The sequence below is a fragment of the Agarivorans sp. MS3-6 genome (assembly GCF_054112545.1).
The window spans coordinates 1,647,501-1,762,843 of sequence record NZ_CM134202.1; the positions used below are offsets into that span (position 1 = coordinate 1,647,501).

General features: G+C 44.8%; 111 protein-coding genes and 5 tRNA genes (2 of these 116 cut by a window edge). 26 read left to right on the forward strand and 90 right to left on the reverse strand.

Features of this window, described 5'->3' with window-relative positions:
- Positions 1–391, reverse strand: partial view of a flavin reductase family protein gene (locus tag ACVFI8_RS07390; RefSeq protein ID WP_248714097.1) — the 5' portion only. The gene continues 224 nt to the left of window position 1, outside the view; the window shows 391 of its 615 coding nt (coding positions 1–391); its start codon is at positions 389–391; the stop codon falls past the left edge of the window.
- 74 nt (positions 392–465) lie between these two features.
- Positions 466–1,590 (reverse strand): pyridoxal-phosphate-dependent aminotransferase family protein, encoded by a 1,125-nt coding sequence (locus ACVFI8_RS07395; RefSeq protein WP_248714096.1) that lies wholly within the window; start codon positions 1,588–1,590, stop codon positions 466–468.
- Between the two features lie 783 nt (positions 1,591–2,373).
- Between ACVFI8_RS07395 and ACVFI8_RS07400 the strand changes: the two genes are divergently transcribed.
- Together ACVFI8_RS07400 and miaA are read left to right on the forward strand one after the other, a co-directional pair.
- The gene (locus tag ACVFI8_RS07400) at positions 2,374–2,583 is read left to right on the forward strand and encodes a DUF1127 domain-containing protein (RefSeq protein ID WP_248714095.1); all 210 of its coding nucleotides are present in this window, start codon (positions 2,374–2,376) and stop codon (positions 2,581–2,583) included.
- A 120-nt stretch (positions 2,584–2,703) separates the two neighbouring features.
- A complete protein-coding gene (miaA, locus tag ACVFI8_RS07405) occupies positions 2,704–3,636 on the forward strand; it encodes a tRNA (adenosine(37)-N6)-dimethylallyltransferase MiaA (protein ID WP_248714094.1) in 933 nt (310 codons plus the stop codon).
- Here the strand turns inward: miaA and ACVFI8_RS07410 are convergent.
- Positions 3,633–3,878, reverse strand: a complete 246-nt coding sequence (locus ACVFI8_RS07410; RefSeq protein ID WP_248714093.1) for a DUF3624 family protein — start codon at positions 3,876–3,878, stop codon at positions 3,633–3,635. The genes miaA and ACVFI8_RS07410 overlap by 4 nt on opposite strands.
- A 32-nt stretch (positions 3,879–3,910) precedes the next feature.
- On the reverse strand, positions 3,911–5,302 hold the full coding sequence (locus ACVFI8_RS07415) for a coniferyl aldehyde dehydrogenase (protein WP_248714092.1): 1,392 nt from the start codon (positions 5,300–5,302) through the stop codon (positions 3,911–3,913).
- Between the two features lie 138 nt (positions 5,303–5,440).
- On the opposite strand from ACVFI8_RS07415, the gene ACVFI8_RS07420 reads away from it, so the two are divergent.
- Genes ACVFI8_RS07420 through ACVFI8_RS07430 form a run of 3 tightly spaced genes read left to right on the forward strand, consistent with a single transcriptional unit; the run spans position 5,441 to position 7,576 of the window.
- Positions 5,441–6,424: a hydrolase gene (locus ACVFI8_RS07420; RefSeq protein ID WP_256469379.1), complete on the forward strand. Its 984-nt coding sequence runs from the start codon at positions 5,441–5,443 to the stop codon at positions 6,422–6,424.
- Positions 6,421–6,669 (forward strand): YheU family protein, encoded by a 249-nt coding sequence (locus tag ACVFI8_RS07425; protein WP_248714090.1) that lies wholly within the window; start codon positions 6,421–6,423, stop codon positions 6,667–6,669. Before ACVFI8_RS07420 ends, ACVFI8_RS07425 begins: the two co-directional genes overlap by 4 nt.
- Positions 6,670–6,706: 37 nt before the next feature.
- Positions 6,707–7,576, forward strand: a complete 870-nt coding sequence (locus tag ACVFI8_RS07430; RefSeq protein WP_248714089.1) for a phosphoribulokinase — start codon at positions 6,707–6,709, stop codon at positions 7,574–7,576.
- Here the strand turns inward: ACVFI8_RS07430 and ACVFI8_RS07435 are convergent.
- Positions 7,573–7,980: an OsmC family protein gene (locus ACVFI8_RS07435; RefSeq protein ID WP_457873493.1), complete on the reverse strand. Its 408-nt coding sequence runs from the start codon at positions 7,978–7,980 to the stop codon at positions 7,573–7,575. The two genes, ACVFI8_RS07430 and ACVFI8_RS07435, sit on opposite strands and share 4 nt — an antisense overlap.
- A 212-nt stretch (positions 7,981–8,192) precedes the next feature.
- Here ACVFI8_RS07435 and crp point away from each other — a divergent pair, with 212 nt between their 5' ends.
- Positions 8,193–8,831 (forward strand): cAMP-activated global transcriptional regulator CRP, encoded by a 639-nt coding sequence (gene crp, locus ACVFI8_RS07440; RefSeq protein ID WP_016403770.1) that lies wholly within the window; start codon positions 8,193–8,195, stop codon positions 8,829–8,831.
- A 60-nt stretch (positions 8,832–8,891) separates the two neighbouring features.
- On the opposite strand, the gene ACVFI8_RS07445 is transcribed toward crp, so the two are convergent.
- The 10 genes from ACVFI8_RS07445 to rpe form a co-directional block, all read right to left on the reverse strand.
- Positions 8,892–9,686 carry a 2-oxoadipate dioxygenase/decarboxylase family protein gene (locus ACVFI8_RS07445; RefSeq protein WP_457873494.1) on the reverse strand — a complete coding sequence of 265 codons (795 nt, stop codon included), beginning with the start codon at positions 9,684–9,686 and terminating at the stop codon, positions 8,892–8,894.
- 10 nt (positions 9,687–9,696) lie between these two features.
- Entirely contained in the window at positions 9,697–11,166 is a 1,470-nt protein-coding gene (astD, locus tag ACVFI8_RS07450) for a succinylglutamate-semialdehyde dehydrogenase (RefSeq protein WP_248714086.1), read from the reverse strand.
- Positions 11,167–11,207: 41 nt separating this feature from the next.
- Positions 11,208–12,239: an arginine N-succinyltransferase gene (gene astA / locus ACVFI8_RS07455; RefSeq protein ID WP_248714085.1), complete on the reverse strand. Its 1,032-nt coding sequence runs from the start codon at positions 12,237–12,239 to the stop codon at positions 11,208–11,210.
- A 114-nt stretch (positions 12,240–12,353) separates the two neighbouring features.
- Positions 12,354–13,565, reverse strand: coding sequence for an aspartate aminotransferase family protein (locus ACVFI8_RS07460; protein ID WP_248714084.1), 1,212 nt, complete (start codon positions 13,563–13,565; stop codon positions 12,354–12,356).
- A gap of 290 nt (positions 13,566–13,855) precedes the next feature.
- On the reverse strand, positions 13,856–14,440 hold the full coding sequence (locus ACVFI8_RS07465; RefSeq protein ID WP_457873495.1) for an anthranilate synthase component II: 585 nt from the start codon (positions 14,438–14,440) through the stop codon (positions 13,856–13,858).
- Between the two features lie 107 nt (positions 14,441–14,547).
- On the reverse strand, positions 14,548–15,450 hold the full coding sequence (locus ACVFI8_RS07470; RefSeq protein ID WP_457873496.1) for a cation transporter: 903 nt from the start codon (positions 15,448–15,450) through the stop codon (positions 14,548–14,550).
- A 245-nt stretch (positions 15,451–15,695) separates the two neighbouring features.
- Positions 15,696–16,916, reverse strand: a complete 1,221-nt coding sequence (locus tag ACVFI8_RS07475; protein WP_457873497.1) for a glycoside hydrolase family 88 protein — start codon at positions 16,914–16,916, stop codon at positions 15,696–15,698.
- 245 nt (positions 16,917–17,161) lie between these two features.
- A complete protein-coding gene (gene trpS, locus ACVFI8_RS07480; RefSeq protein WP_457873498.1) occupies positions 17,162–18,166 on the reverse strand; it encodes a tryptophan--tRNA ligase in 1,005 nt (334 codons plus the stop codon).
- Positions 18,167–18,194: 28 nt separating this feature from the next.
- Positions 18,195–18,890 carry a phosphoglycolate phosphatase gene (locus tag ACVFI8_RS07485; RefSeq protein WP_457873499.1) on the reverse strand — a complete coding sequence of 232 codons (696 nt, stop codon included), beginning with the start codon at positions 18,888–18,890 and terminating at the stop codon, positions 18,195–18,197.
- 11 nt (positions 18,891–18,901) lie between these two features.
- Positions 18,902–19,579 carry a ribulose-phosphate 3-epimerase gene (gene rpe / locus ACVFI8_RS07490; protein ID WP_457873500.1) on the reverse strand — a complete coding sequence of 226 codons (678 nt, stop codon included), beginning with the start codon at positions 19,577–19,579 and terminating at the stop codon, positions 18,902–18,904.
- A 119-nt stretch (positions 19,580–19,698) separates the two neighbouring features.
- Between rpe and ACVFI8_RS07495 the strand changes: the two genes are divergently transcribed.
- The gene (locus ACVFI8_RS07495) at positions 19,699–19,881 is read left to right on the forward strand and encodes a DUF2970 domain-containing protein (protein WP_248714077.1); all 183 of its coding nucleotides are present in this window, start codon (positions 19,699–19,701) and stop codon (positions 19,879–19,881) included.
- A 213-nt stretch (positions 19,882–20,094) separates the two neighbouring features.
- On the opposite strand, the gene ACVFI8_RS07500 is transcribed toward ACVFI8_RS07495, so the two are convergent.
- The 9 genes from ACVFI8_RS07500 to pilM all read right to left on the reverse strand — a co-directional run bounded on the left by ACVFI8_RS07500 (position 20,095) and on the right by pilM (position 29,039).
- Positions 20,095–20,910 carry a Dam family site-specific DNA-(adenine-N6)-methyltransferase gene (locus ACVFI8_RS07500; RefSeq protein WP_248714076.1) on the reverse strand — a complete coding sequence of 272 codons (816 nt, stop codon included), beginning with the start codon at positions 20,908–20,910 and terminating at the stop codon, positions 20,095–20,097.
- 1 nt (position 20,911) lies between these two features.
- On the reverse strand, positions 20,912–22,399 hold the full coding sequence (locus tag ACVFI8_RS07505; RefSeq protein ID WP_457873501.1) for an AAA family ATPase: 1,488 nt from the start codon (positions 22,397–22,399) through the stop codon (positions 20,912–20,914).
- 10 nt (positions 22,400–22,409) lie between these two features.
- Positions 22,410–23,486, reverse strand: coding sequence for a 3-dehydroquinate synthase (gene aroB / locus ACVFI8_RS07510; RefSeq protein WP_457873502.1), 1,077 nt, complete (start codon positions 23,484–23,486; stop codon positions 22,410–22,412).
- A gap of 7 nt (positions 23,487–23,493) precedes the next feature.
- On the reverse strand, positions 23,494–24,009 hold the full coding sequence (gene aroK, locus ACVFI8_RS07515; protein ID WP_248714073.1) for a shikimate kinase AroK: 516 nt from the start codon (positions 24,007–24,009) through the stop codon (positions 23,494–23,496).
- A 176-nt stretch (positions 24,010–24,185) separates the two neighbouring features.
- A complete protein-coding gene (locus tag ACVFI8_RS07520; RefSeq protein ID WP_457873503.1) occupies positions 24,186–26,258 on the reverse strand; it encodes a type IV pilus secretin PilQ in 2,073 nt (690 codons plus the stop codon).
- Between the two features lie 10 nt (positions 26,259–26,268).
- Positions 26,269–26,796 carry a pilus assembly protein PilP gene (locus ACVFI8_RS07525; RefSeq protein WP_248714071.1) on the reverse strand — a complete coding sequence of 176 codons (528 nt, stop codon included), beginning with the start codon at positions 26,794–26,796 and terminating at the stop codon, positions 26,269–26,271.
- Positions 26,793–27,395, reverse strand: a complete 603-nt coding sequence (locus ACVFI8_RS07530) for a type IV pilus inner membrane component PilO (RefSeq protein ID WP_248714070.1) — start codon at positions 27,393–27,395, stop codon at positions 26,793–26,795. The genes ACVFI8_RS07525 and ACVFI8_RS07530 overlap by 4 nt, the downstream gene beginning before the upstream one ends.
- Entirely contained in the window at positions 27,395–27,970 is a 576-nt protein-coding gene (locus ACVFI8_RS07535) for a PilN domain-containing protein (protein WP_457873504.1), read from the reverse strand. Before ACVFI8_RS07535 ends, ACVFI8_RS07530 begins: the two co-directional genes overlap by 1 nt.
- A complete protein-coding gene (pilM, locus tag ACVFI8_RS07540; protein ID WP_248714068.1) occupies positions 27,963–29,039 on the reverse strand; it encodes a type IV pilus assembly protein PilM in 1,077 nt (358 codons plus the stop codon). The genes ACVFI8_RS07535 and pilM overlap by 8 nt, the downstream gene beginning before the upstream one ends.
- Before the next feature lie 158 nt (positions 29,040–29,197).
- On the opposite strand from pilM, the gene ACVFI8_RS07545 reads away from it, so the two are divergent.
- Positions 29,198–31,825, forward strand: a complete 2,628-nt coding sequence (locus ACVFI8_RS07545; RefSeq protein ID WP_457873505.1) for a penicillin-binding protein 1A — start codon at positions 29,198–29,200, stop codon at positions 31,823–31,825.
- Here ACVFI8_RS07545 and oxyR read toward each other — a convergent pair.
- Positions 31,822–32,712 carry a DNA-binding transcriptional regulator OxyR gene (gene oxyR, locus ACVFI8_RS07550; RefSeq protein WP_457873506.1) on the reverse strand — a complete coding sequence of 297 codons (891 nt, stop codon included), beginning with the start codon at positions 32,710–32,712 and terminating at the stop codon, positions 31,822–31,824. The genes ACVFI8_RS07545 and oxyR overlap by 4 nt on opposite strands.
- Before the next feature lie 215 nt (positions 32,713–32,927).
- Between oxyR and ACVFI8_RS07555 the strand changes: the two genes are divergently transcribed.
- Positions 32,928–35,501, forward strand: coding sequence for a hypothetical protein (locus ACVFI8_RS07555; protein ID WP_457873507.1), 2,574 nt, complete (start codon positions 32,928–32,930; stop codon positions 35,499–35,501).
- Between the two features lie 352 nt (positions 35,502–35,853).
- On the opposite strand, the gene tuf (ACVFI8_RS07560) is transcribed toward ACVFI8_RS07555, so the two are convergent.
- From tuf (ACVFI8_RS07560) to rpsJ, 37 genes are all read right to left on the reverse strand, one after another.
- Positions 35,854–37,038, reverse strand: a complete 1,185-nt coding sequence (gene tuf / locus ACVFI8_RS07560; protein WP_248714050.1) for an elongation factor Tu — start codon at positions 37,036–37,038, stop codon at positions 35,854–35,856.
- Positions 37,039–37,105: 67 nt separating this feature from the next.
- On the reverse strand, positions 37,106–39,199 hold the full coding sequence (gene fusA, locus ACVFI8_RS07565; protein WP_248714064.1) for an elongation factor G: 2,094 nt from the start codon (positions 39,197–39,199) through the stop codon (positions 37,106–37,108).
- Between the two features lie 78 nt (positions 39,200–39,277).
- Positions 39,278–39,748, reverse strand: a complete 471-nt coding sequence (gene rpsG / locus ACVFI8_RS07570) for a 30S ribosomal protein S7 (protein ID WP_163135253.1) — start codon at positions 39,746–39,748, stop codon at positions 39,278–39,280.
- Positions 39,749–39,843: 95 nt separating this feature from the next.
- On the reverse strand, positions 39,844–40,218 hold the full coding sequence (rpsL, locus tag ACVFI8_RS07575; protein ID WP_248714063.1) for a 30S ribosomal protein S12: 375 nt from the start codon (positions 40,216–40,218) through the stop codon (positions 39,844–39,846).
- Positions 40,219–40,361: 143 nt separating this feature from the next.
- Positions 40,362–40,637: a sulfurtransferase complex subunit TusB gene (tusB, locus tag ACVFI8_RS07580; protein WP_248714062.1), complete on the reverse strand. Its 276-nt coding sequence runs from the start codon at positions 40,635–40,637 to the stop codon at positions 40,362–40,364.
- A gap of 1 nt (position 40,638) precedes the next feature.
- The gene (gene tusC / locus ACVFI8_RS07585) at positions 40,639–40,998 is read right to left on the reverse strand and encodes a sulfurtransferase complex subunit TusC (protein WP_457873508.1); all 360 of its coding nucleotides are present in this window, start codon (positions 40,996–40,998) and stop codon (positions 40,639–40,641) included.
- Positions 40,995–41,387, reverse strand: a complete 393-nt coding sequence (gene tusD, locus ACVFI8_RS07590) for a sulfurtransferase complex subunit TusD (protein ID WP_248714060.1) — start codon at positions 41,385–41,387, stop codon at positions 40,995–40,997. Before tusD ends, tusC begins: the two co-directional genes overlap by 4 nt.
- A gap of 5 nt (positions 41,388–41,392) precedes the next feature.
- On the reverse strand, positions 41,393–41,776 hold the full coding sequence (locus ACVFI8_RS07595) for a RidA family protein (protein ID WP_248714059.1): 384 nt from the start codon (positions 41,774–41,776) through the stop codon (positions 41,393–41,395).
- Between the two features lie 141 nt (positions 41,777–41,917).
- The gene (gene rpoC, locus ACVFI8_RS07600; RefSeq protein ID WP_248714058.1) at positions 41,918–46,123 is read right to left on the reverse strand and encodes a DNA-directed RNA polymerase subunit beta'; all 4,206 of its coding nucleotides are present in this window, start codon (positions 46,121–46,123) and stop codon (positions 41,918–41,920) included.
- A gap of 82 nt (positions 46,124–46,205) precedes the next feature.
- Positions 46,206–50,240 carry a DNA-directed RNA polymerase subunit beta gene (gene rpoB, locus ACVFI8_RS07605; RefSeq protein WP_457873509.1) on the reverse strand — a complete coding sequence of 1,345 codons (4,035 nt, stop codon included), beginning with the start codon at positions 50,238–50,240 and terminating at the stop codon, positions 46,206–46,208.
- A gap of 226 nt (positions 50,241–50,466) precedes the next feature.
- The gene (rplL, locus tag ACVFI8_RS07610; protein WP_457873510.1) at positions 50,467–50,832 is read right to left on the reverse strand and encodes a 50S ribosomal protein L7/L12; all 366 of its coding nucleotides are present in this window, start codon (positions 50,830–50,832) and stop codon (positions 50,467–50,469) included.
- Positions 50,833–50,886: 54 nt separating this feature from the next.
- A complete protein-coding gene (rplJ, locus tag ACVFI8_RS07615) occupies positions 50,887–51,381 on the reverse strand; it encodes a 50S ribosomal protein L10 (RefSeq protein ID WP_248714055.1) in 495 nt (164 codons plus the stop codon).
- Positions 51,382–51,621: 240 nt separating this feature from the next.
- The gene (gene rplA / locus ACVFI8_RS07620) at positions 51,622–52,323 is read right to left on the reverse strand and encodes a 50S ribosomal protein L1 (RefSeq protein ID WP_248714054.1); all 702 of its coding nucleotides are present in this window, start codon (positions 52,321–52,323) and stop codon (positions 51,622–51,624) included.
- A 4-nt stretch (positions 52,324–52,327) separates the two neighbouring features.
- On the reverse strand, positions 52,328–52,756 hold the full coding sequence (rplK, locus tag ACVFI8_RS07625) for a 50S ribosomal protein L11 (RefSeq protein ID WP_248714053.1): 429 nt from the start codon (positions 52,754–52,756) through the stop codon (positions 52,328–52,330).
- A 123-nt stretch (positions 52,757–52,879) separates the two neighbouring features.
- Positions 52,880–53,425, reverse strand: a complete 546-nt coding sequence (gene nusG, locus ACVFI8_RS07630) for a transcription termination/antitermination protein NusG (protein WP_248714052.1) — start codon at positions 53,423–53,425, stop codon at positions 52,880–52,882.
- Entirely contained in the window at positions 53,425–53,802 is a 378-nt protein-coding gene (gene secE, locus ACVFI8_RS07635) for a preprotein translocase subunit SecE (RefSeq protein ID WP_248714051.1), read from the reverse strand. The genes nusG and secE overlap by 1 nt, the downstream gene beginning before the upstream one ends.
- 51 nt (positions 53,803–53,853) lie before the next feature.
- A tRNA-Trp gene (locus ACVFI8_RS07640) sits at positions 53,854–53,929 on the reverse strand.
- Positions 53,930–54,103: 174 nt separating this feature from the next.
- On the reverse strand, positions 54,104–55,288 hold the full coding sequence (gene tuf, locus ACVFI8_RS07645) for an elongation factor Tu (RefSeq protein WP_248714050.1): 1,185 nt from the start codon (positions 55,286–55,288) through the stop codon (positions 54,104–54,106).
- Positions 55,289–55,379: 91 nt separating this feature from the next.
- Positions 55,380–55,455: transfer RNA gene (locus tag ACVFI8_RS07650), tRNA-Thr, on the reverse strand.
- A gap of 2 nt (positions 55,456–55,457) precedes the next feature.
- Positions 55,458–55,532, reverse strand: a tRNA-Gly gene (locus ACVFI8_RS07655).
- 38 nt (positions 55,533–55,570) lie between these two features.
- Positions 55,571–55,654, reverse strand: a tRNA-Tyr gene (locus ACVFI8_RS07660).
- Positions 55,655–55,694: 40 nt separating this feature from the next.
- Positions 55,695–55,770, reverse strand: a tRNA-Thr gene (locus tag ACVFI8_RS07665).
- Positions 55,771–55,881: 111 nt separating this feature from the next.
- A complete protein-coding gene (birA, locus tag ACVFI8_RS07670) occupies positions 55,882–56,742 on the reverse strand; it encodes a bifunctional biotin--[acetyl-CoA-carboxylase] ligase/biotin operon repressor BirA (RefSeq protein ID WP_457873511.1) in 861 nt (286 codons plus the stop codon).
- Between the two features lie 95 nt (positions 56,743–56,837).
- On the reverse strand, positions 56,838–57,899 hold the full coding sequence (gene murB / locus ACVFI8_RS07675) for a UDP-N-acetylmuramate dehydrogenase (RefSeq protein ID WP_457873512.1): 1,062 nt from the start codon (positions 57,897–57,899) through the stop codon (positions 56,838–56,840).
- Positions 57,896–58,849 (reverse strand): type I pantothenate kinase, encoded by a 954-nt coding sequence (gene coaA / locus ACVFI8_RS07680; RefSeq protein WP_248714047.1) that lies wholly within the window; start codon positions 58,847–58,849, stop codon positions 57,896–57,898. The genes murB and coaA overlap by 4 nt, the downstream gene beginning before the upstream one ends.
- A 69-nt stretch (positions 58,850–58,918) precedes the next feature.
- On the reverse strand, positions 58,919–61,102 hold the full coding sequence (locus tag ACVFI8_RS07685) for a GumC family protein (RefSeq protein ID WP_248714046.1): 2,184 nt from the start codon (positions 61,100–61,102) through the stop codon (positions 58,919–58,921).
- A gap of 203 nt (positions 61,103–61,305) precedes the next feature.
- Positions 61,306–61,551 (reverse strand): 30S ribosomal protein S17, encoded by a 246-nt coding sequence (gene rpsQ, locus ACVFI8_RS07690; protein WP_248714045.1) that lies wholly within the window; start codon positions 61,549–61,551, stop codon positions 61,306–61,308.
- Positions 61,551–61,742 carry a 50S ribosomal protein L29 gene (rpmC, locus tag ACVFI8_RS07695; RefSeq protein ID WP_163134083.1) on the reverse strand — a complete coding sequence of 64 codons (192 nt, stop codon included), beginning with the start codon at positions 61,740–61,742 and terminating at the stop codon, positions 61,551–61,553. Before rpmC ends, rpsQ begins: the two co-directional genes overlap by 1 nt.
- The gene (gene rplP / locus ACVFI8_RS07700; RefSeq protein ID WP_248714044.1) at positions 61,742–62,152 is read right to left on the reverse strand and encodes a 50S ribosomal protein L16; all 411 of its coding nucleotides are present in this window, start codon (positions 62,150–62,152) and stop codon (positions 61,742–61,744) included. The genes rpmC and rplP overlap by 1 nt, the downstream gene beginning before the upstream one ends.
- A gap of 11 nt (positions 62,153–62,163) precedes the next feature.
- Entirely contained in the window at positions 62,164–62,862 is a 699-nt protein-coding gene (rpsC, locus tag ACVFI8_RS07705) for a 30S ribosomal protein S3 (RefSeq protein WP_248714043.1), read from the reverse strand.
- A gap of 10 nt (positions 62,863–62,872) precedes the next feature.
- Positions 62,873–63,205, reverse strand: coding sequence for a 50S ribosomal protein L22 (rplV, locus tag ACVFI8_RS07710; protein WP_248715580.1), 333 nt, complete (start codon positions 63,203–63,205; stop codon positions 62,873–62,875).
- A gap of 9 nt (positions 63,206–63,214) precedes the next feature.
- Complete coding sequence (gene rpsS / locus ACVFI8_RS07715) at positions 63,215–63,493, reverse strand: 30S ribosomal protein S19 (protein ID WP_026959667.1); 279 nt, start codon at positions 63,491–63,493, stop codon at positions 63,215–63,217.
- Positions 63,494–63,504: 11 nt separating this feature from the next.
- Positions 63,505–64,335 (reverse strand): 50S ribosomal protein L2, encoded by an 831-nt coding sequence (gene rplB, locus ACVFI8_RS07720; RefSeq protein WP_163134086.1) that lies wholly within the window; start codon positions 64,333–64,335, stop codon positions 63,505–63,507.
- 15 nt (positions 64,336–64,350) lie between these two features.
- Positions 64,351–64,653, reverse strand: a complete 303-nt coding sequence (rplW, locus tag ACVFI8_RS07725; protein ID WP_457873513.1) for a 50S ribosomal protein L23 — start codon at positions 64,651–64,653, stop codon at positions 64,351–64,353.
- Positions 64,650–65,255, reverse strand: a complete 606-nt coding sequence (gene rplD, locus ACVFI8_RS07730) for a 50S ribosomal protein L4 (protein WP_248714041.1) — start codon at positions 65,253–65,255, stop codon at positions 64,650–64,652. Before rplD ends, rplW begins: the two co-directional genes overlap by 4 nt.
- Before the next feature lie 15 nt (positions 65,256–65,270).
- On the reverse strand, positions 65,271–65,906 hold the full coding sequence (gene rplC / locus ACVFI8_RS07735; RefSeq protein WP_248714040.1) for a 50S ribosomal protein L3: 636 nt from the start codon (positions 65,904–65,906) through the stop codon (positions 65,271–65,273).
- A gap of 31 nt (positions 65,907–65,937) precedes the next feature.
- Complete coding sequence (gene rpsJ / locus ACVFI8_RS07740) at positions 65,938–66,249, reverse strand: 30S ribosomal protein S10 (RefSeq protein WP_137674375.1); 312 nt, start codon at positions 66,247–66,249, stop codon at positions 65,938–65,940.
- Between the two features lie 353 nt (positions 66,250–66,602).
- On the opposite strand from rpsJ, the gene ACVFI8_RS07745 reads away from it, so the two are divergent.
- The 3 genes from ACVFI8_RS07745 to ACVFI8_RS07755 all read left to right on the forward strand — a co-directional run bounded on the left by ACVFI8_RS07745 (position 66,603) and on the right by ACVFI8_RS07755 (position 69,415).
- Complete coding sequence (locus tag ACVFI8_RS07745) at positions 66,603–68,477, forward strand: ATP-binding protein (protein ID WP_457873514.1); 1,875 nt, start codon at positions 66,603–66,605, stop codon at positions 68,475–68,477.
- A gap of 11 nt (positions 68,478–68,488) precedes the next feature.
- On the forward strand, positions 68,489–68,986 hold the full coding sequence (locus ACVFI8_RS07750) for a response regulator (protein ID WP_248714038.1): 498 nt from the start codon (positions 68,489–68,491) through the stop codon (positions 68,984–68,986).
- Between the two features lie 69 nt (positions 68,987–69,055).
- The gene (locus tag ACVFI8_RS07755; RefSeq protein WP_457873515.1) at positions 69,056–69,415 is read left to right on the forward strand and encodes an MmcQ/YjbR family DNA-binding protein; all 360 of its coding nucleotides are present in this window, start codon (positions 69,056–69,058) and stop codon (positions 69,413–69,415) included.
- Positions 69,416–69,573: 158 nt separating this feature from the next.
- On the opposite strand, the gene argH is transcribed toward ACVFI8_RS07755, so the two are convergent.
- From argH to argC, 5 genes are all read right to left on the reverse strand, one after another.
- Positions 69,574–71,451 carry an argininosuccinate lyase gene (gene argH, locus ACVFI8_RS07760; RefSeq protein WP_457873516.1) on the reverse strand — a complete coding sequence of 626 codons (1,878 nt, stop codon included), beginning with the start codon at positions 71,449–71,451 and terminating at the stop codon, positions 69,574–69,576.
- A gap of 84 nt (positions 71,452–71,535) precedes the next feature.
- Positions 71,536–72,741 (reverse strand): argininosuccinate synthase, encoded by a 1,206-nt coding sequence (locus tag ACVFI8_RS07765; protein ID WP_248714035.1) that lies wholly within the window; start codon positions 72,739–72,741, stop codon positions 71,536–71,538.
- Positions 72,742–72,783: 42 nt separating this feature from the next.
- Positions 72,784–73,698 carry an ornithine carbamoyltransferase gene (locus tag ACVFI8_RS07770; protein ID WP_248714034.1) on the reverse strand — a complete coding sequence of 305 codons (915 nt, stop codon included), beginning with the start codon at positions 73,696–73,698 and terminating at the stop codon, positions 72,784–72,786.
- Positions 73,699–73,707: 9 nt separating this feature from the next.
- The gene (gene argB, locus ACVFI8_RS07775; RefSeq protein WP_457873517.1) at positions 73,708–74,484 is read right to left on the reverse strand and encodes an acetylglutamate kinase; all 777 of its coding nucleotides are present in this window, start codon (positions 74,482–74,484) and stop codon (positions 73,708–73,710) included.
- Positions 74,485–74,494: 10 nt separating this feature from the next.
- Positions 74,495–75,505, reverse strand: coding sequence for an N-acetyl-gamma-glutamyl-phosphate reductase (gene argC, locus ACVFI8_RS07780; RefSeq protein ID WP_248714032.1), 1,011 nt, complete (start codon positions 75,503–75,505; stop codon positions 74,495–74,497).
- A gap of 412 nt (positions 75,506–75,917) precedes the next feature.
- On the opposite strand from argC, the gene ppc reads away from it, so the two are divergent.
- Together ppc and ACVFI8_RS07790 are read left to right on the forward strand one after the other, a co-directional pair.
- On the forward strand, positions 75,918–78,557 hold the full coding sequence (gene ppc / locus ACVFI8_RS07785; RefSeq protein ID WP_371923108.1) for a phosphoenolpyruvate carboxylase: 2,640 nt from the start codon (positions 75,918–75,920) through the stop codon (positions 78,555–78,557).
- A 152-nt stretch (positions 78,558–78,709) separates the two neighbouring features.
- Positions 78,710–79,963: a hypothetical protein gene (locus ACVFI8_RS07790; RefSeq protein ID WP_248714031.1), complete on the forward strand. Its 1,254-nt coding sequence runs from the start codon at positions 78,710–78,712 to the stop codon at positions 79,961–79,963.
- A 253-nt stretch (positions 79,964–80,216) separates the two neighbouring features.
- On the opposite strand, the gene ACVFI8_RS07795 is transcribed toward ACVFI8_RS07790, so the two are convergent.
- Complete coding sequence (locus ACVFI8_RS07795) at positions 80,217–80,486, reverse strand: hypothetical protein (protein WP_457873518.1); 270 nt, start codon at positions 80,484–80,486, stop codon at positions 80,217–80,219.
- Between the two features lie 120 nt (positions 80,487–80,606).
- On the opposite strand from ACVFI8_RS07795, the gene ACVFI8_RS07800 reads away from it, so the two are divergent.
- Positions 80,607–81,026 (forward strand): hypothetical protein, encoded by a 420-nt coding sequence (locus ACVFI8_RS07800; RefSeq protein WP_457873519.1) that lies wholly within the window; start codon positions 80,607–80,609, stop codon positions 81,024–81,026.
- Positions 81,027–81,208: 182 nt separating this feature from the next.
- Here the strand turns inward: ACVFI8_RS07800 and metF are convergent, their stop codons facing one another.
- The 4 genes from metF to ACVFI8_RS07820 form a co-directional block, all read right to left on the reverse strand.
- A complete protein-coding gene (gene metF / locus ACVFI8_RS07805; RefSeq protein ID WP_457873520.1) occupies positions 81,209–82,111 on the reverse strand; it encodes a methylenetetrahydrofolate reductase in 903 nt (300 codons plus the stop codon).
- Between the two features lie 256 nt (positions 82,112–82,367).
- Positions 82,368–82,862, reverse strand: coding sequence for a transcription elongation factor GreB (greB, locus tag ACVFI8_RS07810; RefSeq protein ID WP_248714027.1), 495 nt, complete (start codon positions 82,860–82,862; stop codon positions 82,368–82,370).
- 70 nt (positions 82,863–82,932) lie between these two features.
- Positions 82,933–83,955 carry a substrate-binding domain-containing protein gene (locus ACVFI8_RS07815; protein WP_248714026.1) on the reverse strand — a complete coding sequence of 341 codons (1,023 nt, stop codon included), beginning with the start codon at positions 83,953–83,955 and terminating at the stop codon, positions 82,933–82,935.
- 265 nt (positions 83,956–84,220) lie between these two features.
- Positions 84,221–86,545 (reverse strand): glycoside hydrolase family 9 protein, encoded by a 2,325-nt coding sequence (locus ACVFI8_RS07820; RefSeq protein ID WP_457873521.1) that lies wholly within the window; start codon positions 86,543–86,545, stop codon positions 84,221–84,223.
- Positions 86,546–86,816: 271 nt separating this feature from the next.
- Between ACVFI8_RS07820 and ACVFI8_RS07825 the strand changes: the two genes are divergently transcribed.
- Positions 86,817–89,120, forward strand: coding sequence for a Tex family protein (locus tag ACVFI8_RS07825; RefSeq protein WP_457873522.1), 2,304 nt, complete (start codon positions 86,817–86,819; stop codon positions 89,118–89,120).
- A 66-nt stretch (positions 89,121–89,186) separates the two neighbouring features.
- Here the strand turns inward: ACVFI8_RS07825 and ACVFI8_RS07830 are convergent, their stop codons facing one another.
- The 3 genes from ACVFI8_RS07830 to bioH all read right to left on the reverse strand — a co-directional run bounded on the left by ACVFI8_RS07830 (position 89,187) and on the right by bioH (position 91,174).
- The gene (locus tag ACVFI8_RS07830) at positions 89,187–90,101 is read right to left on the reverse strand and encodes a putative metalloprotease CJM1_0395 family protein (protein ID WP_457873523.1); all 915 of its coding nucleotides are present in this window, start codon (positions 90,099–90,101) and stop codon (positions 89,187–89,189) included.
- A 1-nt stretch (position 90,102) separates the two neighbouring features.
- Positions 90,103–90,336: a hypothetical protein gene (locus ACVFI8_RS07835; protein ID WP_248714022.1), complete on the reverse strand. Its 234-nt coding sequence runs from the start codon at positions 90,334–90,336 to the stop codon at positions 90,103–90,105.
- Between the two features lie 64 nt (positions 90,337–90,400).
- Complete coding sequence (gene bioH / locus ACVFI8_RS07840) at positions 90,401–91,174, reverse strand: pimeloyl-ACP methyl ester esterase BioH (RefSeq protein WP_248714021.1); 774 nt, start codon at positions 91,172–91,174, stop codon at positions 90,401–90,403.
- A 33-nt stretch (positions 91,175–91,207) separates the two neighbouring features.
- On the opposite strand from bioH, the gene ACVFI8_RS07845 reads away from it, so the two are divergent.
- Together ACVFI8_RS07845 and nfuA are read left to right on the forward strand one after the other, a co-directional pair.
- Complete coding sequence (locus tag ACVFI8_RS07845) at positions 91,208–91,924, forward strand: ComF family protein (protein ID WP_457873524.1); 717 nt, start codon at positions 91,208–91,210, stop codon at positions 91,922–91,924.
- Between the two features lie 34 nt (positions 91,925–91,958).
- Complete coding sequence (gene nfuA / locus ACVFI8_RS07850) at positions 91,959–92,537, forward strand: Fe-S biogenesis protein NfuA (protein WP_248714019.1); 579 nt, start codon at positions 91,959–91,961, stop codon at positions 92,535–92,537.
- Between the two features lie 58 nt (positions 92,538–92,595).
- Here the strand turns inward: nfuA and ACVFI8_RS07855 are convergent, their stop codons facing one another.
- From ACVFI8_RS07855 to ACVFI8_RS07870, 4 genes are all read right to left on the reverse strand, one after another.
- Positions 92,596–93,483, reverse strand: a complete 888-nt coding sequence (locus ACVFI8_RS07855; protein ID WP_457873525.1) for a hypothetical protein — start codon at positions 93,481–93,483, stop codon at positions 92,596–92,598.
- A 178-nt stretch (positions 93,484–93,661) separates the two neighbouring features.
- Positions 93,662–94,669: an NAD(P)H-dependent glycerol-3-phosphate dehydrogenase gene (gene gpsA / locus ACVFI8_RS07860; RefSeq protein WP_248714017.1), complete on the reverse strand. Its 1,008-nt coding sequence runs from the start codon at positions 94,667–94,669 to the stop codon at positions 93,662–93,664.
- Complete coding sequence (gene secB, locus ACVFI8_RS07865; protein WP_248714016.1) at positions 94,669–95,145, reverse strand: protein-export chaperone SecB; 477 nt, start codon at positions 95,143–95,145, stop codon at positions 94,669–94,671. The genes gpsA and secB overlap by 1 nt, the downstream gene beginning before the upstream one ends.
- A 72-nt stretch (positions 95,146–95,217) precedes the next feature.
- Positions 95,218–95,646, reverse strand: a complete 429-nt coding sequence (locus tag ACVFI8_RS07870; RefSeq protein ID WP_248714015.1) for a rhodanese-like domain-containing protein — start codon at positions 95,644–95,646, stop codon at positions 95,218–95,220.
- 254 nt (positions 95,647–95,900) lie between these two features.
- On the opposite strand from ACVFI8_RS07870, the gene gpmM reads away from it, so the two are divergent.
- From gpmM to ACVFI8_RS07885, 3 genes are read left to right on the forward strand one after another with little or no spacing between them, the layout of a single operon-like run.
- Positions 95,901–97,433, forward strand: coding sequence for a 2,3-bisphosphoglycerate-independent phosphoglycerate mutase (gpmM, locus tag ACVFI8_RS07875; protein ID WP_457873526.1), 1,533 nt, complete (start codon positions 95,901–95,903; stop codon positions 97,431–97,433).
- A 7-nt stretch (positions 97,434–97,440) separates the two neighbouring features.
- Positions 97,441–98,628: a murein hydrolase activator EnvC family protein gene (locus ACVFI8_RS07880; protein ID WP_457873527.1), complete on the forward strand. Its 1,188-nt coding sequence runs from the start codon at positions 97,441–97,443 to the stop codon at positions 98,626–98,628.
- Positions 98,616–99,407, forward strand: a complete 792-nt coding sequence (locus tag ACVFI8_RS07885; protein WP_457873528.1) for a divergent polysaccharide deacetylase family protein — start codon at positions 98,616–98,618, stop codon at positions 99,405–99,407. Before ACVFI8_RS07880 ends, ACVFI8_RS07885 begins: the two co-directional genes overlap by 13 nt.
- A gap of 29 nt (positions 99,408–99,436) precedes the next feature.
- On the opposite strand, the gene ACVFI8_RS07890 is transcribed toward ACVFI8_RS07885, so the two are convergent.
- The 7 genes from ACVFI8_RS07890 to ACVFI8_RS07920 all read right to left on the reverse strand — a co-directional run bounded on the left by ACVFI8_RS07890 (position 99,437) and on the right by ACVFI8_RS07920 (position 106,969).
- On the reverse strand, positions 99,437–99,670 hold the full coding sequence (locus ACVFI8_RS07890) for a YkgJ family cysteine cluster protein (protein WP_457873529.1): 234 nt from the start codon (positions 99,668–99,670) through the stop codon (positions 99,437–99,439).
- 226 nt (positions 99,671–99,896) lie between these two features.
- Positions 99,897–104,234, reverse strand: a complete 4,338-nt coding sequence (locus ACVFI8_RS07895) for a pilus assembly protein (protein ID WP_457873530.1) — start codon at positions 104,232–104,234, stop codon at positions 99,897–99,899.
- Positions 104,234–104,638, reverse strand: a complete 405-nt coding sequence (locus ACVFI8_RS07900) for a type IV pilin protein (RefSeq protein WP_305883148.1) — start codon at positions 104,636–104,638, stop codon at positions 104,234–104,236. The genes ACVFI8_RS07895 and ACVFI8_RS07900 overlap by 1 nt, the downstream gene beginning before the upstream one ends.
- A gap of 4 nt (positions 104,639–104,642) precedes the next feature.
- Positions 104,643–105,164, reverse strand: a complete 522-nt coding sequence (locus tag ACVFI8_RS07905) for a pilus assembly PilX family protein (protein WP_248714009.1) — start codon at positions 105,162–105,164, stop codon at positions 104,643–104,645.
- Positions 105,164–105,937 (reverse strand): PilW family protein, encoded by a 774-nt coding sequence (locus ACVFI8_RS07910; protein ID WP_457873531.1) that lies wholly within the window; start codon positions 105,935–105,937, stop codon positions 105,164–105,166. The genes ACVFI8_RS07905 and ACVFI8_RS07910 overlap by 1 nt, the downstream gene beginning before the upstream one ends.
- The gene (gene pilV / locus ACVFI8_RS07915; protein ID WP_457873532.1) at positions 105,925–106,443 is read right to left on the reverse strand and encodes a type IV pilus modification protein PilV; all 519 of its coding nucleotides are present in this window, start codon (positions 106,441–106,443) and stop codon (positions 105,925–105,927) included. Before pilV ends, ACVFI8_RS07910 begins: the two co-directional genes overlap by 13 nt.
- Positions 106,412–106,969, reverse strand: coding sequence for a GspH/FimT family pseudopilin (locus tag ACVFI8_RS07920; RefSeq protein WP_248714006.1), 558 nt, complete (start codon positions 106,967–106,969; stop codon positions 106,412–106,414). The genes pilV and ACVFI8_RS07920 overlap by 32 nt, the downstream gene beginning before the upstream one ends.
- Before the next feature lie 362 nt (positions 106,970–107,331).
- On the opposite strand from ACVFI8_RS07920, the gene ACVFI8_RS07925 reads away from it, so the two are divergent.
- Positions 107,332–107,754: a hypothetical protein gene (locus ACVFI8_RS07925; protein ID WP_457873533.1), complete on the forward strand. Its 423-nt coding sequence runs from the start codon at positions 107,332–107,334 to the stop codon at positions 107,752–107,754.
- 25 nt (positions 107,755–107,779) lie between these two features.
- On the forward strand, positions 107,780–108,154 hold the full coding sequence (locus ACVFI8_RS07930; RefSeq protein ID WP_248714004.1) for an acetyl-CoA sensor PanZ family protein: 375 nt from the start codon (positions 107,780–107,782) through the stop codon (positions 108,152–108,154).
- A gap of 52 nt (positions 108,155–108,206) precedes the next feature.
- On the opposite strand, the gene glpX is transcribed toward ACVFI8_RS07930, so the two are convergent.
- Positions 108,207–109,214, reverse strand: a complete 1,008-nt coding sequence (gene glpX, locus ACVFI8_RS07935) for a class II fructose-bisphosphatase (protein WP_457873534.1) — start codon at positions 109,212–109,214, stop codon at positions 108,207–108,209.
- A gap of 71 nt (positions 109,215–109,285) precedes the next feature.
- Positions 109,286–109,873, reverse strand: coding sequence for a DUF4202 domain-containing protein (locus ACVFI8_RS07940; protein ID WP_457873535.1), 588 nt, complete (start codon positions 109,871–109,873; stop codon positions 109,286–109,288).
- A gap of 187 nt (positions 109,874–110,060) precedes the next feature.
- Between ACVFI8_RS07940 and ald the strand changes: the two genes are divergently transcribed.
- Positions 110,061–111,176 carry an alanine dehydrogenase gene (gene ald, locus ACVFI8_RS07945; RefSeq protein ID WP_248714001.1) on the forward strand — a complete coding sequence of 372 codons (1,116 nt, stop codon included), beginning with the start codon at positions 110,061–110,063 and terminating at the stop codon, positions 111,174–111,176.
- Positions 111,177–111,239: 63 nt separating this feature from the next.
- On the opposite strand, the gene ACVFI8_RS07950 is transcribed toward ald, so the two are convergent.
- A complete protein-coding gene (locus ACVFI8_RS07950; RefSeq protein WP_248714000.1) occupies positions 111,240–111,722 on the reverse strand; it encodes a DUF4357 domain-containing protein in 483 nt (160 codons plus the stop codon).
- 99 nt (positions 111,723–111,821) lie between these two features.
- Positions 111,822–112,670 carry an RNA polymerase sigma factor RpoH gene (rpoH, locus tag ACVFI8_RS07955; RefSeq protein ID WP_248713999.1) on the reverse strand — a complete coding sequence of 283 codons (849 nt, stop codon included), beginning with the start codon at positions 112,668–112,670 and terminating at the stop codon, positions 111,822–111,824.
- A gap of 350 nt (positions 112,671–113,020) precedes the next feature.
- Here rpoH and cobA point away from each other — a divergent pair, with 350 nt between their 5' ends.
- Positions 113,021–113,866 carry a uroporphyrinogen-III C-methyltransferase gene (gene cobA / locus ACVFI8_RS07960; RefSeq protein ID WP_248713998.1) on the forward strand — a complete coding sequence of 282 codons (846 nt, stop codon included), beginning with the start codon at positions 113,021–113,023 and terminating at the stop codon, positions 113,864–113,866.
- A 10-nt stretch (positions 113,867–113,876) separates the two neighbouring features.
- A protein-coding gene (gene nirB, locus ACVFI8_RS07965) for a nitrite reductase large subunit NirB (RefSeq protein ID WP_248713997.1) crosses the window boundary here: on the forward strand, positions 113,877–115,343 show its 5' portion. Its footprint extends 1,083 nt past the window's final position; 1,467 of the gene's 2,550 nt are visible here — the first part of the coding sequence; it begins with the start codon at positions 113,877–113,879; its stop codon lies off the right edge, out of view.

A 115,343-nucleotide genomic window follows, 5' to 3' on the forward strand; every position in this document is an offset into this window, starting at 1 on the left:
GCGCATCACTTAAGCGAGGCAAAGCAAAATCAGCAAATGGAGTTAAGCCTAATTGTTGAGCGAGAACTTCAGACTCTCCATGCGGCAGTGTTTTGGCTGACTCGGTCACTTGCTTAGCTTGCAAGGCACTCGCAATATGTACCACACAATGTTTGTGCCGCTGAATATTTACCTTAGTATCTTTATCGCTACCGTCTGGCTTTTTGCCTAGCGATAACATGATTAAGGGTGGATCTGAACTTAGCGCAGTGAAATAAGAGAAAGGCGCTAAGTTATAGGAATCAACAAACCCGTTATCACTGAGCACCCACGCTATAGGCCGAGGCACAATAGTTTGAGTCATACAGTGATAAATCTGGTTACTGCTTAAATCTGCAAAATTGATCTGCACTAAAGTCTCCCTAATGAGGATAAAACAATTAACCCGCTAACGCGGGTTTCTTCCATCAATATAGCGAGGTTCGGCTAGCCTTGCTCCAATACCTCACTAAGGGCCGCTAAACACAAACTGACATTTTCTTGCTTGGCTGCATAGCCCATTAACCCAATACGCCAAGCCTTACCGGCAAACTGACCAAGGCCAGCACCAATTTCAAGGTTGTAGTCATTGAGTAAACGACTGCGAATGGCTTGCTCATCGATACCCTCAGGAATAGCCACTAAATTTAGTTGCGGTAAACGACAACTTTCATCGACCATCAGCTCCAGACCAATTTTCTTTAAACCTGCCGCTAACGCAGCATGTTGTTTAGCATGGCGCTGCCAAGCTTGCTCCAAGCCCTCTTTATATAGCATTAGCAATGATTCGTGTAGCGCGTATAAAGCCGTCACTGGAGCAGTATGATGATATGAGCGTTTTTGTTCGCCAGACCAATAGCCCATGACTAAGGTTTGGTCGAGAAACCAGCTTTGAACTTTGGTTTTGCGGCTTGTTAACTTATCAATGGCAGCTTGGCTAAAACTCACTGGCGATAAACCGGGTACACATGACAAACACTTTTGGCTACCTGAATAGATAGCATCAATTCCCCATTCATCAACCTTAAGCGGAATACCGCCTAAGGACGTAACCGCATCAACGATGCTTAAGCTCCCATATTGTTTAGCCAGAGCACATAGCGCTTTAGCGTCGGAAGCGACACCGGTTGAGGTTTCAGCATGCACAAAGGCTAGCACTTTAGTGTCAGGGTTAAGCTCAAGAGCTTGGGCCACTTTGGAAACAGAAACGGGCTCTCCCCAGTTATCTTCGACAACCACCGCAATTGCACCACAACGCTCTACATTTTCCAGCATGCGTTGGCCAAATACACCGTTAATGCACACGATCACCTTGTCGCCAGGCTCAAGCAAATTAACAAAGCACGTTTCCATGCCTGCAGAACCCGGAGCAGAAACGGCAAAGGTATGTGGATTGCTTGTTTGAAATGCGTATTGCAGTAAAGCTTTAATCTCATCCATCATGTTTACGAACAGTGGATCTAAGTGGCCGATAATAGGGCGACTTTGCGCTTGCAACACTTGTGGCGAGATATCAGAAGGGCCGGGACCCATTAAGATCCGCCGCGGGGGATTAAAAGAACTCACGTTCATCCTAATGTCCTTATATTGTTATTTATTGTAATTATAGATGTTACGTAATTACTCTAACATCGCCTCAACAAAAGTTGAACATAAAGCATACAAACAGTACTTTAGTTTCTGGCCTATCTTAACGATGGCCTTTACAAATGGACATTGAGTTCAAGAAAAAAACTAAACCTCTAAATGCTACACACCGACCCAAAACCACCTCAATCAAAATAAATATAGCTAACCCAAAAAAAGAGGGATTAAGTTTTAAAAAACGGAGTCGTTCAGCCATGTGATTCAAAATAAATGAATAAGATCAAAACTCACCCTAAAAACACACTTAAAAACAACAAATTTAACAATTAACTCACCTCCATTCGTCTTCTACATAGTGAAATATCGGCAGTGAAAATTGATCTAAGTCAGGAAAAGCACCGACTTTAAATATCGCAAGAAAGCCTTTAAAATAAAGGAATAAACCCAAACATCGCCTAAGAAAAAGAGGCAGGAATAATTAGTCAAAAGTTAAATAACGAATAGTAACAAATGCCCGAACAACAAACTGGCTAAAAATCAGGCTTACAGACTCATTTTTCAGTAACATGAACTTATAGTTTGTTATACAACATACTAAAAATGCAATTATAAGAATAATTATTCACGGAATATTTGGCATTTAAATTTCATCGACAACAAACACTAACGCATTAGTTTTTCTAATCATAAATAGGTGTTTTATTTTGTTTGAGAAAGTCGATTAGAGGATCTAGTATGGCGCCATCAACTGAGATGAGGTCCTACATTATGAGCACTAACGTAAATACTATTAGCAACACCAAAAACACTTCTTTGTTCCAACACATCACTGAAGTTTACCAACTTTGTAATGTTTGGCTCTTACGTCAAAAAAGCCGCCGTCAATTAGCGCAGCTACCTGCTTACTTACTACGTGACATTGGTTTAAGCGAAGCTGATCGCTACCAAGAATCACGTAAGCATTTCTGGGAAAACTAGTCAGACAGATTGCTTTCAGCCAAGGATCTCAGGCTTTTTTAAACGGCATGCTGCTTTGCACATGCCGTTTTTGTTTTTTCTTGTTACCATTCCCTCCTTTCTATCGTTATGAATACCACCATGCAAACACACTCAGCTAATCTAATTGTTGTACTTGGACCTACTGCTTCTGGGAAAACCCAACTAGGCGTTGAGTTAGCACGGCATTATGCTGGTGAAGTGCTATCGGCTGATTCTCGTCAGGTATATCGAGGCCTCGATATTGGCTCGGGTAAAGATTTGGCCGAGTATCAAGAAGTCCCCTATCACCTCATTGATATCGTGGACCCCGATACGGAATACAGCGTGTTTCACTTCCAGCGAGATTTTTTCGCTGCTTTTACAGCAATCAAACAAGCGGGAAAGCTACCTATTATGGTGGGTGGAACAGGCCTCTATATTGATGCGGTGACCCAAAATTATCAGCTAAACGAAGCACCGGTAAATAAAGCCTTACGAGACGAGCTTGCTCTACTTGACCTAGAGCAGTTGCAACAACGACTACTGACATTAAAACCAGAGCAGCATAATAGTACTGACCTAACGGTTCGTCCGCGCTTAGTCCGAGCCATAGAGATTGCTGAAACAGACTGCAACATAGAGCCAACAAAAATTGTCGAGCATCCCCATATAAGCCCCCTATATATGGGCATTCGTTGGCCTCGTTCGGTACTGCGAGAGCGAATTACCCTAAGGCTTAAACAACGCTTAGAAGAGGGTTTAATAGAAGAGGTTCAAGGCCTACATGCCAAGGGTGTTAGCTATCAAAAGCTTGAATTTTATGGTTTAGAGTACCGTTTAGTTGCGCAGTACCTGCAAGATCAGCTTAGCTACAATGACATGTTCCAGAAACTCAATTCGCAAATTCATCAATTTGCCAAACGCCAAGACACTTGGTTTAGAAAAATGGAACGGCGTGGGGACACCATTCACTGGTTAGATCCCGAGCAAAACATACTACAGCAGGCTATCAGTATTATTGAGCCTAGTTTAGTTGAGCTGAAAACAAACTAGGTTTTCGGTGGCTTAGCGGTAAACCAGCGGTAATAAAAGAACATTAACCAATGAGCAAGGCTAAGCAAAAAAAAAGCTGTAAAGGCCAACCATAAGCTCAGCTGGTATACCGCTACATCGCCGCTGTTTAACACACTTAGCCCTAACATAATTAGCCAGCCGAGATTAGCCAGCCACATACACTGCTGGCAACGTCCCAACTTTTCAACAAACCAAGCTTTCTGGCAAAACTGACAATTCAAGATAATGACCTTATAAAACCCGAGCTCATGAATTATCCACGCGTCATTAGTTTGATCAATAGATCAGTCAACTTTGTGTAGGGTGGCCGCATCAAACTAATAGCCGCAAACCGGCTTTGCCTAAATATAGGCAGCATTTTGGAAAACTGTACAAACCCATCATAGCCATGGTAGTGGCCCATTCCGCTAGCGCCTACACCGCCAAACGGTAATTCGTGCTGCGCCACATGCAACAACACATCGTTAATACATACACCGCCCGCTTGAGTTTGCTGCACCACTTGTTGCTGAGTTTGTCGCTTATCGCTAAAAATATACAACGCAAGCGGGTGCTCTCGCTGGGTGACATAGTCTATTGCTTGTGACAGTTCATCGTACTCAATCACAGGCAACAATGGGCCAAATATTTCTTCTTGCATTAGCGCCATATCAGCTTTGGCGTTAAATACTAAAGTAGGCGCAATTTTGGCTGGGCTTTCTCCAGGGATCAGCGTGATGGCCTTGCCACCCAGCTCAATGGCTTCGGCCAACAGCTTATTGATGCGTGCTGCAAAGTCGCTAGAAATAATGGTAGAAATAGAACTGTCAGCCAAGGTTTCATAATGTTTTTTGCAGTAGTTTAAGCATGCATCAATAAAAGCTTGTCGCTGCGCTTTTGGTAGCAACACGTAATCGGGGGCGACACACGTTTGGCCAGCATTAAACAGTTTGCCCATCATGATCCGCTCAGCGGCTAGTTTTATCGAATAATCGTCCGCGATAATTACCGGAGATTTACCGCCCAACTCCAAAGTAACAGGCGTGAGGTTTTCAGCTGCCGCTTGCATCACTTTACGCCCCGTATTGGTTGAACCGGTAAACACCAAATGATCAAAGGCTAACGCAGAGAACACCGGCCCTAACTCGCCATCATCGGCATAAATGGAAATCAGATCCTCCGGTAAATATTGCGGTAATAAACGAATCAGCAGCTCAGCTAAACGAGGACTTAACTCTGACATTTTCACCATTGCTTTATTACCAGCAGCTAAAGCATCCGTTAGCGGGCCTATAGCAAGGTATAAAGGATAGTTCCAAGGCACGATTACACCAACCACACCAAGTGGCTGAGGCTCCACATGGTTACGGGCCCCTAAATGCCAAATGGCTGTACCTTTGCGTTGCGGCTTAAGCCACTTTTTAAGGTGCTTTAGCGTATAACGAATACCTTCAATCGAGGGAAATAATTCGATTAATTGGGTTTCATGAGAACTTCGATGACCAAAGTCTTGACTAATAGCCTGAATAATCGCGTTTTGGTTCTCCTGCAGCAGCTTTAGTAATTGCTTAAGGTTGTATTGGCGCTGTTGCAAGCTCGGGTAAGTTTGCAACTTAAATGCGCTTTGCATAGTTAACAATTGGTTTGATAAATGCTGCTGGGCCAAGGGATCACCTATTTGTGTATGATTACCAACTCAGGATATGTTACCCATGGTAACTTGTAAATATAAAAATCACAAAGCTTGAACATTTTGACGGCTAACCGCATAGTTTACTGGTAAGTTCGATCTAGGAGATAGCATATTACTTCAACACATTTTACCGCTCCTTGGTGGGCTAAAAATAGGCATGTGCAAACCTTACTGCCGACTTTTTTATTACGCAATAAGACGCAAAAACTTGAATGGCAAAAGTTAGATCTCGCCGATGGTGACTTTGTCGATTTAGCCTGGGTAGGTAGCGCTACCGCTGATTATGCACAGCAGCCTATAGTGGTGGTATTTCACGGTTTAGAAGGCAGTGTACACTCACCTTATGCCAAAGGCATTTTACACGCCTGTAATCAGCAAGGTTGGCGTGCGGTAGTGATGCATTTTCGCGGCTGCAGCGGCAAGCCGAATAAGTTATGGAGAGGTTATCACAGCGGGGAAATTGGCGATGCAACGGCCTGCCTAACATACCTGCAGCAGCAATACCCTGAAGCCCCTCTGCTTGCCTTAGGCTATTCATTAGGCGGTAATATGCTAGTGAACTATTTAGCTAAAACGCCAAGTTCCCCCTTAAAAGCCGCAGTGATAGTTTCGCCACCACTTAACTTAGCCGCATGTTCAGAGCAACTTCAACGTGGTTTCTCTAAGGTATATCAGCACCATTTGTTGTCTCGCATGAAAAACAATTTGTGTCAAAAAATCAGTCATACATCGCAAGCACCATTACAGGAAAAACAAGTGCAAACCTGGCGCAACTTCGTTGAATTTGATGATCATTACACCGCTAAAGCGCATGGTTTTAGCAGTGCAGCTGATTACTACCAACGCTGCAGCGGTTTACCCTTATTAAAAGATATACAATTGCCTACGCTAGTAATCCATGCTGCAGACGACCCCTTTATGGATCATCGTGTCATTCCCAACAAAGAACAGCTTGGTCAGGCTGTTGAGTACCGTTTAAGTCGCACTGGTGGACATGTTGGCTTTGTAGGTGGTAGCCTGCTGCGCCCCAAATTTTGGTTGGAATCAACAATTCCACAATGGTTTAAACTGCAACTCGAGCAAACAACAAAATGATAATTCCTTGGCAACAACTTGAAGCTGACACTTTTAATGCTTTATTGGAAAGCTACGTGCTTCGAGAGGGTACCGATTATGGCGAGCAAGAACTTAGCCTAGCGGATAAACTAGAACAAATTAAACAACAAGTTATTAATGGTTCGGTTTTAATCGTATACTCAGAGCTTCATGAAACAGTAAACTTAATTGCCAAAGAGCAGTTTGATGCCTCTGCCATGGAAGGGCAGCAGGATGATGGGTAAACCATGTTTATAGTCATCACCAACGGAAAAGGCCACTATGTCAGCTAAGCATCCAGTTATTGCCGTTACCGGTTCTTCAGGCGCAGGTACATCAACCACCAGCGAAGTGTTCGCTCACTTATTTCGACAACACAAGCTAAACGCAGCATTTATTGAAGGAGACAGTTTCCACCGTTACACACGCCCCGAAATGGATGTTGCCATTCGTAAAGCTCGCGAGCATGGTAAGCACATTAGCTATTTTGGCCCGGAAGCTAACGACTTCAATCTGTTATATGATTTTTTCAAACAATACGGGGAGGACGGTACCGGTCAATATCGCCGCTATTTACATACTTTCGATGAAGCCGTTCCTTACAATCAAATGCCAGGAACCTTTACACCGTGGCAAGATTTACCCGAAGAAACCGAGGTACTGTTCTACGAAGGTTTACATGGTGGCGTGGTTTACGATGAAAAAAATGTAGCCTCAAAGGTCGACTTATTGATCGGCATGGTACCGATTGTTAACTTGGAGTGGATTCAAAAGTTAGTCAGAGATACCACCGAGCGAGGCCACTCTAGAGAAGCAGTACAAGAATCGATTGTTCGTTCTATGGATGATTATATTAACTATATTACTCCGCAATTTTCGCGCACCCATATTAACTTCCAACGTGTCCCCACTGTTGATACCTCGAACCCATTTAGCGCAAAGAGCATTCCTTCGCTCGATGAGAGTATGTTAGTGATCCGCTTTAGAGGTTTAAAAAATGTCGACTTTCCCTACCTGTTACAAATGATAGATGGCGCCTACATGTCTAGACAAAACACCATTGTGGTACCTGGCGGTAAAATGGGTTTTGCTATGGAACTGATTTTGTCACCAATGATTCAGCAATTATTAGAGACCGGTAAAATCCGTTAACTGGCATTTTCTATGCGGTAGCTGTGGCTTATGTCACAGCTTTTACCTAACATTAAAGACACTGAACAGTACTTTTCCATACTCAATTGCACAGCACGAGCGACGTGCTTTTCACTTAAGTCTACACCACTTACTACAAACTCTAGGTGAATTTTAGTAAATACGCGCGGTGTACCTTCAGCCCGTTCAGCATCAAGATTAACTTTACAATCAGTAACTTGCTGCCTAGCCTTGCTTAAAATAGAAATGATATCCACAGAACTACAGCCACCAGCTGCCATTAAAACATATTCCATTGGGCTTGCAGCAGCCTTGCCGGCGTCTCCATCCATCAAAATTTGGTGGCCTGAGCTACTATTACCGACAAACTGCAGTTCTTTGGACCAGTTTACTGTTGCTTTCATATTAGATTCCCCTGATAAACATTTCGTCGGCCAGCTTAATCTAGGTCAAGGTTCAACACCAGTATTTACCTCATACTAAAGGCGTATAAATGCCTTGCAGCAAAGTCCGAAGCCTTTTATGCTAGAGGCGGAATGGACGACTATTACAATAAAATACAATTTGTTAGTTATAAAGCTAATAAATAATTATAAAGACAGAGGATTTCTTTAATATGGTAATTGGCAAACCTCAAGCTGATCCGGTGATGGAGTGGTTTCTTTCTCACTGTCACATACATAAGTACCCATCAAAAAGTACTTTGATTCATGCTGGCGAAAAAGCAGAAACTCTTTACTACATCGTAAAAGGCTCGGTCGCAGTATTGATTAAAGATGAAGAAGGCAAGGAAATGATCTTGTCTTACTTGAATCAAGGCGACTTCATGGGTGAATTGGGTCTTTTCGAAGACACTGAGAATCCAATTCGTACCGCTTGGATCAGGGCTAAAAGTCCTTGTGAGGTAGCGGAAATTTCTTATAAGAAATTCCGTCAGCTAATCCAAGTTAACCCTGAAATTTTGATGCGCCTTTCAGGCCAAATGGCTAATCGTTTGCAAATCACCAGCCAAAAAGTCGGTGACTTAGCATTCTTAGACGTTACAGGTCGAATTGCACAAACTTTATTGAATCTAGCTAAGCAACCAGATGCGATGACTCATCCAGATGGTATGCAAATTAAGATTACCCGCCAAGAGATCGGCCAGATTGTTGGTTGTTCTCGTGAAACGGTAGGCCGTATTCTTAAGATGTTAGAAGAGCAAGAACTGATTACTGCACACGGTAAAACTATAGTGGTTTACGGAACGCGCTAGTATCAGCTGGTAAAAAAAGCCGCTTAAGCGGCTTTTTTTGTGCCTAAAGAAATGCTGCAGCTATGATGTTCTGTCTGTGCTGCTAAAGATTTTATCCGCAGACGCCTCAACAAATCCCGAGTACAGCTCGCCATCCGGTTTGGGATAGCGCTGCGCAAACTCATAGAAACAACTGGGTATGCTTTGTGTACCATCGTCAAACACCACCTCTGCTTCGTCTGCCATGGTAGATGACTGCTCTAGCAATACCTCTGCTGACCCCTTAATCTCGCCACCCACAGTATTTAATCTAAAACCGGCATCTAACAAACATCGATTCACCTGCTGTAGGCTGTCAAACCCCGCTAATTGATTGACCGAAATAGTAAAATGATTAGCACGGTAACCATAGGCGGCTAACCACGCTGCGTACTCACTCTCTTTAAGCAAGGTTTGATAATCAGCATAAGTTAATTGCCAAGGCCTTCCAGAAAAGAATACCTCTGGGCGCTGGTATAACGCTAAACTCACTTGAGCCGCTAAGCGCTGAATAATGGCTTGCGACGCTGTAGACAAACTCTCAACTTGTAGTTCACTAATGAACACTTTGGGCACACTAGGGTCATCATGTTCATAATGGGCGGCATCTAAATGTTTATTAGCAAAATGGTAACTTCCGCCTTTACGGTAACCCATCGCTAACAGGTGTCTAGCAAAGGCTTCAAGCCCTGTTCCGGCCAAGTTAAAGGTTCGCACCGCTATGTGGTCATTAACGATGTGTGCGCCCTCACCCAGTAACTGACGAATAGAATCGGCACTAGGGGTAACGGCCACATATTGCTGCCATAAACGGTCAAAAAATAAGTCTAGCGTCATTACCCTCTCCTTAGAAATGTAAGCCAGGGCTAAGAACCGTCGGCATTACACTGGCTTTCCCTTCCATTGATGCCACTGGATAAGCACAGTAATCGGCGGCATACTTAGCACTAGCACGATGGTTACCTGAAGCCCCTACGCCACCAAATGGCGCTGCGCTGGATGCCCCAGTGATTGAACGATTCCAGTTAACAATGCCAGCACGAATGCGATGGCGAAAATTTTCCCACTTGGCTTCATCACAACTTAACAATCCAGCAGACAAGCCATAGCGCGTATTGTTGGCCTGAGCGATAGCCTCATCCCAGTCTGAGTAACGAAGCACTTGCAACAATGGACCGAAATATTCTTCGTCTGGTAAATCCGTAACGCCACTAATATCGATGATACCGGGTGTAACGAAACCTTTATGCTCTTCTAATTGGCTTAATACCACCAGAGATGTTGCGCCTAGGTCTTGAAGTTTTTGCTGTGCACTCACCATACCGGCCGCAGCTTTGGCGCTAATCATTGCCCCCATAAACGGCTGATGTTCTGCATCATAATCTCCGACTTCGATGGCTTTAGTCACGGCGATCAAGCGGGTCAAAATTTGCTCACCTTGCTCAGTATTTGGGATAAACAATCGGCGGGCACAGGTACAGCGTTGTCCGGCAGAGATAAAGGCCGACTGCACAATATCGTGCACCGCTGCATCAACATCCGCGACTTGGTCAATCACTAAAGGATTATTCCCCCCCATTTCAAGCGCCAATATTTTATCCGGCTGACTGGCAAACTGCTGGTGTAACACATGCCCGGTACTCGAACTTCCGGTGAAGAACAATCCATCGATACCAGCGTGAGAAGCCAGTGCTTTACCGGTATCGACCTCGCCTTGCACTAAATTGAGCACGCCCTCTGGCAAACCCGCTTGCTGCCACAATTTAACAATACTTTCAGAAGTATAAGGGGTTAATTCCGAAGGTTTTAACACTACCGTATTGCCAGCAATCAATGCCGGTACAATATGGCCATTAGGCAGATGCCCAGGAAAGTTATATGGGCCAAATACAGCGACAACGCCATGCGGCTTGTGCCGTAATACAGCGGTGGCAATGGGTAGCTCAGCAGACGACTCACCAGTCCGCTCAAAATAAGCTTTCTCTGAAATAGCCACTTTACCAATCATAGCTGCGATTTCGGTGCGCGTTTCCCACAGTGGCTTACCCGTTTCTTGAGCGATAACTAAGGCTAAAGACTCTTTATTTTCCTCGAGTAAGCCCGCGAATTGCTTAATAATGGTGACTCGGGCTTCCACTCCACTCATGTACCACGCAAACTGGCTCGCTCTAGCAGCACTTACTGCAGCGTCAACCTGACTCTCCACCGCCGCATGCCCCTGCCAAACACAATGGTTTTTAGCGGGATCGATAGACTTAAAAGAAGTACCTTTACCCGCTAACCATTGACCATTAATAAACTGATTTAAATGTTCCATTTACCACCTCACATCCATTATTGCTGCCCTAGGGCAAGGCACTATTGTTCGAAACGCAAGGCGCCTACTCGAATACTTGCGCCATTGGTCACTTCCAAAGCAGAAGCGGTCTCTTTCGATACCACCGCGGTATGTTGTTGAAGATCAATATCGATCACTGAAGCACAGGCGCGAAAATCTTTTAGGCGTGCATTTGTCAGCAACATTTGCTGTGCTGAAGCGCTAGGCTCACCGATAGCGACTGTTAATTTGAAAGAATGTTTAACACTCTCTATCAACTTTAGAGGGCACTCTACGGTTGGACCCGCATCAAAAATATCCACGTATCCGTGTTTACAAAAACCTTCATCCTCAAGCAAGCGCAAAGCCGGACGGGTTTTCTCATGTACTTCACCGATTACCGCTTGAGCGTCTTTACTGAGTAGGTTTACGTAGATAGGGTATTTAGGCATCAGCTCTGCGATAAATTCCTTTTTGCCCACCCCGGTCAAATAATCCGCGGTAGGAAAATCAACACTAAAGAAGTTGTCTTGTAGCCATTGCCAAAAAGGCGAACGCCCCTGCTCATCAGACACCCCGCGCATTTCGGCGATGACGGACTCATCAAAGCGCTCGGGATTCTCAGCCATCAACAAGAAACGACACTTAGACAACAAACGGCCATTTTGACCTTCACGATGCGATTCGTTTAAAAACAAGGTGCATAATTCAGTCACGCCAGTGTAGTCATTAGTGAGGGTTAGTGTCTCGACCACGTTGTATACATTAAGGCTGCGTGAAGCATGAACCACCTTTCCTAGGTGATAAGTATAAAAAGGGCTACTCATACCAACCGCGGCATCGATAGCACAAGTACCGACAACCTCTCCGCTTTCGGTATCCTCAGCCACCATTAAATAATGTTGGTCACCGGGTTTATCTGCTTCAGCAGCAAAAGAACGAATCGAATGTGCTAACTTTTCTCGCAACAAGGGCTCATCAACGGGTAAGGAGGTAAAGCCTATCCCAGACGCAACGGCCATTTGTAACAAAGCAGGGTAGTCCGCTTCCTTAATAGGACGGATAACTAACATGCCACATCTCCCTTTCATCAAGTAGCACCATACCGTAGCTAATATTAGCCACTCAGTGTCATCGTAAAAAAAGTATTACTAGGCAGGTATTACAGCGAACACCTGCCGACGAAACTAAGCCTTAACGACGCTTGCTACGGCTTGCTCAAAACGTTGCATGCCTAACTCAACATCAGCTTGTGGGACAATTAAAGAAGGAGTAAAGCGAATCACGTTAGTCCCCGCTACTAATACCATTAGGCCTTCGGTCGCAGCCGCCACTAAAAAATCTCGTGCTCGCCCTTGGTATTGCTCGTTAAGCACAGCGCCTAACAACAAGCCCTTACCACGAACTTCTGAAAATATCTGATACTTGTCGTTAATCGCATTCAGCGCGTCTCTAAACCACTGTTCACGCTGTTTTACGCCACTGAGCACTTCTGCAGTATTAACAATATCAAAAGCGGTTTCTGCCACCGCACAAGCCAAGGGATTACCACCGTAAGTGCTACCATGAGTGCCTACCTTCATTGATGCAGCTATCTCAGTTGTGGTTAGCATTGCGCCAATCGGAAAACCGCCGCCAAGCGCCTTAGCAGAGGTGACAATGTCTGGGGTAATGCCTAAACCCATATAAGCGTATAACTCACCGGTACGGCCCACTCCGGTTTGCACTTCATCAAAAATAAGTAAGGCATTGTGTTTATCACATAACTCACGCACTTTTTGAGCAAAGGCCAAGTCTGGGCTAATCACCCCGCCCTCACCTTGCAACGGCTCCATCATTACCGCACAGGTTTTATCATCAATGATCGCTTCTAGAGCAGCCAAATCGTTATAAGGTATGTGCTCTATATCGCCAGGCTTAGGACCAAAACCATCAGAGTAAGTTGATTGGCCGCCAACCGTCACGGTGAAGAAGGTGCGACCATGGAAACCTTGCTCGAAGGCTACAATTTTGGTTTTATCGCTTGCGCTATGTTCTATGGCAAAGCGACGCGCTAACTTGAGTGCGGCTTCGTTGGCTTCAGCGCCTGAGTTACAGAAGAACACTTTCTCAGCAAAGGTGTTATCAACTAGTTTTTTGGCTAGGCGTAAAGCAGGCTCGTTGGTAAGAACGTTACTTAAGTGCCACAAGGTTTGGCCCTGCTCGGTCAAGCTTCTGACAAGGGCAGGATGACAATGCCCTAAACAACTTACGGCAATACCACCCGCGAAGTCGATATACTCTTTGCCTTCTTGATCCCACAGGCGTGAGCCGTCTCCCTTCACCGGAATAATTGCGGAAGGAGCATAGTTAGGTACCATAACTTCATCAAATAGCGCTCGAGTAACAGCGTGTGACATGTAGCGTTCTCCTTTTAGCTTCTAGCCATTCCTTTAATCAAGGCCAGAAAAGTTAATAGTTTGTAAACAGTTCGGCGATTATGGCAAATATCGAGAGTGATGTCTGAGCATAAGGCCAATACGCCATATAAAACATGGTCATTTTTACGCAGATTCAGTGCATAGTTCTAACGCAAAAAACCAAGCAAATAACCTGAAGGGCTAATAGTTGATTTACATAAGCATAAGTATGCACATCTTATTCATTCAATATAATCATTAGATAATGACTATATATACTGGAAATAATTCTAAATTTTAGAATCAACAAAGTTAGCTAATAGCTGTAAACCTTGCTGAGTTAAGATGCTTTCAGGGTGGAATTGTACCGCATGAATGGGTAAAGACTTATGTTTTAAGCCCATTATTTCGTGATTATCCCCCTTGTTATCATGACTCCAAGCCGTGATCTCTAAACAATCTGGTAAGCTATCAGTTTGTACCACCAAAGAGTGGTAACGCGTCACCATCATTGGGTTATTCAAGCCTATGAATACCGATTGTTGTTGATGATAAACAGGACGCACCTTGCCATGCATTGGCTGTGCTGCCCGCACCACCTGCGCACCAAAGTGCTGCGCAATACACTGATGCCCCAGACATACACCTAAAATAGGCAACTTACCAGCAAACTCAGCAATCACTTCTAAAGAGATGCCCGCTTCATTCGGTGAGCATGGGCCAGGAGATATCACTAAATGACTAGGGGCCATTTGCTTGATTTGTTGAAGAGTAATGTGATCGTTACGACGAACTTCAACCTCTATATTTAGCTCAGAAAAGTACTGATAAAGGTTATAAGTAAATGAGTCGTAATTATCGATTATGAGTAACATATAGCCCTAATGTCTAGCAAAAGTGCGGCGCTGAGAAAGTCGCTATCTTAGCTGATTTTTTAGCGCCGACACAGCGACATTTATCCGACCGTTTAACTTTATTCAGGTTAGCTGGCGTGCCCTGTTCTGCAGGCTTCAATAAATACAATTTCGCTGTAATTGTTGTCGTAGTATTGGTTAGCTATAGCTCGTAGCTGCTTACGCTGCGCCACCATATCAGCCACGGCCAATTGCGGTTGTTGGCAAACCAGCTCTATTGTGACCCAAAAGCGCCGGCCGGTTTTCATAACCAAGACTTCCCCTAAGCTAAATCCTGCGAGCAGAGGTTGCTGGCTTAAGGCTTTCTTAAAGGGCACTGTGTGTTCAGCATCAGGAGCACTAAGTAATAGTTCCTTGAAACCATTTCTCACCAGTAAGTAAGGGTCCTTTAAGAAAATGATGGAGAAAACTATTACCAGTATTTGGTCAACATAACGAGCCACCCAGCCAAAACTACTGTCTTGTATCAGCATAACTATCAGCAACGCGACGCCAATTGCGCCAGAAATCACTGAGTTAATTAACCAACCTTGCTGCTCGGCCAACAACAAATTTGAAGGCTGCCGCTGATTACTCAGAAAGCACAAGTACCAAGCCAGTAAACACCCCGCCACCGCTGGCACGACATATATCAACATCATGCCAATCTGTGGTTCTCGGCCTCCAGCTAATAGTGTTTGCAAATTGGCCGATAAAGCAAAAGCCACTAACACCAATATCGAGATCCCCTTGACCATGACCATTAAAGGTTCAAAAGCAAAATAGCCCAGCGGGAAACGGTCATTATAGTTTTGGCTAGTAAGGTAAGCGATACGGATCCCTATAAACGCCATAACAGCAGATAGCAGGTTGAATACACCATCGAGCATAATCGCCCCCGATTCCGTATAGACCCCCATACTTATTCCCCACATAGACAATACCAAGGCAATGATGGCTGAATACACCAAGGTTTTGCTTTCTAGTTCCATTTATATGCTCCTAGCAATGGCGAAGTAATTTAATCTTGCAATAAGTAGATAGATATTAGCAGCCCTGTGCTCTTCTCTCGAGACTTAGAAAGATAGCAGGTTCTAACACACTTGAATCGCTTTCTTATTCTAAACCTGCCTCAAGGGCTTTCATAAAAAATTGCCATTCATCTATGATGAATGGCAATTCCCACATGGTTTAATTTTAGCTGCGTAATATCAAACACACATTTAAAAGCGTTACACTATAAACCAAAATGACTTGGCAACTTACGCGGCGACCATTGCTGCCAGCGATATAAGGCTTCTATAAAAAAGTAGTCTCCAAATATTGTACCGACTTCTTCTTCGCCCCACTTTTCAGAGCCTTTCAGTAAGATTGATTGATACTCAGGATCCATGGCTAAAAACTCAGGTGTCGCTAAAGAAGTAAGCATACTCTCTGCATCAACTAAGTACTTTTCTTCATTAGTAATCTTATATAGTTCTAACAATGCTGAAGCAACAATTGCTGTCGCTGAGCTATCTCTTGGGTTTTTATCATCAATAGGTGCGTCAAAATCAGCGTAAGGTATAAAATCTTGCGTTTGCAACTTAGTCGCTTCGATAAAATACTCATAAGACTTTATCGAACGTTCAAGCATTCTCTCTAAGCCAGTATATCGATAATACATAGCATAAGCATACACCGACCATGCCTGCCCTCTTGACCAGGTTGAGTCTGCTTTCCAGCCTTGGTGAGTTCTTTTATCAACAACTTTTCCGTCAAGGCCATAGCCAACCACATGGTAGGTGCTGGCGTTCTTTCTTAGGTTGTGCTCCCAAGTTTTATCAGCATGAGATATTGCCATTTCAGTATAATCGGGTTTATCGGCATTTTGGCCTACCCATAGAATCAACTCCATGTTCATGAGCTGATCAATGTTAACCTCAAAGGGTAAAATAGTGGGGTTTTTAGCACCTTGTCGCCATGATCTAAATGTTCCAATATTTTTGTTGTACCGCTGTTCAACCATGGTATTCGCACCACCAATTAACACCTTTTTATAATCAGGGGTAGCATTGCCGCCAAGCGTATAGCCTAGGCCGAAGCTATCAAAAATTTGAAAACCGGTATCGTTGTCGGTGGCGTAAGCCCTAGACCTCACTCCGTCGGTCCAGAACTTGGCCCTTTGTTGCCATACCTCATCGTTTGTCAGGGCATTTAGGTACCAAAATATACCGGGAACAAAGCCACTGCACCAATTGCGGTCAGGCTCAGTAATCCATTGACCATCACTATCGGTATAAGCAGTAAAGTTTTCTTTATTATCACTTAGTGCATTAATCGCTAAATTGGTCGACTTATGCTCGATCAACGCCATCACATTTGGATAGTTAATACCCTTGGCCAGTACGCTGCTAGATAAAATGATTGTACTAGCTATCGCTAGCTTAATTGTTTGATTGATGGTGAATAAAGACACGCATTAACTCCTTTAATAAGCACGTTAATCATTTCAACTTTCTGATTGTAAATAATTATCTATGCTTAGGTGAGCTAAAAGTCATACAAATAGATTTTAATATTAAAGCTTGAACTATATATCACAAATAAAGCTTCAATTAACGAAATGAGCCGCTGCTATATGTATATCAATACGTCAAGTTCGAAGTGAGAAGAAAGAAGAAGGCGCTAGCTAAGCCTGTCAGCTAGCGCAATTTAGGAGGGCTATTTTAGAGCAATAAAACCCAATACTTCATAGACCGAACGTAACGTTTTGCTGGCTTGCTCACTGGCGCGTTCCGCACCTTTAGCCATAACGGTTTGCAACGCAGCTTCATCTTCTCGTAAAGCCTTGTAGCGAGCCTGAATAGGCTCCATCATCGCCACGACGGCATCAGCAGTATCCACTTTTAAGTGTCCGTACATTTTACCTTCGTAACTCGCTACGAGTTCATCAATTGGCTTACCCGTCGCTACCGACTGCAAAGTAAGTAGGTTAGATACGCCGGGCTTTTCGTGACGATCAAAATAAATACGTGCTTGTTCATCTGAGTCGGTTACAGAAGCCTTAATCTTTTTAGCTATTTGCTTAGGTGTATCATTGAGCAAAATAAAAGATTTTGGGTTGTCATCAGATTTAGACATCTTCTTCGTGGGCTCTTGCAGCGACATAACCCGCGCACCAAACTCTGGAATATAGGGCTCAGGAACAGCGAAGACATCGCCATATAAAGCATTAAAGCGATTGGCTACATCACGAGTTAGTTCGAGGTGTTGCTTTTGGTCATCACCTACCGGTACAGCATTTGCCTGATACAACAAAATATCGGCGGCCATTAACGCAGGGTAAGTAAATAAACCAGCATTGATATTATTAGCATGGGTGGCAGACTTGTCTTTAAATTGAGTCATCCTATTTAACTCACCCATTTGCGTATAACAATTTAGCACCCAAGCAAGCTGTGCGTGCTCAGGTACTTGCGATTGAATAAAAATGGTACTTTTATCAGGGTCTAATCCGCACGCAAGGTAGGTTGCTAAACCATCTAAAACCTGTTTTTTAAATGCATCGGGCTGTTGACGTACGGTAATAGCATGCAAATCAACCAGCATAAAATAACAGTCATAGTCATCTTGCATACCAATCCATTGGTTTATTGCCCCAACATAGTTACCAATGGTTAATGAACCTGAAGGCTGAATGCCACTTAATACAATCGGTTTACTCATGTTCTTCCTATAAAAATAATATACGGGCTTAAGCCGCTACCGAGCCGTTAAACAACTCAACCAAACTTACTAGGCTATCAGCCACAAAATCGGGGCCACTAAGAGCGATATCTTCACCGTAGTTATACCCGTAGGTCAAGCCCAGCGAACGACAACCGGCTGCTTTTGCAGCTTGAATATCGTTTTTTGAGTCACCCACCATCAGTAGTTGCTCAATATTAAGTTGGTAGTGTTCAGCGAGATGCTGCAATGGCAGAGGATCAGGCTTCTTACGGGGTAAGCTATCGCCAGACAATACCACGCTAAAATATTGAGCCAAATTAAGTTGCTCCAACAAAGGCTGAGTAAATAAACCCGGCTTATTCGTCACTATCGCCATTTCAATATTGAGTTTAGCCAACTCGGCTAAACTGGCCGCGACACCAGCGTAGAGCTTGCTCGCTACACATAGCTTTTCAGCGTAGTGTTTAACAAATAATGGCTTGGCTTGCAGGTATAAGGCTTCGTCTAAATCACTAGCGATGGTCGACGAACCCGACAATGCACGCTTAATGAGTACTTCGGCACCATTACCCACCCAATGACGAATGGTATCCTCGGTAAATTCACTATGACCCATATCGGCTAACATTGCGTTAATAGCAATAGCGAGATCGGGAGCACTGTCTACCAGAGTGCCATCTAGATCAAAGGCGATTAACTTAATTTGCTTTAATTGACTCATTAGTTCTCAGTCTATTTTGAAACAGTGGCTAACTCAGCGCGCATCTGGTCGATGACGGCTTTGTAATCAGGCTTACTGAAAATAGCAGAGCCGGCAACAAACATGTCAGCACCAGCCGCCGCAATGTCGGCAATATTATCAGGAGTGACACCACCGTCAATTTCCAAGCGAATATCGTAGCCACTCTCATCTATTTTTTTACGTACAGCACGCAATTTGTCTAAGGTGTTAGGAATAAACTTCTGGCCACCGAAGCCAGGGTTGACCGACATTAATAAAATCATGTCTAGTTTATCCATGACGTAGTCTAGACAATGGATCGGTGTGGCCGGATTGAGCACCAAGCCAGCTTGACAGCCGTATTCTTTAATCAACTGCAGACTTCGGTCAATATGCTCTGAGGCTTCAGCATGAAATGTAATCATGGTGGCACCCGCTTTGGCAAATTCAGGAATAATAGCATCTACCGGCTTCACCATTAGATGTACATCGATAGGGGCTTCAATACCGTAATTACGTAGCGCCTGACATACCGTAGGACCAAAGGTTAAATTGGGTACATAGTGATTATCCATCACGTCAAAATGAACCACATCGGCACCAGCAGCCAATACGTTTTCAACTTCTTCACCCAAACGGGCAAAATCGGCAGCTAAGATGGACGGGGCAATTAAAAAAGGTTTGCTCATTGGGTTAACCATTGGGATTGAAAGTGCGCAATTTTAGCGCAGCTTTCGCTATGATCCAATCTCTGTACAAAGATTGTTTTTGTGGCATGCTTAATTACGTGATTATCGAGGAGAAAAATATGGCTGGAAATACCCGCTCTTTGTTAAAAAGTGTGCTTGGGGCTTTGCTGGGAGTTCAGTCAGATAAACAACGTCAACACGACTTTACCCATGGTAAAGCCTGGAAATTTATCCTGTTGGGTATCGTGATGGTGATAGTTTTTGTGCTTAGCATTATTGCACTCGTAAAAGTGATTACTTAGTTAACTAATGCCACCAATAACAAAGGTAAACCGCAGTAAGCCTCAGTGCTAAGCTTTTAGAGACTTATTGTGGCAAATCATGTGTTAAATGCTGATCTATGTTGGTGATGTGAACCAAGTTGCCGCTACATAGCCGTTCTGGCAACGCACTAATTATTCGTTGAAGCGAGTTAAGTAAAGCAGAAATTATCTGGCGTTAAAGACGCTGCGCAGTTAGTTTGCCTGATAGTAAGCCAGCAACTCTGCAACTTTCATTCGCTGGTGGCCTTTGCGGCTAATGGTACGGCGAACACTGAGCTGACTTAATACACTGTGTTGATAAATGTCTCTTGTCAGTGGTAAATCATGATTACTGATTAGCACTGAGGCACCTCGCTGCTGTGCTTGTAAGGCTAATTCTCCCAAACGCTCTTGATCACAACGATTAAACCCTTTGCTCGCATAATTAGTAAAACTGGCAGTCGGGCTCAGTGGTGCATAAGGAGGATCGCAATAAACAATATCTCCAGCTTTTACTGCAGCGAAGGTGTCGACATAACTGCAACAACGAAACTCTGCGTATTGCGCTTTTTCGGCAAAAAACTCTAATTCATGCTCAGGGAAATAAGGGCGTTTGTAGGAGCCAAATGGCACGTTGAACCCACCACTACGATTATATCTACACAATCCGTTATACCCATGACGATTCATATAAAGAAACATTAATGAGCGCTGATAGGGGTCACTAGACGCATTGAACTGTGTTCTGATTGAATAGTAATATTCACTTTGATTGGTAGCTGGAATAAACAGCTTTTTAGCATCGTCAATAAATGACTGAGGCTGAGTTTGCAGCAGTTTATACATGTTGATCAAATCGGGGTTGATATCACTCAACACATAGCTGGAGTAGTTAGTATTGAGAAATACAGACGCAGCCCCAACAAAAGGCTCGATTAATATATCGCCCTCGGGTAACTGTTGCTGAATGTCTTCGATCAGACCGTATTTGCCGCCAGCCCACTTTAAAAAAGCTCTCGTTTTTTTCATGTTATTGAGTTAATTCAAACTGAACCTGTTTAAATTGCTTAATCAAAGAATCTAGATTTTGCTGCTTTAAACTATTTCGAGCGGTTTGGGCTTGTTCGCGAGTAGCAAAATCGCCGTAAATAATTTTGTAAGGCACATTAGGGTTAGCACTAGAGCGGTAAACCCAAACTTGATGACTCCACTGGCGCTCTGAAACGAATTTATGCGCTTTCTCTCGATTATTCAGGGCCATTAATTGCAGGGTATAATGTTGACTCGGCTTGGCTTCAAGTAAGCTTTTTACATCCGTGACCTTAATGGATACATCTGAGTTAGCTATTTCGGCACTGTCTTCACTAAGAGCTGCCGGCTCACTGTCAACCGTTTCCTCTGCCAACAAGTTACCGCTATCGCTAATTTCAATCGCCTTTTCGGCTGTGCTTGTTGCCTTACTTTGGTCAGCCAGTAGTTTATTCACCACCTCATCTTCAACCACGACGCGCAAGCCGTCGCTACTTTCTTGAGACGCTAATTTTAGCTCGTCGGCCAATTCCATTGAGGGTAACTCCGCGTCGTCTGCCTGACGCATCGACGCCTTTTCAGCGTCACTCAGCTCACTATCCGCTGCGATTGTTTGTTCTGACATTGAGCCCTTGGCTAGCTCAGGCTCTTCTAACAAAGCTAACGCAATCCGACTATCATTGGTATCGCTACTTTTTCCCCAATCATTAATCAGCTGTACTAACAAGCCAGCGACTGCGGCACACAGAATAACGGCGATAACAATATAAAGTTTATTTCGATTTGGAGCGGTTTCTTCCGACATTGGGATATCTCCGGTAACGATTTGATCGACAAACTGATAAATAAGACGAGGATTGCCTTTGGCAGAGGCAATGTGTTTTTCTATCGCTGACTGATTCTCAAAACCAGCGACATACTCAGCCCGGTTAAACAACAGCGAGGCTAATTCAAATGATTCATTCTCACTTAATGGCGAGATATCAAAACTAACAATATTACTGTCAAAGGTCGCTAGTTGGGCCTCGAAATCGCTTCTAGCTTGAGCAAACAACAATATCGACAAGGGGTGTTGATAAAGCTGGTTGTAATGATGAAAGAACTCAAATAACTCAGTTAACACATCTACCGGCAGAAGATGAGCTTCATCAATTACAATCACTAATGGGCCATTGGTTTCTTTGACGTTTCGCTGAAAACTATCAAACAAGGGATCATTTTGATTAAATAAGGGGTCTTTGATTAACTGCTGAAGTAAATCACGGCGTAACTGCCCACCATTACCGTCGGCAGGCATACGCACAAACGCATGATTGGCGAAATCTGCACGTTCAAGTACCGAGCTGGCCAATGAAGACTTACCAGAACCTGCCATGCCAGTAACACAAATAAATTTTGCACTAAAGCGTATTTGGGTGATCAGTCTCTCGCGCAAGCTTAGTTGACTTTGCAACTGGGCAAACTCGGCATCACGCCGCACTTCCACCATTCAAAATGCCTTATTGAAATCGACTAATAACTGTTTTTATATCACTTTCAGTAATTGAATCAACTACTTCTGCTGTACCAATAGAGCTAGGTAAAACTAAACGCAATTTTCCTGCTAATACTTTCTTGTCACGCATCATATGTGGAATGAACTGCTCAAAACCCATGTCTTTAGGTGGAGTAATGGGTAGCCCTGTCCGTTCAATCAAAGCACGTATTCTAGCCACTTGTTGCTGGTCAATCATTCCGGCTAATTCGGCGGTTTCAGCAGCCATAACCATACCAGCGCCAACAGCTTCGCCATGTAGCCAAACGCCGTAACCTTGCTCAGCTTCGATGGCATGTCCAAAGGTGTGGCCTAAGTTTAATAAGGCACGGATCCCTTGTTCTGTTTCATCTTTAGCGACCACTTCAGCTTTAATCTCACAACAACGAGCAATCGCTTTAATCATCAAACTTGGCTCAAGAGCCATTAAGCCATCAAGGTGAGTTTCAAGCCAGCTGAAAAAATCTGCATCATAAATGATGCCGTATTTGATCACTTCAGCCATACCTGCAGCCAATTCCCGTTTATCCAAGGTAGCTAGGCAGTTGATGTCAATGACAACCGCTTTAGGTTGATAGAAAGCACCAATCATGTTTTTGCCTAGGGGATGATTAACCGCTGTTTTGCCACCTACAGATGAATCTACCTGGGCCAAAAGGGTCGTTGGCACCTGCACAAATGGTACAGCTCGCTGATAACATGCTGCTGCGAAGCCAGCCATATCACCGATAACGCCTCCCCCCAAAGCCACAATTGTTGTATCTCTACTATGTTGCTTGGCCAGTAGCTCAGAAAATATTTGATTCAGAGTATCCAAATTCTTGTATTGCTCACCATCAGGCAAGCTAACAACGTCGACCTGATAGTCATGCAAACAGCTCAACAGCTGTTCTAAGTAGAGCTCGGCCACCGTAGTATTTGTAACTACCATTACCTTGTTACTGGTAATAGCAGACGCAAATAAATCGGAATGATTTAGTAAATCGTTGCCGATTGTAATCGGGTAACTACGCTCATCTAGAGCAACGGTCAAACGTTCCATTGTTAGTTTAGAATCCTAATAACTCTATGATTTGATTAGCAACTGCTTTAGCGCTTTGATCATCTGTTTTCACAGTGTAATCGGCAACATCCGCGTACATTGGGTTACGCTCTTCAGCGAGATTTTCTAATACGTCTCTTGGCTCATCTGTTTGCAGCAACGGACGACGTTTGTCACGCTGTGTTCTCGCAAATTGCTTATCAATCGTTGTTTCTAAATAAACTACGATGCCGCGCGCAGAAAGATGATTGCGGTTTTCTTTGCTAATTACAGAGCCACCGCCTGTCGCAAGTACGATACCTTGAAGTAGTGAAAGATCATCAATTACTCCTTCTTCGCGTACTCGGAAACCAGCTTCGCCTTCTACGTCAAAAACCCAAGCGATATCCGCACCAGTACGGCGCTCTATTTCTTGGTCTGTATCGTAAAATTGCAAATGTAACTGCTGTGCTAAATGACGCCCAATTGTGCTTTTCCCAGCACCCATTGGTCCTACTAGGAAGATATTTCGTTTCTCAGCCATGCTTTTTCAAATTTGTCTTTGTCTTGGTCTATTTTCTCCCCGCGATGCGGGCACCTATTGTACCAACCTTACTAAAAAGATCAGGGCGGGATTATCTCAGTATGAAGGGGACTTTGGCAACTGCAAAATTGCTCCCAAAATAGATTGTCTCTATTTGGGAGCAATAAAGGCCTAATTTACAGCCCGTCGAGCAAGATTCGAGGGGTAACAAATATTAGTAGTTCGTTCTTTGTAACACTTTCAGAGGTTGTTCGGAAAAAGTAACCTAAACCTGGTATGTCACCTAAGATAGGAACCTTTTTGACTCGGTCGATATTTTGTTGTTGATAAATACCGCCAAGTACAACCGTTTCACCATTCTTAACTAACACTTGAGTACCTATTTCTTGCTTGTTAATCGCAACAGCCGGACCAGTAGGAGTCAGCACCGCTTCACCTTCTGAGTCTTGAGTTATCACTAAATCAAGAATCACATTACCATCTGGCGTGATCTGCGGGGTAACTCGCAAGCTCAGTACCGCTTTTTTGAAGGTGACTGAGGTGGCACCGCTTGAGGCACTTTCTACATAAGGAATTTCACGACCTTGCTCAATATAAGCCGCTTTCTGGTTAGCCGTTGTAATACGCGGGCTAGCGATCACCTCACCTTTGTTTTCTTGTTCGAGTGCGGATAACTCAAGGTCCAAGATTTGACCGTTGGCTAACTTAGCCACCTGAAATGCTATTGAACCCGCAGGATCGGCTACCGGTAAGTTAACATTTAAGCGGTCATCTAGGTCAGGGATAGCTCCGCCAAGCACACTGTCGGCGCCTTCTAGCGTCCCAGATGTAATACCGGTACTGCTACCTACAGAGCCAGAGTTTGTCACTCCCCAACGAATACCAAGCTCTTCACTGACATCGTCGGTTACTGTCACCATACGCGCTTCAATCACCACTTGCTTAACGGCAATATCAAGCCGTTCTACCATCGCCTTAATGTTAGTTAGCGATTCTTCGGTATCTTTAATCAGCAGTGTATTAGTCCGATCATCAACCGCCACTGAACCACGCTCAGATAGCATTGATGCCTGCTCATTTTTAAGTAAAGCGGATAAATCGGCAGCTTTGGCATAATTAACTTGAATATACTCTGAGTAAAGTGGTGCTAAGTCGGCGACCTGCTGAGCACTTTCCAGTTGTTGACGCTCTTGCTCAGCCAGCTCAGAAGCAGGCGCAATCAGCAATACATTATTGTCGAAACGTTTATCTAAACCTTTAACTTTTAGAATAATGTCTAATGCTTGCTCCCAAGGCACATCATCCATACGCAGTGTAATATTGCCGCGAACAGAATCGGTAGTCACCAAATTAAGCTTGTTAAAATCGGCTATCAACTGCAGTACCGTTCTAACAGGAATATCCTGAAAGTTAAGCGATATCGGCTTACCTTGATATTCTACTTTGGCACTTTCTTCAGCAAGCATGGGTTTAACTTCAACCATGAATAGTTCGCCTGACTGATCGTAGCGATAGTCAAAGTCACCTTCGATAGCTATTTTCAATTGCACCTTAGAGGCGTGTTTGAACACTTCGACGCTTTCAACTGGCGTTGCAAAGTCGTTTACGTCCATGACATAAACATTTTCTTCTGCAATATCCGTATTATAAAAGTCTATCAGCAAGCTATTATCGCGACGCTTGATATCAGCGGCGATAGAGCTATTGTTCAAGTCAATCATCACTTGGCCTGAACCGCCTTTACCACGACGAAAATCTATCGCTTCAATAGTATTAATAGTGGCATGTTCTACTCGGCTAGCGCTTTCAAATGCATCATCAACTGATGAGTCGGCAGCCGCAGCAGCCACTGGCAATGCGCCCAGTTTAATCAATACCCGTTGCGCTTCTTTACTAACCTGATAAGGAACTAGGCGTTCTAAACCTAATACTAATTGCAGACCAGACTCAGTTTGAAGGCTTTGCACCTGCTTAACGCCACCACTTTCAATCGGTAGAGGGTTAATTTTTAGCGCTGAACTTGCATTCGCAACATCAATCACTAACTGATTAGGTGAATACTCTAAGTGGTCCATTACGTTTTCGATTGGAGAATCAAACAACAACTCAATCTCGACTGCACCCTTTACCATAGGATTAGTATTCAATTGAATTAATTGAGCGTTTGCCCATGCCTGTGTTATGCAACAAAACACACCAGCCACCAACAAGCCGCTTTTGTATACTCCTTGCAGCATCTTTCCCTTCATGCCATTTTCCCTATTGTTCAACTTTCGTAAGCGAAAGCTGAGTAGTCCTTTCGATCCAACAGCCTTCGCCATCAGAAACGACTTCTTTAATATCTAAACCTAGTGCGCTTACTTTCACGATGGTTCCGTGATGTAAGCCTAAGTAATAACCTTCTTTAACTCGATAAAGCTCGCCACCGGGGGCTTCAATTAACGCCCACAAACTTGGCCCGTCGCCCAAAATGCCACGCATCGTTAAGCTAGACAAAGAGTATTGCTCTAGAGGCTGTTTATCGCGGGCGCCATCTGGGGCGAGAGTACATTCTTTTTCGCTTTCCGTAGCGACAGTGGCCGCTTCGGGCACTGGGCTAATGAACGGATTACGACGTTCACTTGCTTGATAAGCTAAGTGTTCGAAAGGTGTAATCTCTGGAACATCTTCCTTAACAGGAACTTTACGCGCTTTTACCTGCATCACGTATTGCTGCAAATCATCTTTTGAGCCTTCACAGCCAACCAATGCAAGCAGGGTCAATCCAATTGCTAATGCTTTCATCATTTCCCCTCTGGCTCCGCTTTTTCTTTATAACGGTATGTTTTCGCTAACATCGCCATACTAAGAGAAGCGCCATCACCTTGTTTTTTCATAGAAATGTTATCTAAAATCACAATTCTTGGCAAAGCGGCAACGGCACTAACAAAAGCACCTAATTGATGATATTCCCCAGTCACTTCAAGCTTGATAGGCAATTCAATTGAAAACTCATGCTCAACTTCGGGTTCCCAATTAATTCGACGAAATACCAGACCATTATCAATGCCAATGAATGTTAACTCATCCAGCAGTCCTGGAATTTCATGCTTTTCAGGCAACTGTTTCAACAAAGAAGAAAACGCTTCGCGCATTTGTTCAATTTGTTCTTGGTAAGCCGGTAGGTTCCCCGCCAATGCTGCCTTAACTTCAAACTTAGCACGAAGATCTTGCTCCTTCGCTTCCAACGTGGTTAGTTTCGTCTGCTCATCCGAGATTATTTGATAGTAATACCCCACAGATATCAGTGCACAGACTACGACCACAAAAATTGTTTTTGCGATTTTAGGCCAAGTACCTATGGTTTCAAGGGTAAGTTCGTCGAGCTGTATATTTGCTAATGACATTATTCGACCTCCTTGTCTTCATTTTGGAGACCCAATTTAACACCAAATTTAAGCTGGAATTTGCTCAGTTCCAAATCAACATCGGCACTTGGTAGCGCCACAATTGAACTAATGCTAGGGCTTCCCAACCATACTTTTCGTTCGATATTTCTCATCAAGCTTGCCACGCGATAATTGGCTTCACTCTTACCATCCAAGCTAATCGCAGCATCTTTAAAGACCAAGCTATCCAGATATACCCCGGTTGGAGATATCACGGGTAAATCGTTAAAGATTTTAGTGGGGATATTGCGACTTTCTTGCAAGGTTTGAATCAGTGCAATCCGCTCTTTGAGGCTTTTCTTTTGCTCTTTAATTTTTCGAATTTCGCCTATCTGGTGATCCAAAATGGCAATTTCTTTTTCTAAAAATTGATTTCGAGCATGTTGGCTGTCTTGCAAGCCAGTATAGAAGTTTTGCACACCAAGCAGTGCCACCACGGTGACCAAAACAGCAACACCAAAGGCAATCCAAAAGTCACGCTGTTGTTTTGCTTTTAGGGCGTCTCTCCAAGGGAGTAAGTTAATGTTAGACATTATCAAAACTCCTTAGGGCTAAACCTAAAGCCACCATGTACTTGCCGCCTTGTTGACGTAGCTTGTCACGGTCCACAGACCGGTCAAACTGACAGTCATCAAAAGGCTCTGCTTTAATGACTGGCATTTCTAGATCATTTTGCATCTGACGGACTAACTCGTCAGACAAGGCACTGCCTCCACTCACAGCAACCGCGTCTAAAGACTTATAACCACTTGAGCTTAAGAACAATGAAACTTGGCGGCGAACGTTTTGAATCACACCACTGACAAATTGTGCAAACACGTCAATCTCGTAGTTTTCAGGTAAGCGGCCACTTACCTTCATTTCTTTAGCTTCATCTAAACTTAAGCTATAGAAACTGGCTATCTGCTGAGTGTATTGTGCTCCACCAAAGTTTTGTGCACGGTTATATACCACTTCACCTTTATCGAGAATGGCAAAATTAAGCGTGGTTTCACCAATGTCAACTAAGCCAATGATTTTGCTTTCATCAAACTCTTCATCGCGTTGATTGAGCAAATAATTCCACGCTCTTCCTAAGGCGTGGGATTCTACATCCACAACCTTTGCTTCAAAATCGGCATTCGCTAAAACTTCCGCACGAATACTCACCGCTTCGGTACGTGCAGCACTAAGCAACACGTTATTCCGATTAGGTTCGCTTTCATTGATGCCCAATACTTCGAAATCAAGGCTGATTTCGTCGATGGGAAACGGAATGGAGTTTTCAGCTTCAAGCTCTACTTGAGTCTCTAACTCCAATTCAGACAAGCTACTATCCATGTAAATTACCTTGGTAATTACATGGCTACCCGCAACGGCGGTAGCTACCTGACGATTTCGTGAAGGAAGTTTCCTTTTCAATTCACGCAACGCTTCAGTAATTTCTTCTGGAGAAACAACTTGGTTATCGACTAGTGCGCCTGCAGGGGTATCAACTTCGGCAACCGACTCAACTTTAAATCCTTTGGAGGATTTTGAAAGTAATAGCCCTTTAATGGTTGCGGATCCAAAGTCAATTCCTAACAGCGCAGCCGATGATTTCTTACCTATCCCTAGTACCATCACTCGCCAACTATCTTTTGAAATTAAACAGTTACCTATTTTTCCAGAATACCCAGTTATTGATGCTCGCGCCAATAGTTCTTAAGAAAGTTGTCGAAACAGGTCACAATTTGACGATATAATCAGCCATTCTTTAGATACTGAGTGCAAATTTAGCGATGAAATGGCTTAAAAGACTGTTATTTTTGATTTTCTTGGGTTTTAGCCTTGGGCTAGCAGCAGTCACCGCACTATATTTCTATTTTGCACCGCAGCTGCCCGATGTCACTACTTTGAGAGATGTCCAATTACAGACTCCAATGCGAGTATTTAGTGCCGATGGCAAGTTAATCTCTCAATTCGGCGAAAAACGTCGTATTCCGCTACAAATCGAAGAAGTTCCAGAACAAATGTTACAAGCATTTCTGGCAACCGAAGATACGCGATTTTACTCACATCCAGGCATCGACCCTATTGGCATAACCCGCGCGGCGATAAATTTAATCGCCACCGGGGAGAAAAGCCAAGGTGCGAGTACCATTACCCAACAAGTTGCCAGAAACTTTTTCTTAACCCGAGAAAAAACCTATATTCGTAAGATTAAAGAGATTTTCTTAGCCATAAAGATCGAACAAGAACTGTCTAAAGACGAAATCCTTGCTTTGTATTTAAATAAAATTCCGCTGGGCTATCGCTCATTTGGTGTCGGGGCCGCAGCGCAAGTCTATTACGGTAAAACCGTAGACCAACTGACGCTTGCTCAAACAGCTGTAATCGCAGGATTACCTAAAGCACCGTCGGCCTTAAACCCTATTCGCTCACCGGAACGTGCTCGCGATCGCCGCCGAGTCGTGCTAGGCAGGATGTTAGAAACAGGTTTTATCGACCAAGCCAGTTTTGACGAAGCTAATCAAGCTCCTATTACGGCGACTTATCACGGTGCAGAAATTGCCTTAGCTGCGCCTTATTTAGCAGAAATGGTTCGACAAGAAATCTTGAACACATATGGAGAAGAGGCTTATACATCCGGTATGGATGTATACACGACCATTAGTGCCAAGCGTCAAAACGCCGCGACCTTAGCATTGCGAGATAATTTGTTAAGTTACGATCAACGCCACGGGTTTCGTGGCGCAATTAGTCAATTGTGGAAAGCCGATACGGCAGCACTAGACCAAGCAGCGATTGTGGCAGAACTGGCTACATTACCAAACTATGGCGAATTACGAGCCGCGGCCGTATTATCAGTGGCTAATGAGCAAGCTGAGATCATTGTTAAAGGTGGTCAAGCAGGAATCATTGCTTGGGATGATATGAAATGGGCACGACGGTTTATTACCGATACCCGTCAGGGTCCAGCACCAAAATCGGCCCAAGAAGTCTTAAGTGCCGGCGACGTAATTTGGGTAAGCGCTCTACCAACCGAGGCCAAGACAACGACGCCAGCCAGCGACGCCCCGTCGACCCATACAGAGTTACCCAGTGATGAGCCAGCAGATGCTGTGTTAACAGTGTCGGGGGATCCACAAGCAATAGTGCGCAATTGGCGCTTATCGCAATTACCTGACGCGGGCGCCGCGCTAATTGCTATTTCTCCATTAGATGGAGCGATTGAAGCCTTAGTGGGCGGTTTCAGTTTTAACCAAAGTAAATTTAATCGAGTCACTCAAGCCAGCAGACAGGTCGGCTCTAACATTAAGCCTTTTCTCTATTCTGCCGCATTTGAACACGGCATGACCTTAGCTAGCCTTGAAAATGATGCACCAATCAACCGTTGGGACAAGGCTATGGGCGTAGCATGGCGCCCTAAGAACTCACCGCCAGTTTATGATGGTCCGATCCGCCTCAGGGTGGCATTAGCCCAATCTAAAAACGTGGTGTCAGTAAGATTAATGCGAGATCTAGGGGTAGATGCTGTCATTAAGCACCTCGCAAAATTCGGCTTTCCCGCAAATGAATTGCCGCGTAACGAATCACTCTCTCTTGGCTCAGCATCATTAACACCGATGCAAGTTGCCAGCGCCTATGGTTCATTTGCTAATGGTGGTTATCTAGTAAGTCCTTACTTTATCGACCGTATACAAGATGGTGAAGGCAATATTATTTTCCAACAGCTTCCTAAAGTTGCTTGTGATGCTTGCTTTGAAATAGCCAAAGACGCGCCAAGCCTTGAGCAGTTGCTTAATGAGACACCTAACGCCTTCAGCCAATGCGATATTTCATTTGCGCAATTGGATGACCTTGCCCCGCGAATTATCAGTGCTGAGAATGCCTTTTTGGTATCTCAAGCAATGAACAGCGCTATTTGGGGAGGAGGAAACTGGGCCCACAAAACCGGCTGGAACGGAACTGGTTGGCGCGCAGCGAGAGAACTTAAGCGCCGTGATATAGCGGGTAAAACCGGTACCACTAACGACGCCAAAGATGCCTGGTTCTCAGGCTTTAGCCCCGATTTAGTCGTAACCTCATGGATTGGCTTCGATAATTTCAATCGTGAGTTAGGCGAAGCATCCTACAACCAAAACTTAGACAAAAACCAAATTACCGGTAAAGAGTTTGGTGCCCGCACAGCGCAGCCGGCTTGGATAGACTTTATGAAAGTAGGCTTAGAGGGCGTGCCAGAAAAACCGCTGCAACCACCTAAAAATGTGAATACGGTGCGTATCGACAGAGCTACCGGACAATTAAGTAACGCCAGTGACCACACCACTAGGTTTGAGTACTTTGAGAAAGGCACAGAGCCTACAGAGTATGTAAAACCTGCTGCGGGCTCTGTTTTTGGCTCAGAAGAAGATGAGTTGTTTTAGACTAAAGCAGAACTGCGCTTGATGAGTTCTGCTAGCTGATTGAAACATGGCCGTCGAACCGAATTGTTGCGATACAATAAACTAATTCGACGGCTAGGCTCAGGAGAGCGAAAATGACGATAACAAATACCATTTTGCTCTGGGGCGTCAGGAATGGCTAATTGTGGCAATAAGGTTATTCCCATGTCCGCGGCCACCATATGACGCAATGTTTCTAAACTGGTCGCCTTAAAGCTAGTATCTTCTTTGGCTCCTGCTGCAAAACAATACCCCATAGCTTGGTCACGTAAGCAGTGACCGTCTTCCAACATTAATACATTTTCACCGCTAAGTGCTGACAGCTGGATATCGGCTTCAAGATGCCACTTGTGTTTAGTTGGCATGGCTAGGACGAGCGGCTCATCGTATAAATCAATAGTGCCAAAGCGCTCCATTTCGGGTAGATAGGCTAACAATAAACAATCAAGTTCACCCTCTTCTAAGCGCTGTAACAATACCTGGGTTTGCTCTTCATACAAGAACAACTCCATATCGCTAAATTCAGCGCGTATTTGCGGCACAATTTTCGGCAGTAGGTAAGGTGCTACAGTGGGAATTAACCCTACATGCAACGGCCCTGCCATCGGGGCTTGAAAGCTTTTAGCCATGTCTTTTAGCCCTTTAACTTCTAGCAGAATATTACGAGCCTTCGCAGCGAGTTCATCGCCAGCATGGGTAAATATCACCTTGCGAGAGGTTCGCTCTATTAGTAGCAAGCCTAACTCTTCTTCCAATTTGGCGATTTGACCACTTAAGGTCGGTTGGCTAACAAAACATTTTTCAGCCGCTTTTCGAAAGTGTTTTAGCTCTTGCAGCGCCACTAAGTACTCTAAATCTCGTAGGTTCATCTATTTTCCTTTTTTGTTAAATAATACGCTGCTTACGGGTTGACAGCTAGATGAATCAATCAACGACTCCCCGCGAATCCCTACAAAAATAAAAAACTTTGCAATAAAGCTCGCATTCAGCGAATCGGTAATGCAACTACTCGCTAAGATATGATATATAAGTAAATTATCAGGAAACCCGCATACAAGGTCGTAGCGGTCACGGAGGAATAATCATGGTGTGGTTAAAACACTGCTTGTTAATTATATTGAGTTCTTTACTGTTTGCTTGTGGGGGAGACGGAAGCGTTGACCTTAGCGGTGGAGATGATGGTGGCGATGATGGCGGCGAGGATCCCGTAGCTGTACTATCAGTAACGCTATACGATTGTAAAAACGTTGCTGATGCCAATATCCCCAGCGACTGCAGCTCAACAAGCTCTATCTCTCTAGACGCTCCAGCTACAGCTATAATTCGCCTACTTGATCCGGCGGGCGCTAGCGCTACAAACGAGATCATCACTCTAGTGAGTGATAATGCTGATGTGAGCTCATCTCAAGTGCTAACTGATAGTAGTGGCTACGCACAAGCCACTCTATTCGCTCAGGTCGACTCTGAATCAGCAGGCAGCTTAACAGCAACTAGTGCTAGCTATGACGTAAGTGGTTCTGCAAATTTTAGCGTTGGTGCTTCAGACTTAAACATGGCACTTAGCTCTAGCTTACCAGACGGACAGGATTTAGCGGTCGACGCTACCGCGACTTTCACCGTAACAGTCACAGATAGTAGTGGCGCATTATACACTACCCCTGTAACGGTAGACTTTACATCAAGTTGTGTAAATGCAGAGCTAGCTAGCATTACAGAAAGTGTCACCACCGTTAACGGCGTAGGGACAGCAATTTACGAACCAAATGGTTGTAGCGGCTCAGACACAATAACGGCAACTCCAGCGTTGTCAGTATTATCGACACAACAAATTGAAATATCCATTGCTGAAACCATAGCAAGCAGCATCGCATTTGTTGACGCCCTACCAACAACCATATATTTAGATGAGTCGGTTGGCACCAAAATATCAGTGCTCACTTTTAAAGTGCTGGATAAAACTGGCAACCCTAAATCGAGTCAAACCGTTGACTTTGCTGCTGACGCTAGCCTATTTGGTTTAACCCTAAGCCCAACCAGCGGCGAATCAAACGCAAATGGTGAAGTGGTTACACGAGTAACTAGCGGCACGATGCCTGGCAGTGTGGTTGTAACGGCAAGTTTTACCGATGAAGCAGGAAGCGTAGTCTCAGCGGTATCTAATTCATTAAACATTCACACCGGTACTCCCTCACAGTCAAGTATGTCGTTAGCAGCATCCGTGTTAGCCATGGAGGCTTGGAACATAGATGGAGTAGTTAGCGACATTACCTTACGAGTGAGTGACGAGAATAAAAATCCAGTTCCCGATAATACCAGCGTTACATTTACTGCTGAAGGTGGCCAAATAACCGGATCATGTAAAACTACCGGGCAAGACACTAACAGTGGCTGTACCGTTACTTGGGTAAGTCAAAACGATCGACCTAAGGGGCATACCTACGATCTTCCTGCTGGTATATGTATTGCTCCTGGTATTATCCCTACAGACGTAGCAAACACCCAAGGAACCTTTAACTATGGTGTTGGTCGTGCAACTTTACTGGCCTATACCTTAGGACAGGAAGTGTTTGCCGATGTAAACGGAAATAGAGTATTTGATAGTGGCGAAATTTACACAGAATTAGGTGAAGCCTATATCGATGCCAATGAAGATGGCAGCTATAATTCAAGCGGCATTTTCAATCACGATGCGGTTAACGTAAATGAAGCCTACAACGATTACAACGAAAATGGCGGCTTTGATACAACCACTGGCGTTTGGAATAGCAACGATCCTGTAGATGCGGTAAACGCTGAATACAACGGCTTGCTTTGTACTAAGGCTAACGAAACAGCAGGCAACTGTACTCGCGACTTAGTTGAAATACGTGACTCAGTGGTAGTCATTATGGGAACTTCTGGCGCTAACGTATTACTCACTCACTTTGCGGGTTCAGGTACGGGTTACCAGTTGAATTCTGTCGTAACAGAAACCGTTGTCCCTGTAATTGGCTCAGGTCTAATAAACGATGGCGATACCGTTACTATTGCTGGCAGATCTTATGAAGTCGTCAGCGGTACCTCTGCTACCGGCAATATAACTCTTAAAGGCGCAATGTACTCATTTATTGCTTCTGGCTCTGCAGTTACCCATAGCAGCGCGAGTTATGTAACCGATGGATTGCAACTTCAAGGCAATACTCAACTTTATGTAGATAGCGGCGTTGGCTCTATTATCACTGGAGATATCATCACTATTGACGGTGAGAGTTACCTAGTAAGGTATGGTACCTCTACAAACGGCACCATTGAAATATCAGGGGGCTTTAAGCAAGGAACTCCGGGGGGCTCACCCCTTACTATTCAAGCAAACCGCGCGGTAAGTAGTGTAGACCTAACTGTGCTTCCCTACCATCAATTGGCCGTTACAGTACAAGATCTCAATGGTAATCAAATGCCAGCGGGAACCACGGTCAGCGTATCTACAGCCAATGGAGAAGTTTCAGGTGTTACCTCATACACCGTTGCAGACGGTACCCGCCTTTGTGATGTGCAATACATTACGGTGGAGCCTGAATCCAGCCCTAACAATAAAACCGTCGGTTCGCTGGATGTGAAAGTGTCAAGCCCGGGCGGAGTTGAAAGTGGAGCATCACTGACAGTGCTAGATGCTAGCTAATAACAATAGCAAGTAAACATCATTGAAAAGCTAGCTGACAAGCTAGCTTTTTTATTTGTGCTAAGACCTACTAAGACCTGCTAAGACCTGCTAAGACCTGCTAAGACCTGCTAAGACCTGCTAAGACCTGCTAAGACCTGCTAAGACCTGCTAAGACCTGCTAAGACCTGCTAAGACCTGCTAAGACCTGCTAAGACCTGCTAAGACCTGCTAAGACCTGCTAAGACCTGCTAAGACCTGCTAAGACCTGCTAAGACCTGCTAAGACCTGCTAAGCAGGATGATGTAGCCTACTTTTCTCTAGGCAATAAAAAAGGCCGCTAACGCGACCTTTTTTCTGCTGTGCTAACTTCTTATTCGAAGATTTTAGCTACAACACCCGCACCTACTGTACGGCCACCTTCACGGATTGCGAAGCGTAAACCTTCGTCCATCGCGATTGGGCAAATTAGCTCTACAACAAATTTCAAGTTGTCGCCAGGCATTACCATTTCAACACCTTCTGGAAGCTCTACAGCACCAGTTACGTCAGTTGTACGGAAGTAGAACTGTGGACGGTAACCTTTGAAGAATGGCGTGTGACGGCCACCTTCGTCTTTGCTTAGTACGTATACTTCAGCTTCGAACTTGGTGTGTGGAGTAATAGTTCCAGGAGCCGCCAATACTTGGCCACGTTGTACGTCATCACGCTTAGTACCACGTAAAAGAATACCACAGTTCTCACCAGCACGACCTTCGTCAAGAAGCTTGCGGAACATTTCAACACCTGTACAGGTAGTTTTAGTAGTTTCTTTAATACCAACGATTTCGATTTCTTCTGAAACCTTAACGATACCACGCTCTACACGACCTGTTACTACCGTACCACGACCTGAAATTGAGAATACATCTTCAATTGGTAGTAGGAATGGCTTGTCGATGTCACGCTCTGGCTCTGGAATGTAAGAATCTAGTGCTTCTGCAAGCTCAATGATTTTTGCTTCCCACTCTTCTTCGCCTTCTAGGGCTTTAAGCGCTGAACCTTGGATTACTGGAATGTCATCACCTGGGAATTCGTATTCAGATAGAAGTTCACGAACTTCCATTTCTACTAATTCTAGTAACTCTTCGTCATCTACCATGTCACATTTGTTCATGAACACGATGATGTAAGGTACGCCAACCTGACGAGAAAGCAGGATGTGCTCACGCGTTTGTGGCATTGGGCCATCTGTAGAAGCTACTACTAAGATTGCACCGTCCATTTGAGCAGCACCAGTAATCATGTTTTTAACATAATCGGCGTGTCCTGGACAATCTACGTGTGCGTAGTGACGTGAAGGAGTATCGTATTCAACGTGAGACGTTGAAATAGTAATACCACGCTCGCGCTCTTCTGGAGCGTTGTCGATAGCTGCAAAGTCTTTAGCTTCACCACCGTATACTTTTGCAAGTACGTTAGTAATGGCTGCTGTTAGAGTAGTTTTACCGTGGTCAACGTGGCCAATTGTACCAACGTTTACGTGCGGTTTATTACGTTCAAATTTTTCTTTAGACACGATATGTACCTTCTTTATCCATTCCAACCTGCCTCACTCGAGACAGATCAATCATAGTTGAATTAGTTTACTTTGCTTCAACAATAGTATCAGCAACGTTTTTCGGCGCCTCATTATACTCTAGGAATTCCATCGAGTAGGAGGCTCGCCCCTGAGTTGCCGAACGTAGATCTGTAGCATAGCCGAACATTGCAGACAGTGGGACCTTAGACTTAATAATCTTTAAGCCCGCTGCTCCATCATCCATGCCTTCAATTATGCCACGACGACGATTCAAGTCACCCACTACATCTCCCATCCAATCTTCAGGAGTTGTAACTTCTACTTTCATCATCGGCTCGAGCAGTACTGGATCAGCTTCTAATGCGCCTTTTCTAAAGCCCATTGCACCGGCAATTTTAAACGCCATTTCGTTAGAGTCAACATCGTGGTACGAACCATCGAATAATGTCACTTTAACGTCAAGCATTGGGTAGCCTGCCAGTACACCCTGATCCATTTGCTCTTTACAGCCTTTGTCTACCGCAGAGATGTATTCCTTAGGAACAGCACCTCCCACCGTTTCATTGACAAATTCGTAACCAGCGCCTGGCTCTAGAGGTTCCATACGCAACCAGACATGACCGTATTGACCACGACCACCCGATTGACGTACAAACTTTCCTTCCACTTCAACTTGCTTGCGAATTGCTTCGCGATAAGCAACTTGAGGCTTACCTACATTACAGTTCACGCTAAATTCGCGCTTCATGCGATCTACGATGATATCTAAGTGTAACTCACCCATACCAGAGATAAGGGTTTGTCCAGATTCTTCGTTAGTTTCTACGCGGAACGAGGGATCCTCAGCGGCCAATTTACCTAACGCTACGCCCATTTTTTCTTGGTCGGCTTTAGTTCGAGGCTCAACGGCAATCTGAATTACCGGCTCAGGAAACTCCATTCGCTCAAGGACCACTTTATTGTTCATATCACATAAAGTGTCACCCGTTGTGACGTCTTTGAGACCTATCGCAGCGGCGATATCACCGGCACGAACTTCTTTAATCTCTTTGCGGTCGTTTGAATGCATTTGCACCATACGACCAAGACGCTCACGTTTTTGCTTAACCGAGTTATACACCGCAGTGCCGGTTTCAACCGTTCCCGAATAAACACGCATAAAGGTCAACGTTCCCACGAATGGGTCAGTCGCAATTTTAAACGCCAAAGCAGCAAAAGGTGCATCGTCGTCTGCTGGACAGTCAACTTCGTTGTCTTTATCGTCCAAACCTTTAATAGCGGCAACGTGATTTGGCGCTGGCAAGTATTCCACAACGGCGTCAAGCACAGCTTGCACCCCCTTGTTTTTAAATGCCGAGCCACATGTCGCTAGCACAATCTCATTGTTTAGGGTGCGCTTACGCAAACCAAACTTGATTTCGGCTTCAGTTAACTCGCCTTCTTCTAAGTATTTATCCATTAACTCATCAGTTGCTTCGGCTGCGGCTTCCACCAAATTTTCGTGGAGTTCGCTTGCGTGCGTAGCTAAATGTGCAGGAATATCTTCATAGTTGAAGGTGATGCCTTGGTCGGCTTCGCTCCAGTTAATTGCCTTCATTTTAATCAGGTCAATTACCCCAACGAATTCGTCTTCGGCGCCAATGTTAAGTTGAATAGGCACACAATTAGCACCTAAGCGATCACGGATTTGTTCAATTACTCGTTCAAAATCTGCACCAGCTCTATCCATTTTGTTCACGAATACCATTCGTGGAACAGAATATTTATCAGCTTGGCGCCACACTGTTTCTGATTGGGGTTCAACACCAGATGAACCACAAAAAACGACTACTGCACCATCTAACACTCGTAACGAACGTTCTACTTCAATAGTGAAGTCGACGTGCCCAGGTGTATCAATGATGTTTATACGGTGATCATCAAACTGTGCATTCATCCCACGCCAAAAGGTAGTGGTAGCTGCAGAAGTAATAGTGATACCGCGCTCTTGTTCTTGTTCCATCCAATCCATGGTGGCTGCGCCATCATGTACCTCACCAATTTTGTGAGATAGACCGGTATAAAAAAGGACACGCTCTGTAGTTGTTGTTTTGCCAGCGTCAACATGAGCAACAATACCGATATTACGGTAGCGCTCAATTGGAGTTGTACGAGCCATTGTTATCCTCTTGCTAAGGAAAGTTCCTTAGTCTCACATAGAAAGCAGCACAGCTGCGTTATGCAGCTGTGCAACCAATTACCAGCGGTAATGTGCAAACGCTTTGTTTGCATCGGCCATACGGTGAACGTCTTCACGTTTCTTAACCGCAGAACCTTTGTTTTCGGCAGCGTCTAGGATTTCACCCGCTAGACGTAAAGCCATAGATTTTTCACCACGTTTACGTGCTGCATCTACCATCCAACGCATACCTAGGGTGTTACGACGTACAGGACGAACTTCCACAGGTACTTGGTAAGTAGAACCACCAACACGGCGAGATTTAACCTCTACCGATGGGCGCACGTTTTCAAGAGCAATTTCGAAAACTTCTTGGTGAGACTTGCCTGATTTCTCAGCTGCAGCGTCTAATGCACCATATACAATTTTCTCAGAAATTGATTTCTTACCATCAACCATTACTACGTTGATGAACTTAGCCAGAAGTTCTGATCCGAACTTAGGATCTGGCAAGATTTTGCGTTGACCGATCACTCGACGTCTAGGCATTTGAATATCTCCGGTTTGCTTCAGGTTTCCCCAAAACGAATTTTAAAAAAAATTTCGCTATAACTAAATGTTTGGCCTTACTTAACGGAGAGCCGTTATGACTTAGGACGTTTAGCGCCGTATTTTGAACGTCCTTGACGACGATCACTTACGCCAGCACAATCTAATGCGCCGCGTACGGTGTGATAACGCACACCTGGTAAATCTTTAACACGACCACCGCGAATAAGAATTACGCTGTGTTCTTGTAAGTTATGGCCTTCACCACCAATGTACGAAGTTACTTCGAAGCCGTTAGTTAAACGAACACGAGCTACTTTACGTAATGCTGAGTTAGGTTTTTTCGGAGTGGTAGTATATACACGAGTACATACACCACGGCGTTGAGGACACGCAGCGAGTGCAGGTACATTGCTTTTTACAGCTTTGCTTGCACGTGGCTTGCGAACCAACTGGTTAATCGTTGCCATTTTAAATAGCTCCTGAAATTACTTTTAAACATGTGAAAAATCTATCCCCAATTTTGGGGAGGCGAAATTTTATGCGCTTGAGAGAAAAGAGTCAACACTTGCTAATGACTAAGCGGGATTATTTTTGATCATTGCGGCTAGGGCTACCAAGTGAAACTAGGGCAGTGAAGGCCGGTAAGCTTAACGAAACCGGAGTAATCCACCTGCCAACTGTTATCGGTGTTTAGTCCTCTAGCAACGAGATCACTCGCCAGTACCGATACTCGCCCTTGAGTTTTAAGCTCTGCTAAACGCGGTTCGAGTTTAACCACGGCATATACCGCGTCTTCAATAAGTAGTAAGTGGCTACTATCATCGATACTCTCTAAACAATTATCAAACACCGTAGATGAAGGAGAGTGGCGTAAAATATGAAGCATGTTAGAACCTTATGATGGCATGCGCATGACCATACTTTGAAAAGAAATCATCACGACTTAGCGGGTTCACTGATATCGCTAGTTGGTCAGCCGTTAACCCGCGCTCAATCAGCGATTGTGGATCAACATAAAGCTCCTCAACGTCATACAGTTCCAATAAACCATAAGTGGGTAAAACATGGCGCTGTAAGATATCAGCTGGCTGTTGCTTATCAAGCAACTGCAAAACCCCATCGCCGTAAAAATAAATCACGATGTCATCCGATACCGCAGAAGCCGCTAACGCTGCATCTAAAGATTCTCGTGCACTCGCGCTAGAGTGCGGTGCAGCACTAAATACGAATACCAATTGCTTGATCACAGATGCACTACCCTATCACTGCCCAACATAGCCGCTGACATTTCTGCTAACCCCGACATCGTGAAGTGTTGACTCATCGACCACGCCCCTAAAGCGTTAAGGTCAGCGTCTTGCTGGGTTATCACACCCCGACGATAAGCTGCCGCGCTGCAGACCAGCAATTCACAAGCTGAAGACTGTTTGAGCTTCAACCAAAGTGCATGAATGTTCACCTCATCACTCGCTGGTAAACCGGTTTGCATCGCATTAGACACGCCATCCAAGTAAAAGAACACTGTTTTGATTTGATGCCCTTGCGCCACTAGGGCATTGGCAAAATTGAGCGCCGTGGCACTTCCCTGCCTGCCGTAGAGCGGACTGGTTACCACTAAGGTGTAAGAAAGGCTCATATGGCTTATTTAATGTGGGCTATAGCTTCAACTTCTACTAACACATCTTTCGGTAAACGCGCCACTTCTACGCATGAGCGCGCCGGTGCGCTTTCAGGGAAGTAACTGGCATAAACCTGATTAAATGCAACGAAGTTATTCATGTCACTGAGAAAGCAAGTGGTCTTGAATACGGTAGATGCATCCGCACCGGCTGCAGCCAATACCGCCATTAAGTTTTCCATTACTTGCTTAGTTTGCTCGCTAATGCCTCCAGCGACGACTTCCATAGACTCTGGGTGTAAAGGTATTTGCCCAGAAGTAAATACTAACTCATCGATTTTTGTCGCTTGTGAATAAGGCCCAATAGCGGCTGGAGCCTGGTCCGTAGATACGATTTGTTTACTCATAATATGCTCGTTAAATTATTCTTATTGATTAGCGAAGTCTGTGACTAAGCAAAAGCATTGTCAAATAATTTGCTTATCTCACAACAAATTACAGGCAAAAAAAAAGGTGGCCTAAGCCACCTTTTCACTCACTATTGGGTCTTACTCTGAATCACTAGTCGGCGCAGCGTTTAACAAAGCAGCTAAGTTATCAGCAGCTTCATCAGCAGTGATCGGAGCCGGAGCTTCTGATCTCGCACGACGTTTTTCGTGATACGCATAACCTGTACCAGCTGGAATCAATCGACCAACAATCACGTTCTCTTTAAGACCGCGAAGTTCGTCTTGTTTTCCGCCTACTGCTGCTTCTGTAAGCACACGAGTAGTTTCCTGGAACGAAGCTGCAGAGATAAATGACTCTGTAGACAGCGATGCTTTGGTAATACCTAGCAATTCACGACGGTATACAGCAGGGCGCTTGCCATCGGCAACTAACTGACGGTTTTCAATATTAACGCGAGCAACTTCGGCTTGTTCACCTAGCAAGAAGCTAGAATCACCAGCATCAAGAATCAAACACTTACGAAGCATTTGACGCACGATTGTCTCAATGTGCTTATCGTTAATTTTCACACCTTGTAAGCGATATACGTCTTGTACTTCATTTACAATGTAGTTAGCAACAGGGCTGATACCACGTAAGCGTAGAATGTCATGTGGAGACTCTGGTCCATCGGCGATAACTTCACCTTTTTGGACTTTCTCACCTTCAAATACATTCAAGTTACGCCACTTAGGAATCATTTCCTCGTATGCATCGGCATCACTAGGAGTAATAACGAGACGACGCTTACCTTTAGTTTCTTTACCGAAACTAATAGTACCGCTCACTTCAGCTAAGATAGCAGGCTCTTTAGGTTGACGCGCTTCGAACAAGTCAGCTACGCGTGGCAGACCACCGGTAATATCTTTAGTACCGCTTGATTCTTGAGGTATACGAGCAATCGCATCACCAACACCCACTTCAGCATTATCTTCCAAGTTAACAATCGCTTTACTTGGCAGGAAGTACTGTGCAGGAATATCAGTACCAGCAATTAATACGTCATTACCTTTATCATCAACCAGCTTCACCATTGGACGCATTTCTTTACCAGCACCAGGGCGCTCGTTAGGATCCAATACGTGAATACTTGATAGGCCGGTTAGTTCATCTGTTTGACGGCTAATCGTTACGCCTTCAACCATATCAACAAACTTAATACGACCCGGTACTTCAGTAATAATTGGGTGCGTATGCGGGTCCCAGTTAGCAACAATATCGCCAGATTTAACGGCGCCACCATCAACCACATCTAAAATACTACCGTATTGAAGTTTGTGGCTTTCTTTGGTTTGGCCCATCTCATCGATGATCGTCAATTCGGTTGAACGAGACGTTACAACCAATTTGCCTTCGTTGTTGGTAACAACTTTCGCGTTATGCAGTTTAATGGTACCCACGTTTTTAACTTGGATACTGTTTTCTGCAGCCGCACGCGATGCCGCACCACCAATGTGGAAGGTACGCATGGTAAGCTGTGTACCCGGCTCACCAATTGACTGAGCAGCGACAACGCCAACCGCTTCACCGCGACCCACTAAGTGGCCTCGCGCTAAGTCACGACCGTAACAAAGTGCACAAACACCAAAATCGTTAGCACAGCTAATCACCGAGCGAACTTTAACCGTATCCACTGAGTTCTCTTCAAGAAGGTCACACAGTTTTTCGTCAAGTAAGGTCTTAGACTTAAGCAATACTTCGTTTTCAGTACCTGGCTTAATTACATCGCCAACTAATACACGACCTAGAACACGCTCACGTAATGGCTCAACAACATCACCACCCTCAATATGAGGCGTCATCAAGATACCTTCTTCGGTACCACAATCAGTGTCGGTAACGACTAAATCTTGAGCAACATCCACCAAACGACGAGTTAGGTAACCCGAGTTTGCTGTTTTAAGTGCTGTATCGGCCAAACCTTTACGCGCACCGTGCGTTGAGATGAAGTACTGAAGTACGTTCAAGCCTTCGCGGAAGTTGGCTACAATCGGTGTTTCGATAATCGAACCATCCGGTTTTGCCATCAAGCCACGCATACCCGCCAACTGACGAATCTGAGCAGCACTACCACGAGCACCCGAGTCGGCCATCATAAAGATGCTGTTGAAAGAGTCTTGAGTCTCTTCTTCGCCATCTCGATTCATAACCACTTCGGTAGACAAGTTGTCCATCATCGCTTTCGATACTTTTTCGTTAGCCGAAGCCCAAATATCGATTACTTTGTTGTAACGCTCGCCTGCGGTTACGAGGCCCGCTAGGAATTGCTCCTGAATTTCACTTACTTCATCACTGGCTTCTTCCACGATGTCTTTCTTAGCATCAGGAATAACCATGTCATTGATACCTACAGAGGCACCTGACAGCGTTGCGTAATGGAAACCGGTATACATTAATTGGTCAGCGAAAATAACTGAATGCTTAAGACCTAGTTTACGGTAACAGGTGTTTAGCAAACCTGAGATTTGCTTCTTACCCATTGCTTGGTTAACTAAATCAAACGGCAGGCCTTTTGGTACGATTAACCATAAAATAGCACGGCCGATAGTGGTCTTTTTGATTTCAGTTTTTTCTATTTTTGATCCGTCTTCCGCTACAACTACTTCGGTAATACGTACGTTTACTCGAGCATGTATGCTAGCTTGCTGAGACCGATAAAGCTTCTCAGCTTCCTTCGGACCTGACAGATACATTCCTTCTGCTTGCGCATTCACACGTTCACGAGTCATGTAGTACAGACCCAATACAACGTCTTGAGAAGGAACAATAATTGGTTCACCGTTAGCTGGCGATAATACGTTGTTGGTAGACATCATCAACGAACGTGCTTCTAACTGCGCTTCAATAGTCAACGGTACGTGTACCGCCATTTGGTCGCCATCGAAGTCGGCGTTATAAGCCGCACAAACTAGCGGGTGTAATTGAATCGCTTTACCTTCAATTAACACTGGCTCAAAGGCTTGAATACCCAAGCGGTGCAAAGTAGGTGCACGGTTAAGTAATACAGGGTGTTCACGGATAACTTCTTCAAGAATATCCCACACTTCGCCGCCTTCGCGTTCAACCATTTTCTTAGCAGCTTTAATCGTAGTCGCTAAACCACGAAGTTCTAGCTTGCCATAAATGAATGGTTTGAATAGCTCAAGTGCCATTTTCTTAGGTAAACCACACTGGTGCAAACGCAGTGTAGGACCAACGGTAATTACCGAACGGCCTGAATAATCTACTCGCTTACCTAGCAAGTTCTGACGGAAACGACCTTGCTTACCTTTGATCATATCAGCCAAAGATTTAAGCGGACGCTTGTTAGAACCAGTAATAGCACGACCACGACGACCATTGTCTAACAAGGCATCAACTGCTTCTTGCAGCATACGCTTTTCGTTACGCACGATGATATCTGGGGCGGCTAGGTCTAGTAAACGCTTCAAACGGTTGTTACGGTTGATTACACGGCGGTACAAATCGTTCAAATCAGAAGTCGCAAAACGGCCGCCATCTAGTGGTACTAGAGGACGTAAATCTGGTGGAAGAACCGGTAAAACGGTCATAATCATCCACTCAGGTTTATTACCTGAATCACGGAACGCTTCCATAAGCTTAAGACGCTTAGTGGTCTTCTTACGCTTAGTTTCAGAGTTAGTTGTTTGCAACTCTTCGCGCATTACTTCGATTTCTTGATCAAGCTCTAAATGACGCAACAAAGCCAATACAGCTTCTGCACCCATCTTAGCTTCGAATTCGTCACCGTATTCTTCTAGAGAATCTAAGTAAGTTTCTTCGGTTAACATTTGACCGCGTTCTAAGCTGGTCATGCCAGGCTCAGTAACTACAAATGATTCGAAGTACAGAACGCGTTCAATGTCACGCAGTGTCATATCAAGCAATAAGCCAATACGCGATGGTAAAGACTTAAGGAACCAGATGTGAGCCACTGGCGATGCAAGTTCGATGTGTCCCATACGGTCACGGCGAACTTTTGATTGAGTAACTTCTACGCCACACTTCTCACAGATAACACCACGGTGCTTCAGACGCTTGTATTTACCACACAAACATTCGAAATCTTTTACTGGGCCGAAAATACGGGCACAGAAAAGTCCATCGCGCTCTGGCTTAAAGGTACGATAGTTAATCGTTTCTGGTTTTTTAACTTCACCAAACGACCAACTACGGATCTGGTCAGGTGAAGCTAGGCCAATTTTAATGCCTTCAAACTCTTCGGTCTTGCTTTGTTGCTTAAGAAACTTAAGTAAATCTTTCACGTTTCTCTCCAAGTCGGAGTTAAACCTGGGGCGTTTCTAATGAAACGCCCGCCTTGCTTTTATGTCAGGTGAAGTCCTGTGCTTACAGCTCGTCCAACTCAATGTTGATACCAAGAGAGCGGATCTCTTTAAGCAACACGTTGAACGACTCAGGCATGCCTGGCTCCATCTGGTGGTTACCATCAACGATATTTTTGTACATTTTAGTACGACCGTTAACGTCATCAGATTTAACCGTTAGCATTTCCTGCAAGGTGTAAGCTGCACCGTATGCTTCCAGTGCCCACACTTCCATCTCACCGAAGCGCTGACCACCGAATTGTGCTTTACCACCAAGCGGCTGCTGAGTAACCAAACTATAAGAACCGGTAGAACGCGCGTGCATCTTGTCATCAACCAAGTGGTTAAGTTTCAACATGTACATGTAACCAACGGTTACAGGGCGCTCAAATTCTTGACCGGTACGGCCATCACATAACACGATTTGTCCTGACTCAGGTAAATCGGCTAAACGTAATAGCTCCTTAATTTCGGCTTCTTTTGCACCATCAAAAGCCGGTGTAGCCATTGGCACACCGCCACGAAGGTTTTTAGCCAGTGTCATTACTTCTTCATCAGTGAAGCTAGCAACGTCAACTTTAAGCTTATCATCACCTACGTTGTATACTTTTTGGATAAAGTCACGCAGTTTGTCCATTTCGATTTCACGCTGAACTTTCAGCATTTCATCAATTTTCTCACCCACACCTTTAGCCGCTAAGCCTAAGTGGGTTTCTAGGACCTGACCGATGTTCATCCGAGATGGTACACCTAGTGGGTTCAAGCAGATATCTACTGGGCGACCCGTTTCGTCATAAGGCATATCTTCACGAGGAACAATGGTAGAAATAACACCTTTGTTACCGTGACGACCGGCCATCTTGTCACCAGGTTGAATGCGACGTTTAACCGCTAAGTAAACTTTAACAATTTTTAGTACACCAGGCGCCAAGTCATCACCTTGGGTGATCTTGCGACGCTTAATGTCGAACTGTTTATCAAATTCAGCTTTGATTTCGTCGTATTGCTCAGCAATCTGTTCCAACTGAGTTTGCGCACCTTCATCGCTTAATGCGGCTTCTAGCCAATCAGCTTTCGGCATGCGGTGTAAGTCAGACTCTAACTTACCGGCTGCAATCAATACTGATTTAGCACGAGCAAAGATACCTTCTTCAAGAATCTTGAATTCTTCGGTTAAATCTTTTTTCGCTTCTTTAAGCTGCATGGTCTCAATTTCTTGAGCGCGCTTGTCTTTTTCTACGCCATCGCGAGTAAAGACTTGAACGTCTATCACTGTACCAAATACTGAATTAGGTACTCGTAGGGATGTATCTTTAACATCCGACGCTTTCTCACCGAAGATAGCTCGTAAAAGTTTCTCCTCAGGCGTTAACTGTGTTTCACCCTTAGGCGTCACTTTACCTACAAGGATATCGCCTGGCTTAACTTCAGCACCAACGTAAACAATACCTGACTCATCAAGCTTGCTTAGTGCTGATTCACCTACGTTTGGAATATCCGCTGAGATTTCTTCAGTACCTAGCTTAGTATCACGTGCGATACAGCTCAGTTCTTGAATGTGAATCGTAGTAAAGCGATCTTCTTTAACTACGTTCTCAGAGATACCAATTGAATCCTCGAAGTTGTAACCATTCCAAGGCATAAAGGCTACGCGCATGTTTTGACCTAACGCCAACTCACCTAAGTCAGTTGATGGGCCGTCAGCCAATACGTCACCTTTAGAAACTGGTTCGCCTGCTTTAACCACTGGACGTTGGTTAATACAGGTGTTTTGGTTAGAACGGGTGTACTTGGTTAAGGTGTATATGTCGATACCCGCTTCGCCAGGAAGCATCTCATCGTCATTTACTTTAACTACGATGCGGCTTGCATCTGCGTAGTCAACCATACCGCCACGTTTAGACACAACAGTAACACCAGAATCAACGGCAACAGCACGCTCAATACCGGTACCTACTAAGGGCTTATCAGCACGTAAAGTAGGAACAGCCTGACGTTGCATGTTAGAACCCATCAATGCACGGTTAGCATCATCGTGTTCCAAGAATGGAATTAACGACGCCGCCACAGAAATAATCTGCTGCGGTGATACATCCATGTACTGAATTTGATCAGTAGGCATGTAGGTTGATTCGCCTTTATGGCGACAAGGAATAAGGTCAGCTTCAACCAGTTTACCGTCAGCGTCAGTCTCAGCATTCGCCTGGGCGATTACGTAAGTACCTTCATCAATAGCTGATAAGTAATCAACTTCGTCAGTGATAACACCGTTAATCACTTTACGGTAAGGAGTTTCTAAGAAGCCAAACTCATTAGTGCGAGAATAAACCGCCAATGAGTTAATCAAACCAATGTTTGGACCTTCCGGTGTTTCAATAGGACATAAACGACCGTAGTGAGTTTGGTGTACATCTCGAACTTCAAAGCCGGCACGTTCACGCGTCAAACCACCAGGGCCTAATGCAGATACACGACGTTTGTGTGTAACTTCAGAAAGCGGGTTGTTTTGATCCATGAATTGAGACAATTGACTTGAACCAAAGAACTCTTTAACCGCAGCCGAGATAGGCTTAGCGTTAATAAGGTCTTGTGGCATCAAGGCATCAAGGTCACCAAGGCTTAAACGCTCTTTAACTGCGCGTTCAACACGAACTAAACCTACACGGAATTGGTTTTCAGCCATCTCGCCAACACTACGAATGCGTCGGTTACCTAGGTGATCGATATCATCGACTTCACCACGACCGTTGCGGATCTCGATAAGCATTTGCATCACTTTGATGATGTCATCTTTATCAAGTACGCCAGCAACACTGCCATCTTCGCGACCAACACGACTGTTGAACTTCATACGACCAACAGTTGATAAGTCATAGCGATCACCATTAAAGAACAAGTTCTCAAATAATGCTTCTGCTGCGTCTTTTGTTGGTGGCTCACCAGGACGCATCATACGGTAGATTTCAACTAGCGCTTCTAGGCGATTAGTTGAAGAATCAACACGTAAAGTATCCGAGATGAAAGAACCTTGGTCTAGGTCGTTAGTGTAAATTGTTTTAAGTACCGTATGACCCGCTAGTGACAAGGCAGCAATTAGCTCTAAATTGAGCTCACTGTTGGCCTCAGCGATCACTTCACCGGTAGTTTCGTCAACGTACTCTTCAGCCAATACTTTGTCTGCTAGATACTCAACTGGCACTTCAATTTGAGTAATGCCTGATTTTTCTAACTGACGAATATGGCGAGCAGTTACACGTCGACCTGTTTCAATTAATACTTCGCCGTCTAATTTAACGTCGAAAGAAACAGTATCACCACGTAAACGTGCAGGTACCAACTCCATCATTACTTTGCCATCTTTCAATTCGAAAGAGGTAGTATCGAAGAAAGTAGCCAAGATCTCTTGCGTAGTCATTTCTAACGCGCGCAACATGATCGAAGCGGGCAGCTTACGACGACGGTCAATACGTACAAACAGGTTATCTTTAGGATCGAATTCGAAATCTAACCACGAACCACGGTAAGGAATAACACGTGCATTGTATAACACCTTGCCAGATGAGTGTGTTTTACCACGATCGTGATCGTAGAACACACCTGGGCTACGGTGTAATTGAGATACAATAACACGCTCAGTACCATTAATTACGAACGTACCGTTACCTGTCATCAATGGGATTTCGCCCATATAAACTTCTTGCTCTTTTATGTCTTTAACCGTGCCAGCCGGAGCTTCACGATCAAACAACACTAAACGCAATTTAACGCGTAAGGGAGCAGAGTAGGTGACTCCACGAATTTGACATTCTTTAACGTCAAAAACCGGCTCGCCAAGACGATAGCTAACATATTGTAGCTCTGAATATCCTGAATAACTGGCAATCGGGAATACACTGCGGAATGCAGCTTCCAGCCCATACTCGCCTTCAGGATCGATTTCGATGAATTTCTCAAAGGAATCAAGCTGTATTGAAAGCAGGTAAGGCGTGTCCACTACTTGAGGACGTTTTCCAAAGTCCTTACGAATGCGTTTTTTCTCTGTATAAGAGTAAACCATATGGTTCCTCAGCTCGCTGATAAGTGACCCACTCTGTCCTCAAAATCTGGGACAGTTCTTACGTACCGTTTGTCAGTGTCTTTAAGTGTATTGCACCTAAAGTTTTTTGCTAGACGCACCATCTAAAACGGTGATAAAAAAGACGACGTCCTACAGCGCAAAAAGGCCGGTGGTTAAATAACCACCAGCCATAGCCTATTAAGGCTGCAATCTACTTATAGGTAGATTACTTAAGCTCAACAGAAGCACCAGCTTCTTCAAGAGCAGCTTTAAGCGTTTCAGCTTCTTCTTTAGATACTGCTTCTTTAACAGCAGCAGGAGCTGAATCAACTAAACCTTTAGCTTCTTTCAGGCCAAGACCTGTAGCAGCACGTACCGCTTTAATAGCTGATACTTTGTTAGCGCCAGCAGCAGTTAAGATTACGTCGAATTCTGATTGCTCTTCAGCAGCAGCACCAGCGTCACCAGCAACAGCAACAGCTGCAGCAGCAGATACGCCGAACTTCTCTTCCATAGCTTCGATTAGTTCAACAACGTCCATTACTGACATTTCAGCAACAGCTTCGATAATTTGGTCTTTAGTGATAGACATGACTCAAATTCCTAAATTCAATTAAATTTATAAAATAATGTAGCAACAAGCAAATTATGCTGCTTCTGACTCTTTTTGGTCGCGTAATGCGGCCAGAGTGCGTACCAGCTTGCCAGCAGAAGCTTCTTTCATAGTTGCCATTAACTTGGCAATTGCTTCGTCGTAAGTTGGTAGTTTTGCAAGAACGTTTACGTCTGCTAATGCACCTTCATATGCTGCTGCACGTACTTCGAATTTTTCTTGCTCTTTAGCGAAATCTGTTAACAGACGCGCTGCAGCACCGGGGTGCTCATTAGAGAAGGCAATCAAAGTAGGACCGCTGAATGACTCAGTAAGACATTCTAGGTCTGTGCCAGCTACTGCACGACGAGCAAGGGTATTACGTACCACTTGCATAGATACGCCAGCTTCACGTGCTTTCGCACGAAGTGAAGTCATCGCATCTACAGTTACGCCGCGTGAATCAGCAACTACTGCAGAAAGTGCACCTTTGGCAGCTTCGTTGACGTCAGCGACAATTTGCTTCTTGTCTTCGAGTCTTAAGGCCATTGGCTTTACTCCTGGATTCCAATACCAGATAAATCTGGTGTTTACTTCCCTCTAATTCACTAGGATTTAGAGGCCTTTACGGTTTGGTGTTCCAGAATAAAAAATTTATTCTTGGGTTTCCTCACCATCTACGTAGGAAATTAAGCGGTTAAGCACCTACGGTCTTGGATGAGGGCATAAGCCCTGACCCATAATTACAAAGCGCGAAATTTTAGTACAAATTTCACGCGTTGTAAATAATTATACTTGGGTTTCTAATGACGCAACATCAATAGATAAGCCTGCACCCATAGTGGTAGATAGGCTAACTTTCTTGATGAATTGACCTTTAGATTGAGCTGGTTTAGCTTTTTTAAGAGCTACAACCAACGCTTCCAAGTTTTCTTTAAGTTTGTCTGCATCAAAATCAGCTTTACCAATAGTAGTATGGATAATGCCGTTTTTGTCGTTGCGGTAACGAATCTGACCTGCTTTTGCTAATTTAACTGCATCAGCAACGTTTGGTGTAACCGTACCCACTTTAGGGTTAGGCATCAAACCGCGAGGACCTAGGATTTGACCTAGTTGACCTACAACGCGCATTGCATCTGGAGAAGCAATAACTACGTCGAAGTCCATCTCACCAGCTTTAACTTTAGCAGCTAAGTCGTCCATACCAACAATGTCGGCACCGGCTTCTGTAGCAGCTTCAGCGTTTGCACCTTGAGTAAATACTGCAACGCGAACGTTACGACCAGTACCGTGTGGTAGCACAGTTGCGCCACGAACGTTTTGGTCTGATTTACGAGGATCTACACCTAAATTAACAGAAGCATCAACGCTTTCCAAAAACTTTGCAGAAGCAAGTTCTTTTAATAGCTCAACAGCTTCGGTTACTGAATAATCTTTTGTTGAATCAACTTTTTCGTTGATCGCACGCATGCGCTTAGAAAGTTTTGCCATCGTATTAGCCCTCTACAACCAAGCCCATAGAACGGGCAGAACCTTCAATTGAACGAACCATTGCATCAACGTCTGCACCAGTCATATCGACTGCTTTAGTGTTAGCAATTTCTTCAAGTTGTGCACGAGTAACAGTACCAACTTTAGTCTTGTTTGGAACACCAGAGCCAGACTTAATACCAGCCGCTTTTTTCAGCAAGTATGAAGCAGGTGGAGTTTTTGTTTCAAAAGTGAATGAGCGATCTGCATATACAGTAATTACTACTGGTACTGGAGCGCCTTTCTCAATTGAATCTGTTTTGGCGTTAAACGCTTTACAGAATTCCATGATGTTTACACCGTGTTGACCTAATGCAGGACCAACTGGTGGTGACGGGTTTGCGGCACCCGCAGCAACTTGAAGCTTAATGTAAGCTTGGACTTTTTTAGCCATTTTAATATACCTTAATTTGGGTTCTAGCGCCTTCCGATAACACGGTCAGCTTCCCGATGGAACAAAGGGCAGCGGATTATAGTCGATCCGCTGCCCCAAATACAACTGATTGTTTATTTTTTATCAGCCTTTCTCGATTTGTCCGAACTCCAATTCAACAGGAGTCGCTCGGCCAAAAATAAGCACTGATACTTTTACGCGGCTTTTTTCGTAATCCACTTCTTCGATAGTACCGTTGAAGTCGGCGAATGGGCCATCGGTAACCCGAACCACTTCGCCTGGTTCGAATAACGTTTTTGGTCTTGGCTTATCACTGGTCTCATCTAGACGATCTAGGATAGCCTTAGCTTCTTTATCAGAAATAGGCGCTGGACGTTCTGCGGTGCCACCAATGAAACCTAACACACGAGGAACACTTTTCACTAAGTGCCAACTCTCATCGTTTAAGTCCATTTGAACCAATACGTAGCCAGGGAAGAATTTGCGCTCACTTTTACGTTTTTGACCTGCGCGCATTTCCACTACTTCTTCAGTAGGAACTAAAATCTCACCGAAAGAGTCTTCCATAGAATGGATCTGGATATATTCTTTAAGAGATTTAGATACACGACCTTCATAGCCAGAAAAGGCTTGAACTACGTACCAACGTAATTTGCGCTCTTCAGTCATTAGATACTCACCCCTGTTACAAAGGCAACTAAACGAACTAATATGGCGTCTAGTCCCCATAAAATTAGCGACATGAATGCAGTAGCAGCTAATACAATCATGGTAGTTTGAATGGCTTCTTGACGAGTTGGCCAGATAACCTTACGCACTTCCATACGCGATTCTTTAGCAAATTCGAAGGCTTGCTTGCCTTTATTAGTTTGCGAAGCGATGCCTAAAGCAGCAATCATCGCGATCACAACGCCAATTACACGAACTAATACCGACATATCTGTGTATAGGTAGTTACCTACCACAGCGGCGATTAAAATTAGAGCAGCTAATGCCCATTTTAGGCCATCTAACGACCCACTTTGGTTTTCAGTACTGGTACTCATCAAACAACCTACAAATAATCCCACAAAATCAAAAATCCCTTTAAAGGGAAGTGGCAGGGGTGGAGAGATTCGAACTCCCAACATTCGGATTTGGAATCCGACGTTCTGCCATTGGAACTACACCCCTATAGCACGAAGCCCGACATTATAGGCACTTTGTTTCAAGATTGTAACCCTTAGATGTCGAAAAAACGTGCCTCATTCTGCAATAAGATAGCGAGTTGCTAATAAGCTCACGAGATCTCAGTGCCGAAAACAAAAAAGGCCGCTAACGCGACCTTTTTTCTGCTGTGCTAACTTCTTATTCGAAGATTTTAGCTACAACACCCGCACCTACTGTACGGCCACCTTCACGGATTGCGAAGCGTAAACCTTCGTCCATCGCGATTGGGCAAATTAGCTCTACAACAAATTTCAAGTTGTCGCCAGGCATTACCATTTCAACACCTTCTGGAAGCTCTACAGCACCAGTTACGTCAGTTGTACGGAAGTAGAACTGTGGACGGTAACCTTTGAAGAATGGCGTGTGACGGCCACCTTCGTCTTTGCTTAGTACGTATACTTCAGCTTCGAACTTGGTGTGTGGAGTAATAGTTCCAGGAGCCGCCAATACTTGGCCACGTTGTACGTCATCACGCTTAGTACCACGTAAAAGAATACCACAGTTCTCACCAGCACGACCTTCGTCAAGAAGCTTGCGGAACATTTCAACACCTGTACAGGTAGTTTTAGTAGTTTCTTTAATACCAACGATTTCGATTTCTTCTGAAACCTTAACGATACCACGCTCTACACGACCTGTTACTACCGTACCACGACCTGAAATTGAGAATACATCTTCAATTGGTAGTAGGAATGGCTTGTCGATGTCACGCTCTGGCTCTGGAATGTAAGAATCTAGTGCTTCTGCAAGCTCAATGATTTTTGCTTCCCACTCTTCTTCGCCTTCTAGGGCTTTAAGCGCTGAACCTTGGATTACTGGAATGTCATCACCTGGGAATTCGTATTCAGATAGAAGTTCACGAACTTCCATTTCTACTAATTCTAGTAACTCTTCGTCATCTACCATGTCACATTTGTTCATGAACACGATGATGTAAGGTACGCCAACCTGACGAGAAAGCAGGATGTGCTCACGCGTTTGTGGCATTGGGCCATCTGTAGAAGCTACTACTAAGATTGCACCGTCCATTTGAGCAGCACCAGTAATCATGTTTTTAACATAATCGGCGTGTCCTGGACAATCTACGTGTGCGTAGTGACGTGAAGGAGTATCGTATTCAACGTGAGACGTTGAAATAGTAATACCACGCTCGCGCTCTTCTGGAGCGTTGTCGATAGCTGCAAAGTCTTTAGCTTCACCACCGTATACTTTTGCAAGTACGTTAGTAATGGCTGCTGTTAGTGTAGTTTTACCGTGGTCGACGTGGCCAATTGTACCAACGTTTACATGCGGTTTATTACGTTCAAATTTCTCTTTAGACATAATAGTTCCTCTGGATAAAGGTCATTGGCACAAAAGCACCATTGGTTTGCGTTTACCGAACGGTAAAAAGTAATAGGAAACTTACAAGGAGTGGTGCTGATAGGCAGATTCGAACTGCCGACCTCACCCTTACCAAGGGTGCGCTCTACCAACTGAGCTATATCAGCATTGGAGCGGGCAGCGGGAATCGAACCCGCATCATCAGCTTGGAAGGCTGAGGTAATAGCCATTATACGATGCCCGCATCAAACCTTTGGAAGACGACCTACTACCAAAAAATAATGGTGGGGGGGGACGGATTCGAACCATCGAAGCTTTCGCGGCAGATTTACAATCTGCTCCCTTTGGCCACTCGGGAACCCCCCCACACAATCACCCAATATAACGGGCGAGCCTACTTAAGAGATGGTGCCGATTGCCGGAGTCGAACTGGCGACCTACTGATTACAAGTCAGTTGCTCTACCAACTGAGCTAAATCGGCATCGCTTAAGTGCTGCGCATTCTATGTAATGCATTTATTAAATGCAACAACCAAATACAAAAAAAACTTCAGGAAAGGCGTGAACGCGCAAAATTCAGCCATTAGGTACATTTATTGGCCACGAAGTGACACTTCGCCTGCCATATAAGTCCTTACCAGCCCATCGTTTTCCAACAGGAGCTGTCCGCTAGCGTCGACCCCCTTTGCCACACCAGATACCAGCTTATGTTCAGAAAATCGCAGGCAAACCGGCTTATTGAAAAAAACGTCGTACTGATTCCAGCGTTGTTGCAATCCCGCAAAGCCTTGTTCACGAAAAACCTCAAACATAGTATTTAGTGAACGTACAACCGCCACACTGAGTGCGCTACGATCTGCTGCTGGACTCTGCTCTGTTTCTAATTGGCTAAAGCTTTGGTCAATTTTGTCGGCATGCAATTTGGCTACACGAACATTAATGCCAAGCCCCACTACTAAGCTAAGCTTGCTATTGGCATGGCCTTGAATCTCAATCAGTACTCCGCCCAGTTTTTTGCCGTTTTGATAGATATCGTTAGGCCATTTCAAACCCAGCTGCTGATAGCCGCATTCTTGCAGGGCTTCAACAATCGCTAAACCAACCGCCAAGCTTAAGCCCATGGCGGCTTCAATACCATCTTCAAGGTGCCAAAGTAGAGACATGCAAAGCTGCCCAGCATAGGGGGTTTGCCAATCGCGACCGCGACGCCCTCTCCCCAAGGATTGGTATTCAGCCAGCACTAATTGACCATGTTGTAAATCATGCAAGTGTCGCATTAGCCAAGCATTGGTGGAGTCTAGCTTATTAAAAACCAGTGGATTGTTGTCGGGTAAACTTTGTTTTATCAGGTTTTGGTCTAACAAGGACAGAGGTTCTGAAAGCCGGTAACCTTTACCTTTTACTTTAAAAATGTCTAAACCTAGCAAGCCTAGTTGCTTTATGTAGCTAGCCACCGTTGGTTCTCGATACTCCGAGCAAATTGGCCAGCATTTCACCGGAACAAAACTCTCCCTCGGCGAGCCTTTTAATCAGCAGATAGGGTTTATCTTCATTCATTCGGCTGCCCAAGTACACTGCTTGGCGGAACCTCTTCAATGGCGCCAATAAACCTCACTTCCGGCTCTAGTACTATTGCAAAAGCCTGCCACACTTTAGCCCTTACCACCTTACAAAGTGCTATTAAATCAGCTGCGCTGGCAAAACCGTGGTTGACCAATACCAAAGCTTGCTCTTTATGCACTGCGGCGTCTCCGACCCTAAATCCCTTCAACCCAAGGTAGTCAATAAGCCAACCGGCCGCTATTTTGCTAAATCCTTCATCCGCGGAGTAGTAAGGAAGCCCTGGATATAGCGCTAACAAACTCGTCAATTTTTGTTGATTGATAATAGGATTTTTAAAGAAACTACCAGCATTCCCGAGCACTTCTGGGTCAGGAAGCTTACTGGCACGAAGTTCACACACCTTATCAAATACTTGGCGAGCACTGGCATTAGCGGGAAGTTGATTCAAACCGCTATATTCAATCAGCGGTGCCCACAATGTTGGTAAGCGAAGCTCTACTTCGCAGATGACAATTTGGTCTTTTAAGCTTTGTTTGAAGATACTATCTCGGTAAGAAAATTGACAAGCCTGTCCGGTTAACCTTTTCGTCTGACCTGTAGCAACATCAAAATAAGTAACCGCGCTACAATAACGAGCGATTTCCAAGCCATAAGCTCCAATATTCTGTACTGGCGCCGCGCCTACAGTGCCAGGGATCAACGCCAAATTTTCTAGACCATTGTAGCCATTATCTACGGTCCAACTCACTAGCTCATGCCAGTTTTCGCCAGCGCTGACGGTTAACACCGTTTGCTCAGCGCTATCATCGACTGTAATACCCATCATTCGATTAACGATAACCAAACCATCAAAGTCACTCAGCATTAACAAATTGGAGCCACCACCGACGATTAACCAGCTCAGTTTGTGTCTGCGAATATATTGAAACAACGCGGGTAATTGCTGCTGAGAGTCGAGTTCAAATAAAAAGGTCGCTTTAGCGTCTAAACCAAAACTATTAAATTTGCGTAAACTGACTTGTCGTTGGATGTTTAATGCTGACTTCATTTTCTTAATCGTACTCTGCTTACCTCGTGATTTTTGCCCTTTTCCAAAATAAGATCCGCTCGTTCACGAGTCGGAAGAATATTTTCAATCAGGTTCACATGGTTAATACTATTCCAAATTTCGGTTGCGATATGAGTAGATTGCTGTTCACCCAAGCTGGCATAGTGGTGGAAGTAGTTATTGGGGTCTGTAAATGCGCTAGAACGAAGTTTCATAAACCTTTCAACGTACCACTTTTCTAATAAGCTTGGTTCTGCGTCGACAAAAATCGAGAAATCTAAATAGTCAGATACAAATACTTGTCGTTGCTGGCCTGGGTAGTCACCTGCCGACTGCAGCACATTAAGCCCTTCCAAAATGAGAATATCGGGCTGCTCTACTACCACACTTTTATCTTTCACAATATTGTAAGATTGATGCGAATACACCGGCGCGGATACTTTTGCTTCGCCGGTTTTTAAAGCTGCGATGAATTCAACTAAGCTTTTTTGATCGTAACTTTCAGGAAAGCCCTTACGCTGCATCAAGCCTCTAGCCTCTAGCTCCTCATTGGGATAGAGGAAACCATCAGTCGTAACGATGTCGACTTTAGGATGCTCAGGCCAGCGCTGCAATAAAGCTTGTAAGATCCGAGAAGTGGTGCTTTTACCGCCAGCAACACTGCCTGAAACACCGATGATGTAAGGTACATGTTTTTCTGTACCCAGAAAGTTAGCCAACACTTCACGCCTATCCTGACGCGCTTTCACATACAGATTGAGTAAACGAGATAAGGGCAAGTAGATATCACAGACTTGCGGTAACGATAACGCTTCGTTAATACCACGGATACTTTCCAGATCAGATTCAGTCAGGGTCAGGGGAACAGATTGGCGAAGATGTGACCAGGCTTCACGTTCGAAATCAAGGTAACTAAAAGCAGGCTGCGTAGTGTTGTGAATAGCTGGCATGGGCCCTTCCTATATAATGCGGCACAACCATATACCAAAAGCGTAAAACACTCCACCTTAAAGCGCCCATTAACCGTGGCGGCGAATTACATCATCATGCAGTGGCACCACTGTCGCACCACGTTCCACTAAATGAACAGAAGGAAGATCGTAGTCATAAGCTCTACGATTTCGAGCCACCTTATTAAACACCACTCCGGCAATTTCGATATCCATGCGTGATAACTTATTAAGCGCATTCTCGATCGACTTACCATCGGTACGTTCAGCCTGGACCACGAGTAAGGTGGCATCCACTGACGGAGCCACCATTACCGCATCACTGACCTGCATCAGTGGACCCGTTTCGATGACTATTCGATCGTAATACTGACGCAAACCCTTTAGTAGCATCTTGAATTTCTTTGATGCCAACAAAGAGGTTGAATGGCGGTCGATCAGTCCAGCGGTTAATACATCAAAACCCAACTGGTTATCTCGATGGATACACTGCGATACAGTGTGAGTGCGTGACAATAAATGGGTCAGGCCCGGTTGGGAAAGCGGGTAATTCAAATAAGTGGATACCGACGCTCTGCGTAAATCAGCATCAATCAGTAGCACCTTTTCAACATCACTACAGGCGGCAGCGGTTTGGATGGTTAAGCTGGTTTTACCCTCGCCTTCCAAGGCGGAAGTGAACAATACAACTTGACCGCGGTTGGGCCGCATTTGCAAGCGAGCCCGCAGCGAGCGCAGCGGTTCACCTAGCCAAGGATGGACTCCTTGTCGCAACCACTTATTACTGCGCACTTTTACTTTAGGGACTTCGGCTATCACTTCTACGTTCAACGCGGTTTCCAATTCGTCCACCGTGGCGAAAGTACGTGACATAGCCTGCCTAATTAACACAAACACCACGCTCAAAATGCTGGCTAGCATGCCTGCTAAAATGACAATGATCGCTTTTTTCGGCTTTATCGGCGCTTCAGGTAAGCGCGCACTATCAACCATTTGAGCATAACCACGGTTAAAGCCTTCTGCCGCCTCTGCTTCTTTGAATTTCTCTAGAAAGGTATTATATAAACGGGCGTTACTTTCTATTTCACGAGTTAGTTGGTTAAAACGCGTAGTCTTGCGGCTTAGGTCTTGGTACTCAATTTTTGCTAATCGCAGTGAATCCGCTAAGGCGGCTTCACGCGCAACGGCTGCCTGATAATTTTTTTCGATACCGGAAATGATAAAATTAGTTTGGCTACGTAGTTCTAACTCGACCCGTGAAATTTCCCCAGCTAAAGATACCCGCTTAGGGTGTTTAGGCCCATAGCGTTTAGCTAAGTCGGCTAATTCAAGTTCTAACTCAATGCGTCGGCGCTTTATACTTTGAACCATGGGATCGCGTTGGATTTCACCCAACGAAGTCAGTTTATCCAGATCACCTTTAGCCGCTTTTTTAACTAAAAACCACAGCGAACTGGCTTCACTTTTTTGTCGCTGAGCTTCTAGCTGCTGACTAGTTAACTGTTGTAATTCTTTACCGATTAGACCCAGTATGCCCTCTTGGTCTACTAAATTTTCTTGCTCTCGGTAGAGTTGTAATTCAACTTCTGAATTTTGTAGTGCCGACTTCAAGCGGTTTAGCTCTTGCAGTAGCCAGCCTATGGTATGGTCAGTAGCCGCTTCGCTAGAGCTGCGGTGATACTCGATATAAGCCGCAGAGATAGCGTTGGAGACTTGCTGAGCTAATAAACGGTCCCAACTTCTAAAGCTAATTTCAATTAAACGGCTTTTGGGTAAAGGGGTCACCGACAAACGCGTTTTAAACACCTTGAGTAATTTTGCTTCAGACAACGAGGGGCTAGGGCTGAATTGGCTACTGTAGCCGAGCGTGACCACTTGCCACCAATAGCGCCAAGGAGAAATAGGATTACGCAGAAACTCGGGGTGGTGTTGTAAATCTAACTTTTGAATAACCGCTAGAGCGATCCGCTCTGAACGTAGAATTTCTATTTCGGTATTAAAGTAGGCTTCCGCCTGAGTATCTAAGCTATATACGTCTTCTACTGCCACCATCTTAGCTTGGCTGTATCCGATCATTAACTTTGACGAAGCTTGGAATAAAGAAGGTAGCGCTTTAACGTAGAGCATACTGAATAATAGCGTCACCATGACCACTAAAATTATTTTCAGCCTAGCTTGCCACAAGGTAATAAAAAGCTGTCGAAGATCGACCTCTTTACTTTCCCTAGCTTGTGACGATTTCTGCTCTTCCATGAACCTAAACAACTTTTCCAGTATAAAAAACGGTAACTAACTAAATGATACTGCCAGCTAGTTTGGCGACATGCAATTGGCAAATAACGGAATTGAGGACAGAAATATCGATTTATACTGCAAAACTAGCTAATAACATTACTATTGTTAGGTTTATAACGAAAAAAGGCTCCTAAATAGGAGCCTTTTATATAGTTTAAAGCTTAGGCTTTAACTACTACGTCTACCAAAGTCCAAGACTTAGTCTTAGAGATTGGAGCACACTCTTTGATGGTAACTACGTCGCCTTCAACAGCAACATTCGCTTCATCATGAGCATGTAGCTTAGTAGTACGCTTGGTGTATTTCCCATAGATTGGGTGTTTAACCTGGCGTTCAATAGCAACAACAATAGACTTGTCCATTTTGTCGCTAACTACTTTACCTTGCAATGTACGGATATCGCTCATTACGCACCTGCCTTCTGATTCAGAATAGTTTTCACACGCGCGATATCGCGACGTACGTTTTTAAGCAAATGTGTTTGAGCCAATTGGCCAGTACTCGCTTGCATACGCAAGTTAAATTGCTCACGAAGCAGGTTAAGTAGCTCAGCTTTAAGCTCTTCAACACTTTTATCTTTAAGTTCGTTAGCTAACATCACATCACCGTCCGCGTTACAAAAGTAGTGCTAATAGGTAACTTACGCGCTGCAAGCTCGAAAGCTTCGCGAGCAAGTGTTTCTGCTACGCCGTCCATTTCATACAGGACTTTGCCTGGCTGAATTTGGGCTACCCAGTATTCTACGTTACCTTTACCTTTACCCATTCGAACTTCGAGTGGCTTTTTGGTAATAGGCTTGTCTGGGAATACACGGATCCAGATTTTACCTTGACGTTTAATGTGACGAGTCATAGCACGACGCGCTGCTTCGATTTGACGAGCAGTTAGACGGCCACGGCCAGTCGCTTTCAAACCGAAGTCACCAAAAGACACTTCTTGTCCTTTGCCTAGACCACGGTTACGACCTGTAAATTGCTTACGGAATTTAGTTCGTTTTGGTTGTAACATTCCCAGTTCTCCTATTTAGCGTTGCGCTTGTTACCGCGCTTCGGCTTAGAAGGAGCTTCAGGAGCTGCAGCCACTGGCATTCCGCCAAGAACTTCACCTTTAAAGATCCAAACTTTAACGCCGATGATACCGTAGGTAGTCAACGCTTCTGAAGTTGAGTAATCAATATCAGCACGAAGTGTGTGCAGTGGCACACGACCTTCACGATACCATTCAGCACGAGCAATTTCTGCTCCGCCTAAACGACCACTAACTTGAACCTTGATACCTTTAGCGCCTAGACGCATTGCATTTTGCACGGCACGCTTCATAGCGCGACGGAACATAACACGACGTTCTAGTTGGCTAGAGATAGAATCGGCTACTAATTTAGCGTCTAACTCTGGCTTACGAACTTCAGAGATGTTGATTTGCGCAGGTACGCCAGCTAATTTAGCTACGTTCTTGCGAAGTTTTTCAACATCTTCGCCTTTTTTACCAATAACAACACCTGGACGAGCAGTGTGAATAGTCACACGGATGCTCTTTGCAGGGCGTTCGATGGTAATGCGAGACACTGAAGCACTTTTCAATTCTTTAGTTAAGAACTGACGTACTTTGTGGTCGCTGAAAAGGTTGTCTGCGTATTCGCTTTTATCTGCATACCAGGTTGAATTCCATGGTTTGACGATACCTAGGCGAATACCATTAGGATGTACTTTCTGACCCATTGCTTATCTCCTAGTTATCAGATACAACCACAGTAATGTGGCTGGTACGCTTGATAATACGGTCGGCTCGGCCTTTCGCACGAGGACGAATACGCTTTAAAGTTGGACCATCATCAACAAAGATTTTGGCAACTCTTAACTCGTCGATATCAGCACCTTCGTTGTGCTCAGCATTGGCGATAGCAGATTCTAGAACTTTTTTAACAAGTCCAGCTGCTTTCTTAGTGCTAAATTGCAACGTAACAAGCGCTTTTTCAACTGGTAGACCACGTACTTGATCTGCAACCAGGCGAGCTTTCTGCGCAGAACCACGAGCAAAACGGTGTTTAGCTAAAGCTTCCATCATCTACTCCTACTTCTTCTTCGCTTTCTTATCAGCAGCATGGCCGCGATAAGTACGAGTTGGCGCGAATTCACCCAGTTTATGACCGATCATTTCATCGGTAACAAATACTGGAACGTGCTGACGACCATTATGGACAGCGATGGTCAAACCGATCATTTGTGGAATGATCATTGAGCGACGAGACCAAGTTTTCAATGGTTTCTTGTCCCCGCTTTCCACCGCTTTCTCTACCTTCTTCAACAAGTGTAGGTCAATGAATGGACCCTTCTTGAGAGAACGTGGCATGGCGATTCCCCTTATTTCTTAGAACGACGGCGTACGATATATTGATCCGTACTCTTATTTTTACGAGTTTTGTAACCTTTGGTAGGAACACCCCATGGAGTAACTGGATGACGGCCACCAGATGTACGACCTTCACCACCACCGTGTGGGTGATCAACCGGGTTCATTACCACACCGCGAACGGTAGGACGAACACCACGCCAGCGCGTTGCACCAGCTTTACCAAGTTTACGTAGCATATGCTCGCCATTACCCACTTCGCCTAAAGTAGCGCGACAATCAGATAATATCTTACGCATTTCACCACTACGTAGACGTAGAGTTACGTATGCACCATCACGCGCAACGATTTGAGCATAAGCACCAGCTGAACGTGCCATTTGGGCACCTTTACCAGGCTTCATTTCAATCGCGTGAACAGTAGAACCTACTGGCATGTTACGCATTGGTAGACAGTTACCTGCTTCAATTGGTGCATCAACACCAGAAGCAATAGCTGCACCTGCTTTAACACCTTTTGGTGCCAAAATGTAACGGCGTTCGCCATCTGCAAATAATACCAAAGCAATGTGAGCACTGCGGTTTGGATCATATTCAAGACGTTCTACTTTCGCAGGAATGCCATCTTTATCATTTCGTTTGAAGTCAATCAAACGGTAGTGTTGCTTATGACCACCACCGATATGACGCACGGTAATTACACCGCGGTTGTTACGACCACCAGATTTCGACTTACTTTCCAACAAAGGAGCGTAAGGCTTGCCTTTGTGCAGGTCAGTATTAACCACTTTAACAACGTGGCGACGACCAGCAGATGTAGGCTTACATTTTACAATAGCCATTTAAGAATACTCCTATTACTCTGCGGTACCGGTGAAGTCGATGTCTGAACCTTCAGCTAAGGTTACATACGCCTTCTTCACGTCGTTACGACGGCCGAAACGAGCTCCATGACGCTTGGTTTTACCTTTTTGGTTCAAGGTAGTAACGCCAGTCACTTCAACTTCGAATAGTTTTTCAACTGCAGCTTTGATTTCTGCTTTAGTTGCTGTAGAAACAACTTTGAATACGATAGTGTTATCGGTTTCAGCAGACATAGTGCTCTTTTCAGAGATATGTGGAGCTACTAGTACTTTCAACAAACGTTCTTCGCTGATCATGCTAACCACTCCTCAATTTGTTTCACTGCATCTGCAGTTACCAACACTTTATCGAAAGCAATCAAGCTAACTGGATCAATACCAGCTACATCACGTACGTCTACTTTATATAGGTTACGTGCGGCCAAGAATAAGTTTTCATCAACTTCTGGAGTAACGATTAATACATCGTTCAAATCGAAGTCTTTCAACTTAGCAACTAATTCTTTAGTTTTTGGCGCTTCAACGCTGAATTTCTCAACCACAATCAAACGTTCTTGACGAACAAGTTCAGACAAGATGCTGCGGATTGCGCCGCGGTACATTTTCTTGTTAACTTTTTGGCTGTGATCTTGTGGCTTAGCTGCGAAGGTTACCCCGCCGCTGCGCCAAATTGGGCTTCGTATAGTACCGGCACGAGCTCGGCCTGTACCTTTTTGACGCCATGGTTTCTTACCACCACCTGACACTTCTGAACGTGTTTTCTGAGCACGTGATCCCTGGCGTGAACCTGCAGCGAATGCAGTAACAACCTGGTGAATCAACGCTTCGTTAAAGTCACGTCCAAAGGTAGTTTCGGAAACTTCAAGAGCGCTTTGCGCGTCTTTCAATACCAATTCCATTACTATCTCCTAACGTTACGCTTTAACAGCAGGTTTAATGATCACGTTACCATTGGTAGCGCCTGGTACGGCACCTTTAACCAAAATTAGGTTACGTTCAACATCAACACGTACAACATCTAGGTTTTGCGTAGTTACACGCTCTGCACCCATATGCCCGGCCATCTTCTTGCCCTTGAATACTTTACCTGGGCTTTGGTTTTGACCAATAGAACCAGGAGCACGGTGGCTCAAAGAGTTACCGTGAGTAAAATCTTGGGTAGCGAAGTTCCAGCGCTTAACAGCACCTTGGAAACCCTTACCTTTAGAAGTACCAGTAACGTCTACTTTTTTAACTTCATTGAACAAGTCAACTTTTAGCTCATCAGCTACGTTAACTTCTTCACCTTCACCGTCAGCTAGACGGAATTCCCACAGGCCGCGACCCGCATCAACACCAGCTTTAGCGAATTGACCCGCTTCTGCCTTGTTAACACGACTTGCTTTTTTAGCGCCGGTGGTCACTTGTAGAGCACGGTAACCGTCGTTATCTTCAGTGATAACACGAGTAACGCGGTTTGGCTCACATTCGATTACGGTAACTGGAATTGATACGCCATCTTCAGTGAAGATGCGAGTCATTCCAACTTTACGACCGATTAGACCAATCATTGTAAAAACCTCTTATTAGTCAGACTCAGGTTTAGCCCAAGCTGATTTGCACATCTACACCAGCAGCAAGGTCAAGGCGCATCAAAGCGTCAACTGTTTTATCAGTTGGCTCAACGATGTCTACAAGACGTTTGTGGGTGCGAATTTCATACTGATCACGCGCGTCTTTGTTAACGTGCGGTGATACAAGAATGGTGTAACGCTCTTTACGAGTAGGAAGTGGAATAGGACCACGAACCTGAGCGCCAGTGCGTTTGGCAGTTTCTACGATTTCCGCAGTAGATTGATCGATCAGACGGTGATCGAATGCTTTCAAGCGGATTCGAATTCTTTGGTTCTGCATTGACAGAGCTCCAAATAAAAAATTAAAGAACCTAACACACACCAACGACATCCTAGTCCAAAATTTGGGGATGGTAGTGCGCGCGACGAGTAACGTTTGTTTCCAAATCGGAAACACTGTTAGTAGCTAACTCATAACAAGTTAACTAAATGAATTGCCTAAACAACTCAGCCACTAATTTAGTGAGCCGCGGTATTATACTCAAGACAGATTAAAAAACAAGAGAAAGCCAAAAAATTGTTCAATAGATAGTCAGCCACAAGAAATCAGCCTTGTGAACCTTTAAGCAGCTCGCAAAACCTTAGCAATTGTAAGCCTATAATAAGCAACAATAAGCGCACACGTAGATTGCTATGACCCAACAGCACAGCTTGCTTGTATACAGCCAACACTCTCGGTTTGAGTTCTTGAATGAGCCCACTAATGCTTGGCGTTTTTGGCAATCGGCTACTTTACCTCCGCTTAGAACAATACTGCAGCAATCCCCAGCCCTACTGATTATCGACCTTGAACTATTCGCTAATTCGCCCAGCGATTGTAGAGTGCTTCAACACGTGCTGTCGCACCCCGGCATTAACTTACCCAACGTTATTTTCTACGCCCCACAATTACCTAGCGCAGAGCAACTCTGCTTGTGGGTAAATGGCTTTAAGCCGAAGTTTATTGTGTCAGCCGATACTAGCGACAGTGAAATTCAGAGCCTGGTAGAGCAATTCTGGCCCAATTCGGTCAACGATAGCGAGCAGCAAGGTTGGCTAGAACAACAACTGGCCGCCGAGGTTGCCCAGTTTCGCGCTCACTTCTTTGACTATACAGCCTTAAGTGACCAGCAACTGTCAGATAAAGTCATTTCCGCTTTATATGCTTTTTTTAAAGACAATGATGAAGACCATCGTTGCCGCACATACAGCGCTAATCATGTGCTAACCGAAGAAGGCAAAGCCAATCAGTTTCTTTGGTTTATCGCCAAGGGAGAAGTGGTATTAAAGAAACGCCAAGACGCACATTCTTTAGAAGTAGCCAGAATGCTTGCCGGTTCACTCGTGGGAGGTATGTCATTTGTAACCGGTGAGTTAGGTTTTACCAGCGCCGTGACAACCATGCGCACCGATGTTATCAAGCTGGATAGAGAGACCTTTGCCAGAGTATTAGATTCAAGTAGCCAATTGCTACCTTTGTTCACCAATCTTTTGTTACGCCATTTTAATCGCCGTTTACAAAAAAGCATTCGTACTAAACTTACCCTGCAAAGCACCTTAAACTCTTTAGACTCGGCGCACGAACAGTTAATAGAAAAAGAAAAAATGGCCGTACTTGGCCAGCTCATTTCAGGCATAGCCCATGAATTGAATAATCCTGTAGCGGCAATCATTCGCGGCAGCGACACCATCGCCAAGCAACTACCTCAAGTACTCGATAATGAATTATCTAAGCAGCAGCAACAACTCGGTAAGCAACTACTGCATGCAGCTTTTACCGTCATACCGATGTCCACTAGCGAAATTCGCCATCGCAGTAAAAACGCAGTGTCATTGTTTGGTGATGCCATCAGCGCACGTAAAGCCGTCACTATTGGCTTAGACAAACCGGAACTTCGCCAGCGATACCTAGAATCGAATAACGACATAGAAAGCCCCCGATTTATCGAAGAGCTATCTCGCTACCATCAAATTGGCAACTTCCTGCGTAATATCCAAGTCTGTGCCTCGCGTATCGCCGGGTTGGTAAAGGGACTAAAGCATTACGCAGGTCAAGATCCTGAACAGCCAGTGCAGGCAGATTTAAATGAAGGCATTGCCGAAACCTTAGTGATTCTTGAAAACCGTTTACGCGGCTTTGATGTGGAATGTGACTACGGTTTGTTACCGATATATCACTGCCATCCGATCGCTCTTCAGCAAGTATGGACCAACCTAATCGCCAATGCCTTAGATGCAATGGGCAATCACGGCAAGCTCATCATCAAGAGCCAATATATCGATGCCTCGCCCAGTTATATATCAATCAGTATCGAGGACACCGGCCCAGGAATAAGCCCAGAAATTATCAACAAGATATTCCAACTCAACTTTACCACCAAACGCGAGGGCAATTTTGGGCTGGGTATTGGGCTTACAGTTTGCCAGCAAATTGTTGCCCAACATTTCGGCAGAATTGAAGTTGAATCTGAGCTAGGACAATTTACCCGTTTTATTATTACCTTACCATTAAGCCAAACTGGACAATAAGGACTCTCACTATGGAACAGTTACTGATTTTATGTGTCGATGATGAACGTGAAGTACTTGATAGCGTGCTACATGACATCGGAACATTAAGCCCCCCCTTTACCATAGACGGAGCAGAGAGCGTTGCCGAAGCTCGTGAAGTAATCAAAGAGTTTGAAGCGCAAGGGGGAAAATTGGCCTTGATACTGGCTGACCACATAATGCCCGACGAACTCGGCATTGATTTCTTAATAGACCTTAATCACTCAGACAACTGCGAACCGGCAAAAAAAATCTTACTGACTGGGCAAGCCGGTTTACATGACACCATTGAAGCCATTAACCGTGGCGGGTTAAATTACTATTTGGCTAAACCCTGGTCAGAAGAACAACTGCTAGAGATTGTTAAAGAAAAACTGACCGACTACGTATTAGAGCATTGCGACAACCCAATGCCTTACGCTCAAGCGCTTGATGGTGAGCGGATCTTTAGTTACGTATCACAACACAGAATGGACATGAGTAGCTAAACCCTATTTATCTAGGCCATAGATGTTCGCTATCATGGCTCCGGACACCACCCCAAAGGGCATAGTGAAATGGAATATCAAGCGCTCAAAGACTATTTAATGGCAAAGCCAGAGACCATCATGGAGCTGCCATTTGCTCCCGACGTACCGGTGTTTAAAGTACGCGGAAAAATGTTCGCTTTGGTAGGCTGGAAAGACGGCGTAATGAACATGAACTTAAAATGCCAACCCGAGCAAATAGATGCGCTTATTGATATTTACCCGGCGATTACCCGAGGCTACCACATGAATAAGCGCCATTGGCTGACCTTGTATTTTGACGGTAGCGATGCACAACGAGAAGCCTTTCGCCTTATCGATAACTCGTTTGAACTGGTGGTTAAAGGAATGAACAAAAAAGCCCAATCAGAGCTGTTAGCGGCTAACTAAATGGTACCCAATGACCGACAAGTTGGTTTGACTTTTCACAGCCAGTGGGCTCATGCCAAATAGCTCTACACACTGCCTAGCGCTACTGCAAATAAGGCTTATCACAAGACCAAAAAAAACCTCGCTTAGCGAGGTTTTAAAAGATAGAGACAGGTAATCTAAGCCACACTCTGCTTATGGATCAGCGTGTCGTTATCTAAGATAAACTCTAAGGCAACTTCATCACAGGCATGTTGACGCGGGCAAATATCACAATCTTTCATTACCTTCTCTGGCAGCATATTCTTTGAGGTTGGGCTAAAGCCTAGCTTCATAAAGAACTCCGGAACACGAGTCAGTACAAATACTTTCTCAATTTCCATTTTCTGAGCTTTCTTCATTAAGTGCTGTACCATCGCGCGACCTTGGCCAACCCGTTGCGAACCAGGATTCACCCCAAGCGAGCGTATTTCAGCCAAGCCGGTGTCGTACAAGTATAGGGATGCACAGCCAGTCACCTTGCCGGCTTGTTCACTCACAGTAAAATCACCCACCGCTTGTACAAGTTCTGGGCGAGGGCGTGGTAAGTTTTCGCCCGCTTGCGACCAATAGTTCACCATGTCTTCAATGGTATCTAGGTCGGTCATACGCGCCGAGCGTACATATAAGCCTTTCACGTTGCGTTTAGACAAGCGAGTTTCAGCTTCAGTTAGCGCGTGCTCAACTTGTTCAGGGGCTACCCCACCTAAAGCTTGACGTTTAGCTAAGGTAGACTCCAGCGACAAGTTAGGATAAACGTCATCTTCGATCTCTGGCGCCAGCTCTTTAAACTCAGCGAGAGTAAGGTCTTCCAACGGAACCCCTTTCTCAATCGCTTTCACCACCGCAATCCCCACAATATGGTGAGCTTCTCGGAAAGGAATACCTTTAGCCACCAAGTAATCGGCCAATTCAGTAGCATTAGAATAACCACCTTTTGCAGCTTCGGTGGTGGTTTCTTCGTGCACGTCCATATCATCGAGAACCAGTTCAGCCATTGCTAAACAGTCGCCCCAGGTATCTAGCGCATCAAACAAACCTTCTTTATCTTCTTGCATATCTTTGTTGTAAGCCAGCGGTAGCGCTTTTAAGGTCATCATAATGCCTGACAACGCACCGTATACTCGGCCGGTTTTCCCTCGGATAAGCTCTAAAGCATCAGGATTTTTCTTTTGTGGCATCAATGATGAGCCAGAGGTCACCTGATCAGACAAATCTAAGAACGCTGACTCGCCAGAATTATAGAAGATGAGATCTTCAGCCATGCGTGACAAGTGAATCATGCTGATAGACGCGGTAGAGATAAGTTCAACTACATGGTCACGGTCTGAAACGGAATCTAAGCTGTTACGGGTGGCACGGCGAAAACCCAAATCTTTGGCTATTTGCTGGCGATCCATTGGATAAGCTGTTCCAGCTAATGCGCCACACCCCAAGGGTGAAACATCTAAGCGACTTAAAGCATCTTGTAGTCGAGAGTAATCTCGCTCAAACATTTCTACATAGGCCATTGCCCAGTGAGAAAAGGTGACAGGCTGGGCGCGTTGCAGGTGAGTATAACCCGGCAAAACCGTATCTTGCTGCTGACGGGCAAACTTAACCAGTTTTTGTTGTAGTTTGTCTAGGTGCTCAAGCAATTCAATACCCTGACTCTTACACCACAGTTTCAAGTCAGTGGCGACTTGGTCATTGCGGCTACGGCCGGTGTGCAACTTTTTACCTAAGTCACCCACTCGCTGGATAAGTTGAATCTCTACCCAAGAGTGAATATCTTCAGCATCACTACCTAAAATTTGTTGCGGGTTTTCAGCAACTTGTTTACCCAAATCCAATAAAGCCGATTCTAAACGCGCTTGCTCGTCGGCGTTAATCACACCTACGCTCAGCAAGGCCTTCGACCATGCAATTGACCCGGTTATGTCTTGCTCCGCTAAACGATAATCAAAACGTAACGAATCATTAAACTGCTTAAATCTGGTATCTGCAGCTTGGCTAAAACGCCCACCCCACAATGCCATTTTACTCTCCATTTATTATTGCAAAAACCCCAGTGCGTCGCGCAGCTGAGGTCTCAGTATTTCCTGCTTATACTTCGGCCAAGCTTATTTGCTATTTAAAGCACGGATCCGGCTGGCTAGAGAGTATAAACGAATAAAGCCTTCAGCGTGCTTTTGATCGTACACTTGATCTTCACCAAATGTTGCAAACTCTTCTGAGTACAAGCTATTCGGTGAACGTTTTTGTACAGCCATTGCTTGGCCTTTGTATAACTTAACAACCACTTCGCCGTTGGCGTCGCTCGCCATCGCTTCAGAAGCAGCAAGTAAAGAAGTACATAGCGGGGTAAACCAACGACCGTCATAGACTAAGTGCGCCATTTCTTGGCCTACTTTTTCACGCCAAACACGTGAAGTTTTGTCTAATACGAGTTCTTCAATGGCACGCAGTGCAGCAACAATTACTGTTCCGCCTGGTGTTTCATAACAACCACGCGACTTCATACCAACGGTACGGTTTTCAGTAATATCGATACGACCCACACCATGGGCTGCAGCAATTTGGTTTAGCTTCATCACTACTTGGTAAGGGCTTAATGCTTCATCGTTTACCGCAATAACTCGACCATTTTCAACTTTAAGACTGACATATTCAGGCTCATTAGGCGCATCAACGGGATCGGCAGTCAGTGTCCAAACACCCTTACTAGGCTCGTTCCATGGGTCTTCAAGCTCGCCACCTTCATGAGAAATGTGCCAAGCATTGGCGTCGCGGCTATAGATTTTAGTCGCAGAAGCCGTCGTCTCGATGTTGCGCTCAGCTAAGTAATCTAGCAGGTCTTCACGGCTTTCCATGTCCCACTCACGCCAAGGCGCAATCACTGTTAACTCTGGCGCTAGCGCAGCAAAACAGCTTTCGAAACGAATTTGGTCATTACCTTTACCAGTACAACCATGACATACCGCATCAGCACCCACTTTACGAGCAACTTCAACCTGCGCTTTTGCAATAATTGGACGCGCCATTGAAGTACCTAACAAGTAAGTTCCTTCATAGACTGCGCCGGTAGCAATAGTCGGGTAGATGTAGTCTGCTACAAACTCTTCTTTTAAGTCGACGATGTAACATTCAGATGCACCAGAAGCTAAGGCTTTTTCTTCTAAGCCAACTAACTCTTCTTCACCTTGGCCTACATCGGCACAAAAAGCCACGATTTCACAATTGTTATAGGTTTCTTTTAACCAAGGGATGATGGCCGAAGTATCAAGGCCGCCGGAGTATGCTAATACAACTTTTTTAATGTCTGACATTGTTAAATTCCTTGTTTAACTCAGCGCTTAGCTGAATTTCCACTAACTTAATAAACTAACTAAAACGGCATTTTGCGCGTGCATACGGTTCTCAGCTTGATCGAAAATCAAAGACTGAGGTCCATCCATCACTTCCGAAGTAATCTCCAACTCGCGGTGAGCGGGTTGGCAATGCAATACATGGTTAATACCACATTGTTGCATTAAATGCTGATTGATTTGATAAGCCATGAACTTATCTTTTACTGATTGTAGTGGCGTATCATCGCCCATCGACACCCAAGTATCACCATACACTACATCATAGCCTTTGATATCTTCTACGCTGTTGGTCACCACAATCTTACCACCATGATGCTTAGCCAATTGTTGCGCTTTTTGCACCACTTGTGCATCAGGGCTAGAACCTAAGGGACATACCGCCGCCACTTCCATGCCTAAAATAGCGCCGCCTAATAGCAAAGAATGAGTCACATTATTACCATCCCCCAAATAAGCTAATTTAACTTTGCTTAAATCTGAGTATTGCTCACTAATGGTTTGAAAGTCAGCAAGCCCTTGACAAGGATGGTACAAATCACACAAAGAGTTAATGATAGGCACTGACGAATGCTCGCGTAATGTTTGCAGCGTTTTGTGCGAGAATACTCGCGCCACAATGGCATCAGCCCAACGGGTAATATTTGAAGCAAAATCTTTAACACTTTCTCGCTCGCCCATCGCACCATTTTGCTGGTCGAGATAAACCGCGTGACCACCCAATCGATTAATGCCGATATCGAAAGTCACACGCGTTCGTAGAGACGGTTTCTCAAACAGGGTTACCACACTTTTACCCGCTAGTGTTTGCCCGTAATCTGCCGGTGTTTTTTTGATTTTAGCGGCTAGTTCTAATAAGCCTAAAATTTGTTCTTGAGTTAAGTCCTGCAAGCTCAGCAGGTGTTTAAAATCACTCATATTCATTCCTTAAACGGTAACCTGAGTCCCTACCGACTCGCCATTATATGTTTGTCCAGCTAGCAGGCTAGCTAGGCGCACAGGATCTTTCCATGATGCTAACGCGACTGGTGTTTGTAAAAAAGCAGCGGCTTCTAGTGCGGCATTTACTTTTACCGTCATGCCGTCGGTAATGACTCCATCAGCAATCATTTTTTCAGCCAATTCGCTATTCAACTGCGCGACTAACTGTTTGTTTTGGTCAAGCACACCGGCAACATCAGACAGCAATACCAATTGACCTTGCAACAATTGACATACTGCAAGTGCCGCTTGGTCGGCATTAACATTGTAAAGTTCACCGTCTTTGCCAATGCCAATTGAGCTCATTACTGGCACATGACCAAGTTCAATCAAGCTAGTGAGTAACGCGGGGTTACCCACTGATGCCTCACCCACATGCCCCAAACGCGGGTCCATTTGTTCTACGTGACACGAACCCGCATCGCTTAAACACAAACCCACTGCCGACAAACCCGCTTTTAAAGCTTGAGCCAACAGCAGTTTATTACTGGTGCCCGCTAGAGCCCCTACTACATAGGGGATTTGCTCTTTAGGTGTTACCCGTAAACCGTCTAACTTTTCAGAGACAAAGCCAGTTTTAGCCAGCACGTCTTCAACCACCACCCCACCACCATGCACTAATACGATGGGTTGGCTGACCTGCTGTAAAGCAGCAAACAAGTTATCTAAGGCTTGCGCATTATTCAATACCGCGCCGCCTAATTTAATGACCAATGGTTTCATTTTTGAATCCTTAAATTAGCGATTCGGTAACAGCAAAGCCATTACGAATATTTAAACACTGTATGGCTTGGCTAGCCGCGCCTTTCAGTAAGTTATCTTCGGCAGAGACCACAATCAAGTCATCACCTTGCTGTTGCCAAGCTAGATCAATAAATGGCGTATGCTCAACGTTACTAATAGAAGGCCATTCGCCATCTAACAGGCGAACAATATTTTGCCCAGCGTAGGCTTGTTGGTAAGCCTGATTAACTTGCTCTTCAGTCGTACCCGCTTTTAAACAAACATTAATGGTGGCCAGAATACCTCGTTTAAAATTACCTAAATGTGGAGTAAAAATAACCGGATGGCCTAAATGAGTGGCAATCTCTGGTTGATGACGATGATTAAATACGCCATAAGGACTTAAACTGACTTCGCAGAACGAACTGCCGAATGAGGCTTTACGCCCTGCACCACTCACACCACTGGTTGCATTAATAATGGCTTTACTGTTTGTGTCAATCAAGCCTGCTTCTGCCAAAGGCTTTAGCGCTGTTAACGAGGCGGTTGGATAACAACCGGCCACTGCGACCAAATCCGTGAGCTTGATTTGCTCGGCATTCCATTCAGCTAAACCGTATACCGCTTGTTCCAATAACTCGGGAAATTGATGAGTAAACCCATAGTATTTTTCGTAAAATTCCGCACTTTCAACTCGGAAGGCACCCGATAAATCGAATACCTGACAGCCAGCGCCTAATAAGGCACTCGCTAAGTCATGACTCACTTCGTGGGCGGTGGCGAGTAATACAATGTCAATATCGGCAAAAGTGCTGGCAATATCAGCCACTATTAGCGGCTGAACTGGGGCATCAACTACACCTCGGAGTTTACCGTGCAAGCTAGATAAGGCCTTGCCTGCGTCTAAGCTACGTTCTGAGACAAACAAACCAGCAAGCGCCAATTTGGGGTGTCGACTCACATAGCCCGCCAACTCAGCACCGGTATAACCACTTGCTCCGATAATTGCAGCCTTTAACATTGTTTCCTGTTTCCTTGAAATCGATGGCATATTAGTTTTTTTAGAAGCGTTTTTCACTCATTAGCTGAACAAAAAGTCACTTTTTAAGCAGTAACAAAAACACCGCGCTTCTAGTATAAGCGGAGCATACCACAAGCAATTCTTTATGCAATAATAATGAATTTTTATTTATTATTTGGTGTCGGCGTCACCACATACAATATAAAATGATAATTTGCAGTACACTCTTTTACAGCAATACTCTATCAGTAGTGTGTAGAGTTATCTCAATCCAAGCCTGATTCTCTGTAATTTAATTACAGGTTTTTTGACTATATGGCTGGCCTTAGGTATGTTTTGGGTCGTAGACTTGGATGATTTAGTAAAAAAATTTCAATAAACGCTAGCAAACGCAATCAGTGAAGGAATAAGAATGAGCCAGAATATGCCTCAGGAAATCAACGCGTCGTTACGAGGAAACGTAAACTTACTCGGACAACTGCTTGGAAATACGATCAAAAGCCATATGGGTGAAGCGTTCTTAGAGAAAGTAGAGACGATTCGCCAGCTAGCTAAAGCCTCTCGCAATAATGACGACCAAGCTCGAGAGCAGCTATTAGAACTATTGCGTAATCTTAGCGATGACGAACTACTGCCGGTTACTCGTGCATTTAGTCAGTTTCTCAACTTGGCCAATATTGCCGAGCAATTTCATACGGTATCGAGAAATTGCGAAGGTAGCACTTGCGCTCAAGATCCGATTGACTTGGTATTCCAAAAGCTAAAACAAGAAAACCTCAGTGAAGCTGAGATTCACCATGCGGTAGCCCAGCTTAATATCGAATTGGTATTAACTGCTCACCCAACCGAGGTAACGCGTCGTACCTTAATCAATAAACACGTGAGTATTAATAACTGTTTAGATTGGTTAGAGCTCGACTTACCAGAGCGTGAGCGTGAAAACTTACTAGGCCGCTTGGAACAATTGATTAACCAAGCTTGGCACACCGACGAAATCCGTCAACAACGCCCGACTCCGGTCGATGAAGCTAAATGGGGCTTCGCGGTTATCGAGAACTCACTATGGCAAGCAGTACCAGAATTTGTTCGCCAGCTAGACAAAAAGCTCGCTAAACATTTTGATATGCGCTTAGCACTAGACTGCGCTCCTGTCGTGTTTTCATCCTGGATGGGCGGCGACCGTGATGGCAACCCGTTTGTTACCGCTAAGGTTACCGAAGAAGTGTTGCTTTCAAGCCGCTGGGTAGCGGTAGATTTGTATTTAAAAGAAATACAAATTTTAGTTAGTGAGCTGTCGATGAGTGACGCCAATGAAGCGCTATTAGAACAAACCGGCGATCAGAGCGAACCTTATCGTGCACTATTAAAAGTGTTGCGCAGCGAGCTACAAGAAACCCATGATTACCTCACTGCTAAATTAAAAGGCCAATATACCGAAGCGCGCGATATTATTACCAATACCGAGCAATTACGTGAGCCGCTAGAGCTTTGTTACTACTCGCTACAAGATTGTGGCATGGGCATTATTGCCGATGGTACCTTGCTTGACCTACTGCGCCGTATTGCTTGCTTTGGTATTAACTTACTGCGCTTGGACATTCGCCAAGATAGTGGTCGCCACGAAGAAGTGTTTTCTGAAATCACCCGTTACCTAGGCATGGGTGACTATGCCCACTGGAACGAAACCGACAAACAGCATTTCTTATTACAAGAATTAAACTCTAAGCGTCCCTTATTCCCTCGCGATTGGGAGCCCAGTGAAGCAGTACAGGAAGTTCTGGATACTTGCGCCATTATTGCTAAACAAGAACGCGAAGCACTCGGTATCTACATCATTTCGATGGCGAGTGAGCCATCTGACGTATTAGCAGTGCAACTGTTATTACAAGAAGCGGGTTGCCCCTTCCGCTTACCGGTCGCGCCATTATTTGAAACCTTAGATGATTTGAATAACGCACCAGCCACCATGAGTAAGCTATTGTCGGTAGACTGGTACCGTGGCTACATCTCGGGTCAGCAACATGTCATGATTGGCTATTCAGATTCAGCCAAAGACGCCGGCGTATTAGCAGCATCATGGGCACAATATCGTGCTCAAGAGGCTCTAGTGTCGATCTGTGAAGGACACCAAGTAAATCTTACCTTGTTCCATGGACGTGGCGGTACGATTGGTCGTGGCGGCGCTCCTGCGCATGCGGCCTTACTCTCGCAACCACCGGGCTCTTTAAAAGGTGGCTTACGTGTGACCGAGCAAGGTGAAATGATCCGTTTCAAATTCGGTTTGCCTAAAGTCGCTTTAGACAGCTTAAATTTATACGCCAGTGCTGTGCTTGAAGCCAACTTAGTGCCACCAGTTGAGCCAAAGCAAGAATGGCGAGAAGTAATGGATCAAATCGCTGAAAATTCGTGTGATGCCTACCGCGGCGTAGTGTGGGGCGAAGAAGACTTTGTACCTTACTTCCGCTCGGCAACACCTGAGCGAGAGTTGGCCAAGTTACCCTTAGGGAGTCGCCCAGCTAAACGTCGCCAAGATGGCGGTGTAGAAAGCCTGCGCGCAATTCCTTGGATTTTCTCATGGAGCCAAAACCGCTTATTGCTACCAGCATGGTTAGGTAGTGGTTCGGCCTTTGAAAGCCTGATTGAGCAAGGCAAAGCCGATTTACTTCAAGAGATGCGCACCTGGCCATTTTTTGATAATCGCTTAGCAATGCTTGAAATGGTCTTCATGAAAGCGGATACCTGGCTATCAAAAATCTATGATGACCGTTTAGTAGAACCTGAGCTACAGGTACTAGGTGAGAAACTGCGCGCGGATCTAGAAAGATCTCGAGCGGCAATTTTGTCATTAGCACCTGAGCATCGCTTATTAGCAAACCAAGCTTGGGTTGTTGAATCGATTAACTTGCGTAACCCTTACATTGACCCACTACATGTACTGCAGGTAGAGCTACTGAATCGTTCTCGTGCCAGTGAAGAGTTATGCCCAGTGGTTGACCAAGCCTTAATGGTGAGCATTGCCGGTATCGCAGCGGGTATGCGTAATACAGGTTAAGCCAGTACTCACTTAAGTGTAAACAACCCCGCTCTTGCGGGGTTGTTCGTTTTTAAACTAGGTAAAATACAGCACAAGGCTATAAAATTAGCATGGTCTTGCGCAACAATGCCATTTAGCCAAATGGCTCATTGATAGTTAGGATGTCTTCAATGCAACAATTTAAGGGATGGTTGTTTCTCGCCTCGTTATTGCTCTATCTGCTGTACGCCTTTGGCCTTATCGGTATTGGCTTCGCTACGATAGTCGCTTGGGGAGCTGCGGTCGTTTATCTCCCCCAACTCAGTCGCCCCATTAGAGTTCAAGCAGGCTGCTTACTGACAATAGGCATCGCATTGTTAGTATTTGCGGCAAGCCAAGATACTTGGTTAAGCGCAACAGACATTCTATCTATTAACTTGCCCTTACTTGCGATGTTTAGCGCGGTATCATTCCTGGCTCTGGCTAACCCCGAAAATCAACAAGACCCCTTACCAAGCGGTAAACGCAGTATTGCCACCACCGCGTTAGGGGTCAACCTACTTGGCGCCATTATTAACTTATCTATCGTTTTTATCGTTGGTGATCGCTTGGCCAAACAACAACCACTGAGTAATGCCCAACAAAAAGTATTGATGCGTTGCTTTTGCGCCGCCGCTTGGTGGTCTCCCTTTTTCATTGCCACTGCAGTGTCGATAACTTATGCCCCCGGCATGCAGTGGCTAGATGTATTACTACCGGGCGCACTAATGGCCTTAATCGCCTTAGCGTTTACCATCACCGAAGTATCATTGCGCAATAAAGACAACTTTGCAGGTTATCCGGTTCGCCGAGAAAGCTTAACTATCCCTTTAGTGCTCGCGATAACCGTAATCAGCTTGCATTTTGCCTTTCCTGAATTCAGCATTATTTTAATGATAACTTGCTTAGCTCCGATGGCAGCACTGGCTTTTTCTAAAGGCAAATCAAAAGTACTGGTTGCACGCCAATTTATCACTCACCGTCTGTCCAACGTAGGTAGTCAATACGTCTTGTTTTTAGCGGCGGGGGTATTTTCAGCGGGGATTAAAGCCTTATTGTTGGCTTATCCCGACACACTAAGCCTGCACAATGTAAGCTTTAACCACCAAACCTTTGCGGTGGTGCTAGCAATGATGATAGTGGCCTGTATGTTAGGCATTCATCCGGTAATTAGTATTTCTTTAGCCAGCCCTTTGCTATTGCCACTTAACCCAGAGCCAAGCCAGTTGGGCTTTTTGTTTCTGAGTTCTTGGGCGATATCTACCGGCAGTAGCCCCCTGTCGGGTGTAGGCTTAACCATGATTGGTCGTTACCAGTTTAGCACTCAGCAGATCCTGAAGAACAACTGGTATTACGCGGTAATCATGTGGTTAATATGCTCTGGGGTAAACGCCTTGCTCATGTAACAAGGTCGGCAATATGATTGCTCGTTTACAATAAAGAACGTTCATTTGCTTTAAATTCGTAGTTGGGCATTCGCGGTCTATCTCATTTATGCCCCATTGTTTGTTTGGCAGATAGTCCAATAACACCTTAAAAACTCGCCTTCACACTTAGCAAAACTAATCGTTTTACTAAGTGCTTCTGCAATGCTTTCTAGAGGAAAACTTGTCGAAAACTGAACGTTTATCACTGCGGTCCATCATCGAACTAAAGAACTTATAACGGGGTGGCCAAATTTAGTTGACCACTACAGTGCTTAACTAAATGACGATAAAGCCAAAACCCACACGGCCCAGCTTCATAAACCACGCAAAGATGAGTAGCCAAGTCTTTGTATTTTTTGATAAGTTTATTGATAGAACGAATATTGGTGGGAATGGTGCTATGAAATACAGGCTCATCTCTCCAGTTATCAACACAATAAGCGACATCTGTGGTTTCTTTGTGAACGTCTAGTCCTATGAAAAACGTGCTAGATGTAGCCATGTCGATCTCCTGTTCTGTTATGACTTTGCATCTAACAGTGTGGCTCTAGTTTGACTACCCCACGATAAACGCAGGAGGTCGGCACTTTCACCGGGGGAGCATTATGTCTAGGGTTCAAGGATGATTTCGGAAAACTTTTCATGGTCTCAGAGTACTTATCTAAAATACAATTCTATCGATTATGATCTTCATAACGATTTTGATTTCATCGAGATAAATTATATGATTGAAAATCAATCAGTTATTCTTAAGTGGAAAAGAGGTGCTGGAAATTGGGTAAATCAAAATCAACCTAATTTCATTGTTCTAAATATATCGAATGTATCTCAGTTTGAATTTAAGCCAAGAGATTCTGAAATACCTTTCACAGAAGATGATTGCTTAGAAAGTTTTGGTTTTATATCAGGTGATGATTGGTGCGATGGTCAATTCTGGGTTGATAAAGCACCAGATGATAGCTGGCTTTGGTCATTTATTTTTCAGTCTGGAGCTGAAATTATAATTGGGGCTAAATCAGCTATTGTGAAAATTGAACCCTAATTGGACGTTAACTCCAACTGTTCCATACTCCCGCTAATCGGAAACACCTTTGAACAAGTGAATGCCCTAACAAGCTTGTGTCCAACAGTTTGTTAGGAAGTAATCATAATTTATTGCCAATCAACTACAGGTACAAAAACCTAGCATTGCTAGGCTTTTATAAGGTTTAGTAGAATTAACAACTAAGCAGGCACCGTTTCCGCTGGACGAACCCCCAGAGTATGACAAATTGCATAGGAAAGTTCAGAACGGTTCAAGGTATAAAAATGAAAGTCTTTTACCCCTTCTCGTGATAACACCTTAACCATCTCAATCGCCACACTAGCGCCCACCAAATTGCGGGTAGTTTGGTCATTGTCCAAACCAGCAAATTGGCCATGTAACCACTGCGGTACCTTTACATTAGCAAAAGAAGCAAACTTCTTTAAGGTGTTGTAATTTGACACCGGCAAAATACCGGGAATAATTTCACCTTCTATGCCCACCGCTGCGCAACGGTCACGAAAACGTAAATAGCTTTCAACATCAAAGAAAAACTGCGTAATAGCTTGGTTTGCTCCGGCGTCCATCTTACGTTTTAAGGCCAACAAATCCGCTTGGGCACTTTTGGCTTCCGGATGCACTTCAGGATAAGCGGCCACTGAAATATCAAAATCAGCCTCTTGTTTAAGCAAGCTGACTAAATCGCTAGCATACATCGCAGGCTTTGCAGAACCTTGCGGTAAATCACCCCTTAAAGCGACGATGTTACGAATACCACTATTCCAGTAATCCCGAGCAATTTGACGCAGCTCATCAGGCCTTGAGTCGATACAGGTTAAATGTGGGGCTGCAGCTAAACCGGTTCGGTCTTTGATCGCTTTAATCACATTATGGGTTCGGTTACGGGTGCCAGAATTAGCACCATAAGTGACGGATACAAATTTTGGCTTCAAGGTTTGCAAGCGTTCGATGGACGCCCACAAAGTTTGCTCCATGCTTTCGGTAGTCGGCGGGAAAAATTCAAACGACACATTAATATCGCGATTAAGCTCACTTAAGCTTTGATTGAGTGTTTCGATCTGTTGTGCGTGGTGAAATCCCATTACCTTCTCCATTAAAGACTGATAGACGTCTATACCGCTAGATAGTAACTCTGTGTTAATTTAAGTCAACCAGCTTCATGTTGTTGATAACATAAAGTGAATTAATTTCAATAAGGGGAAATTATATGCCTATCGCTGAGTATACGGCTAAGTATGAGATTGACGCTAAAGCGAACCACGATTAACAAGCTAAAGATAATGTAAGGTCCACCATCGGCCTTATGGCGTCAGTTTAAATGGTAGGGCTAGTAATCAATTAGCAGGCTGGTTTAGCCTTGAAAGGCGTGTATTGAATCGCCGTTACCCACCACTCTTTAAGCCCCGTTGGCGTTGTCACAAATACATCATCATCGACTTGCTTGCCAATCAAAGCTCTAGCCATGGGTGAGTCTATCGTTATGTAGCCAAGCTTGGGATCTATTTCATCGGTACCCACGATGCGATATTGCACTACCTCACCCGCTTCGTTTTCCAGCTCTACCCAAGCGCCAAAGAACACTTTGCCATTTTGCTGAGGGTAATGATCAACAATCTCTAAGGCGTCTAGGCGTTTATTTAAAAAACGTAAGCGAGAATCAATCCGGCGTAGTTCACGCTTACCTTCTTTGTATTCAGCATTCTCTGAACGATCGCCCAAGGCGGCCGCTTCAGATACCGCTTGGGTGACTTCTGGGCGTTTTACTTTCCAAAGATATTTAAGCTCTTTGTCTAATTTATGCCAGCCCGCACGGGTAATAAGATTGGTTTTCATACGCATTCTACTATTCTGCCTAAGCCGCCAATTATAAACGACTTAGGCAGTAAAATGATAAAGCAATAAGCTAAATATGTGGCTTGGTGGTTTCGCGTTTAACTAACTCAACGGGAGGAAGCCTAAAGCTATTGCTATCACCACCATTAAGCATATCTAACATCGTTAATGCCGCCGCATACCCGGTATCGAAAATAGGTTGGCGAACCGTGGTTAATGGTGGGATAAAGAATGCTGCACTAGGCACATCGTCAAACCCAATCACCGAAATGCGTTCTGGTACCGGTCGTTTTGCTTGATATAGCGCCTGCATAGCACCAAATGCGGTTAAGTCATTTGCCGCAAAAATGGCCGTATATTGCCTTTTGTTGGCCAATAAACGTTGTACCGCCTCAAAACCACCTTTTTCAGTAAAATCACCTTGCTCAATTAACGCAAGCTTGACCGGTAAACCAGCATGCTCCATCGCTTGCGTATACCCTTCTAAACGCTGCTGGGCATCAGGGTGCCCTGCCGGCCCCTTAATATGAGCAATTTCTCGATGCCCTAATTGAATAAGGTGATTGGTAGCCATATAAGCACCCACCGAGTTTTCAATTTTAATCGAGCGTAAACGCGCCGCTTCAAGATCTCGACCTAACGCGACTATTGGTTTTTTCTTTGCGTACTCAATAACTTGAGAATCGCTCAAACCACCAGTCACTATAATAATACCATCAACCGAGCGCGATAAGAGTAGTTGCATCGACTCCATTTCTTCTTCGGTATTCCAGTGGCCAGTAACAATGATGTGCGAATAGCCTTGAGCTAATAACACCTCTTCAATCCCGCGTAGAATAGAAGAATAGAATGGGCTATCGGGATGCTGTACCAGTACTCCGATAGTCATCGTTCGACTACTGGCACTGGCCCCTGTTTGCTGACCAGGCTTATAGCCTAGCTCAGCCATGGCGGATTGAATTTGCTTTCTCTTGGAATCTGAAACATAAGTGGTTTGATTCATAAATCGAGATACAGTACTGGGCGAAACGCCCGCTAATGCAGCCACATCATAAACAGTAGAGCGTTGATCTGATTTGCTTTTATCTTTCACAGTAATTCTCTGAAATCTTGATCGAGTTACCATTTTATCCCTCATTACACCCAATACAGAAGCCATTGAGCAGTCAAGGAATAAACCCCTTTGCTCAACTATATACTGCTACTTAGCTAAGAACTTGCTTTGAGTAAAATTATGCATGAGAACGCCGTAGCAGATCACATATTCGAATAGCAAAGCCCTTATCTGAGTAGCTTTTTTGTGGTGTAAATAGTAAAGGCCGACATAAGCCGGCCTACTTTTTACAACAACCGTGTCGCTATTTCGTTAACGCTTTTTCATCTAAAGCGCTTGTTACCCATACCAACGGCGCATTCCAGTTAATGGTAATCTCGTTTAATGTCCATGCTCCAATCTCGTCGGCAAAACAAGTTTGAGCAATACAATTACCCTCTAAGGTTGCAGCGACTGGGTCACTAAAACTAATAGAGTTTGGGCCACCCGATAACGCGCCTGGTGCTGGAACCGGTGATTTCTCATCAGCTTGGTGCGCCCAAAAACGGTGATGTGGGTTTTTCAATGGGTTACCACCGTAACCTGTGATGTAAGACTGATCCATTGGGTTACGCCCAAGCAGATAATCCATACCATGCGCCAGCGTTTGCATGTAATGTGTCTCACCCGTGTAATCAGCGGCATAAGTGAGAAATATTCCGCGGTTAACAATATTTGAGTTTGAACCCCAAGGATATTGCTCAGCAGTGTAAGGGATATAGTAACCCTCTTGAGATAACTGCTTAGAGTATGCATCTGCTGTAGCAATGATATTAGCGCGAGCTTTATCACGTGTTGCTTGATCGAGTTTACTAGGTACTAAGGCTAAGCTTAGGGTACCTGCCGAACTCAAATCCTGCCAAAATAAATCACCACTCGCGGTTTCATCGCCAACTGGCGCCGCCAAAAATGCCGGAGAAGCTTTTAAAGCAGTCAAGTATTGTTGCTCACCAGTGCTAATAAATAACTCTGCCGCAGCCCAATAAAACTCATCGGCTAACTCAAGGTCACCGTAGGGACCAGAGCCAGTAAAGTTATCATAAGCATACACCTCTGGGTGTTTGGCAGCAGCCTGCCAAGCGCGGCTCGCAGCATCTAAACATTGCGCTGAAAACTCAGCATCAATGTCTTTCCAGATACGAGCACACTGGGCTGCAGTAGCCGCAAGGTTGAGGGTAGCTGCAGTACTTGGTTGACCAACGTAACGCTTCATAGTGTCTTTATGAGGAGGCAGAGGCATGCCCGTCCACTTCTCATCGGCTACTTTATGAAACACCAAGTTAGATGCATCAATTTCAGTAAGCTTGAGAGCATCAATATTGTCTTGTTGATTACCCACTGGTACCGCAACGCGTTTACCTTCTGGAATTTGCATCGCCAGCATAAACTCCATATTCCAGCGAGCTTCATCCAGTAAATCATTAACCCCGTTGTTCATTTCAGGCAATAATTGCTTACCATCAGCAAAAGGCTCAGGAACCTTATCTATAAATTGTGAGCGCTCATAAAGGTTCATCAACGTCCAGGTACTAATTCCACCATTTACCACATACTTACCGTGGTCACCGGCATCATACCAGCCACCGGTTAAGTTCATATCGAAATCACAACCCGGCCAGCGGTTACCTTTAGCATCCTTTTTGTCAAAACAACTAACGGTATCATTGGGGTGACCTGCTGGGCGAGCAAGATCAGGGCGTTGCACATAATCAGCTTTAATGTCTATACCACTACGGTTTTGATAGAAATAACTTAAAGCGTCATGTTTGAGTTCAGAATAGATATCTTCAGCAATGCGGAACGGGTGGCTGGTTTGACCGTTAGCCGTTAAGGTTAGCCCTGTTTGCGGCGTTTGAATGTGGCTAAAATCAGCGCGATGAACGTTCTCACCAGATGCTTTATTCAAGCCAAATACACGGGTTTTTCCGCTAGCAACAACTTCTCCATTAGCGTCATTAAGCTGCCAAAAAATCGGTTGTTGAGCGTCACTATCAATGATGGCGAATTTCTCGGCTTTAGGGAAAAAACCTACCTGATTAAGCCTAACTAAAGGTATTTTCTTCTCTACCTTATAATTAACACCCTTGACAGAAACCCCGCTGAAACAAACTGTTGCAGCTTTTTGCGCGCCAAGTTGAAATTGAAACTCGGTCTTGGGATCACTTTTCTCTTCTTGAACAAAGCTAAAATTAAACTGCTCCGCTTGTTTACCGATTGTAATATCTTCTAGAAAGAAATGGGTATAAGGAGGGCCTTCATGTTGAATCAAGGCCTTAAAACCGGTTTCCTCGGTCGCTCTTGCAGTAAATTGCACTGCATAGCTCTCGCCTTGGGCTAAACCTAAACCTGCTTGACCAATAATCACATCCCAAGCATTGCTACCTGGTTGAGCGATCTCGATACACGCCTCACCAGCGTTGGCCGCAAGCTTACCGCCGGCAGACCACCAACCATTGGTGGCTTCACTAAACTGACCATTTCGTAGCATTTCCTTGGCGTCAGCCGCTTGCGCATCGAATCCTGTGAATGCAACACTGCACATCAATACACTGGCACCTAAACCATATATCTTAATCTTGTTGGCGCTCATTGAGCTCTCCTTGAACATGAGACGTTTTACTTAGCTCAACCATAATCGGAGTGGAAGCGTAAATTAAGGTTTAAACTCACATTCCCATGACACAAGCCGTGACACGATGAATATCTATGAACTACTTATGAAAAAAATTTAGTCTGGTGAAACTGTTTTCACTACTCTGTTTATTATCAGCGGGATGATTGCACTTGCAGCGCTTACAGAACTGAATATCATAGTGTTCCATACTACGCTGTAATCGCAGCCCCCTAGAATAAGCAAACACATGTCAAATATAGAACAACAAATCGCCACTGATATTAGTGCAAGTTATCAACAGGTTAGCGCTGCAATCAAACTCTTGGATGAGGGCGCCACAGTGCCTTTTATTGCTCGTTATCGCAAAGAGGCCACCGGTGGCTTAGATGATGGACAACTGCGAACCTTAGAACAACGATTAAGCTACTTACGTGACATGCAGCAGCGTCGACTAAGCATTCTCAAATCAATTGCCGAGCAAGACAAACTCACCCCGCAACTTGAACAAGCGATTAACGCCACCAGCAGTAAAACCGAATTAGAAGATCTTTATCTTCCTTATAAACCTAAACGCCGCACCAAGGGACAAATAGCGATAGAAGCAGGCTTAGAACCGCTTGCCGAGGCATTGCTACAACAACCCGATACCGCTCCCGAAATACTGGCCGAAGAATTCATTAACCTAGAGGCAGGTTTTGCCGATAGCAAGGCGGTATTAGATGGCTGCAAATTCATCCTGATGGAGCGCTTTGCAGTGCAAGCGCCACTCTTGGCCCGTTTACGCCAGTACTTACTAAACAACGCGCAGGTTAAAGCGTGCGTGATTGAAGGCCAGCAAATAAACGGTCAAAAGTTTCAAGACTACTTCGACTATCAAGAAGCCATTGGTAAAATCCCATCACACCGCGCGCTAGCGATCCTTCGCGGGCGCAACGAAGGCGTGCTAAATCTTAGTGTCGAAGTAGAACAAACAGACGCGCTTAGTCATCCGGCCGAGCAAATTGTCCGTGACTACGTGCAACTAACACCTAAGGGTGTAGCCAGTGACCAATGGGTAAACTCGGTTGTGCAGTGGACGTGGCGGGTTAAACTCAAGCTACAGTTAGAAACTGAATTACTTAACCAACTGCGAGAGCGGGCCGATGACGAAGCTATCTCGGTGTTTTCACGCAATCTTAATGACTTATTGATGGCCGCCCCGGCAGGTCCCAAAGCCACCCTAGGTTTAGACCCTGGTTTACGTACAGGCGTAAAAGTGGCGGTGGTTGATGCGACTGGTAAACTCGTTGCCTACGACACAATTTACCCGCATGCACCGCGTAATAATTGGCAAGGTTCGCTAACAACATTGGCAAGCTTAGTGACTAAATACCATGTAAAACTGCTAAGTGTCGGCAATGGTACCGCCTCGCGTGAAACCGATAAACTCGCCGCAGACCTAATTAGTATGTTGCCTCCGCAAGGCATTCAAAAAGTCATGGTTAGCGAAGCTGGAGCTTCGGTTTACTCTGCCTCAGAACTGGCTGCCAATGAGTTTCCAGATTTAGATGTGTCTATTCGTGGCGCAGTATCTATTGCTCGCCGCTTACAGGATCCCCTTGCCGAGCTAGTTAAAATTGAGCCAAAGGCCATTGGTGTCGGCCAATACCAACATGACGTAAGCCAAAGCAAGCTATCACTGCAGCTAGATAGCGTGGTTGAAGATTGTGTGAATGCCGTCGGTGTTGATATTAATATGGCGTCCGCGCCACTACTGAGTTTTGTTGCTGGACTCAACACCACCATCGCGCAAAATATTGTAACTTACCGCGATGAAAATGGTGCTTTTACATCGCGCACGGCAATAAAAAAAGTCGCCCGTTTAGGCCCTAAAGCCTTTGAACAAGCCGCCGGTTTTTTACGGATTAACCATGCAAAAAATGCCCTAGATGGATCAGCGGTTCATCCCGAGGCCTATCCTGTGGTTGAAGCGATAGCCAAACATAGTCAGTGCCAAGTGAGTCAGCTAATCGCCAATAACGAACGCTTAGATAAGCTAGACCCAAAACAGTTTACCAATGATAAGTTTGGTCTACCTACCGTTACTGACATCATTGCCGAACTCAAAAAACCAGGGCGCGACCCTCGCCCAGAATTTGCTACCGCAACCTTTAAAGAGGGGGTAAACACCATCAATGATCTTAAACCCGCCATGCGCCTAGAAGGGGTAGTAACCAACGTCACTAATTTTGGTGCCTTTGTTGACGTAGGTGTGCACCAAGACGGATTGGTGCATATATCCTGCCTTGCCAACCATTTTGTTAAAGACCCCCATCAGGTGGTAAAAGCGGGAGATATTGTAAAAGTGAAAGTTTTGGAGCTTGAACCCCAGCGTAAACGCATTGCCTTAAGTATGCGCTTAGACGATGAAGTTCAGGCAAACAAAACGTCAAAGCCAGTGGCTAGCCAAACCAAGCAGCGCTCAGCCCCTAAGCCAAAGGCCAACAATACAGGAAGCGCCAAACCCATAAACAGTGCCTTCGCTGATGCCTTTGCTAAAGCCAAAAAATAACCATTTATTGGTCAATGGATACACTAAATGTGAGTTTATCGGTAGAGGTGTCGAGCAGCGCTGACTTTAGGCTTGTAAGCTAAACTGTGACTGTGGGCGGAATGCAGCAGCGCTGGCATAGCGCTGCTCAATGTTTTGATTACGTTCCTGCATTTGTTGAGCTATATCGGGGAAACGTTGTTGCAGCTGCTGGGCTTTATCTCGCTGTTGCGCCAACTCTTGCTCTACGGCAGTTAATCGATCTTCAACGCCAGTTAGCGGCTCATCTGCTGCTTGCCCTTCGCTAAATTGGCTGCTACTTAATTGTTGTTGCGCCTCAGCCGCCTTTTGCTGAGCTTGGGCGGCGACTTGCCGGTCTTGACTTGACGGCTCGGCAGGCGCTAAAGCGGCACGTTGCACTTGTTCCATTTTAGCAATGGTAGCTTGCGGGTCACCGGGGATCTCGCTGGTGCTAATAGACACCTCGCCGCCAACGGCATACTGCTTGCCGTCGGGGCCACGTTCTAACTCTAATTTGGCAGCACTTGCATATTGCCCGCCAACCGCTTGATGTTGGGCTTCATGAATTCTAACTTCACGGTCTCTAGCGCTAAGCTCATCCACTTTCTTCTGCTCACTGTCAGTGAGCTCTTGTTGACCTTTTGGTGAAGCGCTAGCTTGATCTGAGTTCGACTCTTTGCCTTGCTGATCTGAATCTTTAGCTTGTTGTTGCTGTTGTTGTTCTTGGCCTTGCTCTCCTTGCTCACGAGCATGCGCCTCCCGCTCCTGCACCCTAGCTTGTTCTTGAGCTTGCGGATATTGGGCAGTAACTTGAGGTTTACTACGATCTTTCTCTGCGCCCACTTCAGGTTCTTTAGCAAAGGTGGCCACTTCTTTAGGCTGTTCAATAACTTGACGCAATTGATTATCGCGTCGCGCTGAATCGGTAGGCGGGCTGAGACTATTGGGGATGATATTAGGTAAAGAGACATTGATATTCATGCTAGGCCTCAATATCCAATAACGAACCCATCATTGTCGACTCGGTTTGAATTAACTTAGCGCCAGCCTTTGCGTACAACTCGGCTTGATTTAAGGAGACAATAGCATCAACCACTTGGTTTTGCTGGGGCTCTCGTCCAGCAGAGACCTCTGCCAGCGACTGAGCACTATCACTCACTTGTTTATTAGCGGTAGCTATGATTTGATAACCGCTGTTCGCTGCGCCAACCTGCATATGCCCCCCATAATGAGTTAATAATTTGCCTTTAAACGCCCTAATATTAGCAAATTGTTCACTTTTACACCACTAGTGAACGAGAAAAGTCTGTTACTCGTTCAGTAAATAACTGTTTCTCTGAAATAAAAGGCGCATGTGAAGAAGACTCAAAGCAATATTGTTGCGCACTGGGGGTTAACACGGCGTGCTCTAGCATCGCAGCCCTAGGAACGAGGGCATCACTGCGACCAAACAATTGCAACCACGGCACATCAATAGTGCTAGCAGCAGCGCGTAAGTCGGTTAATTGCAGCAGCTCCAAACCCTGCTGTAATGCAGCAAGCTTAGGTAAAGGCCGTTCAGCCAGTAAATGTCGTAGTTGCTTTATGTCTTGCTTCGCATGGCTACTGCCCATTGCTTGAATGGCTAAAAATTGCTGTAGAGTTTTACTGAAATCACGCTCTAGGCCTACCGCAAAACTATCTAATACATTGGGCGCGATGCCTGGCCAGCCTTGCTTCGCGATAAAATGGGCTGAGCTAGCCACGCTAATTAAACCACGAATACGACGAGGGAAATCTATCGCCGCTTGCATCGCCACTAGTCCACCTAATGACCAACCTAGCCAAATCGCTTGCTGCGGTACTTGCGCAGCCACCGCGTTCGCCATGTCACTCAAGTTCAATTGCTCTACAGCAGCAGAATGCCCAAAGCCCGGTAAATCAATCTGATAGAGGCAAAAATGCTCGGATAATAGCTCTGCCACAGGTTGCCACACCGCGCTATTCAAGCCCCAACCATGGATCATCACTAGGGCAGGACCATCACCTTGTCGCTCACAATGCAATTTGCTCATCTACACTTACTAATTAGTTATTCAGGAGCGCCAATGTTAACCAGTTTTAGCTCAGCTTTAAACCAGACTCTTGGTAATGCGAGGCAGTGTAGCTTTTGCCTACAACATTGTGCTAGCTGCTATGCACTATTAGTGGCTAACCAAATGTGCCGTTGCCAACAGTGTTTTTTAAACATTGCTGAACCAGGAGTGTGTGGTCGGTGCCAAACCGAACCAAATGACTTTGATAGTGTATTTTGCTTAGGTGATTATCAATGGCCGTTAGAGCCAGTGATTAAAAACTATAAATATGCAAAGCAAATGCACTTGGTAAAACCGCTGAGTCAATTGCTATGGGCACAAGTCAAACAGCAACAAATTTGCATACCCGATGTTTTTTGCTCTGTTCCGCTGCACTGGTTTAAACAATGGAGACGCGGCTTTAACCAAAGCGATTTGCTCTGCCAACAAGTGGCTAAACTTGCTCAGCGCCCCGTCGAACAGGTGTTAAGTCGACCCCGTTATGGCCGTAGTCAAGCGGGCTTGAATCGACGCCAACGACAGCGTGCATTAACAGCCTGCTTCTCATCTAAAAGCACAATAAAATCAGCTCATTGGGTACTAATAGATGATGTAGTCACTACCGGTAGTACCGCCAATACCTTAGCAAAGTTGCTAAAAAATGCTGGAGCTAATAGAGTGGATATTTGGGCTATGGCAAGAACGCCGAACGCCAACACTAGCCGCGCTGATAAAAAAGCCGTACAATAAACCCTAGTATTTTACTCAGGTATCGAGGAAGCAGATGGTATCGATCTCAGAAACCGCTCAGCAACACTTTGTGAAGCTGTTAGAACAACAGCCTGAAGGCACCCACATTCGCGTATTTGTGGTAAACCCAGGCACCCCAAGTGCAGAGTGCGGTGTATCTTATTGCCCACCAGAATCGGTAGAGGAAGACGACACTCAACTGCCATTCTCTGGTTTTAAGGCGATGGTAGATGCTGCTAGCGTGCCGTTTTTAGAAGAAGCTGAAATTGACTTTGTTACCGACAAGGTTGGCTCACAACTCACCCTTAAAGCCCCTAACGCAAAAATGCGTAAAGTCGATGATGACGCTTCATTAATCGAGCGAGTTGAATACACGATTGAAACTCAGGTCAATCCTAACCTAGCCTCACACGGCGGCAAAGTGAGTGTGATGGAGTTAACTGAAGACGGAGTGGTAGTGTTACAATTTGGTGGCGGCTGTAATGGTTGTAGCATGGTAGACGTAACGCTTAAAGAAGGCATTGAGAAGCAATTGCTGGAGGCTTTTCCAGGCGAATTAACTGGCGTTCGTGATATTACAGAACACCAAGCAGGCGAGCACTCTTATTACTAGAAGTGGGTAAGCCACGGTCCTATTAAGCGCTATTTTAGAATGGCGCTTTTTTATTGACTTAAGGCCTTACTACTCGCCAATCACTAACCTGCATATTAATAAAACCAGCCTGCTGGTAAGCTTTTTCTATTTGACCTGCGCCTCTTAAATGTTCAATACCTTTATCCAAAGCCCTTAGCATTTCTTTAGCATGTGGAAACGCTGCGCTCACCGCATACACCCGGCTATCGTTTAACGCCACCTTATAATGAGGGATCGGCAATAAACGTTCTCCTTCCACTAACAAAGCCATATCTTGCCCTGCTTGAAAGGGAGCAAGTAAAGCATCAACCCGTCCTTTTATCACTGAGCCATACATACCAGACCAACTACTAATACTGTGTAACTTAGCAAAATCTAATAACTGTAAGGTTTGCCAATCCACGGTCCATTGTTTGCTTGAAATTAGCGATAGCTGTTTAACTTCATCGTGGTTGGGGATGCGCTGCAATTGCAAAATTGGGTGATCAGCTCGCACATAAAGACCGGCAAAAAAATCGCCAGCCCGCACCATCTGAGCACTCATCAATAAATGTTGATTAGACGCCACATCCTTTGACCAAACAGTTGTTGCCGTGGCAGCAATTGAACCGTGTTCCAGCAATTTATTGGTTCTTAAGTAGCTATCAGACACCTGTAAGCTAAGCCCTTCTTCCCATCCGCCTAGAAAAAGGGCCTGTTGAATGAGCACCAATTCAACCACATCTCTGCGGCTGCTCTGCCCAGAGAAGTCATCAATCAGTAATGGGTTTCGATCCAACAAAAATTGATGGTAATCGTGCAGTACATCTGTCGGTACCGCGAGCACAGCAACAGGTAAGCTCACGGGTTGGAGCAATTCATCCGCCCAAAGCCAAGTTGGCCAAATTAATCCTATCCATAGGGGTATGGCGAAGTACTTAGTCATTAATCGATCTTTTCATGGGGGATTATCAGTAAATAATCATTAACTTAACGAAGGATAAATTATAACAAATTCAGTAGATAAGCATCCACGCTTTACATCAATTAACCATCAATGAGTATGATAGAAGGCCTAGAAAAGAAGAATACGGTCATAGTGGGATATGACCGTATATTTGCGACTACTCGCCTTTTTGCGAACGAGACAGTAAATCTATCGCGGCTTGTTTCGGTGATTTAGCCTGATACAACACTTGGTAGACTTGCTCTACAATTGGCATTTCAACGCCAACGCGCTCAGCGAGCAAATACACCTCTTTGGTATTGCGGTAACCTTCTACCACTTGACCAATTTCAGCTTCAGCCTGCTCAAAAGACTTACCCGCCCCTAGTGCTAGACCAAAACGACGGTTACGGCTTTGATTATCGGTACAAGTCAGTACCAAGTCACCTAAACCAGCCATACCTTTGAAGGTCTCAGGATCGGCCCCTAAAGCAATACCGAGCCGCTCCATTTCTCGTAAGCCACGAGTAATAAGTGCGGTGCGAGCATTGGCACCAAAGCCTAAGCCATCAGCTAAACCAGCACCGATCGCAATCACGTTTTTGACTGCACCACCGAGTTGTACACCGACAATATCATTATTGGTATACACCCTAAAACTACGCTCACAATGCATCACTTTGGCTAAATAGCTAACAAAGTCAGCATCTGACGATGAGGCCGATATCGCAGTGGGTAAGCCCGCCGCTAATTCTTTTGCAAAAGTAGGACCTGAAATAACCGCCAAGGAACGTTGTTCACCTAGAACCTCAGTCGCGACCTCAGACAACAAATGGCCGGTATTCGCTTCCAAGCCCTTGGTAGCCCAAGCAACCCGTGATTGCTCAGTTAACATAGGCTTTATTTGACGCATCACGTCAGCAAAAGCAAAGCTAGGCACAACCACCAGCAAATTATCGCTTTGAGCAACAGCAGTCGCTAAATCAGCTTCTAACTCAAGGCTATCAGGAAAGGCAACCCCGGGTAAAAAGTCGCTATTTTCACGAGCGGCCTCAAGGGCAGCCACGTGTTCGGACTCATGCCCCCACAAAACTGTACGTTGACCATTACGAGCAATCGCAATAGCCAATGCGGTACCGTATGAGCCTGCGCCCAATACGGTCATGATTGCCTTAGAGTTAACCATTATGCGTCAGCTTTTGCTTCTTTTTGTTGCTCAGCTTGCTGTTGTACATAGTTTGCAAACAAGGCATCAAAGTTAACCGGTGCTAAGTTGATTTGTGGGAATGAACCACGGTTAACTAAGTTAGACACGGCTTCACGCGCATAAGGGAAAAGAATGTTAGGGCAGTATGCGTTAATCGCATGTGCCAGTTGTGGCTCAGGCATGTTACCTAAAGTGAAAATACCACCTTGGTGAACTTCACATAAGAAAGCTGTTTTATCTTCAACTTTAGCGGTAACCGTTAGAGTAAGAACAACTTCAAACACGTTATCAGCAAGCTTGTTGCTGGTAGTGTCTAGGTCAACCTTAACTTCAGGCTTCCACTCTTGTTGGAATACTTGAGGAGAGTTCGGCGTTTCAAAAGAAATATCTTTTGTGTAAATACGTTGAATTGAAAATTCTACTTGTGGCGCTTCTGTCGTTGCTGCTTCAGCCATGATAATTACCTTTAATACATTTATTTAAATTTGTTTAATCGTTAATTGAACACTAACCACTAAATCACGATCTTACTTCTTAGTGACCGGTAAATTTGCTGACTTCCATTCGGTCATGCCACCGCGTAGGTTATACACGTTCTCAAAACCGCCTTTAGACAGCGCGTTGGCTGCTGAGCCTGAACGCATCCCTGTTTCACATACTACGATAATGGGGCTGCTCTTTAAGTTTTCAATAGGCTTAAAGTTATTAGCTTGTATTTGAGTTAAAGGAATGTGACGTGCGCCCGCAATATAACCCTTTTTAAACTCATCATTGGTTCTAACATCCACGATCACTGCGTCTTGTTTATTAATCAACAACGTCGCTTCATGATTGCCAACTGATTTAACTTTAGACAACATTGGTTGAATGAAACTGTAGATAACAGCACCAAACAAACCAACCCAAGCGAATGAAATGATAGGGTTATTTCCGACAAATTCGACAACTTGCTGCATAGTTCGAGTATTCCTAGTTAAGCAAATGGTTTGATATATTTGGGCGAGAGTATACACCCGAGCGCCAAGAATAGCAGCTATAGTAAACACTGAACGCCGCAAATTAGCCTAAGATTGAAATGCCGCCTCTAAAAGTGACAAAAAACAACTAATCTCGGTTGAATTGCGCTCAATCAGGTGACTCAGCCCAAAAATGTAGTAATATTTCACGAATTCGTTTTTAACTTTTACATTTACCAATTAAGGAAATTGCAATGTCTGCAAGCAAAAAGCCTTTAGCACTAGTCATAATGGATGGCTGGGGTTACCGTCAAGATAGCGCCGACAACGCTGTAGCAAACGCTAAAACCCCAGTATTAGACAACCTTTGGAACACTGCTGCCAGCACGCTAATCTCGGCTTCAGGCCTAGATGTAGGCCTGCCAGATGGCCAAATGGGTAACTCTGAAGTAGGACACACGAATATCGGCGCAGGCCGTGTTGTGTATCAAGAACTCACCCGTGTTGGTAAATCAATTACAGATGGCGACTTTTTCACCAACGAAGTGTTGGTTGGTGCGGTAACTAAAGCAGTATCAGCCGGAAAAGCCGTTCACATCATGGGGCTATTATCTCCAGGCGGTGTTCACAGCCACGAAGACCACATGCTTGCAGCCATTGATTTAGCCGCTAAACAAGGCGCCAAAGAAATTTACTTACACGCTTTTCTTGATGGCCGTGATACGCCACCACGCAGCGCGCAAGGTTCTATTGAAAAGTTTGATGCTAAGTTCGCTGAAATAGGGTCTGGCCGCATCGCTTCATTAGTAGGTCGTTACTATGCTATGGATCGCGATAACCGTTGGGAGCGAGTTGAAGAAGCCTACCAACTGCTCACTGAAGGCAAAGCTGATTATAACTACGCAAACGCAACTGAAGCGCTAGCGGCTGCTTATGCTCGCGATGAAAACGACGAATTTGTTAAAGCCTCTGTAGTGGGCGACACCGCTGCCACCATTAACGACGGCGACGCAGTATTGTTTATGAACTTCCGTGCTGACCGTGCTCGTGAAATATCACGCTGTTTTGTCGAAAAAGACTTCAGCGGTTTTGCGCGCGCCAAAGTCCCCGCTTGTGAGTTTACAACCTTGACTCAGTACGCAGCTGATATTGATGCCCCTTGTGCTTATGGCCCTAGTGACCTAGTGAACACCTTGGGTGAATGGCTAGAAAAACACAACAAAACGCAGCTACGCATTTCAGAAACTGAAAAATACGCCCACGTTACTTTCTTCTTCAATGGCGGCAAAGAAGACGCCTTTGTTGGTGAAGATCGAGAGCTAATCCCATCACCTAAAGTCGCCACTTACGACCTACAACCAGAAATGAATTCTGAAATGTTAACCGATAAGTTTGTTGCAGCGATTGAAAGCGGTAAATACGATATCATCATCTGTAACTACCCAAATGGCGACATGGTAGGCCACACTGGCGTATACGATGCAGCGGTTAAAGCTTGTGAAGCGGTAGATCACAGTATTGGTCGTTTAGTTGAAGCGCTAGACAAGGTGGGCGGTGAGTGTTTGATTACTGCTGACCACGGTAACGCTGAGCAAATGGTTGACCCTGAAACGGGCGGCATTCACACAGCGCATACTAACTTACCCGTGCCATTCATCTACTATGGCCGTGAAGCTACGCCAGTTGAAGGTGGTCGCCTAAGCGATATTGCCCCAACTATGCTAACTTTGATAGGTATGGAAACTCCAGCAGAAATGACTGGCAAGCCATTGATGAATTTGAAATAATGGCTTAATGAAAAAGCCCATTTCACATTCGAGTAAAGGCCTTATTCAGTCCTTTACTCGCCTGTTAAACGCCAGCCTCGTCGCTGGCGTTTTGCTATTACTCAGCCCCAACACCTTTGCTGACGAGCAACAGCAGCTACTTGATGTCCAGCAGCAGTTAAAACACCAGCAGCAACAACTCAAGCAGCGTAAAAATGATATCAATCAAGCACAAGAGCAATTACGTCAATACGAATTAGCCTTAGCCGATTCCAACCAACAACTCCGCAAGCTGAATAATCAACTCGCCCACTCTAAAAAACAACAACAGCAAATCGAAGCGCAAATGCAGCAGCTACAACAACAACTGCAACAGCAACAGCAAGCGCTTATTACTCAGCTCAATAGTGCCTACCGGCTTGGCCAGAGCGATTACTTGAAGATGTTACTCAATCAACAAGATGCCGCAAAACTAGAGCGCATGTTGCACTACTACAAATACTTAAGCAAAGCGCGTAGTGAAGCCTTAATTGCTGTGAACGACAAGCAATTAGAACTAAGCCAAACCAAGCAAAAACTGGCAGAAAACCAACAACAATTAGAACAACTGCTTAGTCAACAACAACAGCAACAACAGCAACATCAAAGTCAGCAACAACAACGTAAACAGCAATTAAGCCAGTTGAATAGCTTGCATAATACCGAGCAAAGCCGCCTTGAGCAGCTGCAAATTAATGAGCAACACCTTCAGCAGTTAGTGAGCGAGCAGATTGAGCAACAGCAACAATTAGCACTGCAACAAAATGTAGATAAAACCCCACTTAAGGGTTTGGCAAAAGCTAAAGGCCAATTGCCTTGGCCTTTGAAAGGTAAAGTACTACATAGCTACAACAGCAAAAACCAGGGGCAAACACGCTGGCAGGGCATTGTTATTGATTCCCACCCCGGCACCGACATTCAAGCCATTGCCAGTGGCAATGTGGTATTTGCTGATTGGTTGCGTGGCTACGGCTTAGTCGTCGCCATTGATCATGGTGAGCAATACCTCAGCTTTTATGGGTACAATCAGAGCCTTAATGCCGAGCTTGGCCAACGAGTAAGCGCTGGGCAAACCATCGCTTATGCCGGTAATACGGGTGGACAAAGCACCAACGCGTTGTTTTTTCAAATTCGTCATCAGGGTAAAACTCAAGATCCGCGCAAATGGTTAAAATAGTTAACGGGTTATTTTTGCTTTTGGCCTGCACCCAGGCATTAGCCAGCCAATTAAGTATAATTATTGATGATGTGGGGAATAGTTATGCCGATTTTCAACTCCTGCAGCTAGACCCAAGCATCACCTTATCAGTGCTTCCATCTAGCCCCTATGCTAAACAGATTGCCGCTCAAGCCGAGCAACAGCAACGAGAAATAATGCTTCACCTGCCAATGCAAGGCAGTGGCAATTTAGCCTTAGGCCCTTATGGCTTAACAGACAACTTAGCAGAGCCTCAGTTTAAGCAACGCGTAGCGTCAGCGATAAACGATTACCCCGAAGCAAGCGGCCTGAATAACCATATGGGTAGTCAATTAACTCAACTTCCCACTGAGATGCATTGGTTAATGCAAGTATTAGCGAATAAGCAGCTGTTCTTTGTTGATAGCCGAACCCATTTGGCAAGCATTGCTGAAGATGTGGCTAAAGCCTACCGTGTGCCAGTGTTACGCCGCCATGTATTTTTAGACCATCACGACGAGCCTGCCGCGATTCAAAGGCAATGGTTACAAGCCATTAAACTTAGCCGCAAATACGGCCACGCCGTATTGATAGCCCACCCCCGAGCAAATTCGGTAGCCCTGTTACAACAACTAGCCTTGCCCGAAGATGTCACGTTAGTCGGTTTACAACAGCGACTGGCCTCTGCCTCCCCCAGCCCGCAGCTCGCTACGCCTGACATTCAGTTAGTTGGAGCGACGACGCCAATACTTGAGCCACAAAACAACAAGGCGTTGTAGCCTGCACTAAGCCGCATAACATTGGCGAGTTAGTTGGTATCGTTCTCTAAGGCAATTAAATTGGTTAAGGCTTGCTGTTGAGTATCGCCACATACCCAATGAGCGGCTTTAAAGTCACTGCATACCTTGGGGCGTTCTGGCTGAGCAAATATTTTGCATAAGTTGTCAGCATCTAAATGCTGACAACGCTCACCGGCTGGCTTATTTAACGATGTGATAGAGGGCGCAATACAGCATGCGCCGCAGCCGAGTCGACACTGCATGTCTATTCTCTGTAGATGCTAAGGGAGAGTAGTCTAACAGATTAAGCACTTACAGAATGGATAAGCCAACTATATTGTTTGCCAATGCAAGCCCTCACCTTAGCTAACATGGGTCATCGATTCATAGTGTTCATCGATGAGCACATAGGGTGATGGCGACGCCCATGGTGCTAATAAAAAAGGACTAGTAATTAGTCCTTTTTTTAATGAGTTCAGCGCTTAGAGCCTAATGTAAAGTACGTAAGCTTAAACGCCCAGTGGGTGATTGATAATCATCGAAACAGAAAATAGAACCATTACTGAGCGTAATACAGTTTTTCTGAATAATCCCCTCTTCATTAACTACACCATTTTCATCGGTGTTAGTGTCAATAATCACCGATGGCGCCGACGGTATACCATCAACCTTTTGATGAGAACTATCATTGTTAATCGTATCGGCTTCGTTGTCGGGGTCGGTATTCCCATCTGTACCTGGGTTCCAGGTAATACCAGAATGAAGATTTACCTCCATATACCAACCACTGCCGCCAGAAGCACAAATGTCTTCGTTAGGTAACAAAGTAGTAAAGCTCAGCTTATTGGCTAGCAATAAGCTCTCTGTCACCTGACGCTCACCATAGTTGTTAGTATTATCATCTTGGGTATTGACTAAGTCGAGATACCAACCTTGTTGGGCTGTCCAATCAATGGGGTAAGAGGTAAGCAAGCGGTTAGCTGAGTCTTCTTCAATGATCGCTTGGCGCAATAAAGTGTCATAAACATGAATACCATCCGCTTCACTGCGCTCTGCGGTAAGATAAGATTGATTCAGTTTATCCCAAATAACATAAACCGATTGAGTGGGTTCCCCAATGGCGTTGTTATCGGCATTTTCAACATACTTACCGGTACCAAAAGCCACCAACACACCCTCTGATAAGCCATAAGGGTGAGCGCCTACCGAAGGCCTAGTAGTAATTGGCTGTGCTCGGTAGACCGAGTCTTGTTGATCTGGGCTAGTAGCAGTAAACAATGGTTTATCATCAGTGGTAGCTAGGCCCCAAGCAGTGCTGGTTGAGCTAGAGATGTCAAAGGCCCACATATTGCCATATAAATCCCCAGAATAGACCCGATCAGCAATGCCGTCGCTATTTAGGTCAACCACGGCGGGCGTTGCCATTGCATTGGGCCTAGACTCGCCCGTTGGATCGTCAGTGGCACCCACGCCAGTATGGAGCGTCTCAATAAGCTCGCCAGTAGTTAAGTTGGCGATGTACAGCACTCCTTCACTAACCGAAGAGTTATACCCATTAGAAAAAATAACACCAGTATCACCATTGGCAAGTTTTGCAATGGTGGGTTTAGCGCGGTTGTAACCAAGGCCAGAGAACCCTGTTGTTGAGGTATCTATTTCCCACTTAATTTTATTCTTATTGGCGCTAGACATGTCACTAACATCAATGGCATACAGGCCTTGAAAACCGGTGCCTAGAGTACCCACTACGGTGGTATCTCCTTCACTATCAGTAAAACCGGAAATACCGCCATCAACAAAATATTTATGGGTATAAGTGCTTTTGGTTAAGCTATTTAAGCCAGAAAATACTTGGCTAGGAATATACGCCATTATCTCTGAGCCATCGTCAGCATCGATGATGTGCACCATGCCATCATTGGAACCAAAGACTAACACTGGGGTACTAACACTATGGCCATTGACACCATCAACATAATAGGGGGTTGAATTAATCACATCACCCAAGGCTGATGCGCGGGTTCTCATAGCATAGGCAAGGTCAACATCCTCATAAGTTCTGTCCCCGCGCAGGTAATCAATCACGGCGGTGAGATAAGCCAACTTAACAGCAGGCGAACCGGTTTGACCGGCCAATAAGGCATCAATTTGGTCAGCACTCAAACCGGAGGCTGAACCATTAAGTGAATTAGGCGCCGCAAAATCGACCACTTGATTACTCTCGCTATTACGGGTGTAAATTTTTCTTGAGCTAACCACTTGTTGGTCAATGCTTGTTGCGGCACTCCAGCTTTCCGTTGCACTAAAACCCCCTGCATCTGCTGCAGCAAAAGCTTTCACATCGCCGCTCCAGTATTCGCCATCAAAGGTAGATTGATACAAAAATGCCGAGCTATTTAAAAAAGTATTGTTAAATACCGGTGGCGTGGCGGATTGATTACCACTGGCGATTCGCTCCAACGCTTTGCCAATTTGAGCCCCTAACTCTCCAGCATTAGTTACCGGGAAGTAGGCATCGGGCTCGCCACTGGTTTCATTATCCCACTCACCAGAGTCAGGTAAACCGTTACCATTGGTATCTTCAAAGCCCCCCCATTTAGCGGCATACCAAAGGGGTGAAGGCAATAAATTTGCTGTAGCTGAATCAGGAAAGAAATTACGTTGTCTCAATAATGGTAAATCGGCAACATTAGCCACAGTCTCTCGCGAATTGAGCGGGAAGGCCGAGTCAGTTTGATTGGGCGTATCCAAATAATAACTAACGTTACCGCCGCCTACATCTTTAACATCAAGGTATATACCATCTTTTGCGGTACCCGAAATCACATAACCGGCATGTTGGTGAATACTACCTGCCGCATATTGCGAATCTAAGGTCAATTGCACGCCAAGAGACTTTTGACAAGTACTTTCATCATCATAGGCGTTAGGACATAGTTGCTTAACCTCATAGGTATATTGAACGATCATGTCCATATCATGATCAGCGCCTTGCTCGACATCTTCGAAGTTGATCCTAAAAATACCTTTAGTCGCAGAGAACTCTTTAACATAATAATCAACAATGGTATTGGTAGGCTGAAATTCCCCTTTGCTGGAGTTAATCGTTCCACCGCCAGCACCACCACCAACCGATTTAGCAAAAGGCACTATTTTAATCAGATCCTCACCTACAGTAACTTCAACCTCGGGCAGCGGAGAGGAGATTGCCACCACAGTGGTCTGAATATTTTGTTTACCGGCCTTATCTGGAAATAGATCTGTCTTATGGCCATAGTAAGCCGCGGCTGCAACCGAATAACTCCCTTCTTTAGTCGGTTCTGCGGGTGATAAACCGCGCATACTGGATAAGGAAGTCACGGTTTTTGCGGTAGGTGCACTGGTGGTATCGGAAGTATCCGCTACCGATTCGCCGATAAAATAGCTACCTGATAAGCTTTCCTCAACAGACATCGAGTCTAACAAGGTTTTTAAATTAAACCCGCTCAAGGTTGTACCTGAGTATGTTTTTGCGAAACTTGCGTGAGCACCGGGTAACTCATCAGAATCATAAGACGGATTAATATCGCTGATGACTAAATTATACGGGGCGGCACAATACTCACGAGTATCGAAAGGTTTATCCCAAACCGCAAAAGGCAAGCCTAAACTACCATCAATAGTACCACTACCAGCAGAATAGCTAGCACTAGCCGCACCTTCACCATGAAAATAACGCAGACTTTCATACAACATTTCACCTATGGGGTTCCCCCAAGATGAACACTGGCCACTCGTGATAGGACCATCCACCACCCAACCACAATCGTATGTTTTGTCACCGTAGTTAAAACCATAGATCTTCAGCTTATTAATAGTACTTACGATACCCTGTACTGAACTATCGAAAATACCCGTAGCGTCAACCACTTCTGCAGAGAAATCACCCATAGCCTTGCGTAATACACCACCAGAAAGGTTTTTATCGTAGCTTCCGGTAATTAAGCCAAATTCAATACTACCGTCTTCACCATAATCATGCAGAAGACCCGTAGGTTTATAGATACCATCACCGTACTCTTTACAATTGGCTTCTAATTTCCCGTCAGCACAAACCTCGACTCGAACCTCAAATTGCTCATCGGTAGTCCCGTTTAGCACTGGTCGTTCTTTACTGGCCCAGTTCCATATATCATTATTCTGGTTAAACTTAACTCTCAGTTCTGGAGCGCCACCATCTGACCATGATGCGGTACCAAAAAAGTGCTTTTTGTTATCATTTGGGGTGGAGTAAGGGGTGTAATCAGCAATCGAAAACCCATTGACGTCTATCGAGGTATAACTTTTCCCCCAAGAGTGTGCGTCTTGTGGAATAAATACTCTTTCTAATACCGTATTGTCTTCAGTATCAGTGCTACGATAACCACCGTACAAAACCGCTCTAAGTACATCCATTCGAGACATGGTGAGGTAGTTCAAAAAGTCGCCACTCCACTCATCAGCCCCATCACAAATTTTGGTGGTTGTTGCTGCCGATGCCCCAGGAACAAACATGCTGCTTGCTGTACTGTAGCTATAGCAACGTTGGCTATCGAAATAACCGAAGTAATCAATACTGGTTGGGCTGTAATGAATATCCAAGTTACCATCGCCGCTGAGATCAGAGGCATCATTATAAGCCTCGTAATAAAGCGTATGATCACGCCCCATCACCAGCATAACCATCGGCGAAGGTGTCGTTGCCACATAAAGCGGTGCGTCGGCCAAATCTAAATTTGCGGCCAACAAAGGAGAAGATAAGCTCAGTGTTGCAACAAGACTTAAAGCAACTTTAGGCATGATACGCATTACCAGCAACCTCCGCTTGAAGGGGTGGTTAAGCCTTGGCTATTAATGCTCATTGGACTGCAACTATCACCCGCTTGCCCGCCGTTAGGCTTCGCTGTGGCGGTTAAGGTGTAAGCAGAACCCGATACACCACTGGCTGCAAGGGTGTAATAGCTATTGAAGTCAGTGTCAGCGGAGAAATGATTAAGATTGCCACTAGTATCGGCGGCTCCAGTATAACTTAGATTCATGGCGTAAAAACTTTCCATATGTTGTGCTGCTTCCACCAACGTTCGTTTGGCTTCTTCACGGCGAGTAGATTGCACATGGCTCAAATAACTGGGGTAGGCAATAGCGGCTAAAATGGCAATAATCGCCACCGTGATCATCACCTCTATTAGGGTAAATCCTTTTACTTGTTTCACTGTGCTACTCCATGAATGCGACATAAGATTGTAAGTAAGTCACCGCACCACCCGCACCTTCGGCTTTAGAGGTAATACGTAAAAAGCGGCGTTTGGGTATGCTAACGCCCAATACTAAACCCGAATCCACACCGCCATCTTCGATAATGTAACTGGGAGATCCCTCTAAGTCAGCGCCACCAACATTGGTGACGGTTGTCATTTTATTTGCCGCAACCCAATTACCGTCAGCGTGCCACCATTCATCGCTGGCAAAAGCCGGCGTCACTAGGTTATTTGCTGTAGCTAAATTCAATTTGGCATCTTCGTGATAGGCTTCTTTACGCACAATATACTCGGCTTCATTAATGCCTGAGGTGGCCCGTGCAAAACTCATAGAATGATCTTGGTGAACCGCGGCATTCTTGCGGCCACTGGTGACTTGTTGAGCAATGGCCACCCCAATCATGGCAATAATTACCACCATAATCAGCGACATAATCAGCGCCATACCGGCTTGTTTAGATGCTTGTATTGGCATGTTCATTACGATCCTTGATTAAGAAGTAACACTGTTTCTGACACCGCCTGACGTAACATCTGGTCTGACGCGGTAATAGTCTCATCCAGCAATTCATAGCTATTACTATTGCTTAGGTTGCTCATGGAGACTTCTTGAGTCACCAAAATACCCATTTTAACTCGGTTAATTTGCAACCAGTCGGTCACTTCACTGGCTTTAAAGTATTTGTAATCACTATCATCAAGGCTGCCGTACAATATTTGTATATTATCGATATCTTCATCAAATACCGTGTCGCCGGTGTTATCTCGACATACCAGTTGATTGCTGGTGGAAACAAAGAAAGTAACCGTAGTTTGGGTATTTTCTGCCAGCTCATCTCCGTTACATTGAAAGATGCTGTTATTAGGAGCCGCCGCGCCAAAATACCGCAAACTAATCACGTCGGTATTTGCTTTAGCACCACTAAAACTGGCTTGATTTTCCAGGCCTTGCAGCATCTGCCCTTCAGCCCAAGTGAAACCGAAGGCATCGGCAGCGGGAACATTTGATAACAGGGTGTTTTGATACAACTGGTTATAGTCTCGAAATCCAGCTTGTTGCAGGTATAAACGCAAGGTTTGCATGCCCATGCGGTTTTTATTAACTAATAGATGACTGGCCCTGGTTGCTTCATAGCTTTTTTGGTCACCAATTAAAGCGGCATATAAACCGCCCACTACCAGCAATGACAACACGAGGGCAATCATCAACTCAACCAAACCAAAACCCGCTTGTTTTGTCATTACCTTACCCATACCGCCACCTCGCTGCACTGATGACCATTCCCACTGGCGTCAGCATTACAATTTGCGACTCCAGAGCCACTTAAATTGGCATCCCAAGTCATTTGTACTGTAACCAGATTGTTCGAATGATTTAGCGAAAAACGTAGTTGCGGAATATAAGGGCTAACGGTGGCGAACCAATCACTGATTTCATAAGCGGCAAACTGAGCGCGAGTACAGCTTACGCTGCTTAAGGCACAATTTAGGCTGCTAGGCGCAGTGCCATCAGCCAGGTTGCTGGCATTAAATTCATTATTCACCGTTGACGCGGGTAATGCGCTGAAGCGCTGCACCAGATCTAACATGGCGATATTAGCCGTTTGCGCGAAACGTGCTTGTTGGGCGGTATTCACCGACTGAATTTGCAAAGCGGCATGGCCTAGCAGGCCAATTGCAACAATAACCACCGCAATCAACAATTCAATTAAGGTAAAACCCTGTTGCTTATGGGCAGTAAGTTGTTGACGGAGCTGCATACTCAATCCTCCCCATCCGCGTAAGTGAAATACGTTGATCTTGATAATCATTAGACGGTGCGCACACGGTTAGCTCTCCTGCCGATGCATGGCCTGTAGGAAAGAAACGCACCAAGGTACTGGTGCTACCGTTTGCTGAAGGGCTGTATTTAAGCTCTCCAGATTGAGGCTTAGGATAGGCAGCAATAATCTGGGCGTTGGGATTACGGCTGTCTAAAGAGCCATCTCGATTTGTATCGAGGTAAACCAACCAGCCTTTATTGGCTCCCCAAGCAGCCTCACAACTAGTACCATTAGTCGTCGGGCATACATAACTGGAGAGATTGTTACGAATGGCTTCTTGTTGGGCAACAATCAGACTGTTAGCCAATAAGTCGCGGGTGACTTTTTGCTTATTGTCTTCCATGAGACCTTGAATTGACGGTACCGCGATGACCATCACAATAATCAAAATAGCGACCGCGATCATCAATTCCATCAGGGTAAAACCCTGCATTTTGTGGTGTTGTTTGCTACTAACAAGCATTGCTTATCATCCATAAAAAGCGTTAGCTACCGCTGCATTTAGAGTATTGTACCTAATAAATGGGTACTAATTATTTTTACGCGGGCTATATATAAAAAAATCAATATATTAGCCAAGCATTCTGGCAAACATCCTGCTTTTGTACAATAAGCAAACAAGGATTAGTTGACAGATATCATATTTCCAACTACACCACATGTAGCGTTTGCTTGACAGCTATATATTTAAACGACTTAGCCACAAATTCAATCTTTGTGACAGAACTAAAATCACGAGAATTGCACTAAAATCATTTCAGCACTCTTGGTTTGTGATAGCAAAATGTGTACTCTAAATTCACCGTTTTATTTTGCAAATACACTATGAAACATAAAGCACTGCCAGCTTATATTGATGACATTTACGTCAATAATGTTGTGGAAGATTGTGTGCGCTTTCTCCAAGGAACAGCGCCATGGTGGATTAGACACTCTTGCTTAAACTGCCGCGAAGCGAAACAGCTTATAAATATTTTTATGGTGACCTTTAGTACTTGGCGAAAACGTCAAGCTCAGCCCAACCATAAACGCAGTATCGGACCGAATAATTTGTATGATTTAGGCCCTTTCATTTACGAGCTAAGTTACACCATTAATCAATTGGCCAATCAAGACAGTGAACACCTCAACAATGATCTTAAGAAACTTTTAACGGCTATTTGCCAAGACTCACAGGACTTCTTGAAAAATTGGCATAACTTAAATATTGAGCAACATTCTGATTTACCACTGCCTAAAGTGATTTAACCACCAACTTTTATTTGCAGGTACTATGCGTTTATCTTTTCAGGCCGCAGATGTGTGGCCGACATACTCCAATGATCTGACTAAAATAGCTCCCTTAGTAGAGCCAGCACAATGGCTAAATTGGCAGCAATCAGACCAGCTTTATTACTGTGTTTTTAACCAAAGAGTCGTGGCCTATTGCGTAGTGGCGGCCACTGGCGAAGCCCTAGTGGTAAACCGATTTAGTGTAAGAGAGCTAACCCAAAGGCGCGGCATTGGCTTGTTTATGTTTCAACAGCTGTTGCAATTGGCAGAGTCTAAGCAACTGAATTATTTGCAGTTTCCGCATAGCAATGATGCGCCAGCTCTCGGCTTCTATCAGCATTTGGGACTAAATAATCAGTTTGAATTTAAACTATAAAAAAACCAGAGCTTAGCTCTGGTTTTTAGTCTCATTTGGTTTCGCAGCTAAGCTACAAAATAATCGCTTTTAGATCGTCATTCTTACGGTCTAAATAGTGAGTCGATTGAATTTTACGGATGGTACGTGTTTTACCGCGAACCAATAAGGTTTCAGTGGTCGCGATATTACCTTGGCGATTAATCCCTTCCAGCAAATCACCTTTGGTGATACCGGTAGCCGAAAAAATAACATTGTCATTTTTCGCTAAGTCCCCAAGTAACAACACACTGTTCACTTGAATACCTTCGGCTTCACAGCGACGAATTTCATCTTCAGCTATAGCGCGGTTTTCTGGGCTATCTTCTTTCACTTGATTGCGCGGAATTAAACGGCCTTGCATATCTCCACCTAAAGCGCGAATGACTGCAGCGGAAATCACGCCTTCTGGCGCACCACCAACACAGTACATCATGTCTACTTCGCTCAGAGGCATACAAGACAAAATAGACGCTGCGACATCACCATCAGGAATAGCAAAGACCCGCACACCCAATTTTTGCATGTCGCTAATCACGCCATCGTGACGCGGCTTAGCTAAAGTGATAACCGTCATCTCACTTAGGTCTTTACCTAACACCGACGCTACCATTTTAATGTTGTCTTCTAAAGGCAGATTCAAATCGATGCAACCTTTAGCTTCAGGCCCAACAACTAGCTTTTCCATGTACATATCAGGCGCACGTAAAAAGGCACCTTTTTCACCAACGGCGAGCACAGCAACGGCATTGTTCTGACCCATCGCTGTCATTCGCGTACCTTCAATGGGATCTACGGCAATATCAACGCCTTCGCCACCGGTGCCAACATGCTCACCAATATACAACATTGGCGCATCGTCAATTTCACCCTCACCAATAACCACTTCGCCATCAATATCAATATCATTGAGCATGATACGCATTGCTTGTACTGCTGCATTATCAGCAATATTTTTGTCACCACGGCCTAACCATTTATAGCCAGCTAGTGCTGCAGCTTCAGTTACGCGGGAAAAACGAAATGCCAGATCTCTTCTCATCGGAAACGCCTAATCAACTAAAAATCGTGACGAATACTAGCACAAGATTATGTTTTATTCAGCCAACTTAGTTAGGCTAAGGCTTGCTGTACCAAACTCAAGGCCTGGTCTGACAAATCTAAAGCTAAGGCTGCTTTTTGGCCTTCAGGAGACATTTTGGCCCAGGTTTTTTGCACGATATCGATCACCTTCTCATGCTGATGTTTATTAGCAAAATCAATAAAGTAGTACTTCAAAAACACTAAACAAATGACGTCCTCTAAAGCTTGAGTGAGAGGGTTGCGCTTAAGCTTTTCCTTTCGTAACAAACTACAGGTAGCATCAATTAAGTTTTCTTCTAAATCACGCTTACGCATAATATCAGCGCACAACTCTGCATGCTTCTTGCCTAAATCAGTTCGCCACTTTAAATACCCCGCCTTTCCCTCAGGGTAATCACTACGCAATGATAACCAACGACCAATATGCTGAGCGCGGGCGGCTATTTGTAGTTCAACCGGTGGTGCATCCATAAATTCATGTAAGCAGTTGGACATGCGCTTGCCATATAAAAACTCTTTGGCATGCTCACTACCAAGTTCATCAAACTGCTTATTAGGATCATTTAGGTTAAATTGATCAATATCGTTTAAAACCTGATTTAGAATATTTTGCTGCATGATTTATTCATTTCCCATGACTTTGTTTTAGTCTTTAACATGAACACAACATATCCTACCGATCAGCCAAATACAACACAGACGGTTACACCAAAAAACACTTGCAAAAACAAAGCAATTAACTATATGTTAAAGACAAGAGCCGCATATATGACCAATATAAAACAATTAAAAGGAGTTAATCACTATGTTGATTGGTGTACCTAAAGAAATAAAAAATCACGAATATCGTGTCGGTATGACACCCGCCAGTGTAAACGAATTAATTCAACAGGGTCATCAGGTCACCGTTGAAACTTTGGCCGGCGCAGGTATTGGTTTTGACGATAAAGATTATCAAGCGGTAGGTGCTAGCATAGCGAGCAGCGCAGCCGACGTATTTGCTGCTGCGGATATGATTGTCAAAGTAAAAGAGCCGCAAGCCATTGAACGCGCAATGTTGCGCGAAGATCAATTGCTATTTACATATTTGCACCTTGCGCCCGATCCAGAACAAACCCATGACCTCATCAAGTCAGGTGCGGTATGCATCGCCTATGAAACCGTCACCAGTCCACGCGGCGGACTACCGCTACTAGCGCCAATGTCTGAAGTCGCTGGCAGAATGGCGATTCAAGCTGGCGCGCTAGCTTTAGAGAAATCTAAAGGTGGTAGAGGCTTGTTGCTAGGTGGTGTACCAGGTGTAGAACCCGCCAAGGTGACCATTATTGGTGGTGGCATGGTTGGCCGCAACGCTGCTCAAATGGCGGTTGGCATGGGAGCAGATGTCGCCATTTTAGATCGAAACATTGATGTACTACGCGCTATCGATGCTGAATACCACGGTAAACTTAAAACGGTTTACTCCACCAGCAGCAGCATTGAACAACATGTATTAGAAGCTGATTTAGTGATTGGTGGGGTATTACTACCGGGTGCCGCGGCCCCTAAATTAATTACTAAAGATTTAGTAAAACGCATGAAAGCGGGTAGCGCGATCGTTGACGTAGCGATTGACCAAGGTGGCTGTGCCGAAACATCTAAAGCCACCACCCACCAGGATCCTATCTATATCGTTGATGATGTAGTTCATTATTGTGTTGCCAATATGCCAGGAGGGGTAGCCAGAACCTCAACCATGGCATTAAATAATGCCACATTGCCCTACATTATTACCTTAGCGAACAAAGGCTATAAACAAGCCTTGTTAGATGATGAGCATCTTCGCAACGGTTTAAATGTGATGCACGGTAAACTCACTTGTGCCGAAGTGGGTGAAGCCTTAGCACTTGAAGCCACTGACCCTATGTTGTTGCTGTCCTAGCTGAAGTAGCAAGACAAAAAAAGAGCGCTTAGCGCTCTTTTTTTATTGATGAACAGCGAGCAACTAGCGCTTTTTGCCATAACCACGGTCTTTCAGGCTTCGTCCCCATTTATCTAACCAAGCATCTAAGCCACTACGTGCATTTCCCGCAATCAAGCAAGCAGCAGAGCTGGGGCTAGAGAATTGATAATCACGCATAAATTCGTAACCATCGCCTTGACGACAAAGAACGGTATCTTCAAGTAACTGCTCACGCAAGGCCAATACAGCCGGACGCAAAGAGTCGGCACCGCCACCATTGGCCGTCGATCCCTTCACCACCATAAAGCCAGGTTTTATTTTTGCCCCAACCGGGTAACCGTGCGCCACGGCCTGTTTAACACTAAAAGAATAGTCTGCCGAAACGGCATGCTGGCTGCTTTCTACCACTAATTCGCGTAGTGAAAGTAGCTGTTGGTATAGCTCGATAGGTAAAATAGCAGCGGTTTTACGACCGTCGCTATCTATCACAAAATTAACTTTAGATAGCTCGAATGGACCGTCCATGTCAGACCAAGTGTTGATAAAGTTTGTGCAAATTTAACACAAGCCATAGGTAAATTTGAACATAAAAAAACCTCGCTAAGCGAGGTTTTTAATAAGTATTTATTCCATGGCTGCTTTGAGCTTTTTCATGGCATTTTTTTCCAACTGCCTGATTCGCTCAGCGGAGACCTGATATTGGTCTGCCAACTCTTGCAATGTGGCCTTATCTTCGTCTAACCAACGACGCTGAACAATGTGTGCATTACGCTCATCCAATGTGTTCAAGGCTGCACGTAGGCGATTAGCCGCCGCCACTTCCCAGTTTTCTTTTTCAACAAACTGAGCAACATCTGAAGATTTATCTTCAAGGTATTGAATTGGCGCAAAGCTGCCTTCGCGTTCATCATCGTCAGACGCGAGATCAAAGGCTTGGTCTTGGGCACTCATGCGAGATTCCATTTCTAAGACATCTTTAGGGGTAACACCTAGATTCTCAGCAACCATATTTACTTCATCGTTATTAAACCAACCCAAGCGTTTTTTAGACTTACGTAGGTTAAAGAATAATTTACGCTGCGCTTTAGTGGTTGCAATCTTAACCATACGCCAGTTACGTAATACATACTCGTGTATCTCCGCTTTAATCCAATGCACAGCAAAAGATACCAAACGAACACCAACACTTGGGTCAAATCGTTTTACGGCTTTCATTAAGCCTACGTTGCCCTCTTGAATCAAATCGGCTTGAGGTAAACCATAACCCGCATAATTTTTTGCTACGTGAGCAACAAACCGAAGGTGCGACATAACGAGCTCGCGGGCAGCACTTAAGTCACCGTCCTCGAACAAACGTGTCGCCAGTGCTTTTTCTTTTTCAGCACTTAGCATCTCAATTCGATTAACCGATTGAATATAGGCCTCAATACTCCCTTGCGGGACTAGCGCCATAGATGCGATCTTTTGATCCATATCAACCTCTTTAATTTACTCGATTGATGATACTACCATAGCCATCTACCAAGATCTAACCCCTAAAACCCGCCATTAGCGGCGCCGTGCGCAGCAACGAGCATTCGCTTATTTAAGACGTCATAAACTAAATATAGTTCACACTTTCAAGCACACTCTAAGTGCGTGATCTTTCCATTTAGGTGCAACTTATCCCTTAAGTAGTAAACGGATTACTTAGTCGAACAAATTACAATAAAACGCTAAACAACTGATTAATAGTACAAAAAAGCCATTTTCAATGCTTTTGAAACCACTGGCATTATGATTGCGTCACACAAAGGTATAAGCAATTTTAGTGAAAGCAAATAATGATAGAACGTATCAGTCAACATACCAGAGATAAATCTACGCACACTATCCAAGCCGCAATGGTTGATTTAGTGGGTGCAGGCCCTGGCGACCCCGAATTGCTTACCCTAAAAGCCTTACGCAGTATTGAGCAAGCAGATTTAATCCTTTATGACCGTTTGGTCAGTCAAGACATCCTTGAGTTAATCCCAACAGGCACTCAAGCCATCTACGTAGGCAAAGCAAAAGCCAACCACTGCATTCCTCAAGATCAACTTAATTTATACATGGTAGATAAAGCCAAACAGGGTTTAAGGATCTGCCGTTTAAAAGGGGGCGACCCTTTTGTATTTGGTCGCGGTAGTGAAGAACTTGAGGTATTACATCAACACGATGTGCCCGCGCGAGTCATTCCTGGGATTACCGCAGCATCAGGCTGTACCAGTTATGCCGGCATTCCGCTGACTCACCGCGGCCTTGCTACTGGCTGCAGTTTTATTACCGGCCACAAACAAGACGGAAAATTAGATATCAATTGGGCACAACTCGCCCAACTCGACCACACCTTAGTTTTTTATATGGGCCTGAGTAGCTTGCCTGAAATCAGCCAACAGCTACAAGCTTTTGGCAAGAGAGCCAACACTCCCGCAGCTTTAATAGAAAAAGGCTGCCAAAACGACCAGCGCGTTATTACCGGAACCTTAGACCAGTTACCAACGCTCGCCAGTGAACACCTTTTACAATCCCCTACATTAATTGTAATTGGTGAAGTGGTATCACTGCGCGAGCAACTCGACTGGCTAACTAAATTAGACGCGACATCGACCCCATTCGAATTAGAACATAGCGCTGCTTTAAGCGCATAGGAGAGAGTACATGGAACGTATTATCGTTGTCGGCAACGGCATGGTGGGTCACCATTTTATTGACCAGCTGATACAACAAAACAAGTTAGACCAAGTTCAGGTCACTACCTTCAGTGAAGAGTCGCGGTTAGCTTACGATAGAGTACAACTATCAAGTTATTTCTCAGGCAAAACTGCTGACGATTTGATGATGACGTCTCCAGAGTACTACGACGAACATGGTGTTCAGTACTTTGTGAATGACAAAGTAGTAGAAATTCAGCCACAGCAAAAAATTGTCGTAACCGCCAGTGGTCGCCGCGAAAGCTACGACAAATTGGTTCTCGCCACCGGCTCTTACCCCTTTGTACCTCCGATTCCTCGTCCTGAAGATAAAGCCGCTGAAGAAAATATTTTGGTTTATCGTACCATTGAGGATTTGGAAGCAATGACCAAATCGGGGGAAAATTCCAAAGTAGGCGTGGTTGTCGGTGGAGGATTACTGGGTTTAGAAGCCGCTAAAGCACTCAAAGACCTCGGTATGGAAACCCACGTAGTAGAATTTGCCCCACGCTTAATGGCCGTGCAGGTCTGTGACGGCGGTGGCGCAATACTTCGTACCAAAATCGAACAGTTGGGCGTAAAAGTACACACTGAAAAAAACACCAAAGAGATTGTTGAAGGAGAGACTACTCGCTACCGCATGAACTTTGCCGATGGCAGCAGCTTAGATACCGACATGATTTTGTTCTCTGCAGGTATTCGCCCACAAGATCAATTGGCTCGCGAAACCGGTTTAGAACTAGGTCCTCGCGGCGGCATTGTTATCAACAACCAATGTCAAACGTCTAACCCAGACATCTACGCCATTGGCGAATGTGCTTTATGGGAAGGTAAGATCTTTGGTCTAGTCGCGCCAGGTTACAGCATGGCTAAAGTTACCGTAGACCATATTGCTGGAGAGCAAACTAAAGAATTTGCTGGTGCCGATATGAGCACCAAGCTGAAATTAATGGGCGTAGATGTAGCAAGTATCGGCGATGCCCATGCCAATACCGAAGGCGCGCTAAGTTACAGTTTGAGCGACGAAGCCCGTCAAGTGTACAAAAAAGTCGTGACCAATGCCGCTGGAGACCGTCTGCTAGGTGCAGTGCTAGTGGGCGATGCCGATGATTACGGTAGCTGGTTACAACTATTCTTGAATGACATGGCGTTACCCGTCGCACCTGAGTATTTACTCGTGCCGTCTTCAGAAGAAGGCGCGAGCGCCGCCATTGGCGTAGATTCGCTGCCTGACAGCGCGCAAATCTGTTCTTGTTTTGATGTGACTAAAGGACAAATTTGCCAAGCAGTTCGCGACGGAGCTACCAGCATGGGTGACATCAAGGCTACCACTGGTGCCGCTACCGGCTGTGGGGGTTGTAGTGCCCTAGCCGTTCAAGTGATGAATGCTGAACTGGAAAACCTCGGTGTAGAAGTCAGCAACGATATTTGTGAA

Excerpts from the sequence above, each read along its gene's own strand:
- ACVFI8_RS07770 (WP_248714034.1), bottom strand. The coding sequence starts at position 73,698 with ATGAGTGATTTTAAACACCTGCTGAGCTTGCAGGACTTAACTCAAGAA.
- rplV (WP_248715580.1), bottom strand. The coding sequence starts at position 63,205 with ATGGAAGCTTTAGCTAAACACCGTTTTGCTCGTGGTTCTGCGCAGAAA.
- ACVFI8_RS07745 (WP_457873514.1), top strand. The coding sequence starts at position 66,603 with ATGACCCAACAGCACAGCTTGCTTGTATACAGCCAACACTCTCGGTTT.
- ACVFI8_RS07425 (WP_248714090.1), top strand. The coding sequence starts at position 6,421 with ATGATAATTCCTTGGCAACAACTTGAAGCTGACACTTTTAATGCTTTA.
- ACVFI8_RS07795 (WP_457873518.1), bottom strand. The coding sequence starts at position 80,486 with ATGGCTACATCTAGCACGTTTTTCATAGGACTAGACGTTCACAAAGAA.
- ACVFI8_RS07445 (WP_457873494.1), bottom strand. The coding sequence starts at position 9,686 with ATGACGCTAGACTTATTTTTTGACCGTTTATGGCAGCAATATGTGGCC.
- ACVFI8_RS07925 (WP_457873533.1), top strand. The coding sequence starts at position 107,332 with ATGAAACATAAAGCACTGCCAGCTTATATTGATGACATTTACGTCAAT.
- rplB (WP_163134086.1), bottom strand. The coding sequence starts at position 64,335 with ATGGCTATTGTAAAATGTAAGCCTACATCTGCTGGTCGTCGCCACGTT.
- ACVFI8_RS07835 (WP_248714022.1), bottom strand. The coding sequence starts at position 90,336 with ATGCAGGTTGGCGCAGCGAACAGCGGTTATCAAATCATAGCTACCGCT.
- astA (WP_248714085.1), bottom strand. The coding sequence starts at position 12,239 with ATGTTAGTTATCCGTCCTATTAAGGAAGCGGACTACCCTGCTTTGTTA.
- ACVFI8_RS07820 (WP_457873521.1), bottom strand. The coding sequence starts at position 86,545 with ATGAGCGCCAACAAGATTAAGATATATGGTTTAGGTGCCAGTGTATTG.
- ppc (WP_371923108.1), top strand. The coding sequence starts at position 75,918 with ATGAGCCAGAATATGCCTCAGGAAATCAACGCGTCGTTACGAGGAAAC.
- gpsA (WP_248714017.1), bottom strand. The coding sequence starts at position 94,669 with ATGGTTAACTCTAAGGCAATCATGACCGTATTGGGCGCAGGCTCATAC.
- gpmM (WP_457873526.1), top strand. The coding sequence starts at position 95,901 with ATGTCTGCAAGCAAAAAGCCTTTAGCACTAGTCATAATGGATGGCTGG.
- ACVFI8_RS07890 (WP_457873529.1), bottom strand. The coding sequence starts at position 99,670 with ATGCAGTGTCGACTCGGCTGCGGCGCATGCTGTATTGCGCCCTCTATC.
- ACVFI8_RS07430 (WP_248714089.1), top strand. The coding sequence starts at position 6,707 with ATGTCAGCTAAGCATCCAGTTATTGCCGTTACCGGTTCTTCAGGCGCA.
- crp (WP_016403770.1), top strand. The coding sequence starts at position 8,193 with ATGGTAATTGGCAAACCTCAAGCTGATCCGGTGATGGAGTGGTTTCTT.
- ACVFI8_RS07435 (WP_457873493.1), bottom strand. The coding sequence starts at position 7,980 with ATGAAAGCAACAGTAAACTGGTCCAAAGAACTGCAGTTTGTCGGTAAT.
- trpS (WP_457873498.1), bottom strand. The coding sequence starts at position 18,166 with ATGAGTAAACCGATTGTATTAAGTGGCATTCAGCCTTCAGGTTCATTA.
- argB (WP_457873517.1), bottom strand. The coding sequence starts at position 74,484 with ATGAAACCATTGGTCATTAAATTAGGCGGCGCGGTATTGAATAATGCG.
- rplL (WP_457873510.1), bottom strand. The coding sequence starts at position 50,832 with ATGTCTATCACTAAAGACCAAATTATCGAAGCTGTTGCTGAAATGTCA.
- rpoH (WP_248713999.1), bottom strand. The coding sequence starts at position 112,670 with ATGGATCAAAAGATCGCATCTATGGCGCTAGTCCCGCAAGGGAGTATT.
- ACVFI8_RS07470 (WP_457873496.1), bottom strand. The coding sequence starts at position 15,450 with ATGGAACTAGAAAGCAAAACCTTGGTGTATTCAGCCATCATTGCCTTG.
- argH (WP_457873516.1), bottom strand. The coding sequence starts at position 71,451 with ATGGCATTGTGGGGTGGGCGTTTTAGCCAAGCTGCAGATACCAGATTT.
- ACVFI8_RS07685 (WP_248714046.1), bottom strand. The coding sequence starts at position 61,102 with ATGGAAGAGCAGAAATCGTCACAAGCTAGGGAAAGTAAAGAGGTCGAT.
- rplJ (WP_248714055.1), bottom strand. The coding sequence starts at position 51,381 with ATGGCCTTAAGACTCGAAGACAAGAAGCAAATTGTCGCTGACGTCAAC.
- tusD (WP_248714060.1), bottom strand. The coding sequence starts at position 41,387 with ATGAGCCTTTCTTACACCTTAGTGGTAACCAGTCCGCTCTACGGCAGG.
- ACVFI8_RS07545 (WP_457873505.1), top strand. The coding sequence starts at position 29,198 with ATGAAATGGCTTAAAAGACTGTTATTTTTGATTTTCTTGGGTTTTAGC.
- ACVFI8_RS07505 (WP_457873501.1), bottom strand. The coding sequence starts at position 22,399 with ATGGTGGAAGTGCGGCGTGATGCCGAGTTTGCCCAGTTGCAAAGTCAA.
- rpsL (WP_248714063.1), bottom strand. The coding sequence starts at position 40,218 with ATGGCAACGATTAACCAGTTGGTTCGCAAGCCACGTGCAAGCAAAGCT.
- ACVFI8_RS07500 (WP_248714076.1), bottom strand. The coding sequence starts at position 20,910 with ATGAAAAAAACGAGAGCTTTTTTAAAGTGGGCTGGCGGCAAATACGGT.
- rpe (WP_457873500.1), bottom strand. The coding sequence starts at position 19,579 with ATGAGCAAACCTTTTTTAATTGCCCCGTCCATCTTAGCTGCCGATTTT.
- ACVFI8_RS07765 (WP_248714035.1), bottom strand. The coding sequence starts at position 72,741 with ATGTCAGACATTAAAAAAGTTGTATTAGCATACTCCGGCGGCCTTGAT.
- ACVFI8_RS07595 (WP_248714059.1), bottom strand. The coding sequence starts at position 41,776 with ATGAGTAAACAAATCGTATCTACGGACCAGGCTCCAGCCGCTATTGGG.
- greB (WP_248714027.1), bottom strand. The coding sequence starts at position 82,862 with ATGAAAACCAATCTTATTACCCGTGCGGGCTGGCATAAATTAGACAAA.
- ACVFI8_RS07885 (WP_457873528.1), top strand. The coding sequence starts at position 98,616 with ATGGTTAAAATAGTTAACGGGTTATTTTTGCTTTTGGCCTGCACCCAG.
- ACVFI8_RS07755 (WP_457873515.1), top strand. The coding sequence starts at position 69,056 with ATGGAATATCAAGCGCTCAAAGACTATTTAATGGCAAAGCCAGAGACC.
- secB (WP_248714016.1), bottom strand. The coding sequence starts at position 95,145 with ATGGCTGAAGCAGCAACGACAGAAGCGCCACAAGTAGAATTTTCAATT.
- ACVFI8_RS07530 (WP_248714070.1), bottom strand. The coding sequence starts at position 27,395 with ATGTCATTAGCAAATATACAGCTCGACGAACTTACCCTTGAAACCATA.
- rplP (WP_248714044.1), bottom strand. The coding sequence starts at position 62,152 with ATGTTACAACCAAAACGAACTAAATTCCGTAAGCAATTTACAGGTCGT.
- pilV (WP_457873532.1), bottom strand. The coding sequence starts at position 106,443 with ATGCAGCTCCGTCAACAACTTACTGCCCATAAGCAACAGGGTTTTACC.
- astD (WP_248714086.1), bottom strand. The coding sequence starts at position 11,166 with ATGGAACATTTAAATCAGTTTATTAATGGTCAATGGTTAGCGGGTAAA.
- rplD (WP_248714041.1), bottom strand. The coding sequence starts at position 65,255 with ATGGAATTGGTATTGAAAGACGCGCAAAGCGCTCTTGAAGTTTCCGAA.
- ACVFI8_RS07555 (WP_457873507.1), top strand. The coding sequence starts at position 32,928 with ATGGTGTGGTTAAAACACTGCTTGTTAATTATATTGAGTTCTTTACTG.
- fusA (WP_248714064.1), bottom strand. The coding sequence starts at position 39,199 with ATGGCTCGTACAACTCCAATTGAGCGCTACCGTAATATCGGTATTGTT.
- ACVFI8_RS07465 (WP_457873495.1), bottom strand. The coding sequence starts at position 14,440 with ATGTTACTCATAATCGATAATTACGACTCATTTACTTATAACCTTTAT.
- ACVFI8_RS07910 (WP_457873531.1), bottom strand. The coding sequence starts at position 105,937 with ATGGGTAAGGTAATGACAAAACAAGCGGGTTTTGGTTTGGTTGAGTTG.
- murB (WP_457873512.1), bottom strand. The coding sequence starts at position 57,899 with ATGAAGTCAGCATTAAACATCCAACGACAAGTCAGTTTACGCAAATTT.
- metF (WP_457873520.1), bottom strand. The coding sequence starts at position 82,111 with ATGGGATTTCACCACGCACAACAGATCGAAACACTCAATCAAAGCTTA.
- rpsJ (WP_137674375.1), bottom strand. The coding sequence starts at position 66,249 with ATGCAGAACCAAAGAATTCGAATCCGCTTGAAAGCATTCGATCACCGT.
- ACVFI8_RS07750 (WP_248714038.1), top strand. The coding sequence starts at position 68,489 with ATGGAACAGTTACTGATTTTATGTGTCGATGATGAACGTGAAGTACTT.
- ACVFI8_RS07920 (WP_248714006.1), bottom strand. The coding sequence starts at position 106,969 with ATGCTTGTTAGTAGCAAACAACACCACAAAATGCAGGGTTTTACCCTG.
- coaA (WP_248714047.1), bottom strand. The coding sequence starts at position 58,849 with ATGCCAGCTATTCACAACACTACGCAGCCTGCTTTTAGTTACCTTGAT.
- secE (WP_248714051.1), bottom strand. The coding sequence starts at position 53,802 with ATGAGTACCAGTACTGAAAACCAAAGTGGGTCGTTAGATGGCCTAAAA.
- ACVFI8_RS07855 (WP_457873525.1), bottom strand. The coding sequence starts at position 93,483 with ATGACTAAGTACTTCGCCATACCCCTATGGATAGGATTAATTTGGCCA.
- oxyR (WP_457873506.1), bottom strand. The coding sequence starts at position 32,712 with ATGAACCTACGAGATTTAGAGTACTTAGTGGCGCTGCAAGAGCTAAAA.
- bioH (WP_248714021.1), bottom strand. The coding sequence starts at position 91,174 with ATGAGCAAATTGCATTGTGAGCGACAAGGTGATGGTCCTGCCCTAGTG.
- ACVFI8_RS07790 (WP_248714031.1), top strand. The coding sequence starts at position 78,710 with ATGCAACAATTTAAGGGATGGTTGTTTCTCGCCTCGTTATTGCTCTAT.
- nusG (WP_248714052.1), bottom strand. The coding sequence starts at position 53,425 with ATGACTGAAGAGCGCAAATTACGTTGGTACGTAGTTCAAGCCTTTTCT.
- rplW (WP_457873513.1), bottom strand. The coding sequence starts at position 64,653 with ATGATCAGCGAAGAACGTTTGTTGAAAGTACTAGTAGCTCCACATATC.
- aroB (WP_457873502.1), bottom strand. The coding sequence starts at position 23,486 with ATGGAACGTTTGACCGTTGCTCTAGATGAGCGTAGTTACCCGATTACA.
- ACVFI8_RS07880 (WP_457873527.1), top strand. The coding sequence starts at position 97,441 with ATGAAAAAGCCCATTTCACATTCGAGTAAAGGCCTTATTCAGTCCTTT.
- ACVFI8_RS07525 (WP_248714071.1), bottom strand. The coding sequence starts at position 26,796 with ATGATGAAAGCATTAGCAATTGGATTGACCCTGCTTGCATTGGTTGGC.
- ACVFI8_RS07905 (WP_248714009.1), bottom strand. The coding sequence starts at position 105,164 with ATGAACATGCCAATACAAGCATCTAAACAAGCCGGTATGGCGCTGATT.
- ACVFI8_RS07400 (WP_248714095.1), top strand. The coding sequence starts at position 2,374 with ATGAGCACTAACGTAAATACTATTAGCAACACCAAAAACACTTCTTTG.
- ACVFI8_RS07460 (WP_248714084.1), bottom strand. The coding sequence starts at position 13,565 with ATGTCACACGCTGTTACTCGAGCGCTATTTGATGAAGTTATGGTACCT.
- rpmC (WP_163134083.1), bottom strand. The coding sequence starts at position 61,742 with ATGTTAGCTAACGAACTTAAAGATAAAAGTGTTGAAGAGCTTAAAGCT.
- rpsC (WP_248714043.1), bottom strand. The coding sequence starts at position 62,862 with ATGGGTCAGAAAGTACATCCTAATGGTATTCGCCTAGGTATCGTCAAA.
- ACVFI8_RS07940 (WP_457873535.1), bottom strand. The coding sequence starts at position 109,873 with ATGCAGCAAAATATTCTAAATCAGGTTTTAAACGATATTGATCAATTT.
- ACVFI8_RS07535 (WP_457873504.1), bottom strand. The coding sequence starts at position 27,970 with ATGTCTAACATTAACTTACTCCCTTGGAGAGACGCCCTAAAAGCAAAA.
- miaA (WP_248714094.1), top strand. The coding sequence starts at position 2,704 with ATGCAAACACACTCAGCTAATCTAATTGTTGTACTTGGACCTACTGCT.
- ACVFI8_RS07485 (WP_457873499.1), bottom strand. The coding sequence starts at position 18,890 with ATGAGTCAATTAAAGCAAATTAAGTTAATCGCCTTTGATCTAGATGGC.
- cobA (WP_248713998.1), top strand. The coding sequence starts at position 113,021 with ATGATAGAACGTATCAGTCAACATACCAGAGATAAATCTACGCACACT.
- rplK (WP_248714053.1), bottom strand. The coding sequence starts at position 52,756 with ATGGCTAAAAAAGTCCAAGCTTACATTAAGCTTCAAGTTGCTGCGGGT.
- tuf (WP_248714050.1), bottom strand. The coding sequence starts at position 55,288 with ATGTCTAAAGAGAAATTTGAACGTAATAAACCGCATGTAAACGTTGGT.
- glpX (WP_457873534.1), bottom strand. The coding sequence starts at position 109,214 with ATGAGAAGAGATCTGGCATTTCGTTTTTCCCGCGTAACTGAAGCTGCA.
- argC (WP_248714032.1), bottom strand. The coding sequence starts at position 75,505 with ATGTTAAAGGCTGCAATTATCGGAGCAAGTGGTTATACCGGTGCTGAG.
- ACVFI8_RS07895 (WP_457873530.1), bottom strand. The coding sequence starts at position 104,234 with ATGCGTATCATGCCTAAAGTTGCTTTAAGTCTTGTTGCAACACTGAGC.
- rpsG (WP_163135253.1), bottom strand. The coding sequence starts at position 39,748 with ATGCCTAGACGTCGAGTGATCGGTCAACGCAAAATCTTGCCAGATCCT.
- ald (WP_248714001.1), top strand. The coding sequence starts at position 110,061 with ATGTTGATTGGTGTACCTAAAGAAATAAAAAATCACGAATATCGTGTC.
- nfuA (WP_248714019.1), top strand. The coding sequence starts at position 91,959 with ATGGTATCGATCTCAGAAACCGCTCAGCAACACTTTGTGAAGCTGTTA.
- rplC (WP_248714040.1), bottom strand. The coding sequence starts at position 65,906 with ATGATTGGTCTAATCGGTCGTAAAGTTGGAATGACTCGCATCTTCACT.
- ACVFI8_RS07520 (WP_457873503.1), bottom strand. The coding sequence starts at position 26,258 with ATGAAGGGAAAGATGCTGCAAGGAGTATACAAAAGCGGCTTGTTGGTG.
- ACVFI8_RS07800 (WP_457873519.1), top strand. The coding sequence starts at position 80,607 with ATGATTTCGGAAAACTTTTCATGGTCTCAGAGTACTTATCTAAAATAC.
- ACVFI8_RS07825 (WP_457873522.1), top strand. The coding sequence starts at position 86,817 with ATGTCAAATATAGAACAACAAATCGCCACTGATATTAGTGCAAGTTAT.
- ACVFI8_RS07845 (WP_457873524.1), top strand. The coding sequence starts at position 91,208 with ATGTTAACCAGTTTTAGCTCAGCTTTAAACCAGACTCTTGGTAATGCG.
- ACVFI8_RS07930 (WP_248714004.1), top strand. The coding sequence starts at position 107,780 with ATGCGTTTATCTTTTCAGGCCGCAGATGTGTGGCCGACATACTCCAAT.
- ACVFI8_RS07870 (WP_248714015.1), bottom strand. The coding sequence starts at position 95,646 with ATGCAGCAAGTTGTCGAATTTGTCGGAAATAACCCTATCATTTCATTC.
- rpsQ (WP_248714045.1), bottom strand. The coding sequence starts at position 61,551 with ATGAGCGATATCCGTACATTGCAAGGTAAAGTAGTTAGCGACAAAATG.
- ACVFI8_RS07830 (WP_457873523.1), bottom strand. The coding sequence starts at position 90,101 with ATGAATATCAATGTCTCTTTACCTAATATCATCCCCAATAGTCTCAGC.
- aroK (WP_248714073.1), bottom strand. The coding sequence starts at position 24,009 with ATGGCTGAGAAACGAAATATCTTCCTAGTAGGACCAATGGGTGCTGGG.
- rplA (WP_248714054.1), bottom strand. The coding sequence starts at position 52,323 with ATGGCAAAACTTTCTAAGCGCATGCGTGCGATCAACGAAAAAGTTGAT.
- pilM (WP_248714068.1), bottom strand. The coding sequence starts at position 29,039 with ATGGTACTAGGGATAGGTAAGAAATCATCGGCTGCGCTGTTAGGAATT.
- tusB (WP_248714062.1), bottom strand. The coding sequence starts at position 40,637 with ATGCTTCATATTTTACGCCACTCTCCTTCATCTACGGTGTTTGATAAT.
- rpsS (WP_026959667.1), bottom strand. The coding sequence starts at position 63,493 with ATGCCACGTTCTCTCAAGAAGGGTCCATTCATTGACCTACACTTGTTG.
- ACVFI8_RS07395 (WP_248714096.1), bottom strand. The coding sequence starts at position 1,590 with ATGAACGTGAGTTCTTTTAATCCCCCGCGGCGGATCTTAATGGGTCCC.
- ACVFI8_RS07495 (WP_248714077.1), top strand. The coding sequence starts at position 19,699 with ATGGCTGGAAATACCCGCTCTTTGTTAAAAAGTGTGCTTGGGGCTTTG.
- rpoB (WP_457873509.1), bottom strand. The coding sequence starts at position 50,240 with ATGGTTTACTCTTATACAGAGAAAAAACGCATTCGTAAGGACTTTGGA.
- ACVFI8_RS07950 (WP_248714000.1), bottom strand. The coding sequence starts at position 111,722 with ATGGACGGTCCATTCGAGCTATCTAAAGTTAATTTTGTGATAGATAGC.